The organism is Paenibacillus sp. 01T424 (assembly GCF_056398745.1).
Window position 1 is genome coordinate 1 of record NZ_JBFTPZ010000016.1, and the last position, 115,343, is coordinate 115,343.

The 115,343-nt window shown below is 45.5% G+C and carries 98 protein-coding genes (1 of these 98 running past the window's edge); 64 read left to right on the plus strand and 34 right to left on the minus strand.

From position 1 onward, the window contains the following. Positions 1-12 precede the first annotated feature (12 nt). A complete protein-coding gene (locus tag AC1DPK_RS14190; RefSeq protein ID WP_477510785.1) occupies positions 13-105 on the plus strand; it encodes an IS3 family transposase in 93 nt (30 codons plus the stop codon). Between the two features lie 79 nt (positions 106-184). On the opposite strand, the gene hflX is transcribed toward AC1DPK_RS14190, so the two are convergent. From hflX to AC1DPK_RS14205, 3 genes are all read right to left on the minus strand, one after another. Beyond that, positions 185-1,450 carry a GTPase HflX gene (gene hflX, locus AC1DPK_RS14195; RefSeq protein WP_441881125.1) on the minus strand — a complete coding sequence of 422 codons (1,266 nt, stop codon included), beginning with the start codon at positions 1,448-1,450 and terminating at the stop codon, positions 185-187. 431 nt (positions 1,451-1,881) lie between these two features. Then, positions 1,882-4,839 carry a DEAD/DEAH box helicase gene (locus tag AC1DPK_RS14200; RefSeq protein WP_477510713.1) on the minus strand — a complete coding sequence of 986 codons (2,958 nt, stop codon included), beginning with the start codon at positions 4,837-4,839 and terminating at the stop codon, positions 1,882-1,884. Further along, positions 4,836-6,047 carry an SWIM zinc finger family protein gene (locus AC1DPK_RS14205; protein WP_477510714.1) on the minus strand — a complete coding sequence of 404 codons (1,212 nt, stop codon included), beginning with the start codon at positions 6,045-6,047 and terminating at the stop codon, positions 4,836-4,838. Before AC1DPK_RS14205 ends, AC1DPK_RS14200 begins: the two co-directional genes overlap by 4 nt. A gap of 193 nt (positions 6,048-6,240) precedes the next feature. On the opposite strand from AC1DPK_RS14205, the gene AC1DPK_RS14210 reads away from it, so the two are divergent. From AC1DPK_RS14210 to AC1DPK_RS14250, 9 genes are all read left to right on the plus strand, one after another. After that, positions 6,241-6,558: a thioredoxin family protein gene (locus AC1DPK_RS14210; protein ID WP_083682069.1), complete on the plus strand. Its 318-nt coding sequence runs from the start codon at positions 6,241-6,243 to the stop codon at positions 6,556-6,558. Positions 6,559-6,703: 145 nt separating this feature from the next. Beyond that, positions 6,704-6,934: a hypothetical protein gene (locus tag AC1DPK_RS14215; protein ID WP_053373130.1), complete on the plus strand. Its 231-nt coding sequence runs from the start codon at positions 6,704-6,706 to the stop codon at positions 6,932-6,934. Positions 6,935-7,184: 250 nt separating this feature from the next. Further along, positions 7,185-7,364, plus strand: coding sequence for a hypothetical protein (locus tag AC1DPK_RS14220; RefSeq protein WP_076268579.1), 180 nt, complete (start codon positions 7,185-7,187; stop codon positions 7,362-7,364). A gap of 200 nt (positions 7,365-7,564) precedes the next feature. Further along, entirely contained in the window at positions 7,565-8,218 is a 654-nt protein-coding gene (locus AC1DPK_RS14225) for a polysaccharide deacetylase family protein (protein ID WP_477510715.1), read from the plus strand. Between the two features lie 193 nt (positions 8,219-8,411). Next, a complete protein-coding gene (locus AC1DPK_RS14230) occupies positions 8,412-8,801 on the plus strand; it encodes a hypothetical protein (RefSeq protein ID WP_441881121.1) in 390 nt (129 codons plus the stop codon). A 136-nt stretch (positions 8,802-8,937) separates the two neighbouring features. After that, positions 8,938-9,978, plus strand: coding sequence for a serine hydrolase domain-containing protein (locus AC1DPK_RS14235; protein ID WP_477510716.1), 1,041 nt, complete (start codon positions 8,938-8,940; stop codon positions 9,976-9,978). A 54-nt stretch (positions 9,979-10,032) separates the two neighbouring features. Then, positions 10,033-10,761 (plus strand): metal-dependent hydrolase, encoded by a 729-nt coding sequence (locus tag AC1DPK_RS14240; protein ID WP_477510717.1) that lies wholly within the window; start codon positions 10,033-10,035, stop codon positions 10,759-10,761. Continuing rightward, a complete protein-coding gene (locus AC1DPK_RS14245; RefSeq protein ID WP_477510718.1) occupies positions 10,745-11,305 on the plus strand; it encodes a nucleotidyltransferase family protein in 561 nt (186 codons plus the stop codon). The genes AC1DPK_RS14240 and AC1DPK_RS14245 overlap by 17 nt, the downstream gene beginning before the upstream one ends. Before the next feature lie 179 nt (positions 11,306-11,484). Then, entirely contained in the window at positions 11,485-12,471 is a 987-nt protein-coding gene (locus AC1DPK_RS14250; protein ID WP_477510719.1) for a cation diffusion facilitator family transporter, read from the plus strand. Positions 12,472-12,606: 135 nt separating this feature from the next. Here the strand turns inward: AC1DPK_RS14250 and AC1DPK_RS14255 are convergent, their stop codons facing one another. From AC1DPK_RS14255 to AC1DPK_RS14280, 6 genes are all read right to left on the minus strand, one after another. Beyond that, positions 12,607-13,440, minus strand: a complete 834-nt coding sequence (locus AC1DPK_RS14255) for a PIG-L deacetylase family protein (RefSeq protein ID WP_477510720.1) — start codon at positions 13,438-13,440, stop codon at positions 12,607-12,609. A 36-nt stretch (positions 13,441-13,476) separates the two neighbouring features. Continuing rightward, entirely contained in the window at positions 13,477-14,322 is an 846-nt protein-coding gene (locus tag AC1DPK_RS14260; protein WP_477510721.1) for a carbohydrate ABC transporter permease, read from the minus strand. A 42-nt stretch (positions 14,323-14,364) separates the two neighbouring features. Continuing rightward, entirely contained in the window at positions 14,365-15,234 is an 870-nt protein-coding gene (locus tag AC1DPK_RS14265; protein WP_256710918.1) for a carbohydrate ABC transporter permease, read from the minus strand. Between the two features lie 96 nt (positions 15,235-15,330). Then, complete coding sequence (locus tag AC1DPK_RS14270; RefSeq protein ID WP_441881113.1) at positions 15,331-16,605, minus strand: ABC transporter substrate-binding protein; 1,275 nt, start codon at positions 16,603-16,605, stop codon at positions 15,331-15,333. A gap of 129 nt (positions 16,606-16,734) precedes the next feature. Further along, the gene (locus AC1DPK_RS14275; protein WP_441881112.1) at positions 16,735-17,961 is read right to left on the minus strand and encodes an ROK family protein; all 1,227 of its coding nucleotides are present in this window, start codon (positions 17,959-17,961) and stop codon (positions 16,735-16,737) included. An 85-nt stretch (positions 17,962-18,046) separates the two neighbouring features. Then, entirely contained in the window at positions 18,047-18,940 is an 894-nt protein-coding gene (locus AC1DPK_RS14280) for a hypothetical protein (RefSeq protein ID WP_441881111.1), read from the minus strand. Positions 18,941-19,476: 536 nt separating this feature from the next. Here AC1DPK_RS14280 and AC1DPK_RS14285 point away from each other — a divergent pair. The 3 genes from AC1DPK_RS14285 to AC1DPK_RS14295 all read left to right on the plus strand — a co-directional run bounded on the left by AC1DPK_RS14285 (position 19,477) and on the right by AC1DPK_RS14295 (position 22,447). Then, complete coding sequence (locus AC1DPK_RS14285; protein WP_477510722.1) at positions 19,477-20,421, plus strand: acetamidase/formamidase family protein; 945 nt, start codon at positions 19,477-19,479, stop codon at positions 20,419-20,421. A gap of 177 nt (positions 20,422-20,598) precedes the next feature. Beyond that, a complete protein-coding gene (locus AC1DPK_RS14290) occupies positions 20,599-21,024 on the plus strand; it encodes a MerR family transcriptional regulator (RefSeq protein ID WP_339206240.1) in 426 nt (141 codons plus the stop codon). A gap of 10 nt (positions 21,025-21,034) precedes the next feature. Then, positions 21,035-22,447 (plus strand): MDR family MFS transporter, encoded by a 1,413-nt coding sequence (locus AC1DPK_RS14295; protein WP_477510723.1) that lies wholly within the window; start codon positions 21,035-21,037, stop codon positions 22,445-22,447. Positions 22,448-22,489: 42 nt separating this feature from the next. Here the strand turns inward: AC1DPK_RS14295 and AC1DPK_RS14300 are convergent, their stop codons facing one another. From AC1DPK_RS14300 to pyk, 3 genes are all read right to left on the minus strand, one after another. Beyond that, positions 22,490-22,864, minus strand: a complete 375-nt coding sequence (locus AC1DPK_RS14300; protein WP_477510724.1) for a hypothetical protein — start codon at positions 22,862-22,864, stop codon at positions 22,490-22,492. 242 nt (positions 22,865-23,106) lie between these two features. Further along, positions 23,107-23,403: a hypothetical protein gene (locus tag AC1DPK_RS14305; RefSeq protein WP_076268563.1), complete on the minus strand. Its 297-nt coding sequence runs from the start codon at positions 23,401-23,403 to the stop codon at positions 23,107-23,109. 205 nt (positions 23,404-23,608) lie between these two features. Beyond that, positions 23,609-25,024 carry a pyruvate kinase gene (pyk, locus tag AC1DPK_RS14310; RefSeq protein WP_477510725.1) on the minus strand — a complete coding sequence of 472 codons (1,416 nt, stop codon included), beginning with the start codon at positions 25,022-25,024 and terminating at the stop codon, positions 23,609-23,611. 105 nt (positions 25,025-25,129) lie between these two features. Here pyk and AC1DPK_RS14315 point away from each other — a divergent pair, with 105 nt between their 5' ends. After that, complete coding sequence (locus AC1DPK_RS14315) at positions 25,130-25,912, plus strand: AraC family transcriptional regulator (protein WP_477510726.1); 783 nt, start codon at positions 25,130-25,132, stop codon at positions 25,910-25,912. A 98-nt stretch (positions 25,913-26,010) separates the two neighbouring features. Then, positions 26,011-26,643, plus strand: a complete 633-nt coding sequence (locus AC1DPK_RS14320) for a type 1 glutamine amidotransferase family protein (protein WP_477510727.1) — start codon at positions 26,011-26,013, stop codon at positions 26,641-26,643. Here the strand turns inward: AC1DPK_RS14320 and AC1DPK_RS14325 are convergent. Beyond that, a complete protein-coding gene (locus AC1DPK_RS14325; RefSeq protein WP_477510728.1) occupies positions 26,620-28,005 on the minus strand; it encodes an MFS transporter in 1,386 nt (461 codons plus the stop codon). The genes AC1DPK_RS14320 and AC1DPK_RS14325 overlap by 24 nt on opposite strands. A gap of 113 nt (positions 28,006-28,118) precedes the next feature. Between AC1DPK_RS14325 and AC1DPK_RS14330 the strand changes: the two genes are divergently transcribed. Next, complete coding sequence (locus AC1DPK_RS14330) at positions 28,119-29,006, plus strand: LysR family transcriptional regulator (RefSeq protein WP_441881105.1); 888 nt, start codon at positions 28,119-28,121, stop codon at positions 29,004-29,006. A 78-nt stretch (positions 29,007-29,084) separates the two neighbouring features. On the opposite strand, the gene AC1DPK_RS14335 is transcribed toward AC1DPK_RS14330, so the two are convergent. Continuing rightward, on the minus strand, positions 29,085-29,489 hold the full coding sequence (locus tag AC1DPK_RS14335) for a CBS domain-containing protein (protein ID WP_441881104.1): 405 nt from the start codon (positions 29,487-29,489) through the stop codon (positions 29,085-29,087). 504 nt (positions 29,490-29,993) lie between these two features. Here AC1DPK_RS14335 and thrS point away from each other — a divergent pair. From thrS to AC1DPK_RS14360, 5 genes are all read left to right on the plus strand, one after another. Then, positions 29,994-31,907, plus strand: coding sequence for a threonine--tRNA ligase (thrS, locus tag AC1DPK_RS14340; protein WP_477510786.1), 1,914 nt, complete (start codon positions 29,994-29,996; stop codon positions 31,905-31,907). 293 nt (positions 31,908-32,200) lie between these two features. After that, positions 32,201-33,025, plus strand: a complete 825-nt coding sequence (locus tag AC1DPK_RS14345; RefSeq protein WP_477510729.1) for a MetQ/NlpA family ABC transporter substrate-binding protein — start codon at positions 32,201-32,203, stop codon at positions 33,023-33,025. 73 nt (positions 33,026-33,098) lie between these two features. Then, positions 33,099-34,127 carry a methionine ABC transporter ATP-binding protein gene (locus AC1DPK_RS14350; protein ID WP_477510730.1) on the plus strand — a complete coding sequence of 343 codons (1,029 nt, stop codon included), beginning with the start codon at positions 33,099-33,101 and terminating at the stop codon, positions 34,125-34,127. Further along, positions 34,117-34,791 (plus strand): methionine ABC transporter permease, encoded by a 675-nt coding sequence (locus AC1DPK_RS14355; RefSeq protein ID WP_477510731.1) that lies wholly within the window; start codon positions 34,117-34,119, stop codon positions 34,789-34,791. Before AC1DPK_RS14350 ends, AC1DPK_RS14355 begins: the two co-directional genes overlap by 11 nt. A gap of 224 nt (positions 34,792-35,015) precedes the next feature. Beyond that, entirely contained in the window at positions 35,016-36,005 is a 990-nt protein-coding gene (locus AC1DPK_RS14360) for a cache domain-containing protein (protein ID WP_477510732.1), read from the plus strand. Here the strand turns inward: AC1DPK_RS14360 and AC1DPK_RS14365 are convergent. Beyond that, the gene (locus tag AC1DPK_RS14365; RefSeq protein WP_477510733.1) at positions 35,993-37,780 is read right to left on the minus strand and encodes a sensor histidine kinase; all 1,788 of its coding nucleotides are present in this window, start codon (positions 37,778-37,780) and stop codon (positions 35,993-35,995) included. The two genes, AC1DPK_RS14360 and AC1DPK_RS14365, sit on opposite strands and share 13 nt — an antisense overlap. Continuing rightward, positions 37,761-39,017, minus strand: coding sequence for a response regulator transcription factor (locus AC1DPK_RS14370; RefSeq protein ID WP_477510734.1), 1,257 nt, complete (start codon positions 39,015-39,017; stop codon positions 37,761-37,763). The genes AC1DPK_RS14365 and AC1DPK_RS14370 overlap by 20 nt, the downstream gene beginning before the upstream one ends. A 317-nt stretch (positions 39,018-39,334) precedes the next feature. Here AC1DPK_RS14370 and AC1DPK_RS14375 point away from each other — a divergent pair, with 317 nt between their 5' ends. From AC1DPK_RS14375 to AC1DPK_RS14425, 11 genes are all read left to right on the plus strand, one after another. Next, positions 39,335-40,264 carry a carbohydrate ABC transporter permease gene (locus tag AC1DPK_RS14375; protein WP_477510735.1) on the plus strand — a complete coding sequence of 310 codons (930 nt, stop codon included), beginning with the start codon at positions 39,335-39,337 and terminating at the stop codon, positions 40,262-40,264. 11 nt (positions 40,265-40,275) lie between these two features. Next, entirely contained in the window at positions 40,276-41,160 is an 885-nt protein-coding gene (locus AC1DPK_RS14380) for a carbohydrate ABC transporter permease (RefSeq protein ID WP_477510736.1), read from the plus strand. Positions 41,161-41,309: 149 nt separating this feature from the next. Next, positions 41,310-42,773, plus strand: a complete 1,464-nt coding sequence (locus AC1DPK_RS14385) for an ABC transporter substrate-binding protein (protein WP_441959118.1) — start codon at positions 41,310-41,312, stop codon at positions 42,771-42,773. 90 nt (positions 42,774-42,863) lie between these two features. Next, positions 42,864-44,015: a hypothetical protein gene (locus tag AC1DPK_RS14390; RefSeq protein ID WP_477510737.1), complete on the plus strand. Its 1,152-nt coding sequence runs from the start codon at positions 42,864-42,866 to the stop codon at positions 44,013-44,015. A 52-nt stretch (positions 44,016-44,067) separates the two neighbouring features. Further along, positions 44,068-48,684 (plus strand): S-layer homology domain-containing protein, encoded by a 4,617-nt coding sequence (locus AC1DPK_RS14395; protein ID WP_477510738.1) that lies wholly within the window; start codon positions 44,068-44,070, stop codon positions 48,682-48,684. Between the two features lie 245 nt (positions 48,685-48,929). Beyond that, positions 48,930-51,155, plus strand: a complete 2,226-nt coding sequence (locus AC1DPK_RS14400) for a GH92 family glycosyl hydrolase (protein WP_477510739.1) — start codon at positions 48,930-48,932, stop codon at positions 51,153-51,155. Continuing rightward, positions 51,142-53,196, plus strand: a complete 2,055-nt coding sequence (locus AC1DPK_RS14405; RefSeq protein WP_477510740.1) for a hypothetical protein — start codon at positions 51,142-51,144, stop codon at positions 53,194-53,196. The genes AC1DPK_RS14400 and AC1DPK_RS14405 overlap by 14 nt, the downstream gene beginning before the upstream one ends. Positions 53,197-53,483: 287 nt before the next feature. Continuing rightward, positions 53,484-54,407, plus strand: a complete 924-nt coding sequence (locus tag AC1DPK_RS14410) for a PLP-dependent cysteine synthase family protein (RefSeq protein ID WP_441910624.1) — start codon at positions 53,484-53,486, stop codon at positions 54,405-54,407. A gap of 1 nt (position 54,408) precedes the next feature. Then, positions 54,409-55,545, plus strand: a complete 1,137-nt coding sequence (locus AC1DPK_RS14415) for a bifunctional cystathionine gamma-lyase/homocysteine desulfhydrase (RefSeq protein ID WP_477510787.1) — start codon at positions 54,409-54,411, stop codon at positions 55,543-55,545. A gap of 86 nt (positions 55,546-55,631) precedes the next feature. Further along, positions 55,632-56,759, plus strand: coding sequence for a copper amine oxidase N-terminal domain-containing protein (locus AC1DPK_RS14420; RefSeq protein ID WP_477510741.1), 1,128 nt, complete (start codon positions 55,632-55,634; stop codon positions 56,757-56,759). Between the two features lie 272 nt (positions 56,760-57,031). Further along, positions 57,032-58,612, plus strand: a complete 1,581-nt coding sequence (locus AC1DPK_RS14425; protein WP_430055866.1) for an ATP-binding protein — start codon at positions 57,032-57,034, stop codon at positions 58,610-58,612. Positions 58,613-58,677: 65 nt separating this feature from the next. On the opposite strand, the gene AC1DPK_RS14430 is transcribed toward AC1DPK_RS14425, so the two are convergent. Together AC1DPK_RS14430 and AC1DPK_RS14435 are read right to left on the minus strand one after the other, a co-directional pair. After that, on the minus strand, positions 58,678-59,499 hold the full coding sequence (locus AC1DPK_RS14430) for a hypothetical protein (protein ID WP_076268540.1): 822 nt from the start codon (positions 59,497-59,499) through the stop codon (positions 58,678-58,680). A gap of 176 nt (positions 59,500-59,675) precedes the next feature. Next, positions 59,676-60,482 carry a DUF6597 domain-containing transcriptional factor gene (locus tag AC1DPK_RS14435; RefSeq protein WP_477510742.1) on the minus strand — a complete coding sequence of 269 codons (807 nt, stop codon included), beginning with the start codon at positions 60,480-60,482 and terminating at the stop codon, positions 59,676-59,678. A gap of 117 nt (positions 60,483-60,599) precedes the next feature. On the opposite strand from AC1DPK_RS14435, the gene AC1DPK_RS14440 reads away from it, so the two are divergent. The 6 genes from AC1DPK_RS14440 to AC1DPK_RS14465 all read left to right on the plus strand — a co-directional run bounded on the left by AC1DPK_RS14440 (position 60,600) and on the right by AC1DPK_RS14465 (position 67,776). Continuing rightward, positions 60,600-61,049 (plus strand): SRPBCC family protein, encoded by a 450-nt coding sequence (locus AC1DPK_RS14440; protein ID WP_477510743.1) that lies wholly within the window; start codon positions 60,600-60,602, stop codon positions 61,047-61,049. Positions 61,050-62,126: 1,077 nt separating this feature from the next. Next, a complete protein-coding gene (locus AC1DPK_RS14445) occupies positions 62,127-62,906 on the plus strand; it encodes a Cof-type HAD-IIB family hydrolase (protein WP_430055858.1) in 780 nt (259 codons plus the stop codon). 280 nt (positions 62,907-63,186) lie between these two features. Continuing rightward, on the plus strand, positions 63,187-64,950 hold the full coding sequence (locus AC1DPK_RS14450; RefSeq protein ID WP_477510744.1) for an ABC transporter ATP-binding protein: 1,764 nt from the start codon (positions 63,187-63,189) through the stop codon (positions 64,948-64,950). Next, the gene (locus AC1DPK_RS14455; RefSeq protein ID WP_477510745.1) at positions 64,947-66,737 is read left to right on the plus strand and encodes an ABC transporter ATP-binding protein; all 1,791 of its coding nucleotides are present in this window, start codon (positions 64,947-64,949) and stop codon (positions 66,735-66,737) included. Before AC1DPK_RS14450 ends, AC1DPK_RS14455 begins: the two co-directional genes overlap by 4 nt. A gap of 12 nt (positions 66,738-66,749) precedes the next feature. Beyond that, positions 66,750-67,286 carry a GNAT family N-acetyltransferase gene (locus tag AC1DPK_RS14460; RefSeq protein ID WP_477510746.1) on the plus strand — a complete coding sequence of 179 codons (537 nt, stop codon included), beginning with the start codon at positions 66,750-66,752 and terminating at the stop codon, positions 67,284-67,286. A gap of 106 nt (positions 67,287-67,392) precedes the next feature. Then, complete coding sequence (locus AC1DPK_RS14465) at positions 67,393-67,776, plus strand: GNAT family N-acetyltransferase (RefSeq protein WP_076268532.1); 384 nt, start codon at positions 67,393-67,395, stop codon at positions 67,774-67,776. 229 nt (positions 67,777-68,005) lie between these two features. Here AC1DPK_RS14465 and AC1DPK_RS14470 read toward each other — a convergent pair whose 3' ends face one another. Genes AC1DPK_RS14470 through AC1DPK_RS14480 form a run of 3 tightly spaced genes read right to left on the minus strand, consistent with a single transcriptional unit; the run spans position 68,006 to position 71,252 of the window. After that, positions 68,006-68,527: a GNAT family N-acetyltransferase gene (locus AC1DPK_RS14470; RefSeq protein WP_339206296.1), complete on the minus strand. Its 522-nt coding sequence runs from the start codon at positions 68,525-68,527 to the stop codon at positions 68,006-68,008. 17 nt (positions 68,528-68,544) lie between these two features. Continuing rightward, positions 68,545-70,704, minus strand: a complete 2,160-nt coding sequence (locus AC1DPK_RS14475) for an ABC transporter transmembrane domain-containing protein (protein ID WP_477510747.1) — start codon at positions 70,702-70,704, stop codon at positions 68,545-68,547. Positions 70,705-70,727: 23 nt separating this feature from the next. Continuing rightward, the gene (locus AC1DPK_RS14480) at positions 70,728-71,252 is read right to left on the minus strand and encodes a hypothetical protein (RefSeq protein ID WP_477510748.1); all 525 of its coding nucleotides are present in this window, start codon (positions 71,250-71,252) and stop codon (positions 70,728-70,730) included. A gap of 181 nt (positions 71,253-71,433) precedes the next feature. Here AC1DPK_RS14480 and AC1DPK_RS14485 point away from each other — a divergent pair, with 181 nt between their 5' ends. The 10 genes from AC1DPK_RS14485 (at position 71,434) to AC1DPK_RS14530 (ending at position 82,870) form a co-directional block, all read left to right on the plus strand. Then, positions 71,434-72,252 carry a protein-glutamine gamma-glutamyltransferase gene (locus AC1DPK_RS14485; protein ID WP_477510749.1) on the plus strand — a complete coding sequence of 273 codons (819 nt, stop codon included), beginning with the start codon at positions 71,434-71,436 and terminating at the stop codon, positions 72,250-72,252. 147 nt (positions 72,253-72,399) lie between these two features. Beyond that, positions 72,400-73,080 (plus strand): response regulator transcription factor, encoded by a 681-nt coding sequence (locus AC1DPK_RS14490; RefSeq protein ID WP_076268528.1) that lies wholly within the window; start codon positions 72,400-72,402, stop codon positions 73,078-73,080. After that, the gene (locus tag AC1DPK_RS14495; RefSeq protein WP_477510750.1) at positions 73,077-74,453 is read left to right on the plus strand and encodes a sensor histidine kinase; all 1,377 of its coding nucleotides are present in this window, start codon (positions 73,077-73,079) and stop codon (positions 74,451-74,453) included. Before AC1DPK_RS14490 ends, AC1DPK_RS14495 begins: the two co-directional genes overlap by 4 nt. A gap of 225 nt (positions 74,454-74,678) precedes the next feature. Continuing rightward, positions 74,679-75,545, plus strand: a complete 867-nt coding sequence (locus AC1DPK_RS14500; RefSeq protein ID WP_076268526.1) for an AraC family transcriptional regulator — start codon at positions 74,679-74,681, stop codon at positions 75,543-75,545. Between the two features lie 142 nt (positions 75,546-75,687). Then, positions 75,688-76,641, plus strand: coding sequence for an ABC transporter permease (locus tag AC1DPK_RS14505; protein ID WP_477510751.1), 954 nt, complete (start codon positions 75,688-75,690; stop codon positions 76,639-76,641). Positions 76,642-76,663: 22 nt separating this feature from the next. Further along, complete coding sequence (locus AC1DPK_RS14510) at positions 76,664-77,557, plus strand: carbohydrate ABC transporter permease (protein ID WP_076268524.1); 894 nt, start codon at positions 76,664-76,666, stop codon at positions 77,555-77,557. 59 nt (positions 77,558-77,616) lie between these two features. Then, positions 77,617-79,266 (plus strand): extracellular solute-binding protein, encoded by a 1,650-nt coding sequence (locus AC1DPK_RS14515; RefSeq protein ID WP_477510752.1) that lies wholly within the window; start codon positions 77,617-77,619, stop codon positions 79,264-79,266. 149 nt (positions 79,267-79,415) lie between these two features. After that, entirely contained in the window at positions 79,416-80,411 is a 996-nt protein-coding gene (locus AC1DPK_RS14520; protein WP_477510753.1) for an N-acetylglucosamine kinase, read from the plus strand. Beyond that, positions 80,396-81,700, plus strand: coding sequence for a 6-phospho-beta-glucosidase (locus AC1DPK_RS14525; protein WP_477510754.1), 1,305 nt, complete (start codon positions 80,396-80,398; stop codon positions 81,698-81,700). The genes AC1DPK_RS14520 and AC1DPK_RS14525 overlap by 16 nt, the downstream gene beginning before the upstream one ends. Before the next feature lie 183 nt (positions 81,701-81,883). Then, entirely contained in the window at positions 81,884-82,870 is a 987-nt protein-coding gene (locus tag AC1DPK_RS14530) for an oxidoreductase (RefSeq protein WP_477510755.1), read from the plus strand. Positions 82,871-82,922: 52 nt separating this feature from the next. Here AC1DPK_RS14530 and AC1DPK_RS14535 read toward each other — a convergent pair whose 3' ends face one another. Then, positions 82,923-83,345 (minus strand): DUF4395 domain-containing protein, encoded by a 423-nt coding sequence (locus AC1DPK_RS14535; RefSeq protein WP_477510756.1) that lies wholly within the window; start codon positions 83,343-83,345, stop codon positions 82,923-82,925. A 202-nt stretch (positions 83,346-83,547) separates the two neighbouring features. Between AC1DPK_RS14535 and AC1DPK_RS14540 the strand changes: the two genes are divergently transcribed. The 11 genes from AC1DPK_RS14540 to AC1DPK_RS14590 all read left to right on the plus strand — a co-directional run bounded on the left by AC1DPK_RS14540 (position 83,548) and on the right by AC1DPK_RS14590 (position 98,570). Next, positions 83,548-86,163 carry an SLC13 family permease gene (locus tag AC1DPK_RS14540; protein WP_477510757.1) on the plus strand — a complete coding sequence of 872 codons (2,616 nt, stop codon included), beginning with the start codon at positions 83,548-83,550 and terminating at the stop codon, positions 86,161-86,163. 26 nt (positions 86,164-86,189) lie between these two features. Continuing rightward, positions 86,190-87,953, plus strand: coding sequence for a CHASE2 domain-containing protein (locus AC1DPK_RS14545; RefSeq protein WP_477510758.1), 1,764 nt, complete (start codon positions 86,190-86,192; stop codon positions 87,951-87,953). Then, a complete protein-coding gene (locus AC1DPK_RS14550) occupies positions 87,950-90,307 on the plus strand; it encodes a FecR family protein (protein WP_477510759.1) in 2,358 nt (785 codons plus the stop codon). Before AC1DPK_RS14545 ends, AC1DPK_RS14550 begins: the two co-directional genes overlap by 4 nt. Positions 90,308-90,327: 20 nt before the next feature. Next, positions 90,328-91,791, plus strand: a complete 1,464-nt coding sequence (locus AC1DPK_RS14555; RefSeq protein ID WP_477510760.1) for a stalk domain-containing protein — start codon at positions 90,328-90,330, stop codon at positions 91,789-91,791. A gap of 41 nt (positions 91,792-91,832) precedes the next feature. Further along, positions 91,833-92,654, plus strand: a complete 822-nt coding sequence (locus tag AC1DPK_RS14560; RefSeq protein WP_477510761.1) for a class I SAM-dependent methyltransferase — start codon at positions 91,833-91,835, stop codon at positions 92,652-92,654. A gap of 144 nt (positions 92,655-92,798) precedes the next feature. Beyond that, on the plus strand, positions 92,799-93,398 hold the full coding sequence (locus tag AC1DPK_RS14565) for a TetR/AcrR family transcriptional regulator (protein ID WP_477510762.1): 600 nt from the start codon (positions 92,799-92,801) through the stop codon (positions 93,396-93,398). Between the two features lie 230 nt (positions 93,399-93,628). Further along, positions 93,629-94,405, plus strand: coding sequence for an ABC transporter ATP-binding protein (locus tag AC1DPK_RS14570; protein WP_339206328.1), 777 nt, complete (start codon positions 93,629-93,631; stop codon positions 94,403-94,405). Positions 94,406-94,452: 47 nt separating this feature from the next. Continuing rightward, positions 94,453-95,478, plus strand: a complete 1,026-nt coding sequence (locus AC1DPK_RS14575; RefSeq protein ID WP_477510763.1) for an aliphatic sulfonate ABC transporter substrate-binding protein — start codon at positions 94,453-94,455, stop codon at positions 95,476-95,478. A 79-nt stretch (positions 95,479-95,557) separates the two neighbouring features. Beyond that, a complete protein-coding gene (locus AC1DPK_RS14580; RefSeq protein WP_477510788.1) occupies positions 95,558-96,358 on the plus strand; it encodes an ABC transporter permease in 801 nt (266 codons plus the stop codon). Next, complete coding sequence (locus AC1DPK_RS14585; protein WP_430055801.1) at positions 96,358-97,179, plus strand: ABC transporter permease; 822 nt, start codon at positions 96,358-96,360, stop codon at positions 97,177-97,179. Before AC1DPK_RS14580 ends, AC1DPK_RS14585 begins: the two co-directional genes overlap by 1 nt. A gap of 35 nt (positions 97,180-97,214) precedes the next feature. Further along, the gene (locus AC1DPK_RS14590) at positions 97,215-98,570 is read left to right on the plus strand and encodes an LLM class flavin-dependent oxidoreductase (RefSeq protein ID WP_477510764.1); all 1,356 of its coding nucleotides are present in this window, start codon (positions 97,215-97,217) and stop codon (positions 98,568-98,570) included. Positions 98,571-98,991: 421 nt separating this feature from the next. Here AC1DPK_RS14590 and AC1DPK_RS14595 read toward each other — a convergent pair whose 3' ends face one another. Then, entirely contained in the window at positions 98,992-99,189 is a 198-nt protein-coding gene (locus AC1DPK_RS14595) for a sporulation protein Cse60 (protein WP_076268509.1), read from the minus strand. 197 nt (positions 99,190-99,386) lie between these two features. Further along, positions 99,387-99,494 carry a carbohydrate-binding protein gene (locus AC1DPK_RS14600; protein ID WP_477510765.1) on the minus strand — a complete coding sequence of 36 codons (108 nt, stop codon included), beginning with the start codon at positions 99,492-99,494 and terminating at the stop codon, positions 99,387-99,389. Between the two features lie 289 nt (positions 99,495-99,783). On the opposite strand from AC1DPK_RS14600, the gene AC1DPK_RS14605 reads away from it, so the two are divergent. Both AC1DPK_RS14605 and AC1DPK_RS14610 read left to right on the plus strand, forming a co-directional pair. After that, positions 99,784-101,133, plus strand: a complete 1,350-nt coding sequence (locus AC1DPK_RS14605) for an asparaginase (RefSeq protein WP_441877677.1) — start codon at positions 99,784-99,786, stop codon at positions 101,131-101,133. Between the two features lie 20 nt (positions 101,134-101,153). Beyond that, positions 101,154-103,388, plus strand: coding sequence for an asparaginase domain-containing protein (locus AC1DPK_RS14610; protein WP_477510766.1), 2,235 nt, complete (start codon positions 101,154-101,156; stop codon positions 103,386-103,388). Positions 103,389-103,473: 85 nt separating this feature from the next. Here AC1DPK_RS14610 and AC1DPK_RS14615 read toward each other — a convergent pair whose 3' ends face one another. The 4 genes from AC1DPK_RS14615 to AC1DPK_RS14630 form a co-directional block, all read right to left on the minus strand. Beyond that, positions 103,474-105,303 (minus strand): alpha/beta fold hydrolase, encoded by a 1,830-nt coding sequence (locus AC1DPK_RS14615; RefSeq protein WP_477510767.1) that lies wholly within the window; start codon positions 105,301-105,303, stop codon positions 103,474-103,476. A 60-nt stretch (positions 105,304-105,363) separates the two neighbouring features. Next, positions 105,364-105,945 (minus strand): TetR/AcrR family transcriptional regulator, encoded by a 582-nt coding sequence (locus AC1DPK_RS14620; protein ID WP_477510768.1) that lies wholly within the window; start codon positions 105,943-105,945, stop codon positions 105,364-105,366. Between the two features lie 356 nt (positions 105,946-106,301). Next, a complete protein-coding gene (locus AC1DPK_RS14625) occupies positions 106,302-107,822 on the minus strand; it encodes a glycoside hydrolase family 43 protein (RefSeq protein WP_477510769.1) in 1,521 nt (506 codons plus the stop codon). A gap of 108 nt (positions 107,823-107,930) precedes the next feature. Further along, a complete protein-coding gene (locus AC1DPK_RS14630; protein WP_477510770.1) occupies positions 107,931-108,632 on the minus strand; it encodes a peptidylprolyl isomerase in 702 nt (233 codons plus the stop codon). Positions 108,633-109,035: 403 nt separating this feature from the next. Here AC1DPK_RS14630 and hisS point away from each other — a divergent pair, with 403 nt between their 5' ends. Next, entirely contained in the window at positions 109,036-110,325 is a 1,290-nt protein-coding gene (hisS, locus tag AC1DPK_RS14635; protein ID WP_477510789.1) for a histidine--tRNA ligase, read from the plus strand. 106 nt (positions 110,326-110,431) lie between these two features. Here the strand turns inward: hisS and AC1DPK_RS14640 are convergent, their stop codons facing one another. The 5 genes from AC1DPK_RS14640 to AC1DPK_RS14660 all read right to left on the minus strand — a co-directional run bounded on the left by AC1DPK_RS14640 (position 110,432) and on the right by AC1DPK_RS14660 (position 113,892). Further along, positions 110,432-110,929, minus strand: a complete 498-nt coding sequence (locus AC1DPK_RS14640) for a MerR family transcriptional regulator (RefSeq protein ID WP_477510771.1) — start codon at positions 110,927-110,929, stop codon at positions 110,432-110,434. A gap of 248 nt (positions 110,930-111,177) precedes the next feature. Next, the gene (locus AC1DPK_RS14645) at positions 111,178-111,654 is read right to left on the minus strand and encodes a glutathione peroxidase (protein WP_339206340.1); all 477 of its coding nucleotides are present in this window, start codon (positions 111,652-111,654) and stop codon (positions 111,178-111,180) included. Positions 111,655-111,833: 179 nt separating this feature from the next. Next, complete coding sequence (locus AC1DPK_RS14650; protein WP_477510772.1) at positions 111,834-112,325, minus strand: hypothetical protein; 492 nt, start codon at positions 112,323-112,325, stop codon at positions 111,834-111,836. An 86-nt stretch (positions 112,326-112,411) separates the two neighbouring features. After that, positions 112,412-113,389: an aldo/keto reductase gene (locus AC1DPK_RS14655; RefSeq protein WP_441877687.1), complete on the minus strand. Its 978-nt coding sequence runs from the start codon at positions 113,387-113,389 to the stop codon at positions 112,412-112,414. Between the two features lie 53 nt (positions 113,390-113,442). After that, on the minus strand, positions 113,443-113,892 hold the full coding sequence (locus AC1DPK_RS14660; RefSeq protein ID WP_477510773.1) for a MarR family winged helix-turn-helix transcriptional regulator: 450 nt from the start codon (positions 113,890-113,892) through the stop codon (positions 113,443-113,445). A 204-nt stretch (positions 113,893-114,096) separates the two neighbouring features. Between AC1DPK_RS14660 and AC1DPK_RS14665 the strand changes: the two genes are divergently transcribed. Continuing rightward, entirely contained in the window at positions 114,097-114,333 is a 237-nt protein-coding gene (locus tag AC1DPK_RS14665) for a DUF6953 family protein (RefSeq protein ID WP_441877689.1), read from the plus strand. A gap of 224 nt (positions 114,334-114,557) precedes the next feature. Then, a complete protein-coding gene (locus AC1DPK_RS14670) occupies positions 114,558-114,923 on the plus strand; it encodes a hypothetical protein (protein WP_477510774.1) in 366 nt (121 codons plus the stop codon). Between the two features lie 130 nt (positions 114,924-115,053). Here the strand turns inward: AC1DPK_RS14670 and AC1DPK_RS14675 are convergent, their stop codons facing one another. Beyond that, positions 115,054-115,343: the 3' portion of a 2,3-diaminopropionate biosynthesis protein SbnB gene (locus AC1DPK_RS14675; RefSeq protein ID WP_477510775.1), read on the minus strand. It continues 700 nt past the right edge of the window; the window shows 290 of its 990 coding nt (coding positions 701-990); its start codon lies beyond the right edge, outside the window; its stop codon occupies positions 115,054-115,056.

Consider the following 115,343-nt stretch of genomic DNA (forward strand, 5'->3'; position numbering starts at 1 on the left):
CTTGAACGGGACATTGAAGCCTACATTCACTTTTACAATTACGAACGATTACAGGCGAAACTAAACGGCCTCAGTCCAATGGAGTTTAGGACTAAGGCCGTTTAACAGGTTTTATTATTTGTAATGTCTACTTGACGGGGTGCAGTTCAAAGGTTATTATCCTTTTGGACAGCCTCCTTTTTTCTTAAAGCACTGTTACTTCATTACGGTACCTTTCAAAATCGGATACCCGGCATTCCAGCTTCATCCGAGTGCCTTCTGCTTCGTAGTCCGTTGCATGCACATGCGCATGCTCGTTAAAGTAAGCAACCAAGCGCCCTTGGTTGAACGGAATCAACAGCTCGCATTCCATATAGTCGTCGAAGACATGATCGCGAATAAGCTGAATTAGCTCATTTAGTCCAATATTCTTTTTGGCGGATAGGTAGACGTTGTTATCACGTACTTCCGGATATGGATGCTCCGTCAGATCACATTTATTGTATGCATAAATCGTTGGGAGATTGTAAGCCCCCAGCTCCTTTAACGTCTCATTCGTAACCGCAACAAGCTGCTCATAATCGTCATGGGCGTAGTCGACGACATGTACGAGCAAATCAGCTTCAGTTACTTCCTCTAAAGTTGAGCGGAAGGCCTTCACCAGGTGATGGGGAAGCTGGCTTACGAAGCCGACCGTATCTGTGAGCAAGAATGATTTGTTGTCAGGCAAATCAATACTGCGAACTGAGGTCTCCAGCGTTGCAAAAAGCATATCCTTGGCAAATACCTGTTTGGTTGTCTCTGGATTGTATTTCTCAAGCAAAGCATTCATCAAGCTGGATTTCCCCGTATTCGTATAACCGACGAGACAGACGACAGGCACTTCGTTCTTCTGCCGCTGCTTCCGCTGAATTTGACGGCGGGCTACCAGCTTCTCAAGCTCGGCTTGCAAAGCAGTGATCCGCTCTTCGATACGTCTGCGATCCAGCTCCAGCTTCGTTTCACCGGCGCCTCTGTTCTTGAGACCAGCTCCGCCGCCTTGCCGCCCCAAGGATGCGCGAAGTCCGACAAGCCTAGGAAGCATATATTGAAGCCGAGCGACTTCGACTTGCAGCTGGGCTTCTCTTGTTTTGGCGCGCTCCGCAAAAATATCCAGAATGAGAATCGTTCGGTCAATGACCGTCCGCTCCAAAGCGGCTTCCAAATTACGAATTTGAGAGTGGGAGAGCTCATCATTAAAAATAACGACATGCGCGTCATGCGCTTCGAGCAGGGCAAGCAGCTCTTGGATCTTTCCAGTCCCAATGTAGTGAGACGGGTTAATGCGTGCTGCCTTTTGGCTTAGCTCATCAACGACCTCGATATAACAAGCGGAAGCTAGATTGCGAAGCTCCTCCATGGAGTATTCAAAGTCGGTTTGATTTTGAAGCTGAACTCCGACGATAATCGCCTTTTGTTTTGGTTGTTCCATTATTCATCATCCTTTTAACGGTTATTTAAAAAATAAAAAACACAGGCAGCTCTGCCTGTGTTCACCGTTATAGGTAAGCGGGTATCAGTAAAAATATCCATAAGGAATCCAATATTCCTTATCAATATGGATTGATGGCCTTCCATATACGCTGAAATAAACGTATGGAAATTCCGCTCTAAAGGCGAATACGCGAGTCGGGATGCTCCCTATAATAGTCGACGTATTCTGTTTATATGGGTTACCTTCAAAATGGACAGACCTATCCTGAGTCCCCTGCACACAGGCAGAGCTTTGGCGCTATTCAATTAGCAGCTGCGCAAAGACCTAACTCGGATATAGTCTATCACACGTAACCCTCCGTTCATTTAAATTAGCATCAGTGTAGCACAAAGGGCTATTTCACGGCAAGTCAAAAGGAAAAGAGTCCCTTATGAATCGCTCCAATCCTGACGCAAAGTGAAGAGCTCCTTCAGCTCATCAGTTGATAGCTCCGTGATCCAGCCCTCTGAACTGGAGATGACATTTTCACTGAGCTGCTGCTTATTTTCGAGCATCTCATCGATGCGTTCCTCCAGCGTGCCAAGCGAGATGAATTTATGAACCTGAACGTCGCGAGTTTGGCCCATGCGGTACGCGCGGTCGGTTGCTTGGTTCTCCACAGCAGGATTCCACCAACGGTCGAAATGGAATACATGGTTAGCAGCGGTCAGGTTTAGCCCAACTCCGCCAGCCTTAATCGACAGAATGAACACATTAGGCTGCTCTTCCGGCGGCAATTGTTGCGACTGGAACCGCTCAATCATGCGGTCACGCGCCAGCTTGGAGGTGCTGCCATTCAAATATAATATCGGCTCCTGCAGCTCCTGCTGCAGCACGCTTTGAAGCATTTCCCCCATACCGAGGTATTGCGTGAAAATAAGGCAGCGTTCGCCTTCGTCTCGCAGTTCTCTCACCATGGCGAGCAGCCGCTCAAGCTTAGCCGATCGGCTTATGATCCGCTCTGTATCCATTTGCTCGCCAGCGGGCGCAGAGCTGTCCACCAAAGGTTCTTTCGTTAGCAGCATCGGATGGTCGCATAGCTGCTTCAGCTGCATAATGGACGATAAAATGGTGCCTTTACGTTCGATGCCTTCAAGCTTTTGCATGCGATCCATAAGCTGATTAACGGTTTGATTATAAAGCGCGCCTTGCTCGGCTGTGAGATGAATATACGTTTTCATTTCATTTTTGTCCGGCAAATCAAGCTGGATCGCGGGGTCCTTCTTCTTGCGCCGCAGCATGAATGGCTTAACGAGCTTTTGCAAATCTGCGGTGCGCTGAACATTGCGTTCCTTTTCAATAGGATTGCTGAAGCGCTGCTGAAAACCGTGTGCGCTCCCCAGAAACCCCGGATTCATGAAATCATAGATGGACCACAGCTCCGATAAACGATTCTCGATCGGCGTGCCCGTCAAAGCGATACGATGCTTCGCAGTAAAGCTGCGAACGGCTGCGGATTGTTTCGTTTGAGCGTTCTTTATATTTTGTGCCTCATCCAAGCAAATCGCTGCAAAAGTAATATCCTTCAGCATGTCCTGATCAAGAGTAGCGGTTGCGAATGAAGTTAGTATGACATCGGCGTTTCGCATTTCCTCAAGGAAATGTTCTCCTACGAGGCGTTTGCTTCCGTAATGAAGCATAACGCGCAGCGAGGGTGCAAAGCGGCTAATCTCCTTCTGCCAGTTGCCCAGAACAGAGGTTGGGCAGATGATGAGCGATGGCATTTGTTGCTCCGACTCTGCTGTGCTCTCTTTGAGATTGAGCAAATAGGCGATAAGCTGAACCGTTTTGCCAAGACCCATGTCATCGGCCAAGCATGCGCCAAGTCCGAATCGACGTAAGAAGGACAACCAAGCGTAGCCTTCCTGCTGATAAGGTCGAAGCTCGGCACGCAGCCCGGCAGGAACAGCAAGCATAGGCCACTCGGTTCGTTGGTTTAGCTGGCTGACCAGCGTCAGCAAATGCTCGTTCAGCTCAACTTCCAGCTGAATACGATGCTCTTGCTCTGCTTCGTTTTCCTGCTCAGGCTGATCATCCCCTTGCTCGTTGCCGCTTCCCAGAAGATGCAGCTGAAGAACATCTTGAAACGATAAACCTTCGGCGCGGTCAATGCCCGACATCGCTTTGCGAATTTGCGCGAGCAAGGCGGGATCAAGCGATACCCACTGTCCTCGGAAGCGAACAAGCCGCTCATTCCGGGCAACAAGCTCATTAAACTCGGATTCAGTCAGGTCGGTGTCTCCAATGGCAATGCGCCAATCGAATTCGATTAGTGTATCCAGTCCAAATAAAGATTCACCAGAGCCCTCTTCTCGTTTGCTTGTGCTGACCTTAGCGCGAAGGCGTGGTTTCTTACGGCTGGCGGTTTCCCACCAAGCGGGAAGCAGTACCTGCCAGCCCGCGTCTAATAAACGGGGGCTATCTACGGCAAGGAACCGCCAAGCGGCATCATTTTTCAAGGGGACGTTTAAAATATCGTCGTGCTTGCCCGCAAGCAGGTTTGTTGGCAGGCAAGCACGCAGACGCTCCAGCCAGCCTGAGGAACGCTCACGAATAGAAGGAGACCAAGAAGCAGGCCACGAGCCGTAAGCTTCGCCTGTATCAGACAATTTAACGGGTACAATAACCGCCTGATCGAGCTTGTCCTGCAAAATAAGCTTGAGCTGCCACGGGTCATACACATCAACGGGCTCGATAAGCTGAAGCATTGGCCGAAATGGAGCTTGATCGGCTTTCCAGCCAATGGCGATCAGCCATGCCTGTGCATCCAGTCCGGCGGTTATGCCATCCTTGGCAAAGAGGAGCGGGTATTCCCTGCGCAAATCAGCAGCAGTCGTTTCTGTGCCATAATAAGCGTCAAATACAGCAGCAGAAAAAGCTGCAAGCAATCCCGTCTTAAAGCTATCGTCTGTTTGAGTTTTTCTGATCATGCTCTGAATTTGTTCGTTTATTGCAGCATTATCCCAGCTCCATTGGAGCTTTCCTGAACGGAAGGCCGAGAAGCTTGGTATAAAACGATGTGCAGTTATTTCAGCTGCTAACAAGGGGGCGAGCGTAACAAGCATTCCGGCTTTCTCTTCCCATATCCATTCCACATGCTCAAGCACCGTGTTTTCCGCAAAAAAAGGAATAACCTGCTCGGCTGGAAGCAAAACAAGCTCTAGTCCTTCAACCTGCTGTACTTCGAGTTCTGTGCCATAAAAGGAAGGCGTATGCCAGGCGAACAAGCTATGCTTCAAGCTGACGCCGGGCAGGAAGTCGCTCATGCCGCTCATTCCGTATAGGAGAGCATCACCATGTGTCGTTAAACTAGCGTATACCGTAATTGTTTTTGTAAACTTGCTCATGGTATAAGTTTTCCTTTCCGAAGCTCTTCCTGAAGCGCACGAAGGCGGCTATGGCTAGAAGCGAACGCTGCAATAAACGTTTCCCAGCGCTCCTCGTCTTTCCTTTTCTTGTACAGCTTAGCCAGCCGTTTGAGCAGCTTCACAGCAGTTTTGTAGCCAGGCCTATTTTTGAGCAGCACATATCTTTCCACAGCCTGATGATAAAAGGGCAGCAGCAGCTCCGGCGCATGTTTCTCAATAGGGGCGAACACTCCAACGCGATAGTCAAGCGGCTCGGTTCCCGTGCTGAGCTGATAATCGATCCATTGCTGCCATTTGGCATGATGGAGCAGTTTTCCTTCGTAAATAGAACTAGCGTAGGGAAGCGATTGAATGAGAGGCGCCCACATCAGCTGCTCCGCATCTGGAATATGTTCAATTACCCCGTCCCAGTAGCTATAAAAGATTTCTAAGGCGTTAATTCGACTTTTCTCTACATACGGCTTCGTTTCCACTAACCAATTCGATAACCGCTGCCATTGCTCTTTTTCAGACATCATGGTTAAGACATGGAATAAGTCACTTGGACGAAGCTCGTTACCGCTGCTTATTTCATTTAGTTTGCTCCACGACTCTTCGTCGCGTTGTAAGAAGAAGTACATCCACACCTCGGCAAGCAGCAAAGGGTAGCGGGAGAGCGCTGAGCCGGGCTTTGAAGGTGCGGCATTCAATTGCTGCAGCTCTTCTAGATACAGGCTCATATCGTTCTGGTTAGGGATAATCCAGTATTGCAATAACCAAAAATAAGGATCGGAGAAATACGTCTTTGATCCTGATTCCGCCAGCATGAGCCTGCGTAAAAAGGATAATGTTTCTTCTAGGCACTGCCAATAGTCGGGTCCTTCGGCAGGATCGGATTTTTTTTGCATGAGCTCAGCAATAGCAAGCTGTACATCTGAAATAGCAGCATGTGTATGGAAGCCGATAAAGGAGCCGGAATGTCCCTTTTGATCGGGAATAAGATTAAGCAGCAGCATCAGAATATGAAGATGAGCATGCAGCTCGAATAGATTATTTTGTGCAGAAGAAAGCTTGGGCTTTATCTGATTAATAGCTGTAATTGCACTGTGTACATATGCGGCATTTCGAGTAAGGTCAGACAGAGACTCGGTACGAGATTTAAACAGTGCGTGCCACTCTGCGACGTTCATTTGTTCAATTGGTTTCATGACGAAGTGGTCTCCCTAACGAATAAAATCATTTTACGAATCAGCTAATTATACCATTTATTTCGCTTATGGCTTGGAGTATAAAGTGCATGCACGCTTCAGTTGGTCTTTCCTAAAGCACCAAAACATTTTACAATATAAATACGGCAACAAATGAACGACTGTCTTTATCGGCAGAAAGGAAAGATGACAGATGGCAATTCAAGAAATTCAAGAAGAAGACTGGCTAAAGCTTAATCGGATAGGGAATGGTAAGGATGCGCTGCTTTTTTCATCACCGTTTTGCGGAACCTGTAAGGTCGCCGAGCGAATGCTGGAAATTGTGGAAGCGGCTGAGGTTCCAACGACCTTGTATAAAATAAATATAAATTACGCCCCCCAGCTGCGAAATGCTTGGAAAATTACGAGTGTGCCTTGCCTTGTTTTATTGAAGAACGGAGAGCCTTATCAGTTTGAATATGCGATGCGTTCAGTTGATTATTTGTATAAACTTATGAAGAACATGGATTAACGGGGATGATTTCTCCGTAGAACGGCCGAAATATATTTTTATTTACTATAAAATTTTTATCAGGCGAAGATTATAGTGCTGTTCGTGTTATAATTGAGAGGTGCAGTCAATAAAGACCATTGACTATGATAAAGGAGTCGGAAATATGCAGGTAGTATTTGAAGACTGGGATCAAAAAGTAAAAAAAACATTTAACGCAACGAGCAAGCAGGTTGTATTAACCGTTACCGAGGCCGGTGACCTGTTAGGCCTGACTAAGGACCAGATGAAGGTTTATGTGCTTAAGCATAACCTCACTAAGGTTGCGATTAATCGCAGCGTACACAGATATCTATTACTGAAAAGCGAAATAGATGAGATCCTAGGTAAAGCCTAATAATTGCGATAAACCACAGCCAAATATGGGCTGTGGTTTTTTGTTGTGTTTACATCCCATCTGAGGAGGTGTGGACGTTATATGGAGGATATGGCAGGATGTTTTCGAATGACTGCTGCTCGTTTCCGCTCAGTCCGCCTTAGTCAGCATTATTAGAAATAACGCCACTGGTTGCTGTTTTTCAATAGGAGTCGTATTCGTTATACTTAAAACGACCGATTGGAAAACATTATCTGGAGGGTGATTTTACTTGACTTATATGGACATGTTAGGACGTCGGAGCATCATTTTGAAGCGGAATATCGGCAATTTAATTATTAAAGACAACAAGCAGGGACTCAGCACGCAGGAAAGTCATTTTTACCAAAGCATGCTCAAGGAATGGCATCAAAATGCCAATGAATTGAATTCAGCTAGAAAACATTCGTAGTTGATAGGTAATTATTGAAATTACATTACTCACAAAAAGAGCCGGGTGTCATTCTGACATTCGGTTTGCTGTGTGTAATTTTTGTATATAGCTACAAATGAAGTTCTTTTAGGAATGAAGAGTAAAGGAAAAGGAATGCTTATGGTATACTACATAGATGATAAAGGTTGGCAGCAATAATTAAACGGGGGTTTCTTGCTATGTTGGCGGTTGAAAAAGCAGTGTACCTCACGATAGATGAAGGTCCTGCTGAAGATTTTATGCAAAAGGTCAATTTTCTGAACGCAAAAGAGATTCGGGCGATTTGGTTTTGTATGGGCGAAGCATTGGAAAGCTGTTCTGAGGAAGCGATAGCTGCGATTAAAGCAGGCCATATCATTGGGAATCGCGGTTATGATCATGCAGATTTCTCTGTTATCGGCTTACAAGACGTAAGAGGGCAGATCGAGCGAACCGACCGTATTATAGATGAGCTGTACAATAAAGCAGAAACGATCAGGCCTTCCAAGCTGTTTCGTTTTCCATTTATGCAGCATTTGTTAGACGAAATGAAGGATGATCATTTCGAAGGTATTCAGCGTGTACTGGATGAGCTGGGCTATCAGCAGCCGTCCTTCGAGAATGGCAGCCCAAAAAACGGACTGCATGTGGATTGTACTTGGGATACGTTCGATTTTGAGCCGGCAGACGTTATGGACCAACATCATGATTTACAAGCAACAAGCGGACAAATTATTATGATACACGACTGGATCTCGGTTGCTCCTTTTCAAGCATTAATGGATAAGCTGCTTGCAAAAAATGTAGTTTTTCAGCTTCCTAAGGAAACGACTCTTCAAACCGCAGCCATTTAGCAAGCAAATCGCATGATCAAAAAGGAGTACAGCTCGTCTCTATGAATTCATAGCAGCGGCGAACGGTACTCCTTTTTTGCTGCGAGCAGTTATTGCTGAATTCATGCTGGGCAAACCAGAATGAACGAAACAAAGTAAGCGCTTCATGCGTTTAAGTAAAAAAGAACATTTATTCAAGAGGGGGCAATGGTTGATGCACTGGATTCCCGCTGACAGAAGCGGCAGGTGGTGGCTACTAGCTGGAGCATCCACCTTGCTTGTTAGCCTGTTATTATGGTTGATTCGTTTTGTTATATTAGGCCAGCCTTTCACAGGCATGCACGCTTTCCGATTTATGCTGCTCGCAGCCATATTATCTTTTTTATTCGGTTTTATCGGCTGGCTTGGAGCGAGAAAGCTATGGCTGTTCTCCAATCTTGGGATGCTAATTGGTCTTATACTGATGGCTATGTATTCCAAAGGTTTGACTGGATGGGAGGACCTAATTAGTTTCCTCGTATTTTTAGAAGCAGTAGCAGGAGGTTTTATGGCAGGGCTGATTGTTGAGGGTGTTTATTTCTTTAGACGGATATCGAAGAAATAATAGGCTGCCATAAAAATGTTGCAACTGGCTGTTGCTTTTTCCCGTCATACAGAGTGAAATGGAATAATGAGGTAAAAATTATTCTAATTTGTTTGGTGACGGAGCTGATCTTATGTGCCAAGAGGCAATGATAAGTTTGGAAATAGAAGAAAAAATGAAGTTGAATGGTATACCGGGATTAGGAATTGCCGTTCTTCAGCATGGACAAATGGTGTGGCAAGGAAGCTATGGCGTACTTGAAGCGAGCATGCAGCAGAAGGTGACAGAGGAAACTTTGTTTCCTGCCTGCTCCATTAGCAAGATGGTAACAGCTATTGGTGTACTTCGTTTAGTCCAAGAGGGCGTGCTTAGCTTGGAGGAGGATGTTAATCGTTACTTAGTTTCCTGGCAGGTGCCTGAAAACCAGTTCACTCAGCAGAGGAAAGTAACGCTGCGCAGTTTGCTGGCACATCAATCGGGAATTGTGGATGCACGGGGGAGCTATGAACCTTATCAGAAGCAAGACCCTTCCCCTACGCCAAAAGAGCTTCTCTTAGGAGCAACGAAATATCATTCCAAACCAGTCGAGGTTGCTCACCTGCCAGAGAGTCGATTCTCTTACTCGGATGCAGGTTATTCTGTGTTGGAGCAAATCCTTGAGGATGTGTCAGGAGAAGCCTTTTCTGCTGCTATGGTGCGGCTTGTTATGAAGCCGCTTGGCTTAAAACGTACTATTTTCTGGGATGGTATTGCAAACGATCCACTGAACACATCCATGGGTCATGATAAATGGGGACAGGTAGTTGAAGGGAAGAGAGCGTACTATCCCAATTTATCGGGAGCAGGCTTATGGACAACGCCTTCTGAATTGATAGTAATGGCAAGCGAGGTCGTGAAGGCTTGGAATGGCGATCCTAATGGTATTTTGCGGCCAGCGATGGCTAGAATAATGCTTACGGGTTATGCGAGCGACAAAGGTGCAGGCTTAGGCGTATTTCTTCCTGATGCTGGAGAGCAGCTCTGCTTCGTTTCTCAAGGCTGGGGAGTTGGTTCTCAAAGCAAGCTGGTTGGATACCCGCGCCAAGAAAGCGGTATTGCAGTAATGATGAATGCAGAGCCAGGTAAACCTCAAAACGAGTCGTTGGTCGGTGAGGTCATTCGGGAGTTGTGCAAGCATTATGAACTGCCGATAGTGTAGGCTGCTTCTTCGAGAATCATATATCAAATTTTATAATTTGATTGAAAGGTGAATATGGAGAATATTTCAGGTCATATCATACACGTCTTTTTACATTTTGTTGTAGGCGCCAGCTTGGCCTATTTATTTTGCGGGAAAGCGGCTGCATCCACTGCGAATCGCAAGGTTCTCTTGATTTTCGGCGGTGCAGCTGCTATTTCTCCTGATATTTCGAAGCTTTACGGAGACCTGCTTGGCCACTCCATTTGGCTCGTACCTGTGATTGGTTTGTTTTTTGCTGCATGTTATCATGCATTCCAGAAGAAAATTTCGTTTAAGAAGGCTTGGCTGATATTATCTATCTGTGTTTTTAGCCATTTATTTATAGATTTCATCGGCAATGGCGTAGCTCCCTTTTATCCCTTTATTAAAACGGAGTCTGATTTCTTTATTGTAAATAGAAACGACGCTGTTCTTTTAATTACGCTGACCACTGCTCTCATTATCGGGGCATCTACTCGGAGAAGAAGGCGTATTTTTTTATCAGGACTAATCCTTGTTGCTTTGTACCTTGGAGGGTTGTCGTTCTCGAAGCTGCAGTTGCAGCATGCATTAGAAAAAAAGTATAAGAACGAAAACGTCTATGTCATGCTCACCTTTCCGAGAGAGGGCTTTAAGTGGTCATTCATGGTGAGGACGGATGAAACAAGTGTCGACGGCTATTCGCCTATAGCAGGCTTGGACATACATATTGAACAAGAAATGAACAAATCAGGAGAGTGGATCAATGTTGATAAACAGTGAAGAGGATATTATACAGCTTGTATATAGAGATGAGTGGATGATGAACATCTTACGAGAGGTTAGCACGCTCCAGCTTCCAGATTGGTGGGTATGTGCAGGTTTCGTTCGCAGCAAAATTTGGGATACCCTTCACGGATTTACGGAACGAACGCCGCTGGCCGATGTTGATGTCGTTTATTTCGATCCTTCCAACATAGATGAGCAGATAGAGAAACAACTGGAAAACACATTAAATCAGATGAACCCTCATGTACCTTGGTCCGTTAAGAACCAAGCCCGAATGCATGTAATCAATAACAATCCTCCGTATTCCAGCTCCACAGATGCCATTTCCAAATTTCCAGAGACCGTAACCGCTCTAGGTTTGAAAATAGATCAGCATGACAAACTCGTGTTAACTTCTCCTTGTGGGATAGAAGATGTTCTAGAAATGATTGTTAGACCATCACCTTTTCACTTGGAATACGAGGATCGAATCGCCATTTATGAGAAGCGGCTTGAGCAAAAAAGATTTCAAGAGCGCTGGCCTAAAGTACGCCAATGAAAGCACGGTATTATTTTAAGGACATCGATAACGCAAGAAGAAAGTTGTCTCTGACATAATAAAAAGCTTTTTTCCGTTTATCCTATTGCCTGTGTGGGTAAGCATAAAATAGCAGTGCTGGGATTGAAAGCAGGCAATAGTGGAATGGTAATGGTAAATAAAATGTTGCGGGGGAGAAAATGGAGCCTAAAGCAGAACGTCAGAGTTTTATGCAGCTTATAAAGAAAGGGAATAAATCTTCCGCTGTAGCGATGATCGGCAATGCGTTTATCGCCGCCATAAAAGGGTTCGCAGCGGCCTTCAGCGGCAGCGGCGCGATGTTTGCTTCCGCCATGCATTCATTGGCAGATGCGATAAACCAAGGGTTTGTTTTCGCCGGAAGCATTCTTGCCGAGAAAAAGCCGACGCCAAGATTTCCAACTGGCTTTGGGCGTGTCATCAATATTTTTTGTATGATTGCCGTTATCGTCGTTACCATTATGGCTTATGAAACGATTCGTGAAGGCTGGCATCTCATTTTGCATCCAGTTGCAAGTGAAGGTTTTTGGTTAAACATTGGGGTTCTGGTTGTTAATTTAGTTATTGACGGGCTTATATTAGTCAAAGCCATGAAGGAAATCTTACACGAAGCGGGAGCAGAAGGGAAAGGACTCGGTATTTTCTCAGCTGCCTTCAAAAATGTAGGGCGTTCTGCTCCTGCTACACGATTAGTTTTCTATGAGGATCTTGTTGCCGTTTCGGGAGCTGCCTTGGCGATGATCGCGGTCATCATTGCTGCATTTACCTCGTTTAAAACGGTTGATGGCGTTGCAACCTTGTTGATTGGTCTGTTAATGGTTGGTGTTGCTTATCGTGTCGGCTACGACAATATGATCGGACTCATTGGTGTTTCTGCCCCTAAGGAAGTAGCAGACAAGGTGTCCCGTATTATTTTTTCCGAACAGAGCGTAACTGATATTTATCAAATGCGCATTCTACAAGAAGGCCGCTATTACCACGTTGAGGCGTACTTGGAGCTGCAGCCTGGTTTAACGCTTGCGGTTGCTGATGATATTAAGTTCCTCGTTCGCGCCAAGCTGCTTGAAGACAAGGATATTGCAGATGTGACGTTAGGGATTTTAGAGGATGACGGCAAAAGAAGCTGGAATCCAATTGAATCCAAATAGAAAAAATGCACCTCCAATGTTAGATGGTGTCTAACATTGGAGGTGCAGTTCATAGGATCTGGCTTTTGCTAATACGTGCATTGCAGCTGCCCTGCAACAACGATCCGTTCACGGAGTATATCAAGGTATTTCCTCTTATTGACTCAGCATGGGAAACAACTGCTTCAGCTCCGTATCACTCGGTCTTCTGCCATAATCTGCAATCTCGAATGGCTCTGCATACTTTGTTTTTTCTGACTTCCCATCTTCGTATAGTCGATCCAGCGTCGGAAGCATCTCCGATGAAACCTCAATAAAGCTGCTCCAATATTGCAAAATATAATCCTTCCTTGCATCCCACGTCTGTGGAACCTGATCTAGCAGATTACGCTGCCATGGCGCAAACTCATAGAATTGGGAAGCGTGCGCATCACAGCCAAGCAGCTTCTTCTCAATAACAGAACCAATATCGACGACCAGATCGGGTGAGTAAGCACCCCTCTTTCCGTAGTCCGGCATAAGCAAGAAAAGAGGGGATTGCTCTAAATATGGGGCATCTGGCACAGAATTAGGTACCTTCGCTATAAAATCCGCAGCATCTCTCACAATTCTTCCTGCATTGCGATTATCTACATGACCTGCACCTTCAGGATGGAAGGTAATGACGACATCGGCCTTCCAATTGCGAATTTGGCGAATAACTTCTTCTCTCACTTCAAAGCTATTCGTCAGATGGCCATCAGATATATTCAATATGCTATAGTCAAGAACACCCAATCGTCTAGCAGCCTCATAGGCCTCCTGCGTTCTTCTATCCACGAGCTCTTGTCCGCTAATTGAGTAGTGTCCGCAATCTCCATTGGTTAAGGAAACGAATTTAACTCGGTGTCCCATTTCTGCGAATAAAGCAGAGGTTCCTCCCGCATAAATTTCCGGTTCATCCGGATGTGCAGCAATGACAATTATATTTTTTTGTTGTTGTGTAGACATCTTTTTTCTCTCCTCCTGTATGGTAACCCAAAACCATTATCCCTTTACTGCACCTGCTGTCAGCCCTTTAATAACCGTTTCTTGTGAGAACATGTACAAAACAAGTAGTGGTACAATTGAAATCGTGATGGCTGCCATCATAGCGCCATAATCTGTACCATACGCATTCGATACGAGCGACAAGAGGACAGATATAGGCTGCATCTCTCTTATTGGCAGGTAGACGAGTGGTAACAAAAGCTCGTTGTATGACCAAAGAAAGACCATAATAGACACCGTTGCAAAAATAGGGAAGCAAAGCGGCAGCGTTATTTTATAATATATTTTCCAAATGGTTGCCCCATCCATGACCGCCGCTTCCTCTAGTTCTCCAGGCAAAGAAGCCATGAAGCCTGTTATCATTAGAATAGCAAAGCTCAAATTGCCAGCTACTTGTGGGAGAATAACGGATAAATAGGTTCCATTCAAACCCAGCTTCTCGATGATAACGAAATTCGGAATAATAACAGCGAACTGCGGCAGCAGCATACAAATAACAAATATAGACGTGAAATACCCTTTAAATGAAAATTGAAATCTCGCTAGTACAAAAGAAGCCAACCCGCCAAAAAGGGAAACACCTAATACAACGGATYCCGAAATGATCATACTGTTCATAAAGCCTTTAACGACGTTAATGTTGCCATATTCGTTCAACTTAAAAAAGTTAAATAAAGAGTAGCTTTGTGGGAGAGCGAATGATTGCGTTAAAATTTCTTCGGACGTTTTGAAGCTATTGAGCAGCACCCATAATAGCGGGATGATCGTTGTGCATGCCCATAAAATCAGGAGCGCATATACGCCGAACTTGACCGCACCAGGCTTTACTAGTCTATTAACCATCTAAAATATCACCTTCTCAATTGGGCTGTTTGTTGTCTATCATCAGTAGCTGACAGCCTCTTTTTTAACTAATTTATTTAACACAACGGTTATGACAATACCGAGTATCATCATCGCAATGACGATTGTGCTGGCATAACCTGCGTTTTGCCCATTGAATGCCTTCGTGTACATGTAAGTACTGAGCAGCTCACTGGAATTCAATGGACCACCCTTGGTCACGATATATACGACATCAAATACCTTCAATGCTCCAGCCGTGGCGAGCGTAAGACAAGAAGCAATGACATCTCGTAATAATGGAAGTGTAATATAGATGGATTTTCTTATTCCTGTAATACCGTCCAGCATAGCTGATTCATAAATATCCTCTGGAATCTTCGACATTCCGGTCAGGAATATAACAAAATAAAATCCAACATACTGCCATAGAATCGGTATGAGTACCAAATAGATCGCGCTTTTCTCCGTTAGCCATATTTGCTCAGACAGACCGAGCCCTCTCATAATGGCATTTAAGAGTCCATAGTCGTAGTTGTAAATGAGCGAGAACATGAGGCCAATCGCCGTACCTGAGATAACAATCGGAAAGAAAAAGACCGTTCTAAAAAATTTAAATCCTCGTTTGATGCTGTCGGTTAGCAGCGCAAGGACCAAACCTCCTCCAGCCTGCAGGAATACGGCACCGATCACCAATATAAACGTGTTTTTTAGCGCTATCCAAACAACGGGGTCATGAATGAGCTGGTTGTAATTGCCGAATCCTATGAACTTCTTCGTATTTGAGAAGTTATACCATTCGGTGAAGCTATAATAAACGGATTGTACGAGTGGATATAAAAGAAAGGTGAATAATAATAGCATCGTTGGCGCCAGGAAAAGCACAATGTATCTCTTGTCCCTGAATATCACAACTGAACGCCTCCTCTTCATAAGCAATAGCTTGGATTACATACTGCCATTTGCCCGGGAGCCGGCAATCCGATATCCCGGGGCTTGTTGAAACAACTACTTGTTTCTGTTGTTTAGTTTTGTGGCTTCATCTAGAATTTCCTCGGCTGTTTTTCTTCCTGCTGACACATAAGCAATACCTTTTAAGAACTCGGTATACGATTCCCTAGAAACGTAAGAATCGATTGGCATAACGAAATCCTTTGCCTCACTCACCATCTTGTTGCCGTCAATCAGAAGCTGTGCGGTGCTGCTGGATTGTTGTGTATCGACTGCATAAGTTCCGCCTATTGCTGCAAATTTGCCAGCCGTTTCAGGAGATGTCATGAATTTCACAAAAGCTAGAGCTGCATCATATTTAGCTTGATCGGTATTTTTCTTCATATACCAACCAGAACCAAATCCAGATACAATCATATTCTCGCCTTTACCACCCGGTACGAGTGGGAATGGTGTAATTTGAAAAGCAGGATTTGTACTCAGACCAGCAGCTGTCCATGAACCGTTGAACATCATTCCCGCTTTCCCGCCTGCAAATAAAGATTGCGCTTTTTCATCATCCAGCGTGAGTGCATCTTTAGGAAATGCTTTCTTATCATTCAACTCTTTGAAGATCGTAAGAGCTGGTGCCCATGATGGATCATAAGCCTTTTGTTGTCCCTCTGGCCCAACCTGTGAAAGAACCAAAGCCTCTTGCAGATATGGAGTTGTGAGCGATGTAGCGAATGGTACAATATTATTAGCTGCAAACGTATCTATCGCTTTTATAAAAGCATCATAGGTTGTTGGAGCTTCGAGTTGATACTGGTCGAATAACTCTTTATTCCAGAACAAGCCTTCATAGAAGCCGATATAGGGAAGAGAATAGAGTTTGCCTTCATACTTGACCTTCTCGATGATCCCGCTATTGAATTGCTTCGCCCAATCTGGATCTTTAGCAAATTCATCTTCCCAGGAAACAATTTCTTTCGATTCGGTTAGAATAGCTGTCTCGCTGCCATTGAAATAAAACATGACATCGGCTAGATTGCCAGTTGCTGCATCCGCTTTCACTTTCGTACGCAATGCTTCTTGATTGACCGGCGTTGACTCATCCGTAATTTTGATGCCCTTGTTTTCCTCTTGGAACTGTTTAATAGCTTCCGTCCAAGCTGGAACCCATGGATCAGATCCAGCGAATGATGTCGCTACCCGAAGCGTTATCTCTTTTGTTTTACTCTCGGATGCTCCATTCTCTTCTTGTTTGGATCCCCCGCATGCTGCCATCAATGCTGCAAATACTACGAAGATAAGTACTAGTGCTGTTGTCTTGCTTGCCACCTGTTTCCTCATTACTCAACTCTCCTTTTAAAATGAAATCATATATTGAAACTTGAACGCGTTCATTTAAAACGCCCAAGGAACAATCTAATTTATTATTGATTAATAAACTTAATTAACTAATTGAAGGGATAGGAGGCTTTAAGCCTCCTGCTCCTCCAGCAGTTCACTGAACATAGTCTCCAATCCAATGGCAATCCCGCCAATCAAAACAGCTTTCGTCTTGAGCGCCGTATCCACGATAGCCGTATTTCCTAGCCCTAAACGCCTAACTTCATCCCGTATTGTATCGGTGTAAGCCGAACCGAGGGTGACGAACCCACCACCCAATATAACGGTATCCAAATCAAGTAAAAATAGCATGTTTGCTACGAAGGCAGCCATAATCTTTGCACAGCGCTTCACATGTTTAACGCTAAGGGCATCTCCTTCTAATGTCGCCATTATAATGTGATTAAAATCGATCTTAGCAATGTCGCCATTCACAGCTTTAAGCAGTCTGCTTTCGCCCCCAGCCTCCAGCTCTGCTCTAACCGATCTGACCAAAGCTTCTATTGTAACCAGATCGCGCAACCGAGAGCTCTCAAATAACCCATCCTGTCGTTCCGTATTCTCTGCCTCTACGTTCACGATGTAATTTTCTATTTCACCTGCAAGATGAAATTTCCCCGGATACAACGATCCTCCAAGCACAATACCAAGACCCACACCCACGTCAACGCTTACAAACACAGCATTTGCGTGACCCTGTGCAGCTCCAAATTTTATTTCACCTAGAACAGCAGAATTGATATCCTTTTGTACCAGTACTCTAACACCGAATTTATTTAGAAGCGGTTCTCTGAAATTCACAGTGCCGAGTCGCTCCAGATACGATCCGCACTTTACGATACCTAAATCATTATCCACTTGACCTGGTATAGAGATAGATATAGCAAGCAATTGATTTACTAATACACTGCTCTTAACAAGAAGTTCATCAATCTTGCTTATTATTAGCTCCATTAACTGGTTGATGTCATATTGTTCAATATCGAATTTCACTTCTTGAATAATAATTGGATTTAGATTTGAAATGCCCACCGTAATACAAGGATTGCTTAGATCAACGGAGATGATATAGCCAAAGTTATCATTCAACCGCAAACGGCTTGCTTTTCTTCCCACACCTGTGAAGCCATCCTCTGTTTCCCTTAGAATGCCTAACTTAACCAATTGATCTGCGTTCGTGCAAACGCTAGGTACACTCAGCTTCAACAGCTTTGACAGCTCACTTCTTGTAGCGCTTTCATCTCTTCTAATCGCATCTATGATTAAATTTTGATTCATGATTCTTACATGTTTCTGCTTTGCTGATACTTTGGACAAACGACAACCTCTCTTCTAAAATTGATTAATAAATAAACTTAATTAAATAATAAGATTTGCCATTATGATTGTCAATAACTATTATTTACATATTCACAAACACGATGGCGAGCAAGCCAATGCCTATTCCGATGATGCCGCCACGAGACATTTTCTCTTTAAATAAAACAGCGGAGAGGATCGTTAGAAGCACAATCATACTTCCATTGACGAGCGGAAACAAATGAAGACCTGACATTCGTCCTGACAAATACGTTATTATCGCATTTCCAGTACCGGTTGATCCTGCTATGGCTACAATGTACAGTGTCAAAATACGAAGCTGTCGTACAGTAGGAATTGGCTTGCTTTGTCTTTGGAATCCCCCAGTGAAAAGAATACCGCAAAGTGAAAATAAGAACGCCGATCCAAATCCTACACACATAAAGGGAATCAGCTCATGCCCCTCAAGTAACGTCTGCTGCCATTTCATGATGATTGGCAAGGTACCATTTAAAATAAAGGCAAGAAGACAATAAACTAACCATTTCATTCCTGCTGCTTCGTGCCCTTTGCTTCCAAACACATTGATGAAATAGAAGGATAGGATAAAAAGAGCAATACCCATAAATTTCATGCCGGTCATCGGTTCATTCCAAAGTACAACACTTGCAACAACAGGCAGAAGAAGGCTTGCTGAGAAATAAAAAGCAGAGTAAGATAACGGTCCCGTATTCATAGCGCAGGAATAGAACAAAACAGTAAGTACAAAAACAAGCCCATAAAACACTCCAAGCACAAGCGTAGCGGTATGGATGCCATTCAAATCTGACATGAGCCATGATACAAAAAAGCCAATAGCAATTATCGCCGTATAAGCCGAACTCCGTTTGAAAAAGGAGGATAATCCCTCATTGTTATTCGTGCTTCTCATTTGTTTCAAAGCTAACGTCTGAATAATGAACATCAGAACAGCGCAAAAGGCCAACAATATATTCAATAGATTCCATCCTTTTTATTCATCTACCATAAACAATATCCAGTCTATGGCGGCCTTCTTCACTATCAACTAGTCACAGCCCACGAATGGGCATTTCATCATATTTATTAATAAAAATCTCAATAATCTAAGGAATGTATGAGGAACCGCCTCCAATAACCGCTATTTTTAAACTTTTTTTCTGCTCCGTCATGCTTTGGACTTCCTAAATGGTTGTAACACTAAAACATACACATCATTAATCTATATCTGTATTTTGGTTCACACTCCTATTCAAATCAAAAAGATATTGGCAAGCGCATGATCTTCATCCCGCTTAGCCTTACTTCTATTGTAAAATAAAAAAAATCGTTCTTCTTATGATAAAGAACGATTTTATAATACTATCTTACTGTATGTAGTCCATGGGGGAGGTTCCAACCGTTAGGACAAACAATGAGCTAAATTGAGATGGACTCACTTCATATAACTATTAATTTTCCAATTATGGTAATATAAATTTGAAAGGCAATTTAGCTTTTTTGGAGGGATCATTCATGACCGTTCACGAAATTGAATTGGCGCAAGGCTCCCTAATTGGCTCGTTTACAACAGAAGTGACTCCGCTGCTTACGATCGAATCAGGTGATTCCATTCGTTTTCAAACGCTGGATGCAGGTTGGGGTACGGGTACAAGCAATCAAGATAGATATAAACCTTTTTCAAGAAGACAGGATATCGATAGTGGGCATGCTTTAATTGGTCCCTTCTTTATCAAAGAAGCAAAAAAAGGAATGACCCTTGAGATTAGATTTAATGATATCATTCCAGGATCATACGGCTTTACAGCAGCAGGCCAATATCCAAATTGGCAAAATCAAAAGCTAAAGCTAACCGAATATAAAGAGATTTCCCTCGATTGGAAACTAGACAAGGAATGGATGAGGGGAACCTGTCTCATTAATGACAAATCGTTTACGGTAGAGCTACAACCCTTTATGGGCGTGATTGGGATGCCCCCGGATAGTCCAGGTATTCATTCCACTTTTCCTCCTCGCGCCTGCGGCGGCAATATCGATTGCAAGGAGCTTGTCAAAGGAAGCACATTATATTTGCCGATCTCTGTAGACGGAGGTTATTTATCCATAGGAGATGGCCACGCTCGTCAAGGCGATGGGGAGATTAGCTGTCAGGCGATTGAGTCTCCAATGGATATAGTTGACGTAACGATAACGGTGAAGGAAGACATCGATTTGACGAATCCTAGAGCGAATACGCCTTCAGGGTGGATTAYGTTTGGTTTTCATGAAGACTTAAATGAAGCCACCGTCGAGGCGCTGGATGGGATGCTTGATCTTATGGGTGAATTATATGGTTTAAACCGAGTGGAAGCGATCGCACTTGGAAGCTCGGTTGTTGACTTAAAGATTACTCAAATTGTGAATGGCATTAAAGGCGTTCACGCTTGCTTGCCGCATGGCGTTTTCAAGTCATCGATATAACTGAGATCAAAAAACAGTCTGGAACATGTAGTTATGTTTCAGATTGTTTTTTTGCTTATGAACGGCAAGTTATTTGCAAAGCTTCTGCTCCATCACTATTGCTCTCTCAAAAGTTAACGTTGACGTTAACTGTCACTAGGAGTATGCTTATTGTAGAAAATTCGGAGGTGCTCGACATTGGATTTGCTAAAAATTGAAGAAGTAGCCAAGCGTACTGGATTAACGAAACGCGCCATTCGGTATTATGAGGATTTTGGCTTAATCTCTGCACCGGAGCGGACGCAAGGCGGTATTCGGTTATATTCAGAGGAAAATATAGAGAAAATCAACAAAATACTGCTCGTAAAAGAGGTGCTCGGCTTCTCGCTTGCAGAGCTTCAGCAGTATATGGAGTTTCAATCGCTCATTGAGCAGCAGAAAAGTGAATATCGTACGAGTGAGGATCGCGAAGCGCGAAAATTGAAGCTTTTCGAAATATCACAGGTGCTCCATAAGGAAAAAACGATGATCGACATGAAAATTAAACGTATGGAGCAGTTTAAAGAAGAACTTACCGAAACAGAGAAGCGGGTACAGAAAGCTTTAGATCAATTACAGGAATAGGAGCATGAATGTGGATACCTCGCAAAAAGCAGCTTCGTCATTTTGGACCATTATGATTGCCGTTTTTTTCGGCAACTTCATGGCCTCTTTGAGTACAACTACGATAAATGTGGCGTTGCCTATCTTTATGGATGATTTTCATGCCAGTTTAAACACGGTGCAATGGATGTTATCCGGTTTTATGATGGCAACAGGTATTATTGCTCCGATTATCGGTTTTATGGGTGATAAATGGAGCTACAAAAAATTATATGTGATCGCACTAGCCGGTTTTACTATAACGTCTGCGCTTTGTACCTTCGCCTGGAGTATTGAATCTCTTATTGCGTTTCGGATTTTGCAAGGATTCTTCAGCGGAATTATTATGCCCACAACGATGACAATCATTTACCAGACCATTGAGAAATCAAAACAGGCTGTTGCCGTCAGCTTCTGGAGCGTATCAGCGATGCTTGCTCCTGCGCTTGGGCCGACGATAGGCGGATGGCTTGCTGAAATTTACGGCTGGAAATCATTATTTCTAATGAACATTCCGATTGGCATTATTGCTGTGCTTATTGCCGCGAAGTACATTCCTAATTATCGATTAAGCACCGGGATTAAGCTGGATTGGATCGGGTTTGGCGCAGTTCTCATCGGAACAAGCGCATTGCTGGTCGCATTTAGCGAGGCGCATAATTGGGGCTGGGCGGGCTGGCAAACACTCGGAATGATCGCTGCTGGTTTAGTCGTGCTTGCTTATTTTGTGGTAAGGACTCTGCGAGTAAGCAATCCTTTATTAAATCTGCGAGTACTGAAGATACCGAGGTTTACTTACGGAGTCATTCTAAACTGCTGTATAACGATTTCCTTATATGCAGGCACGTTACTCGTTCCGATCTTCATGCAAAATATTAAAGGGGAGTCGAGCTTTACTACCGGGATGGTTATGCTTCCAGGTACACTTGCGATGGTATTAATCTCGCTTGCAGTAGGCAGGCTTTATGGCAAAATAGGACCATCGAGGCTAATCTTCATCGGTTTGCTGCTAATGGGATTAGCCACATGGGAGCTTAGCCATGCGAATGTGGCGACAAGCGCGGCATTTATTACGGTATGGGTGGCTATTCGTTATATGGGGATTGGCTTCAGCAACATGCCCGTGACGAACGCTGCGATGTCTGCCGTACCAAGCGTCAATTCAGGTCATGCCTCTGCGGTGATGAACTGGATCAGGCAGGGGACATCAGCGTTATCGATTAGTTTGTTCAGCACGATCCTCTCTGCGCAGACGATTGCTCATTTGGAGGACGGAGTATCGTCCAAAACCATTGCGCTGTCGCTTAGCGTTCAGGATGTTTTCCATCTGGGGACGATTATTATTATCTGCTCTATCCCACTTACGCTATTGCTGCGGAAACGAAAGGCAGCTGCAGTACAATAAGAAAGAGCGCCGATTGCGGCGCTCTTTCTTATTTCATGGAAGTTAAAATACATGTGCGCCTTCCAAGGCGACCTTAATTTTGCCGTTAGTCTCCAGCACCTTCACCTTTACTTTACGGCCAGGCTGATACTGAGGAATATTAACCATATAAATGGCGGTTTTAATGATGGCGCGATAAGGATCTGCATGCTCTCTTGGAATCGTTAATCCGATAAAAACCTCAGGATGACCGTTAATCTCCGTATTGGTTTTTTGTATGGAGCTCACAGTCGCGTCAAAGGATTCGCCATATTTCAAAATAAATTTAGTTTCCCGAGTATCCTTAAACGATTGCCGAATGACGATGAAGGCAAGCAGGAAAAGCGGCACGGAAATGAGGGTAATGACAACTAAGGTGATACTTTCATTTGTACTCACGAATCACCAACTTTCATGGATCATGAACGGTATAGCTTCATGCTGACTCTAAGCTTTTATAATCCTAGAAGAAGCATAACACAACCAATTCAACATGAAAATATTTCCAAAGCCTTATTAAGGAATAGGTACTTTAGCAGCTGTCAAAGTCGTAAACAGTTTATTTTGTACGATAAAAAAAGGCTGTTTCATGAGGTCATTTGACCCGAAACAGCCTTTCTGCTCCTATTCTAGTAATATTTCTATAGGAATGGCGTCTTTTTTACAAAGCTTTGTGCGAGATGGTCAGCATGTAGATCTTTGTCGTTTTTCTTATAGTTTTCAAGAACGTCGATCAAATAATCGTCTGCTGGGTTGTTGGAGCGGAAAATAAACTGCTCTTCATTCTCGATATGTACATCATGTCCGCATTGTTTCAGGACTTCTTGATAATCTTGAACAGTTGGTTTTGTGTTTTCTTCTAGGTACATGAGTCCGGTTAGCGTCTTGGTTGCCGAGCCATGCATAATTTTGAAATGAACGGTATGTTCTTTTTTCATACCCATTCCCTCCTAAGTGTAGAAACGATGTGTTGTTATTATTATAATATGCTCCAAAAGGCATAGGAAAGCATGTCATTTGTGAAAGCTTCATGAAAGATCATTATGTTGAGTCATTCGGGCTGCATTTATATGAGTAAAAAGCTGCATCGTCCTCGGACGGCGCAGCTTTTTGATATCATGCCATTTTTGGCGAAATACTTACTTATACTTGTGCTACTTTGATAAGATTGGTCGCCCCGGCTTGGCCGATTGGCACGCCAGCGGAAAGCACGATAATATCGCCTGTATCAATAAGTCCAGTCAGCTTGGCATTGCGGATAGCGGACTCGAACATTTCGTCTGTTGTTGTTACTGCATCGCCTTTAACCGGAATAACGCCGGAGAGCAAGCAAATTTTTGGAAGCACATGATCATGCTGCGTAATTGCGATAATTGGTGACATCGGACGGTACTTGGATACCATGCGAGCAGTAAAGCCGCTTTCCGTTGAAGTAAGGATTGCTTTGGCGCTCAGCTCAAGCGAGGAGCTAACGACACCTTGGCTAATTACCTCCGTAATGTTCGTGCTTTGCTGCGATCTCTTTTTATCGAATTGCTCTTTATAATCGATCATGGATTCCGCTTTTCTTGCGATGGAAGCCATTGTCCGTACGGATGGGATAGGGTATTTTCCAGCAGCTGTCTCGCCGGAGAGCATCACGACGTCAGCGCCTTGAATAACCGCATTGGCTACGTCGCTTACTTCAGCCCGAGTTGGACGCGGGTTAACCTGCATCGATTCGAGCATATGTGTAGCAACAATAACCGGCTTGCCTACAAGATTACATTTGTTGATCATCTCACGCTGCATCATCGGCACGTCTTCGATCGGTACCTCAACGCCTAGATCACCACGCGCGACCATAATGCCATCGGATGCTTCGATAATTGCATCAAGGTTTTGCATGCCCTCAGCGTTCTCAATTTTGGAAATGATTTGTACATGGCTTGCATTTGCTTCTTCAAGAATGTTGCGGATTTCCAAGATGTCCTCTGCTTTTCTTACAAAGGAAGCAGCAATGATCTCAACATTATGTTTGATGCCAAAATGAATATGCACGACATCGCGCTCCGTTACGCCTGGCAGCGTCGTTTTGATGCCTGGCAGGTTAACGCCTTTGCGAGGTTTCAATATGCCGCCGCTCACGATTTTGCAACGAATATCGTTACCTTCAACCGACAATACCGTCAGATCAACAAGTCCATCATCAATGAGAATCCGGTCGCCTGTTTTTACGACAAGCGGAAGCTCGGAATAGTTTACAGGAAGACGAGTTGCATCGCCGAGTACATCCTCCGTCGTGAGAATCAAATCTTCACCGATAACCAGCTCGCAGGACGCTTCCTTCAGCTTGCCGATCCGCACCTCAGGACCTTTAATATCCATCATAATGGGAACAAAAGTGTTCAGCTCGCGTGCAGCCTGCCGTATATTGTTCATTCGCATAACGTGATCTTCTAATTCGCCGTGAGCCATATTCAGTCTACCAACAGTCATCCCTGCTTGGATCATTTCTTTAATCGTCGAAACGGAGTCGCAAGCGGGCCCCATTGTACAAATAATTTTTGTTTTTAGCATGTTGTAGGCCTCCTTATTTTTTTCATTGTAACGTGAAAAGTCGAAAGGAGATAAGAACTATAGTACAATGAATGTACAATAGTACGGTTCTAAGGAGCGTTCATTATGCTGGCAATTATGGATGTGCATCAGGACAACGGGGCGGATTGGTACGAGGAAGGTGAGGGGCGCATGTTATCCTTTCATCTCTCGTTAGTGACTTATGGGAAATGTGTATATTGGGTGAACGAGGAGAAGGTGATTTTGGAAAAAGGAGATTTGCTCCTTATACCGGGGCATATTCCATACTATGGGAAAAGCATTCCAACGGTCGTCCACACGAAGTATGTGGTCAATTTTTGCAAAATCGTTTCCGAGTGCAGCCTCCCTCTGCTTCAGCTGGAGGAGCCGTTAAAGCAACGGCTCGGGCGCTTTGAAGTGATACAAGAGAGGCTGCGGGGAGTTTGGACACAATACAAGGAGAAACCGCCTTATTATGAACTCATGGCAGAGGCGCTGCTTACGGAAGCGCTGGTCTATCTCAATCAAGAGAAGGATCGCGGAATGATTTCCTCGGACAAGCATCGGCGTGTTGACAGCATGAAGCAATATATTTCGACGCATTATCGCGAGAGGGTGACGAAGGAGGAGCTGGGGGATGTCATTAATACGACACCGAATTATGCGGCTACTTTATTTAAGGCGGTTACGAACCAGACGATCAGCGAATATGTACACAATCAGCGAATGAAGACGGCGATCTACATGCTGACCGAATCGCAGCTGATGATTAGTGAAATCGCCGACTATTTAGGATATAACGATGTTTCGTATTTTTACCGTATATTCAAGCGCATTGTTGGCAGCTCTCCATCTGATTTCCTGCATGAGCGCTCTTCAACCGTTTAATTGATTTCTATCAAATTTAAAAAACTTCACTGACGGAGGATGTCAGTGAAGTTTTTTTATAATAGGGGTATTCAGATATTACAAAAGGAGTGTTTATTATGCAGACAAAAAAAGTATATCTTTATGTTTTTGATACGATGGCAGATTGGGAAGTAGGTTATTTAACTGCTGAGCTTAACTCAGGGAGATATTTTAAAAAGGAGTTAGCGTCTTTAGAGGTCATTGCAGTAGGTGCTGATAAAAATCCTATTACTACAATGGGAGGATTGAAAATACTGCCTGCTATTTCTATTGAAGAGTGTAGTTTGGAAAGTATGGATGTACTCGTTCTTCCAGGCGGAGATACTTGGATGGAACCCATTCACGAGCCTATATTGAAAAAAGCTTCAAAAGCATTAGAAGAAGGAACAGTAGTTGCAGCGATTTGTGGCGCTACAATGGGACTTGCAAAGATGGGAGCGCTCGACTCAAGAAGACATACAAGCAACGATCTCGAATATTTGAAAATGGTTTGTCCTAATTATACGGGAGAAAAATATTATGAAACGGAGCCTGCAGTAACAGATGGAAACTTAGTTACTGCATCAGGTATAGCCCCGCTGGAATTTACGATGCATGTACTGCAGTTGTTGGATGTTTTTGCGCCAAATACATTACAGGCTTGGTTTAAGCTTTATCAGACTCATGAATCAAAATATTTCTTCGAATTAATGGATTCCGTATCGAATTGAGTCCCGGCGCCGCCGGTTCAGGAATACCAAAGACAACGCAATGACCGTGAGGATAATTCCAAGCACATGAAATCCCTCGAAGCTGAACGTATCGCCCATAACGATACCTATCAACAATGAGGAGAGGATGGTTCCAAAGTATCTGGATGTATTAAATAATCCGGATGCTACACCGATTATTTCTTTTGGAGAGCTTTGGAACAAGGATGCTTGCATCCCTACATTGTTCAGCCCGTTGCTAATACCGAATGCAGCCAAAGCTAGACATACGCTAATAACCGGTGAATTTTGATTCAATGTGACGAGCCACACTGACCCAAGTGTCATGAGTATGGCAGATACCAGCAATGCTGGTCTTGGTCCTGATTTATCGATCCATCGTCCTGCGATTGGAGAAGTAACTAGCGAGCATAAGCCTAAGCTTAGCATGAGAATCCCGGTTTGGAACTCACTGACATGGCGTACCATTTGCAAGTAGGATGGTAGCCCGAAAAAGAGCGAGTAATATAATACGTTAACGAGCATGAATTCTACATTAACCCAAGTCATCGCAGGATATTTGGCGAATGTGCGCAGTGGAATAAAAGGTGACGCCGCTTTTAACTCATGTCGAACGAATGCCCCAAGTGCAGCAAGTCCGACCAGCAAGGCAACGACATTTCTGAATGAGACATGTCCAGATGATTTGGCTGAGAGCAATGAAGCGAGCAGGGCAACCAGACCTACTGTAAAGAGCAGGATTCCTGACGCATCTATCAAATCAAACCACATACGAAAAGACATGTCCTTTGCAGCGTGCATTTGCGGTTCATCGATAGGAATAGTTCTCCATGCTAATAGAAAGCTAGCTATCGCAAATGGAATATTGACGAAAAAGATAGCCGTCCAATCCCACGAATGAATCAAGATCCCGCCAATAAAGGGTCCTATGGCTGCCGCTCCCGATAGAAAGATGGACAAAACAGACAGCGCAGTCGCTTGTTTCTCTGTAATATGAATGCGTACAATAGCCATTCCAACGGCAACCATCATGCTTGTTCCAATGGCTTGCACAATGCGGAACACTATGAGCCATCCGAAGTTTGGTGACAGCGGAGCTAGTAATGACGCAACGAAGGCTACAACAAGGCCGGCAAGAAAGATCTTCCTGCGCCCGAATAAATCGCTGGCCTTTCCCATAATAGGCTGAGCGATGCTGCTTGCAATGTAAAAGGAAAAAATAATCCAAGAAACACTTGTAAAATCAAGTTGGAATACATGCTGCAGACGTGGAATAGCAACTGAAACCATCGAAGAATTTAATGGGTTCAATAGTATTCCTAGACCAACGGAGATCATTAACCACCTGCTGCGAACACTCATTTTTGAATCGCCCCCAAATCGTATTAATGTCATCGTACTTGAAATCATTTATTCATTCCAACGCATTTGATGCTATAATCTCATTGACTTGAGGGAATGAATGGGGGCGCAAAATGGAACTTCTTCAACTGCAATATTTTCTTACGGTAGCTCGTTTGGAGCATATGACCGAAGCTGCACGCAATCTGCACGTTACTCAGTCTTCACTAAGCAAAACGATTGGGCGCTTGGAGGAGGATTTAGGGGTTCCCTTATTCGATCGAATAGGGAGGAATTTGCGATTGAATGAGTATGGCAGCCTATTCCTCCGCCGTGCAGAAAGGGCATTGTTTGAATTGGAGCAGGGGAAGCAGGAGCTTAGCGATTTATCCAGCCCGGAACATAGCACGCTCAAATTAGCAGTGACCACTGCAAGCAAATTGCCCAATATCCTTCGTGAGTTTCGGAAAAAACGTCCTGATATTCAATTTCATGTGCAAATGCTCACCACACAGGAAATGGTTACGCTTCTGGATAGAGGAGAAGTGGATTTTTGCTTGTCCTCGCCTCCTATAGAAGGGGATGATATCGAATGTCAAATCGTGTTTATCGACCCGATCCTTGTAGCTGTTCCAAAGGGGCATCGGCTGGCAGATCGAAGCAGCGTATCTTTGGCAGAGCTAAGGGATGAATGGTTTGTCGGAGTGAAAAAAGGTTACGGTACGCGCGATTTAGTGGACTCTTTATGCGAATCGATTGGATTTGTACCAAAATATGTGTATGAGGGGGATGAACCTGCAAGGCTTAGCATGCTTGTAGAGGCCGAAATAGGTATAGCCTTCATACCCAGCACGGCAAGGAATTCGCGGGAACAAATCCATTATCTCCAAATAGAGAATCACGAATTAGTACGGGAGATAGCGCTATTATGGCATAGGAATCGGTATATTTCGCGAGCTGCTCTGGAATTTCGTGAGGTCGTTGCAGCGTATTTTGAAGCGTTATCCAAACAAAGCATTTAAGCGTGTTCACCACTAATTCATCATAAAAGGCTGCCGGCGACGGCAGCCTTCTTGATTTGCATGATCTGGCTTTTCCAATTAATCAGAAATATTTCGGGTATAGTATTCGATGATATCTTTGCGGCGAATAATACCAAGAAAGACACGATCGATGTCTACGACGGGAACGAAGTTCTGATCGGCCGCCAGCGCCAGCATATCGTCCAAATCGGCGTTGATCGCGACACATTCGACTTTCATCCGTTTTTTGATGGAGACGACAGGAATTTCGTGCATTGTATCGAAGGTGAGGCCGGGTGTGGCTTTCAACTTCCATAACAAATCCCCTTCGGAAAGTGTTCCGAAATATAAGCCATTGTCGTCCAAGATCGGAATGGCTGTATAGTGGCTAGCCTCTAATTTATCTATGGCTTCTTTCATATTAGAGGATGTCATGAGGTATGAGACCTCGTTTTTTGGAAATAGAAACGATTTGATGTCCATTGAATCACGCTCCTTTGGTATATTAAAGCATATTTTGTCCGATGGTGCATGTGGAAGTGACTGGGCACGTCTAAAATGATCGAATAAAAATGCTAAAAATTATGCTTATTTCCATGAATACTTGGCTGCAGTTGACTTATTGGAACATTCGAATTACAATTTACCCATAAATAGGCTTTGACCAAAGACATGATTACCTTATACGAGCTGTCCAGAGAGAGAGGCTAAGGCTGAGAGCTTCTCCAGCAACCGATTGTGTAATTACCCCTTTGTAGCCGTGTTATTGAACCCGCTGTTTGCACAAAGCGATTGTAAATAACACCGATTCATCCTCGTTACCGGGTGCTCAATAAGGATCTTGCTGTAACTTTAAGTCTGGCGGATAGCCAGTCATATAAAGCAGCAGATCGAATGAGGGTGGAACCACGAGCTGAACGCACTCGTCCCTTGGTGGGAGAGATGTGTTTTTTTTGCGTTCAACTACATTCGATCGGAGGCTGCATGATGAGTATTGCAATTACATTACCGGATGGAACAGTTAAGGAGTATCCACGGGGGACAACCGCCGCGCAATTGGCGGAATCAATCAGTACTGGCCTTGGCAAAAATGCAGTCGCGGGAAAAGTCGATGGCAGGCTCGTCGATCTGAACGAGCCCATCCTAGCAAGCAGCAGCGTTGAAATTATAACGCTTGATGGTGCTGATGGTTTAGCGATTTACCGTCACAGTACAGCGCATGTGATGGCACAAGCCATAAAGCGTATCTATGGGGAAAAGACTGTGAAGCTTGGGATTGGTCCTGTTATTGAGGATGGCTTCTACTATGACATTGATATCGAGAAGCCGTTGTCTACAGATGATCTTGCTGCGATAGAAGCGGAGATGAGCAAGGTTATTCAAGAAAACCTGCCTATTACGCGTCGTGAAGTGAGTCGCGAGGAAGCGACAGCTTTATTCGCACAGGAGGAAGAGCCGCTCAAGCTGGAGTTAATTCGTGATTTGCCGGACGATTCCATTATTTCGCTGTATGAGCAAGGCGAGTTTGTTGACCTTTGCCGCGGTCCTCATTTACCTTCCACAGGACGCATCAAGGCGTTCAAGCTGCTAAGTGTAGCAGGCGCTTACTGGCGTGGCAATTCGGACAACAAAATGCTGCAGCGCATATATGGCACGTCGTTCCCGAAAAAGGCGCAGCTTGATGAGCATTTGCACCTGCTGGAGGAAGCGAAGAAGCGTGATCACCGCAAGCTGGGCAAGGAATTGGAGCTGTTCATGTTCTCAGAAGAGGCGCCGGGCATGCCGTTCTACCTGCCGAACGGCATGACAATTCGTACGGAGCTGGAGAGCCTGATTCGCGAGAAGCAGTGGCAGCGGGATTATGAGGAAGTACGCACGCCATTTATGATGAACCAGCGGATGTGGGAGCAATCGGGTCACTGGGATCATTATAAGGACAATATGTATTTTACAAATGTGGATGACACGGCTTATGCGCTAAAACCGATGAACTGCCCGGGGCATATGCTGATTTTCAAAAACAGTCTGCATTCGTATAGAGAGCTTCCGATTCGGATGTCGGAATTTGGCCAGGTTCATCGCCATGAGTACTCGGGTGCTCTGAACGGCATGATGCGGGTGCGTACGTTTTGCCAGGATGATGCTCATATATTCGTGCGGCCTGATCAGATTGAAGCAGAGATCAGCCATGCGATCGCATTGATCGACCATATCTACGGCGTATTCGGTTTTGATTTCAAAATTGAGCTGTCGACTAGACCAGAGGACTCAATGGGTTCCGAGGAGCTATGGGATCAAGCGGAGCAATCACTGCGCAGCGTACTGGACAGCCGCAATATTCAATATCGCGTAAATGAGGGCGACGGTGCATTTTATGGGCCAAAAATCGACTTTCATATCCTCGATGCTTTGAAGCGGAGCTGGCAATGCGGCACGATTCAGCTTGATTTCCAAATGCCTGAGAAATTTGATTTGTCCTATATTGGCGAAGACAACCAGAAGCATCGCCCTGTCGTTATTCATCGTGCGGTATATGGATCGATTGATCGTTTTATCGGTATATTGACAGAGCATTATTCAGGAGCATTCCCATTATGGCTCGCACCTGTTCAGGTTAAGCTGCTGCCTGTCTCGGAGAAATATATCGATTATGCCTTGCAGGTGAAGGAAGCACTCGCTGAAGCGGGCATTCGCACTAAAGTGGATACACGGAATGAGAAGCTGGGTTATAAAATTCGCGAGGCTGGCCTTGAAAAGGTGCCTTACACATTGGTACTCGGTGAAAGTGAGAAAAACGCGGGCAGCGTTGCCATCAGGAAAAGAGGCGAAGGTGATCTCGGATCACTAGCGATTGCTGAGGTTGTACAGCGGATTAAGGATGAGGTGCTGGCTAAATCGTAAGATGGCTAGCGCGGCTGCAGCGTGGGGCAATAACCGAGCGGCAGCCGTTCTTCGTTGGAATTGGTCATCCATGGAAGATCTAGCGCTTGAATGACAAATAAAATCGTTGACAGAAGCAATAAATATAATCTATAGTAAGCTCATCGGAATTATAAGAAATCGAGCTGATTAGACGACTAAAAGCTCTTATTTCACGGAACGGCGCAAACAGCCGGCATCGTGGAATAAGAGCTTTTCTGTTTTTCTAGACATGTAATCAGCTTGAAAAACAAATAGGAAGCAGGGGAGATCATATGAAACAAAAGATCGTATTGATTATGCTGACACTGGTATTAACCGCTGTGCTTGCCGCGTGCGGCAACAAATCAGAATTGAGCGGTGCAGAGGGAGAAGGAGAGAACGCGAAGCTTAAGGTAGGTATTTCGGCAGGCGTTGAGGAAGAGATTTGGAAACAGGTGCAGGAAGTTGCGGCAAAGGATAACCTCGATATTGAGCTTGTTGTATTCAATGACTATGTACAGCCGAATAAAGTGCTGGCGGAAGGCGAGCTTGATGCCAATGCATTCCAGCATGAGCCGTATCTCGATCAATTCAAGAAGGATAACAACCTTGATTTGGTGAAGATCGCGAACACGCTTAATTTTCCAATCGGCTTCTACTCCAAAAAAATCAAAGACGTTTCTGAAATAAAGGAAGGCGATGTTATCGGCCTGCCTAATGATCCGACGAATGGCGCACGCGCGTTGATTCTATTTGAAAACGCTGGACTGATTAAGCTTAAAGAAGGCGTTGGCATTAAAGCGACTGTTCGCGACATCGCAGAAAACAAGCTCAAATTGAAATTTGAGGAGCTGGATGCAGCATTCATTCCGAAAGCGCTTGGCGATCTGACGGCGGCAGTAATCAACACCAACTATGCGGTAGAAGCGGGTTTTGTGCCAACGAAGGATGCCATTTTTATTGAGCCAAAGGATTCTCCTTGGGTAAATATTATTGCAGTAAGAACCGAGGACAAGGATAAGCCGGTATTCCAAAGATTGATTAAGGCTTATCATTCCGACCAAGTCAAGAAATTCGTAGAAGAAAAATACGGCACGTACATTGTCGCATCTTGGTAACTCGAAAATAGACCTTGGTCTCTTCTTAGATGAAGAGACCTTTTTAACATTTTAGCAGAGGCGGGGTTGTACAGTGATCTGGATCGAAAATGTCAGCAAAACGTATCAACAGGGCAAACAGAACATCCATGCAATTAAGGACGCGAATCTGCATATTCGTAAAGGGGAAATTTTCGGCATTATCGGCTACAGCGGAGCAGGCAAAAGCACGCTTCTGCGCTGCATCAACTATTTGGAGCGGCCGACTGCTGGCAGTATACGTATAAATGACACGGATCTGGCATCGCTTAACGAGCAGGAGCTGCGCATTATGCGGCGGAAAATCGGGATGATTTTTCAAAATTTCAACTTGCTTATGTCGAGTACCGTCTATGAGAATATAGCTTCTCCGCTCGTGCTTGCAGGTGTCCCCAAAAAACAAATTGAAGCAAGGGTAAGTGAGCTTCTGAAGCTTGTGGATCTTGAGGATAAACGTGACAGCTACCCCGCTCAATTGTCTGGAGGACAGAAGCAGCGTGTGGCGATTGCAAGGGCGCTTGCCAACGAGCCGGAAATCTTGTTATGCGATGAAGCGACATCGGCACTTGATCCGCAGACGACCGATTCGATCTTGCATTTGCTGCTCGACATTCATCGTTCCTATGGAATTACGATTGTATTGATTACCCATGAGATGTATGTGTTGAAAAAGATATGTGATCGAGCAGCCGTTATGGAGAACGGCATCATTGTAGAGCAGGGCTCTATTTTGGAGCTGTTTACGAAACCGCAAACGGATACGACCAAAAAATTTACGAAAAGCGTGTTTGATGCGGATTTGCCGCAGGAGCTGCTTTACAAAGCCAACCACCCTGCAGAGCCAAAACATCTGCTTCGCATTTCCTTCATTGGAGATACGGTAAGCGAGCCTATACTCGCAGATTTGACGCTGCGCTATCAGCTTCGGCCAAGCATTTTGTACGGGAATATAACGAAAATTAAAGATACCGTTTTTGGTTTTCTCTTAATTAGTTTGCCGGGCGAATCGACTGCCATAGAAGAAGGAATTGCATACATGGTACAAAACGGAATGCAGGTGGAGGTGCTTAAGCATGCTGGATAGCTTCTTCAGAAGCCTAGCCGAGAACCATGATCTATACACAGAAGCGCTAGGGGAAACAGCGGCGATGGTTGTCTATTCCTTGTTTTTCTCCACTATTATTGGCTTGTTTCTGGGCATTTGCCTAGTCGTGCTTCGCCCAAATCATATTTATGAGAACAAGGTGCTTTATCATCTGTTAAACGCAGTCATCAATGTGCTGCGGTCTGTCCCGTTTATCATTATTTTAATAGCGATCATTCCCATTACGAAATGGATTGTGCATACAACAATCGGGGTGAAAGGGGCAATCGTGCCGCTTGTCTTTTATACCGCGCCTTATATTGCGAGGCTTATCGAATCGGCTTTGCTGGAGGTGAATACCGGTGTTATTGAAGCATTTCAAGCGATGGGAGCCTCGCGCCGGCAAATCATTTGGCGGGTTATTTTGAAGGAAGCAAGACCGGGGATTGTGCTTGGTTTAACCATCGCAACGATTGGATTAATCGGCGCAACAGCGATGGCGGGTGTACTTGGCGCAGGCGGTTTAGGCGATGTGGCGATTAGGTACGGCTACCAGCGCTGGGAGCCCGACGTGATGTACGTTTGTGTCATTATTCTTATTTTACTCGTACAGCTGATGCAGTCAGCGGGCAATCGCATATCGAAGAAGCTGCGCAAGCACTAGTTGAAACGTTATAGCGGTCTGCTCACAATCTGCGAATGAACTCCTGAGATAGTCGGGAGTTTTTTTCGTTTATCCTTCGATCCTGCGATTGCAAACCATTTCGCAGCTTTAACGGCTTTTTTATAAGCAGCTTGTATGGTACTATCGATGGGCAATAAAAGAAAGCGCTTCATTATAGCTTGCGTTAAAATAGAAATAAGGACAACTGGGAACGAGGGGATACGGTGTTCAGATCGCTTGATAAGAAAATGAAAATTATTTTGCTATCGGTCATTGTTTTATATGTAATCTTGTCCAGCATGCTCGTATTTCGGACCATGGAGAACAAAAGCTCGGAAATGCAGCGTCAGCTTTCCCTTCAATATACAGGCCAACAGCACAAAAACGCCCAGCTGTTTATGAAATGGATGGAGGAAATGGCTAGTTTGGTGACAAACAATACAGCCGTTCATGCTTCCCTCACAAGCAGCGAATATGACAATACCATTACGCCGATATTGGACGGCATGATTTCATCCAACCTCTATATTTTAGATATGGTGATGTACGGGAATAGCGGCAGCGTGTACGCATCAAGCAACGTATCGGCGATACGCTCGTTCCAGGAGACCCAGAAGCTTCCCGAATATACGAAGTTTTTAAGCTCAGATTTAACGTCCGAATGGATTGTTCAAGCTTCGAGCTCGCTCGTGTACAAGAACACAGATCCACGCAGAAAGCTGGTTTATGTGGCCAAAATCATCGATACAAACGAGAAGATCACAGGCCTGCTTCTCATGAATGTGGATTTGAAAAAGATGAGCAGCTTCTATCATGCCGACGATCCTGAATTGTATGGCCGTCATCCTACCTATATTATTACGCATGATCATGCGATTTTGAATGCAAATGGCTTGCAGGAAGAGCCTAACGATGTGATTTGGGAAACGCTGCAGGAGGATACACAAGAAGAAGCGAATGAGGAAATGACGATCAATCAGACGGAAGAAGGCATTGTTTTGTTATATCGCTTGTATCATTCTGATGATCGAATCGCGATTCTGATCTCAGGTGAGCCGATCAAAAGCGAACTCCGACTGCTAAGAAATACGCTAATCGGAGTTGGCGCTTTTATTTTGGCACTATTTTTTATACTGATTAAGCGGCTGTCTCGCAGCATTCTAGATCCATTAAAGGATTTGTACAAAAAAATGCGCAGACATCATGAGATTTGATCTAGGCTGAGGCGAATCCGAATAAGGGCAGTCGTTCCTTTTCCGGGTTCGCTCGTTATCGTGAGCCCCGATTCCTTGCCATATTCGAGTTTAATCCTCTCGTCAACGTTTCTGAGGCCGTAACCGCTTTGAAACAACACATTTTTGTCGGTGCTTTGAATGTTGGATTTGCTTTTGAACCCTACCCCGTCATCCTTAATTTCAAAATACAGATAGGTTTCGTCTCGCCAGCTTTTAACCTCGACTAATCCTTTTCCTTGTTTCTCACTCATGCCATGTTTAATGGCGTTCTCCACTAATGGCTGAAGAATAAGCTTCAAGATGCGAATTTTCCGAAGCGGCTCTGGGATATCGTAGGTGACATCATATTTGTCTGGAAAACGCATCAGCTCAACGGTTACAAAGCTTTTTACCAGCCGAATCTCTTCCTCAACGGGAATATGCTTGTCCCCTTTATGCAGGCTGATTCGGAAGAAGGTCGCTAACGCAGAAATCATTCTCTCGATTTCAGGTTGTTTTTTCAGCCTGGCCGTCCAAGTGATCGCATCGAGCGTATTGTACAAAAAATGCGGATTGATTTGCGATTGCAAAGCGGTTAGCTCCATCACTCGCTGCTTTTCCTTTTCCTCATTGTTTTCGTGAATGAGGTTGTTGATTCGGTCGATCATCGTGTAATAGCTGTTTTCAAGCTCACTGATTTCGTCGCTCGGTTTATTTCGATCATTCATGAGCTGCAGCCCGGACTTTCCTATCGCACCCAGCTTCTTTGTCAGATTGAAGACAGGCTCCGTAATTTTGGATGCCAAATAAAAAGATAGAGCTAAGAGACCAACAAAAACGAGCAAAGCGAAATATAGCGCGTTGCGGTTTCCTTCCGTAATCGCTGCAAACAATTGTGGCCGCGATACAACGGAAACAAGCTTCCAGCTGACGCCGAATCGGTTCAGGCGGTCGCTCAGCGGATACGTGCTCAAAATATAGTTTTCATGCCCCGATGATACGTTTCGATAACCTGCCGTTTCTCCGGGATGGAACGAATCCGATTCCAGAAGAGTATTGCCGACCACCCGTTTATCCGGATGTGAAATCACTTCATTAGTGACCGAGGCAATATAGGAATAGCCTAGCCCCTCAAACGCTGGCTTATAAAGATTAAACAGCGAAGATTCCTTCACATAGACGAGAATCGTACCAATGTTTTGGCCAGTATTGAAATTGCGATATTTTTGTCCGAAAACGATATAGGCGTCACCTTTAGCGTTATGCTTCACCTTACCGATAACAGGTAAAATAGACTCCTCGATTTTGGATAGCAGCAGGTCATCCGGATCTTCAAAAATTTCTGTATCGGCGACATATCGGTAACGGGTGCCTTCATTTGTAATGATCACCACGTCGCCGATCAGCTCGTTTTTGGCGACGATGCCTTCCATCAGCGAACGAATACGCGTTTTTTTCTCATCCTCTGCAATGGACAAGTCGCCGATTAGGCGGTAAATGTCTGTATTGACGAGGAAACGGAGCGAAAGCATTTGGATATCATCGACGATCAGCTCTAAGCTGAGTCCGATCTCTTTTTGAATATTGCCAATGTGATTGTACAAATTGTTTTTGAGATACGTGTGAGCGTAAATATTGAACACACCCAGCATCAAAGTGAGATGCAGCGTCAATCCGGCGATGATGACAAAGACGATTCGGGTTCTAATGTTCATTTTACGCAAAATAGAGGACGACTTGTCGCTGCGATCCTGCTTATTGTTGATATTTGGCATATTCGCTAGGAGACATCCCGGTCATTTTGCGGAAAATTTGGCTGAAATATTTGGAATCGCCGAAGCCAACATGCAGACCGACCTCATAAACGCGATAGGAGGAGTAGCGCAGCAGACGCTTAGCCTCATCGATGCGATATTCCGTCAGGCACTCATAAAACGTTTTGTTCAGATCCTTCCTAAACAAATGCATCAGATGAGTTGGGCTGACATGAACCTTCTCGGCAACCATGTCGGCTGTAATGTTATCTGCATAATGAAGTCTAATATAGGCGAGCGCGTCCCGAACCTCGCGTCTTGAGCCTGAACGTTCATTTTCTGATTCAAATAAAACGCCGCCTAATCCAGAGATGGATTTGCGTGCCGCCTCACGCGCTTTCACAAACGCAGTGTGTATGCCCGCATAGCGGTTAGCTGCTTCAGTGAAGCCTACCGTCAATTGGAAGCCGGCGGAGTCTTTTATTTCTTTAATGACAGCGTAACCAAAAGTGTACATGGTGGAAGCAAAATCGGTGATTGGCAGGCTCGAAGCCGCGATGACTGTCCATTCTGTCGGTGCACTTTGCAAAACAGCTATAGTGCTCACTGAATGGTTGTTTAAGATCTGGCGAATTTGCTGTTCAATTGCCGACCATTTGGATTGATCAACAAAATCTATCGCTGTAACGGTGTCTGGAATGATAGAGATGACAGCAGCAATCAGATTATTCTCAGGCGCAATCGCGATACTCAGCCAATCATATTTCTCCTGAATCAAATTGGTGTCAGAGAGTCGCCCGTAAAATAAATCAAGCCAAAATTGCGAGGAGATGGCGTTCTCTTCTTTTTTATATTTTTGAAATTGCATGCGGTTTGCTCGTTTTTCAATCGTTTGCCGCCCAATTTGCTGGACCGTTTCTGCCAGCTCATCGATATTTACCGGCTTAAGCAGATAACTGGCTGCGCCATGGCGAAGCGCCTCCTGGGCATATTGAAATTCATCGTATCCACTGAGCACAATAACGCCGCAATGCAGATTATGCTCTTTTATTTTCTCCAAAAACTCCAGCCCGTTCATATAAGGCATACGCACATCAGTCACAATGACATCGGGCTGATGAAGCAGTGCGAGCTCCAGCCCTTCCACGCCATTGCTTGCATCTCCAATAATCTCTACCCCATATTCGGCCCAATCGATGGTCTCGCGGAATCCTGTGCGAACTAAATATTCGTCGTCGACGATAAGCGCTTTCAACATGGTGTCCGACTCCCCCATAACCCATTGTTGTCGATCCATTTTATTATAATATATCGTCCTTATTTCGTCAGTGCCATGGAAGGTTCCGACAGAATAATCCACCCTTTCGCAGGATAACAACCTACTGGCAAATCTTTTTACTGTGCTACCATGAGCTAAAGCAGCGATTGCCATGAAGAAGGGAGAACAACGTTAGAAGCAATCGGCGCTTATATTTCACATCATGTCAAACCATTTCGCAGGGTTGAAGGATGTTGCTCTTTGCAAGGAAGCGTTATCATTTTAATTAAATACATCATTTAGGAAAGGAAGCCAACATGAGCGTAAACGCCGGTACACCCACGTATACTCCTAAGCAGAAAAAATCGACTTTTTTTATGTATTGGATGAAGGAATGGTCCTCGTGGCTTTTAATTATTCCCACGCTGCTTTTTTTCTTTTTCTTTTCATGGCAGCCGTTATTGTCAGGCATTTGGTTATCCTTTTTTAAGACAAAGGGATTTAAAGCAGAGTCATTTATCGGGCTGCAAAATTATATCGATGTCATTACCAATTCGGTATTCCAGCAAACCTTGATCAATACGTTTATGTACGTTTTTTGGTCTCTTGTTATTGGATTCGTGATTCCGATCGTCGTTGCTGTCATGATTAATGAAATGCGGCATTGGAGCTCTTTTTTTCGGTTTTCGGCTTTTTTCCCAAGCATGATTCCGGGAATTGCAGCATCGATGCTGTGGATGTTCCTCTTTGAGCCGAGCGAGAACGGTTTGGTCAATAAAATAATAGGCATGGTCGGCATTCATCCGCAGGGGTGGCTGCAGGACCCAAGCTTGACGATTATTACAATTGTGCTCACGATCACTTGGAGAAGCTTCGGGGCAACAACGCTTCTATTTCTAGCCAGTTTACAGGGTGTGAATAGTGAGCTGTATGAGGCGGCTTCAATTGATGGAGCAGGCATATGGCGAAAATTTTGGAACATTACGCTTCCGCAGATTTCACCTTTAATCGGCTTAACGCTGATCTTACAAATTAGCGGCGTTTTCCAAATTTTTAATGAGCCTCTCGTTTTGACAGAGGGCGGCCCTAATAATGCGTCTATGACTCTGCAGCTGCAAAGCTACTTCTATGCCTTCCGATATTTCGAGGCGGGTCATTCGGTGGCACTCGGCGTCATTACCTTTATGATTTTGATGGTTATGACCGTCTACTATTTCAAATTGCAGAAAAAATGGGACAAGGAGTAAGGAGTGAGTAAATGAAAACGGCTAAATCATCAGGAATTATTGGGGATCTGGAATACAAAATACCTAAGGTTAAAATTATGTATTGGCTATTTTTTGCGATCATGACGATCATTTCACTCGTATGCCTTCTGCCTCCTGTCTGGGTTATTTTGTCCAGCTTCAAGGATGTGAAGGAGTTTTACGAAATTCCGCCTACCATTATTCCGCGGTCGTTTCACATCGAGAAGCTTTGGGACACATGGAATGAGTTCAAGTTTATGCGTTATTATTTGAATACGTCTTATGTGACGATCGGAACGCTTGTATTTACGGTGTTGTTTAATGGATTGGCAGGTTACTTTTTCTCCAAGCTGAAGCCAAAAGGAAGCGCCTTTTTCTTTTTGCTCATTCTTTGGACAGTGCTGCTGCCGAGTACAGTCGGAATTGTTCCTTTGTTCGGCAATATTGTCGATTTTCCACTGTTTCATATTAACTTTACGAATACGTATTGGCCTTTATGGTTTTTGGCGGCGGTCAATCCCGTTGTCATTCTTATTTTCAAAAACTTTTTCGACACGATTCCAGCTTCCTTGGTCGAATCAGCCCATATTGACGGAGCTTCCAAGCTAAGCATTTTTTTGCGGATTATTTTGCCTTTGAGTGGACCTGTGCTCATCACGATCTCGATCTTAACGATCAACGGCGTATGGAATGACTTTTTCTGGCCGTATATGATTCTGAAAGACCAGTCGCAGTGGACGGTCATCGTTGCTATTTTTAACTTGAAAGCTACGCTGCCTGCAGATATCCAGTTCCTTGGATTAACGTTTGCCATCGTTCCGCCGGTTCTACTATTTCTAGTCTTCCAGCGATATATTATGCAAGGCTATTCGATTGCCGGAAGCATCAAAGGTTAAGGAAGCGCGCAGAATATTAAACTGTTTCGCAGATTTGTGCCCTACTGAATGCGATAATGAGTATGATAGCATTTAGTTGCCGGCAAATAAGAAAGCGCTTCAAAAGCTCGTAAAGTCATCATTCCAAATAGAAGGCTGGGGGATTACAAATGAATTTGAAAAAAAGAAACACTTGGCAGCTTACGTTTATTATGTTGTGCGTGTTTGTTCTCGTTATTGCAGGCTGCGGCAAAAATAGCGGCAATAATGCTGTGGAGCCGACGGCAAGCAGCAATAGCGGCGAAAATAATCCAGCGACGGAAGCGCCTTCCGAAGCGAAGCCTACAACGATCAAGGTCAGCAACTGGCCGAAGCCGAATGAGGAAGCTCAGGTCAAAATTTACACCGATTATGTTGCCAAGATGAAAGAGAAATATCCGCTTATTACAGTGGATAAGGATGAATGGGGCTATGATGTAAGCTCGTTCCTTCCGAAAGCGGCAAGCGGTGAGCTTCCTACCGTGTATGAAACCTTTTTTACTGAAGCAGACAAAATTATCAAGGCAAATTATGCCGCTGATATTACGGATATTATGACTAAAAATGAGTTCGACAAAGCGCTTAACCCAGATTTGCTCAAGCTGGTGCAAAAAGACGGCAAATATTACGGCATTCCAAAAGACGGATACGTGATGGGCCTTATGTACAACGTAAACCTGTTCAAGCAAGCAGGCCTTGTAGATGACAAAGGGGTGCCAAATTTCCCGAAAACCTATGAGGAGCTTGCGCAAACCGCTAAAACGATCAAAGAGAAAACAGGAAAGTCCGGCTTTTTCTTCCCAACCAAAAACAATCAAGGCGGCTGGATGTTCATGAATATCGCCTGGGCATATGGCGCTGATTTTGAACAGCAGGTAGATGGCAAATGGAAAGCTGTATTTAATTCCCCAGAGGCTGCTGAAGCGCTTCAATACGTAAAGGATTTGAAATGGAAATATGACGTGCTTCCTGCAAACAATCTAGTTGATGTCGGTACTGATTTATTCCAAATGTTCGGAACAGAGCAAGTGGCGATGAGCTTTGGCATATCCGATTGGGGTAATGCGATCGTTCAAAATATGAAAATGCCAAAAGATAACCTGGCTATGTCGGCACTGCCGACAGGACCAAAAGGAAATGCGACGCTTCTAGGCGGCGGACTATACATGTTTGCGCCGGATGCGACGCCTGAGCAATTGGACTCAGCCTTCAAATGGCTGGATGTGAAGGGCTTCTCGCCGCAAACGAGTGAAGAATCGCTGCTTGGACTTGAAACGCAATCCAAAACAGCTAACGAGCAAGGTTTAATCGTGGGCCCGCACGGACTTCGCGTATGGGTGAACGAGGATCGTATTAAAGCGGAGCAAGCAATTCTTGATAAATACACCAATGTAAATATGGATATGTTCAATGATTACATGACGAATGGTTCGGCTGGTCTTCGCCCTGAGGTGCCAGTCAATGCGCAAGAGCTTTACAAAACGCTTGATGTGGCTATCCAAGCTGTATTAACGAACAAGAATGCAGATCCGAAAGCACTGCTTGAGAAAGCAGCTGCCGATTTCCAAAAGGACTATCTCGATAAAGTGCAATAAGCATCGGAAGTTTTCGGTGAACTCTAAATCCCCAAGGGCAGTCAGCCTTGGGGATTTACAATCAATAGGGCAGCGGCGGAGCCTCTGCGAATGGCAAAGGACAACAAGTGGTGTGGAAGGAGAATGGATGTCGTGGGGAAGCAGAAGGATCAAACGATAAAGGGGCTGCGTGCGAAACAAAAGCAAGTTTTCATTTTGTTATTATTGATAACGCTTACAGCGGTTTTCTTCTTGGTCGGCGCTTCACAAAAACGATCGAGCATTGCTTCCGAACCCTTAATCGTTAACGGCCATGCAGCTTCAGCAGAACAAATCGAAATGTATTTAGGGTTGAAAAAAGCGCTCGTAGCTGATTATTTCGCGCAAACCTACGGAGCTGAATATACAGATCAGTTCTGGACGACTTCCTACTCCGGCGAAATGCCTTTGCTGAGGTTAATTGAGGAAGCTAAAGCGGAGCTGACGAAAACGATAGCTTTGCAGCAGCTGGCGAAGAAGAGTGGGATTGCTGTGGATGGCAGCTACGAATCGTTTCTTAGCGGGATGGAAGCTGAGAATAGCAGGCGCAGCAAGGCTGCGGCAGACGGTGAAATCGTATATGGACCCACTTCCTTCGAAATCGAAGCTTATTACAGCTATTACATGAGCAATTTGGAAAGCGCGACACTTGAAGCAATGCAAAAAAGCGGCAAGCTCTCTGTTCCAGATGACAAAGTAAAACAGGCATACGAAATGGATAAACAGACGAAGTATTCGCTCCCGGGGCATGTAAAGCTTAAATGGGCGGTGCTGCCCTATGGAGATGGAGCCGCTTTGCGTAATAAGAACGAGGCTCTCCGCATTATGGAACAGTTGAAAAAAGCAGCCGTAGACCAAGCAGGCTTCATCGATTCTGCCAAGCAGCTTGGGATAGAGGTGATGGATGCAAGCTTAACGAGTGCAACTCGTCGTACCGCGGCTCTAGAGAGTCCAATAGCGGTTCAGCAAGCAGAGCGTATCCAGGCAGATCAATTGAGCGATATTTTCGAAGAGAACGGAGAGCTGCATCTACTGTATTGCATTTCTAAAGGAGAGCGAATTCTCCAATCCTATGAGAAAGTGAAAGACGCGATAGCAAGCGAGTTGATGTCTGAACAATTTCGCGAAATCGCTCAGCAGGAATCAAGACTAGCGACGGTTGAATGGGTTAGCGAGCGTGCAGAACGCCTTGCACGAAGCTGGTTAGGCATAACGAAATTATAGCTTTTCATTAATAAATGAATTTCTATTACTTTTTAAGAGGGAGCCATGAAAAATGTTGAAGAAGTGGATGAATGCGATGCTGATCCTCACGCTGCTCAGCATGCTGGCATTTCCAGCTGCGAGCGTATCTGCGCATGATGCAGTATCGATTGAAGATGCGTTAACGGATAACTCCAAGATGTTTGCGAGTTCGCCAAACTGGACATTTGACAATACGAATCCGCCTTTTTTTGGAGGCGATGATTCTAGGGCGGTTAGAACGTCAACGACGACGGAGTATGCTGTATATAAGCTGAATGGCATTCAGTCCTTTGCCTTGCAAGCTTATTATTTCTCCGGATCAACTGCGGTCGTTACGTTCTATGGCTCAGCGGACGGTTCTGCTTGGACAGAAATTCCTTCTCAATATTCAGATCCTGTAGGAACAGGCTCCGGCTGGTATGGAACGGAATACAGTTCCTCGGGAGCACTGCCAAGCGGAATCGATTATTTGAAAATTGAACTGAGCGGAGATATCGATACTTGGCTCATGCAGCTTGGATCGATTACGGTTTCCAATCTGTCAACGGCACCTCAGACGATTGACGATAAGCTTGATGACATGTCCAAGCTTGCTTCGTTTACGGCTAATTGGTCAATAGACAACACGAATCCGGCTTTTTTTGGCGGGGATGCTTCTAGAATTGTGAGAACGGCCGTATCGGATGAGTCAGTCGTTTATCATCTGCATGGCATTAAGCATTTTGCAGCAAGACTTCACTTCTTCGCAGGTTCAACGGGTGTTATTACGTTTTATGGCTCGCCGGATGGCGCGGTGTGGACAGAGCTTGCTGCTGTACATGATACGCCTGAATCGACCGGGGACGGGGCTTGGTCAGGGGCTACATATACGCCGGCTGATCCGCTGCCCGCAGACATTAATTATTTGAAAGTAGAATTATCTGGCGATCTGGCGAATTGGCTCATGCAGCTGGGCTCTGTAACGCTTGCGAATGTGGTGCCTGGAAATGGCGGCGGCACAGGAGGCGATGGCGATTATTTCGTAGATGCCGAGGCTGGCAGCGACAGCAATGACGGCAAATCGCAAAACACGGCATGGAAATCATTTGCCAACGTCAATAACACGACTTTTGCAGCGGGTGACCGCATTTTGCTCAAAAAAGGCAGCGTATGGAACGAGCGGCTGTATCCCAAGGGTAGCGGGACAGCGGAAGCTCCGATAACAATTACGTCTTACGGCAGTGGCAGCAAGCCAATCATTAACGGCGGCGGCATGGCCGGGGGCGCTGTATATCTTCGCAATTCTTCTAACGTTGTTATCCAAAATTTGGAGGTAACCAACTACGCCGCTGAACGCGGAACGACGTACCGAGAGGGCATTCTTGTTGAAAATGCAAACGCGGGTACGCTGACAAACATTCAGATTTTGGATAACTATGTGCATGACGTATCAAGCAGCTTCAGATATCCGACTGAATCAGGAGCAGAGGGCGGACCACATGCCTTTGGGGGCATTTCCGTATATGTAGGCGGCACCACGGCAACGGATAAGTTCGATCAAGTACTCATTCAAGGAAATACGGTGGAGCGTATTGGACGAACGGGCATTGTCGTATGGGATCAGCGCTGGAATGGGCAGGATTTTGCTTCAACTGGTGTGAAAATCCGTCAAAACTATGTGAAGCAAGCCGATAGCGACGGCATTCTTACTTTCGGCGTAGATGGTGCGTTAATTGAACATAATGTGGCAGAAGGCGGCGGCAATTACTCTGAGGTCGGTGAGTTTAACGGTTCAGCTGCGATTTGGCCAACTCGAGGCAAAAACAATGTGGTGCAGTTTAACGAATCCTTTAATACGAATAAGCCGGAAGGCGACGGTCAAGGCTTCAATCTAGATATTGATACGAACAACAGCGTTGTTCAATACAACTACAGCCACGATAATAAAGGCGGCTTTATTCTCTTTGTGGATGCGCGCTTAACACCGGGCGTGCTGGTCGGCTCTTCAAACAACGTGGTTAGATACAACATCAGCCAAAACGACCTGACTCATACGTTTAATTTTGCGGGCGGAGTTTCGCCTAATACGCAAATTTACAACAACAGCATTTATATCGGAACAGGTCAAAATACAAAAATTATGGATCATGAGTGGAATGAAGCAGGGGATTTGCAGGCGGCTTTTTCATTCAAAAACAATCTTATCTATAATCTTGGAACAGGCGATTATCATGTGCCGGGCATGAATGGCGTTTTTGATCATAACTTGTTTTACGGCAACCATCCGATCAATGAGCCTGCTGACCCGAATAAAGTTACGGCTAACCCGATGCTCGTTTATCAAGGCGGAGGCAGCAAAGGCTGGAATACGGTTGATGGTTACAAGCTAAGAGCTGGTTCTCCTGCTTTGGGTGCGGGTACGCTCATTGCCGACAATGGCGGTCTTGATTATTGGGGGAATTCGGTATCGGGCACGGAAGCTCCGAATATTGGCGCTTATAACGGAGCAGGCCTAGATCCAGCGACGCTGCCGGAGCCGCCTATCGATGATTTGAGATTGTATTTCCAAGGCTTGAAGGTCATACCGAGTATTACCGATGATGATAGCGGCAGCAAGTCGCTCCGTCTTCAGTTCGTAAACAGCTCTGAAAAAGACAGCTTAAGGGTTGGAAAGATCGCTTGGGAGGTTGGCAAAGGTTCGGATCTCGGCACAATCAGCGGCACGGATACGAATGTCCCTGTCGTCGCGCCAAACGGGCAATCGACGTATGTTATTTCTTTGCCGGGCTTGGCTGAAGGGGTTAAATATCCGCTTGATTTGAAGGTTGAAATTGCCGGATATGAGAACATTCATATGACAAGAGAGATTGATTTTAACCGTATATTGCATGAAACGGACAGCCGCCAGCCTATAACGATTGATTTGGCGAAAGGCAGCAATGTAATGACAGGTTTTCAAGGCGACGATGACCTAAGCGGTACAGCCAAGCTGCGCTGGGATGAAGGCTTTTTCTATCTCTCAGCAAGCATAAAAGACGATGTGTTTAACCATGCAGCTTTCGGCAGCTCGATTTGGCAAAACGATGGTATTCAGTTCAGCGTAGCGCCGGGTGTTCCCGGCGAGAGCCAGTCCTGGTATGAATACGGCATTTCGCAGACGCCGGACGGGCCACAAATTTATCGCTGGCTTACGATGCAAGGCAAATCAACAGGCTCAGTAACGAACGGGACGCTTAACGTAACGCGAAATGAAGAGACGAAGGTTACTTCCTATGAGCTGAAGCTTCCTTGGAGCGAGCTTTATCCGATCCAAGCCGCTGCGAATCAAGCATTAAGCTTCTCGATGCTGGTCAACGATAATGATGGTGCAGGCCGCAAAGGATATATCGAGTGGGGCTCGGGTATTGGCGGAGTGAAGGACCCGGCGCTATTCCGTACTTTCCAGCTGCTAGCTAAAGCAACGGTCACTCCACCGACACCAGGGGGAAGCACAGGCGGCAGCGGCAGCTTGAACACGATTGATAAGGGCATCATTACAGCAAAAGGAGCTAGTATCGACAAGGGGATTGCTCAAATCAATATTTCCAACGAGGAGCTTAACAAAACAGTCGAAGGCGCGAAAGACGGGCAATTGGTCATTAATGTGGTACCGTCTGGAGCAGATGCTAAGGGCGCTTCCATTCACATTTCCGCAGCAGCGCTAAAGGATGGGAACGCCAAGGCAAAAGAATTGATGGTCACCGCAAATGGCGCATCGCTTTCCATTCCAGTAGAAGCTCTCTTAGGTAGCCTTCCAGCTGGCTCGAAGCAGGTGGAGATCTCAATTATCCAGCAAGGAGATGCCTCGCTTCCGCAAAGCTTACAGCAAAAATGGAAAGGCAATACGATTTACGATTTCTTCGTTAAGGCTGATGGAGCAGCGGTTGGCAAGTTTGATTCGAAGTCGCCAATGACGGCGACAATGAAATACGAGCTGAAGCCAGAAGAGCAGGCTCATCAGGTTGTTGTATATACAATTCTAGAAGATGGCCGTGTAGAAGCGGTGAAACAAGTAAAATACGATTCCGTTACGGGGACGGTAACTTTCCAGACTAATCTTTCTAGCCGTTACGCAGCAGCCTATGCGAATGTACATTTTACAGACGTCAACGCTGCATCGCGGACGATTATTGAAGCTTTAGCAGCTCGTGAAATTGTGAAAGGTGTGGGGGAGAGCAGGTTTGAGCCTAACCGTTCCATTACCCGCGGCGAGTTTGTTCAGCTTCTCGTCAATGCCCTCGATTTGGCACCTGCTGCTGCAGGGTCTAGCAGCTTTACGGATGTCCGTAAGGAAGCATGGTATTATGCTGCGGTTTCCACAGCTCAGGCGCTGGGTATTGTAAACGGAAAAGGGGACGGCTCGTTTGGCGTATCGGATGTCATTACACGTGAGGAAATGGCTGTCATTGCTTTCCGCGCAATAGAGGCGGTTGTGAAGCTGCCAAAAGCAGCTGGCGAATCGGATATTTTTAAGGACCAGAGCCAAATAAGCGGTTACGCTTTGGAGGGAATTATGGCTTTGCAGCAGGCGGGATTCATCAAAGGGTACAAGGATGGATTATACAAACCAAAAGGCTTGTCTACCCGCGCGGAAGCAGCAGCAGTTATTTTCCGGTTGATGGGGTTATAGGTTTGTTGAAAGGACTGCACTCTTGTTGAAAAACAGGAGGGTGGTCCTTTTTTTCTATTGTAAAATCGGCTGGTTGCTGGAAATTTGCAAGGAGATCAAGGGTTTTATAGGAAATTAAGCAAAAAAGGAAGCCTACTTAACCATTTCGCAGGGTTGTCGGATATTATCCTACGATATAAAGCGCTATCATAAGATGAAAATGGCAGGCCAAATCAACATTAGCCAACTACTCGGAGGTCGTTTCCATGAACTATTTGTCTTATGTTAATCCGCTGCAAGGAACGGATTCTGTGTATACGTTCTCGAATGGAAATACGCTCCCGCTCGTTTCAAGACCTTGGGGTACTGCTTCATGGAGTCCGCAATCCCATGAGGACGGAGCGGGGTGGTTTTACCATCCCTCCCACCGCAGATTTCAAGGCCTGCGGCTAACGCATCAGCCTAGCCCGTGGATAAGGGATTATGGGCATCTTGTTGTCATGCCGCAGAGCGGGCCTATTTATTTAGATGCGGATTCCCGTGCTTCCTCCTACAGACCAGAGGAAATGGTCGTGCAGCCGCATTATTTTCGAATTCGGCTTCCTCGTTATGAAGCATCGCTGGAGCTGGTTCCGGGAATGAGGAGTGCGCGCCTTAAATTTACTTTCGACAGGAGAGAGGACTGCAGAGTTATCGTGTCTCCTTTTGAAGGGGAATCCTCGATTTTAATTGATAGCGTCAATCGACGCGTGACGGGCTTTACTCGTGCTCATCACGGGGAAGTACATGAGAATTTTGCGATGTACTTTGTTATGGACTTTGATTGTGATTTGCAGGAAGAGCAAAGCGGTACATTTAATGGGGATTTTGCTGTGCGCGAGCAGCTGGCAGGAGCGGGAGAACGAGTAGGCGCATTCGCTGGACTTGATGTCCCTGCGTCTGGGATCGTTAATGTTCGCTTTGGCACTTCTTTCATCAGCCATGAGCAGGCGCTTTGGAATATGCAGCAGGAGCTGGGGGATTTAAGCTTTGCGCAATTGCAGGAACAAGCTGCACAGGATTGGGAGCAACGACTGAGCACAATAAAGGTGGAAAGTGAAGATAAGGATGAGATGAGCACCTTCTATACATGCTTATATCGCACTTGTCTATTTCCTCGTACATGGCATGAATACAGCCCTGCTGGGGAACAAGTGCATTTTAGTGCTTATGACGGTAACGTTCATAAAGGCCCTATGTATATGGATATTGGTTTTTGGGATATCTATCGTACGAGCCTTCCGCTGTACAGCCTTTTATTTCCCTCCCTGCTGGGTGAAATGACAGAAGCATGGGTTCATATTTATAAGGAAAGCGGCTGGATGCCCAAATGGATTTCGCCTGCGGAACGAAGTGCCATGCCGGGTACATTGATCGATGCTGCGATAGCGGATGCTTATGTGAAAGGCATTCAAGGGTTTGATGTGCAAGCGGCTTACGAGGGACTGCGCAAGCATGCCACACTCGCTTCCAGTGATGGGAAGCATGGACGAAAAGGATTGGCAGCTTATATCGAATATGGCTATCTGCCGGATAATCTTTTCCACGAAAGCGTGAGCAACGCCTTGGATTATTATTACGGTGACTTCTGCATTGCTCAGATGGCAAAAGGCCTCGGCAAAGAAGAGGATTATCGTTTCTTTATGGAGAGAGCGGCGAACTATAACAAGCTGTTTGATGCTGGCGAGGGTTTCATGAAAGGCCGCAATGAGCAAGGGCAGTGGCAGGAGCACTTCGATCCTTTGCAATGGGGCAACCCGTTTTGCGAAGGCGGGGCTTGGCAGTGCAGCTGGTCTGTACCGCATGATATAGCTGGGTTAGCAAAGCTGATGGGCGGAAATGATGCTTTTGCGAAAAAGCTCGATGAACTGATGACGATGCCTCCTCTGTTCAAAACGGGCACGTACGGCACGGAAATTCATGAAATGTCGGAAATGGCTGCTATAGATTTCAGCCAGTTTGCCATTAGCAATCAGCCTAGCTTCCATATTCCCTATATTTATACCGTAATCGGCAAGCCGTCTCGAACGCAATATTGGGTAAGAAAAGCGATGAAGGAGCTATTCAGCAGCAGGCCTGATGGACTGCCTGGCGATGAGGATAATGGGAGCTTGAGCTCGTGGTATATATGGAGTGCGCTTGGGATGTATCCATTCTGTCCCGGAACTCCGGAATATGTCATGGGCAGCCCCTTGTTCCGCAAAGTGACCATACAATTGGAGAACGGCAAGGAGCTTGTCATTGAAGCGGAGAACAACGGCGCTGAAAATGTATATTGGGATAAACTGAGTGTAAACGGCGAACCGTGGCATAAGCTGTCGATCAGTCATGATCAGCTAGCGGCTGGAGCGGAGCTTCAATTCCATATGGTGGACGCGCCTTCTGGGTCAGTAACACTAAGTAATGCTTTGCCATACTCAATGAAAAATGAGGCTGCTTATGAGCCCAAATAATTTGATTTTTGCTCCTGTCCGTTATGTCCCTATTAGCCCGTTTACTAGTCTTGATGGTACCTCGTCGTTCGCAGATATAAAGGTGAACCCGAAGCTTTTAGCAGCTCTTACGGAAAGCGAAGCAACGATTAAAGCGGCTCGTTATACGGATAAAAATGTTGAGTTTTTGGAAGTAGAGCAGGTGGATTTCTATCGTGGGCTTGTTCGAATACAATCGGCGACAGCTGGCATTTATACCATTGTCACAGAGAAGCTGTATAATGATTTTCCGATTGTGACGAATTGGAATGCCGCATTAAATGGCGGCAGAGGCGGTCCACAGGCAGGCGGCACCGATGGAATCGGTGTTCTTCGACTGCATGAGGAAACGGGCGAACGTGAAGTCGAACTGCCGCTGCAGGACAATGATATCGCCAGTCCTTATTATTACCGGACGGATGCTTATGCTTTGTTCGCAGGGGAAAAGGGCGGCGAGCATCAAAGGACACCAGCCTATGAACGCTATATTGGCGAGACGTATAGCATGGTTCGCGTGACGGATGAAGTAGCTTTGAAGCTATCGGATGAAGTGATGAAACTTACGGGTTATTCTGTCATTTTCCGCAATCCGGGGACGGCACTTGATGAGCTAGAGGGATTGCCTGCTTTTCAGCTTGTGCATGGACGTATTGCGGGTCAAGGTGAGCATCGCAGTATGGTTAGCTACATCCTTCCTCCAGAGTGGTCTCGTACACCTGAAGTACGGTATCCTGCTTTATTCAGCGGGTTTTATGATCAGAATGAAAATGTTTTTGCAAATGTTGGGCCAGCTCTTCTAAACGTGCTTGGCCAGACGTTACTGGACACAGGGAAAGGTGCAGTCGGCATCATATGGAACGGCGGAGGTTCGTTCGGTACGAGAACGACGCATGGTTCCGTGTATGAGAACTTGGACGATCTGTTCCTGACCGCTATCGAGCAGTTCGCCGTGGATGGGAATGCTGTTGTGACGGTTGGCGGCTCACGCGGAGGCATAACAAGCTTAATTGCGGCGGGTAATCCGAATAGCAGTGTGTACTCCGTTCGTTATGCCATCTGCTATAATGTGCCGCTCGCTTTTGGAGAACCTTTTAAGGAAATGCTTAATCCTACCTGTCCGGTATGCTGGCGCGCGGTTTGCGAGGATACGGGTTATAAATACGCGTGGCAGCCTGGCTGGCAGGAAGCGAACGGTCACAGCGCAGTTGATCTATTCTTCACAACGCTGCTTGGTAGTGATGATATGGGGCTTATTGCGAGCGAGCGAAGCCCAGCGTCGAATCAAATCATACATGCCTTGAAGTCCAAAGGGACTAAGGTTTGGCTGACACATGGAACGCATGACGCGTATACCTCAAGCTGGCTGTCCTTTGAGTGGGCTGATCGCGCCCGCAGGCATGGCGTGGACGTTAGGCATGAAATCGGCTACCGTTACGGACATAACAATTGTACAGATCCATTCCAAAGCGCAAAAACCTGCTTAACAGCTCTTCTGAATCAAGTGGATTTGCCAATAGAGGGGACATGGCATTATCGCAGAGCTAGCGAAGTGCAGGAAGAGTGGGAGCGATCTGAGCTATTCGAGCCGATACATCAGCCTGTATTTGTGGAAGCGCCCAAAATTGCTGTTGTGGGACTGCCTATTCTTCTTATCGTCTATGGCGAGCCGGGCATGGAATACGAATTAATTTTGTATCCTTCGAGCGAGGTGGAACGGGCGGAGCCTGTTGTTCTCATGGCAGGTACGATGAGCCAGTTGGAAGGCTATCGCACGACATTTTCCTTTGAGAAAACCGTTCAGATCGTGTCAGAGCAGATTAAGCCGGGGTTGTATGAATACCGTTTGCTTTTTAGAAGAAATGGTTCGGAGAAGTGGGAGAACACGGCTGTGCATTGCCCGCATCCCGGCTTTGAAGGACAGTCGACGCTTACGGTAACAAAGGACATACCAAACTTCGCAAGCAATGAGTGGCTTGAACAGACGACAAAACATGCAATCGGGTGGGGACTGAGCGAGGCTTAATGATAAGGGGATGCTCCTTAAGTAGACTTTTCTACTTGAGGAGCATCCCTTTTTTAAAATATAAGAATTTATAAGTTTTTTAGCTAATATAGGGTTTATATTTCTCCGTCAAAGCTGCTTCAGCATCCAGAGGACGCTGARGGCGTTTTTGCTTGTAGGCTTGAATAACGCCTAAAAGTAGGCATACGGGACATAAACACAAAGAGATGCAGCTTCATATGATGAAGAGTATAGCCTGAGTAAAGGATGCGCGTAGGAGGAAATAGGAGTCGTGGGAGGGATTGCAAATGGCGTTGTATCACAATATCCACGCACTAATTGGCAATACGCCGCTAGTTGAGCTTACAGGTTTTGCGCTGCCGGAAGGTGTAACGCTTTATGCGAAGCTTGAGTATAAAAATCCGGGAGGAAGCGTCAAGGATCGGCTTGGTGTCGAGCTGTTGAATGCCGCGTTCGCAAACGGACAGCTGAAGCCCGGAGGAACCGTTATCGAAGCGACAGCAGGCAATACGGGAATAGGTCTGGCATTGGCGGCGATCGGACGGGGAGTATCGACGATCTTTGTTGTCCCCCATAAATTCAGCATAGAGAAGCAGCAATTGATGAGGGCGCTTGGCGCACAAGTTGTAAATACGCCAACAGAGCTTGGCATAGCGGGCGCGGTGCAGAAGGCGGAAGAGCTGATGAAGGAAATACCCGGTTCCTATTCGCCAAGGCAGTTTTCTAATGCAGCAAATCCGTTAACCTATTACAAAACGTTAGGCCCCGAGTTATGGCATGATTTGAATGGTACGGTTGATGTGTTTGTTGCCGGAGCGGGAACGGGGGGCACCTTCATGGGAACAGCGCAGTATTTGAAGGAGCAGAGCCCAAAGGTGAAGACGGTTATTGTTGAGCCGGAAGGCTCCATACTTGGCGGCGGAGCACTAGGGCCGCATAGGATAGAGGGAATTGGCGTGGAGAAGCTGGCTCCATTTATGGATAGCAGCTATTTCGATGCCATTCATACGATAAAGGATGAGGATGCTTTTGCAAGGGTGAAGGAGCTGGCGCAGCTCGAAGGAATGCTTGTCGGCAGCTCATCGGGCGCCGCTCTGCATGCTGCGCTGCTTGAAGCGGAAGCAGCTGCGCCCGGCAGCCGAATCGTTACTATTTTTCCAGATGGCAGTGAGAGGTACTTAAGCAAACAGATTTACAACGGAGGTGCTTAAGCTGAGGCGAAAAACAAAGCTCATTCATGGAGGCAGCCCTTTTGACCCTTTTACAGGTGCAGTCAGTGTTCCCATTTACCAAGTGAGCACCTATAAACAGGACGACATCGGCGTTCATAAAGGCTATGAATACTCACGTACGGGCAATCCAACGCGTCATGCACTGGAGCAGTATATTGCTGATTTAGAGGAAGGTGCAAGAGGTTTTGCTTTTAGCTCAGGCATGGCAGCAATTAACGCTGTGTTTTCGTTGCTGAGCGCTGGCGATCATATTATTTTGACGGATGATGTGTACGGGGGGACGTATCGAATTGTGACGAAGGTGCTGAGCCGACTGGGGATTGAAGCGACCTTTGCGGATACGACGAGCCTAGAAGATATGGAGAAGGCGCTTCAGCCGAATACAAAAGCATTGTTTGTGGAAACGCCGACGAATCCGCTGCTTAAAGTAACGGACATTGCAGGTGTAGCCGCTTGGGCCAAAGCAAGGCAGCTGCTATTCATTGTGGACAATACGTTCAGCACGCCATATTGGCAAACCCCGATAACACTAGGCGCTGATATCGTGCTGCATTCCGCTACCAAATATATTGGCGGGCATAGCGATGTTGTCGCTGGTCTTGCTGTTGTGAGCAACGATAAGCTGGGGGAAGAGCTGCATTTTGTGCAAAATGCGACGGGAGGCGTGCTTGGCCCTCAGGATTCGTGGCTGCTCATCCGCGGGTTGAAGACACTTGGCCTGCGCATGGAAGCTCATGAAGAGAATGCTGAGGCAATCGTCGCTTATTTATCGCGTTTGGAAACCATTCAAAACATCTATTACCCGGGGCTGCTGAGCCATCCGCAGCATGAGCTTGCGAAGAGGCAGGCACGCGGCTTTGGCGGCATTATATCATTTGACGTAGGCAGCGCGGAGAAAGCGTCTGCGATGATCAAAAAGTTGAAATATTTTACGCTTGCCGAGAGTTTAGGTGCTGTAGAGAGTCTTATTTCCGTTCCCGCGAGAATGACGCATGCATCTATACCAAGCGAGCGGCGGAAGCAGCTTGGCATTACGGATGGTTTAGTGCGAATATCAGTCGGGATTGAAGATAGCGAGGATTTGCTTGAAGATCTGGAGCAGAGTCTTAAGTCATAAAAAATTAGCCATATGCAACTTATATTCATCTTTGTTCGTTAGTTTGGGTACGCACCAAATGACTAACAACAAAGGATGGTAGACAAATGGCCTTTAAACAATTGTTAAATAAAAACCTCATGATAGCATCTCTTTCGTCCGCTTTATTTCTTAGTGCAGCAGCTAGCGGAGCAACCGCTTATGGCGCTTCAGCCGTTTCACCTGCTCCTCTTCAATTTCAAATAGGAAGCACCAAATCGATTGATTACCGCGGTGAGCATAAGCTTGCGGTGGCGCCTTATTTACAGAACGGCATTGCGATGGTTCCTGTCAGAGCGCTGGCTGAGGGATTGCAAGCAAACATTCAATTGGATGCAGCAGCGAAACAAATTATTTTAACCCGTGCTGGACTTGCGGTGACTCTCACTCAGAATAGCGATGCGGTAGTTGGGAGCTTCATTAAGAACGTGAAGCTGCCTGCCAAAGTTGTTATTATTAAAGGCACGACCTTCATACCAGCAAAAATGGTAGCACAGCTGTTAGGAGCAAAAACGAGCTGGGACGCGAAGCAGAAGAAAGTTACCGTGCAAACGAGTGAGGCTGCGCTATCGCTCCATTATAACTTTGACCAGGGCGAGGAAGGCTGGAAGGGAGCTTTTGCCGATCTGCCAGTAGACTACAATCCGGATATTTACGAGCTGCAATATGCTAGAGAACTGCTTCCTCTTGCGAATAACAAGACCAATTACGCACTGAAGCTTAAAGGGATGAATCGCAGCGATGATTTGTTTATGTTCGCGACGAAGAAGATCGAAGGGCTGAAGCCAAATACGGTATATCAAGCATCATTATCCTTTAAGCTGTATAGCGATCAATCTGGCGGGATGATGGGGGTTGGCGGCGCTCCTGGAGAGGCTGTCAGCATTAAAGCAGGCTTTGTAAGCAAGGAGCCTCAAGCTGTCAAAGTTGATAGCGGTGGCGATCATTACTATCGAATGAATTTGGATAAAGGCAATCAGAAGACCGAAGGCAAAGATATGAAGATCGTTGGAAACATGGTGCAGCCGGATGATTCGCTGAAAGGCTTTCAGCCAGTCGCCATGGATTATACGGCAACATTGCAAACCAACGAGAAGGGTGAGCTTTATGTCATTGTGGGCAGCGACTCCGGCTATGAGGGTCTGACAACTTTGTACCTTGATGACATGAAAATTGAGCTTTCGCCAAAGGGCTAATCATAACATTGCATAACATTGAAAAAAAGCGATTTCTTAATGGTTTTTAACTATTAAGCATCGCTTTTTTTTATTTTAGGATTGATTTGGTGCAAATTTCGAACGAAGGAATGTCGCTTTTTGGGGTCTCGACGCTAATTTTGGAGATTATTGTAGATAATAAGTGATTTTTAATGAATTTGGGAAGGAATATGCCAGGTTAAACTAGAATATTGGATAATGTCCAACAAAATGGAAGCTAGCTGTCCTGGAAAGGTTAATTGGTATACCATATGATAAATAACGATTTAATCATAGAATCACATCGAAAATGCGAGCGGTATGGACTTAATCGTGATGAACTGCCTATATTTACCCAGCGGTTTACGGATGCGGAGCTTAAAGCTCAGCAGGGCCATTATAAAGAAACGATTGAAGTTATCAGCGTGTTTGTTGAAAAATTTTTATCGACCGTTGCAGATGACCCTTTTTTCCTTGCCATATCAGACAATGAGGGGTATATCCTTGAGTTCAGAGGCAATGCTTCTATTATTAATCAGGTGCGCCAGCTAGGTATTGTTGAAGGCGTGCGATACTGTGAAGAGATCGGTACGAGCTCGGTTGATCTATGTTTGCGTGAACAGCTGCCTATTCAGCTCGTAGGCGAAGATCATTATCAGAAAGTACTACATCAGCTAGCTTGTTATACAGCTCCTTTTTTTATGGAGGACAGCGGTCAGCTGCTTGGTTCGATTTCGATCATGACAGAAATTCAGTTTGCCCATCCTCATTTGCTTGCACTTTTATGCACAATCGTTGATTCTATCGAGCGAGAGCTGCTGCTCCGTAAACACAATACACAGCTTCAAATCTTAAATCAGGTTCTTCTGGAAACGGATTATTATGGTGTCATTATTGCCGATGCGCAGGGTGCAATTGTAGAAATAAACAAATACTGCGCTGCGATATTGAACAATTCGGATCATGAAAAAAATGGCTGCTTAGGCACAAGTGTATTTGAAGTCGGCATCATTGGTACTTATTTTGAACGTGTTATGAAACGCAGTGAGTCCTGTGTAGGGATTGAGCTATCTATTCTGGTTGAAGAGAAGCTGCGCTACTACATGCTGGATGTGGTTCCTATCTACGACAGCGAGCGCCAGCTTACGCGGGTTGTCGGCAGCTTGCGGGATATTACGGAAATGAAGATCGCGGAAGAACTGCTTCGCAATAGTGAGAAGCTTGTGTTTGCAGGCCAGCTAGCCGTCAGCATCGCGCATGAGATTCGAAACCCTATGACTACAGTAAAAGGCATGCTTCAATTGTCCAGCAAAACGACGAATCCCCATCACTATAACTTGATGATGTCAGAGCTGGAGCGGATGAATGCGATTGTGGGCGAATATTTAATATTGGGAAGGCCGCAAGCGATTCAGTATAAAGAAGAAGATTGTGATGTTATTTTACAAGAGGTCATATCGGTGTTCGAGCTTCAATTTGAGATGAACGGCATTCAAATACGGAGCGCAAAAGTAGGCGAGACAAAAATTCTATGCGACCGTGATCAAGTCAAACAGGTATTTCTAAATATTTTAAAAAATTGCATGGAAGCTCTGCCCTTCGGCGGAGAAGTTAACATTAAGCTCGATGTGGTTGACAATTATCAACGCATTCAATTTATCGATAACGGCGTAGGTATGACGGATGAAGTGATGCGGCGTATTGGACAACCGTTCCATACGACAAGACGGGACGGGAACGGCTTAGGCATGATGATTGTAGATAAAATAGTATCGTCGCATGGGGGACGATTATCGTTGTCCAGCGAGCTTGGTGTAGGTACTATTGTTGAGGTATGGCTCCCTACTGTATAAAGATGACGAATCATAGATGGAAGCGCGTTTCGGATGCCGAGACGCGCTTTTTTGCTGTGCTTTACTTACTTGATAGCTGCTATTTGCGCGTCGACTTTAGCTATAATGCTCATCGTCTGCTGCTCATAGTTGTATGTTTTTTGTTTCTGCTCGTTAATTTGCTTTGTGTAAGCGAGCATGCGAGTAAAAGAGCTTGAGGTTGCTGTTGAATCGCCTTTTTTCAACACTTGATTCAAAATGGATGTCTCCGTCGTGAACTGTTTCTTTATACTGCTGATGGTGCTCTTGGATGCTTTGATTTTCACCTTAAGCGGGTCGATGCCGCTCAGCAGCTCTCGCAAATCTTTAATCGTTTTGGCGGTGCTCGCTTTGGCTGTTCTAAGCGCCGTTTCTTTGCTGCGTATATCTAGCTTGGCGAGCTGAACGGCAGCTTTAGTTGTTTCGACCTGCGGCTTCAGCGCATTCGTAAGCCATTTATCTTTGAACGATTTGGCGAGGCTCAGCTGTTGATTCAAGGAATCATAAAGGTTGAATAGGGCTTCGTATTTCTTTTTGGTTTGCACGACAGCTGCCTCTAGCTGAACCAGCTTCTCCGCACCAACTTCCTTAATCCGCTTGCGAGTAGCGAGAACGGTCTCCTCGTTTTGGTAATGGAGCTTGTCTATCCGCACATCCCAATCAAGGGTCAGCTTCTGAATTTCTTGCAATTCCGTGTATTGAGACGTTAACTTGGCAGAGGTACCTTTATCCGCGGTTCCTTTCATTTTGTCAAAAGCTGTTTTGGCAGTAACGCTGAATTCAAACGGTGCGGCAGCAATAGTAGCTGGACTGAGAAACGCAAGCAAGAGCGCAAACAAAACTACAGTTAATTTGGAAGCAGATGGCATGATCGATAAAACCTCCTTTGGTTTTGGGCAAACAACGCAAAAAAAGCACCTGCAAGATAGGCGGTATACGCCTTCTCTTACGGGTGCTTCCATCGTAAGCCGTGCTTATTTTTTTAATTTTTATAAATATACAGGATCATTCAAGCCTCAGTCAAATTGGCTAAGCAGCAGGCAAACTACAAAGCTTGTCGCTTTGCATATTCATCTGGCGTTTTCCCAATAATGGATTTAAAGTCCTTAATAAAATGTGATTGATCATAATAGCCAAGCTCTGCTGAGAGTTTAAGTGAATCATAATGAGTGCTCTTATCGATCGCTTCCGCCGCATTTTGCAGTCGGTACAGCTTAATCACCCACTTTGGAGTTATTCCGACATATTGACTGAATAGGCGCTGTAGCTTCCTTTTGTTAATATCGAAGGTTTCGCATAGCTGCTCTACCTTGGTCAGTTCTTGATCTTCGTGTATTCGTGTGATGATTTGATTGACGAGTGTAATCGACTCATCCGGCTGCGGGAGATGACGTAGAAGCAAGGCCTCGGTAAGTGTGATCATGCAAGCAGGATCTGCTGCCAACCTTAGCTGCTGCTCGTACGCGATAGCATCCGTCCCCAAAACAGCCTGAATCGACAACGCTTGGTCCGTAAGCTCTGCTAAAGGCGAGTTTAGAAAAGGATAAAAACCGCCAGGCTGAAACTTAATGCCGAATACTCGTCCTTTGCCTTCAATTTTTTTCGTATACATTTGACTGGCAACGCCATAAATGCCGCTTTGGTGGTCTTCGATAACGAGATTGACGCAAGGATTCGGGACGACATCCTGAAAATAAGGAGCATGGCCTTCTAAATCCCAGTTTATTATCCAGTAATGCTTAATGAATGGAAGGAGAGGATCGGAAGGAGCGTAACGGGAAAGCTGAAATTTTTTCTCGCTCTCACTCCGCTGTAAAATACCTAAACTGCGTTTTTGGTCGATAGTGTTCATTACTATATCACTCCTATTGATCAATTTGTCGCGTTTTTACAATACGATCCTAGCAGATAGTTTTATACTACGAGTAGAAAACATCAACCATTTTAAATAGAAAAAGGAGTGTAACACATGGAGTTTAAATATGAGTTTTATATTGGTGCAGCGCCCGAGAAGGTATGGGATGCATTCGTATCGCCTGAGGGAACGCGTCAAACATTTTTTGGCTGTATTATTGAATCAACTTTCGAAGTAGGCTCATCGCTTAAATATGTTGGGCCAGGTACGGAAGGCGATGAAACCGTTCATATTTATGGTACTATTTTAGCATATGAGCCAAGCAAAATACTTAGCTTTTTGGAGCATCCAGGTCCTTCTTATCGGTCGAATCATGCAGAGTTGGAGTCAAGGATCACTTTTACGCTAGAAGAGGTTGGGGCTACGACGAAGCTAATTTTGGTTAATGACCAATTTACTGAAGACCATCCTTCGATTCCAACGACGGATAGTCAGTGGTGGATGATTCTAAGCAATTTGAAAACCTTTGTTGAGACGGGCAAGGAACTGGATTATGGTTGGTAACGATATGGTTTTAGATATATAGATATTAAATCTACGACTAACTCTAACGGCTCATTCGTAATTGCTGTGTTAATTTAATGCTTCTCGAAAAAAACCTTTATAGAGTCAGTAAGTATTGGGCTGGCTATATAGTATTTTCCATCAACAGAGTTGGTTGTAAAAGACATTTTTTTGTCATCACCTTCAAACAAATCGATCGAATAAAGAAAACCATCTTTCTTACTCTGATCTGAAGAAGGAATAAGTTCTAGGTCTTGTATAGATTGCAGCCACTCTTTAATTTATACTGCATCACGGACAGACTTTTTTTCTCCTGAGGATCCATTTGTTAGTGATACATGATCCACATGTAATATGTTTCCGAGGAAAAGCTCTCGTAATTTTTGGGTTCATCATCAGCCACTGTACAGCCCGAAGCAACTATTATAATGGACATCATGAACAAGGCCATTCTAAACAATTGGATTTCCTCCTCGTTTTATGTAAGGGATTACCTACTAAACGATAAAAGTTCAGTTTATGTTTCCAGGTAATCGATGTGAAAAGAGAATAGTGTAAGTATTTCCAGACTGACAAGAAAGCCTCCAGAGCCTAAAAATGATTGATCATTAAAAGATCAATCATTTTGTTTTATTAATTGAGAACTACCAGCAGCTGCTGGTGGTTCTTTTTGTTGAATTCGGTAAACGCTTGTCGAAGCTCTTAACAACAATAAGGTCAACGGACATGAGATGCGTTATTTTGCGAAATTCCCCATTAATTGCTAAGCTTGCGGACATATAGGCCCTTATTTGGGTTAAAAAGCTCATTTAACAACCTAATCCGCCCGATTAGCGTATCGTATGTCCGTTACCCCGCCACTTTTGCCTATATTTCATGAAATAGCGGATTCTATGTCCGTTAGATTTTACATGTTATGCTGCATGCTGCACGCTGCGTGCTGTGAGGCAAGGCTTTTAATGGCGGGTCGAGCTTGCAAAATAAGGCGAAAGATTTCTTTTCATGGCTTAATTCTTTATACTGTATAAAAAGGACAGGCGTCATACGTCTGCGACTACGGATAGGAGAGAACAGAGAATGGGGTATAAAATCGTTTTTTTTGATATCGATGGCACGCTGATTAATGAGCATAAGGAAATTCCGGCAGATACGATCAAAGCTATTGCGGAACTGAAGGAAAGTGGAGTGGAGCCGGTTATTGCAACAGGAAGAGCGCCTTACTTTATAAAGCCGCTTGCTGAGCAGCTTGGCATCGAGTCATTCGTATGTCTAAACGGCGGATATGTTGTGTACAAAGGAACTCCTCTATATAGACGAGAGATCGAAAAAGGCCGTTTGGAGCGACTTGTAAAGGTTGCAGCTGAGCATAATCATGGACTCGTATTTGAAGGGGAGCATAACTTTTTTGCGGACAAAGAGGATCATCCCTTTATTATAGATTCGGTAAATTCATTAAAGGTAGATCTGCCAGGCTATAACCCGGAATTTTGGAAAACGGATGATATCTTCCAAGTATTTCTACACTGTGAGAGCCATGACGAGCATCTATATGATGGACTGCATGACGAGCTGAAGCTTATTCGCTGGCACCCTCAAGCGATTGATGTTCTTCCCGCAGGCGGCTCCAAAGCTCAAGGGATTGAGGCATTGCTCGAGAAACTCGGCTATACGACTGCCGATGCGGTCGCTTTTGGCGATGGCTTGAATGATATTGAAATGCTGGAGACAGTGGGCCTAGGCATCGCAATGGGCAACTCGCATCCAGACCTGCTGCCATTCGCAGATTATGTAACAACGCATGTGGATGATCAGGGGATTCGCAACGGATTAATCAAGGCTGGTTTGTTAAAGGGATAAGACTGGATTTGTGTGATTATATGCAAAAATAGCAGTAAACAAAAAGCTGACGCGTATTTAAAGCGTTAGCTTTTTCTTGTTAGTAGCCGCTTGAATCTACATCCTCAGATAGAAACGGCGGAATCCTTTCGCTTCCTCTTTAGCCCCTTACCCGTTATAACCTTTAATAATCGTTTTCTGTGCTAAGCGGCTATAACTGTTCTTTACCTTGCCACCAGTCCTCTCCTCATTTTAAGATAAATATGAAATATATGGATGGTGTGTTTGGAGGCAATCGAAAATGAATATCCCCATTAAACAATATTGGAGACTGTTAAGCACTTATTTAAAGCATGAGCGGCAAAAGCTCGTTCTGCTCTCTGTACTGCTGCTTGCCAGCATTGGTTTGCAGCTTTGGAATCCGCAAATTATACGGCATTTTATTGATAGCGCGCTGCAGCCTGGCATTCAGATTAATGATCTTATCGGCAGCGCTTTGCTGTTTATTACAGTTGCGCTACTGCATCAACTCGCTAGCGTTTCCTCAGGCTATATTGGAGAACAAGTCGGCTGGACAGCAACGAATGAGCTAAGAGGTGATTTGGCGAAGCATTGCTTGCACCTCGATCAGAGCTTTCATAAGGAGAGAACGAGCGGTGAATTAATTCAGCGGATCGATGGCGATGTGAATGAGCTGTCGCATTTTTTCTCCAATTTCATATTTGTGCTGGTTGCGAATCTGCTGCTCATAGCTGGTGTACTCGTGTTGATGTTTCGCGAGGATTGGCGCTTAGGAGCAGGCATGACGGTGTTCGTTGTATTGACGATATTCGTGCTTCAACGAATACGAACGGCTTTTTCGCCTTTTTGGGTGAAATCAAGCGAAGTGCAGGCGGAGTTTTATGGGTTTGTTGGCGAGCATTTGGCGGGAACAGAGGATACACGTGCAAATGGAGCAAGCGAGTTTGTGATGAGGCGATTTCATGGACTGCTCCGCAAAATATTTCCGATTACGCTGAAAGCAAGCATAGGCGGATATTCGATGTGGGTATCCACTATTTTTGTATTTACGCTTGGCCGATCACTTGCGTTATTATATTGCGCATATTTGTGGACAACGGATTCGATGAGCCTTGGCACGATTTATTTGGTCTTTACGTATACCGAGCTGCTCAATCATCCGCTTGAGCAAATCCGTACACAAATTCAAGATTTACAACGAGCGGATGCTAGTATTATAAGGGTTAGCGGGCTATTCGCTACGGAATCGAAGCTAAAAGAGAAAGAGATAGCGGCTGATATGCCTGAAGGCGCGCTTTCAGTAAGCTTTTCGAATGTCTCATTCGCTTACACAGGTGAGGACGGGGACGGGGAGCGAGTGCTCCACGATGTCGATTTTAATCTTCAACCCGGTAGAGTGCTCGGTTTGCTTGGACGAACGGGAAGCGGTAAAAGTACGTTGGCCAGACTGCTTGTTCGCTTCTATGATGTGAAAGCAGGGTCTATTGAGCTGGGCGGTACAGATATTAGGGATTATACGCTAGCTGACCTGAGAGGCCGAATCGCGATGGTATCTCAAAATATTCAGCTGTTTCAAGCGACCGTGCGAGATAATCTCACGCTTTACGATCCAACGATTTCGGATGAGCGGCTGCATGATGTATTAGAAGATTTAGGGCTGGGTGCCTGGTTAGCTTCACTTGGCGAAGGGCTTGATACTCAGCTGGCCTCAGGAGGAAGCGGTTTGTCGGCAGGAGAAGCGCAGCTGCTTGCATTTGCCCGTGCTTTTCTCTCTAATCCGGGTCTCGTCATTCTTGATGAGGCGACTTCAAGGCTCGATCCTGCTACGGAAGCGCATATTGAGAGAGCGATCGATAAACTGCTTGAAGGGCGCACTGCCATTATTATTGCCCACCGGCTTGCAACAATTAAACGAGCAGATGACATCCTTATTTTAGATGCAGGAACGCCTGTGGAATCCGGCAATAGATCGCAATTAGCGGCTGATCCAAGCTCAAGGCTATACCAATTACTGCAAACCGGCGCTGTGGAGGTGCTTGTATGAACAGCAAAGAAATGACAACGGTGCAAGCCATGTGGCGGCTTATTTGTTATCGCCCGGTTCTCTATTCTGCCAATGCTATCCTTTGGGCAACCATTCATCTATTCCCGTTGCTGCCCGGCTTAATCATTCAGCAATTTTTTGATTCGCTCACAGGTCATGCCAGCTGGTCGCTTAGCGCATCAAATCTAGCCATCTTGTTAATGGCTGTAGCTGTTGCGAGAATCGTCACGATTTATGCGGGTGCTTTGACGGATACGATTCACCGCTTTAGTATGGGCTCTTTGCTTCGGTGGAACATGCTGCGCTGGATCTTGCGTCAGCCGGCAGCGGCGGCCATTCCGATCTCGCCAGGCGAAGCCGTCACACAATTTCGCGACGATGCCAATCAAGCAGAGGATGCCATCAGCTGGACGCTTGATTTCATTGGCAAATTGTTATTTGCGGCAGCGGCAATCTTCATTTTACTGCGGGTTAACGTCAGCATTACTTGTTATGTATTTCTGCCGCTTATACTCGTTGTATCAGTCACCCAGCTTGCTTCCAAGCGCCTGCAGGCCTACCGTGCCACCAGCCGCGATGCGACGGGCAAAGTTACGGGTATGGTCGGTGAAATGTTCAGCTCGGTGCAGGCCATTCAACTTGCTGGCGCGGAAAAACGGTTTATCGACAGACTTCGCTTATTGAATGGGCAGCGCAGGCAGGCTGCGCTTAAGGATCGATTATTCACCTCTATACTTGATTCGGTATTTTCTAATATCGTGAATATAGGAACAGGATTTATTTTGCTGCTGGGCGCTTCTGCTATGCAGCGCTCGGAGCTGAGCGTTGGCGACTTTGCATTATTCGTCTATTATTTAACGTTCGTGACCGATTTCACTGCGTTTTTTGGCAGATTTTTAGCTACGCTGCAGCAAACAGGCATTTCGTTTAAGCGAATGGTGCAGCTGCTGCAAGGCGCATCAACCGAAAAGCTTACAGAGCATACCCAATTGCAGCTGGGCGGTGCATTTCCTGAAAACCATCGCGCTTCAAAGGAGCAGGAGGAGGCTCCATTTCGTACGCTTTCAGTAAGGGGACTCAGCTATCGGTATAAGGATTCCGGCAGAGGAATTGAAGATATAAGCCTGGAGCTGACAAGAGGCAGCTTCACCGTTGTAACGGGGCGGATAGGTTCTGGCAAAACAACGCTGCTCCGCTCTGTGCTTGGGCTGCTGCCTCCTCAGGCGGGAGAAATTTGGTGGAATGACGAGCGAGTAGCAGATCCGGATTCATTTTTTGTTCCGCCGCGCAGCGCCTATACCTCGCAGGTTCCTAATTTGTTTAGCGAAACGCTTGAAACAAATATTTTGCTTGGTATGCCAGATATACCAAGCCGCACGCAGAAAGCCATTCACACCGCTGTGCTGGACAAAGATATTTTGCAGCTTGAGCATGGACTCGAAACGATGATTGGACAACGCGGCGTGAAGCTGTCTGGCGGTCAAGCACAACGTACAGCGGCTGCCCGCATGTTCGTTCGTGAGCCGGAGCTGCTCGTATTTGACGACTTATCGAGTGCGCTGGATGTGACGACAGAGAAACTGCTTTGGGAACGAGTGGAACAGACGCCGCATGCGGCATGCCTCATTGTTTCCCACCGCAAAGCCGCTTTGCAACGTGCCGATCATATTATCGTCATGAAAAATGGGAAAATAGAAGCGCAAGGCAGTCTACAGCATTTGCTTGCGGTTTCAGCGGAAATGAGATTGTTATGGGAAGAAGAAAATATGGAAGCAGCAGAAGAGTAAGGGGATGATCGAATGCGTGAAGACATGCAAATAAGAGCGATGGAAAGTAATGATGTCAATGTCATTTTCCATGCGATTGAACATCAAGATATTAGTAAGCGATTAGATTATATTGCAAGATGCTGGGAAGAAAATAAAACGGGACAGCGCGTCACCCTTGTCGCTTTCTACAAGGGTCAGTTCGCTGGATGGCTGCATCTGCTGTCACAATCGTATTATCCCTATTTTCAGCAAAACAACATTCCTGAAATAAACAATTTTGATGTGATCCCAGCCTTGCGGCGCAAGGGGATTGGAAATGCTTTGATGGATGGCATTGAGCAGATCGCATTTGAAAAATACGGAATTGTTGGCATCGGTGTAGGGCTCTACCCTAGCTATGGCAGTGCACAGCGCATTTACGCTCGCAGAGGTTATATTCCTGACGGTAGAGGAATTTCGTACGAGAATGTCATTGTGAAGCCCGGCAGCATGGTTCGTGTCGATGATGAACTAGTGTTATACATGGTGAAGGATGCGCCTAATTCCTATTCGGAAAATAGCAAATAGATTGCCCATACGATTCATTGTTCCTCTATCGGGGTAAGAAGTAGTAGACCGATAGCTTGACCATAAGAAGCTATAACTAACAGCTTTCTAGGAGGTGCAGGCAACAATGGATACAGATAGAGACTTGTATGGCGAAGTAGAAGAGGAAATATTGGCACAAAAGCAAGGCAACAGCTACGTTCTGACAACAACCAAAGGAACGATCGGTAAGATCACTTACACGATGGTCGACGTAGATACCTGGGTCATTGACCACACTTATGTGGATGGCGACTATCGCGGCCAGCATTTGGGGCGGCAGCTGCTTGATTTTGTAGTAGAAGAGGCTAGGGAGAAGGGGAGACGGATTATTCCTTCTTGCTCCTATGCGTTAGCCGAGTTCAAGCGGAATCCAGCATATGAGGATGTATGGGATAAAACAAACACGGAATATTCCGATTCGTACAGCTCCAGCGGAGCGGGTGCAGCAAGCGGCGGATTGTCCAACTAATAAGCAATAAAAAAAGAGCTGTCTACCTACAAAGGTGGATGGCTCTTTTGCTGCCTATAACGATTACTTCGCAGTAGTTACTCTAGCTTGTTCATTCAGCTTAAGCAGGTTTGAAAATTGAAGTGGTTTGCGGTCGGTTTTATTGTTTGCATTTATTCTTGGTGGATACATGTAAAGACCTCCTTTAATAATAGAATATATTTACAGTAACATATGGAATAAAGTGGCGTCAATTGTCATTTTTTGTTCGATTTAAGTAGTGAAGAAGTTGGTTGAAATCAGTGGAATAGGCATTTTCTATTTCATGGTACCCATCTCTTTGTCCTACTATAGTCGCAAATTTGGAATAAAGTCTGTTCAGATAGGCATGGCTTGCAAGCGCGTGAAATTCAAATGTCCTGACCTTCGGATTCTCAGCGGCGATATGGTTTGCTAGAAAACGAAAGCCGTTAATGAACAATCGGCCGCTTCGATAGGCGTCGTTTATAATGACGGAATCTACGAAAGCAATTTCCCCTTCGCGAACAGGCTCATATTCCGTAGACAAATATCTATAATGCGCCCATCCAATCGTGTCGCCCTCTAGGCTTAGGATTAGCATTACTTTGGATTGCTGTAGAGACTGTAAAATATGATATAAGGTATCCGGAAGCGAAAACTTGCTGCTGAAATCGGTGCGATGCCTGATGAAATATAGGGCATACTGTGCTAAATCAGCATCATTCTTACAAACGCGGTACTGCGCAAGCATCGATAAGCAACCTCCTTCTATTTTCGTTCCTTCAGCGTTTGCCTGACTCGATTATTGATTTCAGGATGTTTAGATAACACATAATGAAGCCCTTTCCGCTGCAAGGTAAGGAACACGCAAGGCGTAATGGCTGTGATATCGGCTGTACGCGGCACATTGTTAAGCAAAGCAATTTCACCAAAATGGTCTCCGTCCTCTAATATGGCAAGTCGAAGCTTTCCATCAATCGCATTTGCGTCCTTGCGTGATACTTCAACCCGGCCGCGTGCAATTAAGTAAAATTTCTCACCCTGATCTCCGGCATGAATGACAGGTTGGCCTGCGCTAAATGTCTCCGTGTTGAACAGACTTCTAATTTCTTTCAGTACTTCGTTATCAATACCTTGAAAGAAAGGAAGCTTTGCGAGCCTTTCCTCATCAATATCAGCTTCCTGCCCGCTATTTGAAATCAGCATACCATTCTGCTTTTCCCATAATTCTTTATAATAGCCTCCGCGTGCAAGCATTTCCTCGTGAGTCCCAATGTCGACCAGCTCACCTTTATCAAACACAAAAATGCAATCTGCACCTGTTATAGAAGATAAACGATGCGTAACGGTTATTACGGTTCGATTGCGTGACAAATCCCTAAATGTACGGTTAATAGATGCCTCAGCTATCGGGTCTAGCGCAGAGGTAGCTTCATCCAACAATAATAGTTGGGGATCTTTTAATATCGCGCGAGCAATGGCGAGCCGCTGCCGCTGTCCTCCAGACAAATTAGACCCATCATCCAGCACCAGCGTATCGTAACCATTTGGCAGCGTCATGATGAACACATGAATTTCAGCTTGTTTGGCAGCTTCTATGATTTCTTCCCTCGTTGCCGTTGGTTTGCTGATGCGAATATTGTCCATAATGGAACCTCGAAAGAGAAAGTTATCTTGAAATACAACCCCGAGCTGATCTCGGTAAGAGCTTCGACTTAGTTCCTGCATGGGAATACTATTGATTTCGAGTTGACCTGCACTCGGGTCATAGAAGCCCAGCACCAGCTGTACGAGCGTGCTCTTGCCAGAGCCGCTAGAGCCTACGAATGCAGCCGTTGTTCCAGCTTTAATATGTAAATTAATCTTTTTCAGTGCTTCCTGCTCCTCGTTATAGCGAAAGGAAACGTCTGAAAAGCGAATATCCGGCAAATGATTTAGGGGGCTCGTCATAAGTGCTTTACCCGTTGTTTCCTTAGGCGCTTGCAGCAGCTTATTCATTCGCTCGATGCTGACGGAAGCATCCGTGAAGACTGGAATCGTTGCGGTTAAATTAAAAACGGAATTTCCCATTGAAGTATACATCGTGAAAAAGGCAACCAAAGCCCCGATCGTAATATGCCCGTGAAGTGCGAGATAAGAGCCAAGCCCAATAATGGATAAATTGATCAGGAGTAAGCTGATCAGCGGAATTCGCTCCAGCTGAGCGTTAATCACATTTTTTCGATAGTGAATGAGATACATCGTTTGCAGTCTGCCCACAAATTTATGTGTCATCGCCTGCTGGAGATTAAAACCTTTGACTACTTTTTGCGCTCTAATGTTTTCCTGTATGTCGCCTGTTAAATGATCGAGTTGCTCCTTATGAGCGACGTTAATGGCTTGAGCGCGAGCGCCCAGCAAGTAAGGACCGGCAAAAATAAGGGCTGCCCCAAACAATATAGCTAGTGCCATACTCCACTGCAAATAAAATAAAACCGCGGTGCTAATGACTACAACGGAAAAAGATTGTATTCCTACCGTCAGAATTGCGTTCATTGCTCGCTCAATGGCAGGAAGATCGACTGTGAAATAGGAGAGCAACTCACTTGAGCGCGTCTTCTGGAAGAAAGCGAGGTTCACTTGCTGCATATGCTCAAATAATTGTTTGCGCAAATCCTGCTGCACCCTTGCACTCAGCTTGGCAAGAGCATAATCGCTGAAAACGCCAGCGCTGAGGCAGAAGATGCCGCTAGCCGCCAGAATGATGATGATAAGAGAAAAGGCATGCAGGTCCTTGGGAAGGATGGCTTTGTCGATTAGAAATTGAAAGCTCAATGGAGCTAATGAAATGAAGATGAGATCCAAAAATAGCGTAACGAAAAAAAATATAGCCAGAGGCTTGTAGGCACGCATATAGCCTGCTAAATGCTTAAGAACAATAAATACCATGACGGATTGTGCTCCTTCTGAGCTTAAAAATAAATTTCATGAGGGTATTTCATCACATCATCGTGCCAATGGGTGAACTCCATAACATACTCTTCAATAACGCCATGATCCGAATCCTGAACCGCCACTTTCCTGGCTGACTTCGCGCAAAGGCGCTGAAGATTCGGCTGTGCGGGTATCCAGAACCGAAGCTCTGTAACAGGCTGTTTCAACTGCGCTAAGTATTGAGCGAGAAACTGTGAAGCTTGGAGAAACAATCGGGTGCTTCGATAGCTTTCCTTAATAAAAACCGTCTGAATCTGAACGATATGCTCATTTTCATAGTTTTGATCTCCGGTACCGTGTATGTACCCAATTGCGCCTATGATTTCATCATCGGGATTGCGTAATAATATAGATTCTTTCTCCATAAACAGCGGGCTTGAAAGGTAGCTGAGAGAGACAGGAAAGGAATAAGGCAGGTTTAGCTGCACGAAATGTTCCAGCAAAAAAGTGATGTAGGCCTCTTGATACTTGGCAGTAGAGCAAATGTTGAAATAATAGCTCATAGGCTTAATTACCTTCTTTCAAGATAATGACCAAATTATACCATGATCTGACAATGAACAGAAGATTGATTGTGTATTCGACAACATTTGCAGCGTCCCTATTCCGCATCCATACTCACATTTTTTCAATTTATACGTACAATAACCTAATCGATTTGGAATGAAATGGAGGAAAACTAAGGTGATACTTGTTGCGGGTAGTCCTACGTTTTCGATTAATCCTTTGACGTTATCGGAGATTGAACGAAAAATACTGCAAGAGAAGCAGAAGAGCCAGGTTGTCTATCGCTATCCATCGGTTGATGCGCTCGAATTTGAGCTGAAAACGCGCATGCATACGGTTGAAGCAGCCAAAGCGCTATATGCCAGTGGAGTGAGCTTTGCGACCTTTGCAGGGTCAAAATGCAATGAGCAATACTGGACGCGTACGGAAAACGGCGGCTTTCAGCTAAAGGGAGGCGTACTGCCTTCGGTTGGCATTAACGATATTTTTGAAAATGGACATTTGTACGGCTTTGAATGCGCAGGCGCTATTATCATTATCTTTTATAAAGCAGTGCTTGATACGGTTGGCGATGCCGTGTTCAACGCTTATTTTAAAAACCTGTTTTTAAGAGACTGGCAATACGACCGTGATTTAAGCTTAATAACTACCTATGATAAAAATGAAGCCTACCCTGGCGACGCGCTCTATTTCAAGAACCCTGATCATGATCCCGATACACCCGAATGGCAAGGGGAGAATGTCATCATGCTGGATGATGATTTGTATTTCGGCCATGGCATCGGCATTGAATCCGGCCAAGATATTATTAATGCGCTGAATCGCATGCGCTATGAGAATGCCTCTATATCTGCCTACTTGCAGGATATTGTGGTACATCCAGATTATGAATACTTGCGCGGCTTAAACGTTAGGGACGTTTGGTGGGATGGGGGAAGTGGTTCCGAACAGCTCGGCATTGCGGCAAGAATAGGCACGGGTTCGGTTAGATATTAAAATGATTCGGGTCTTAGAGATAGGTGAAAAGACACCTGTAGGAGATGCGTTTGCTGCTCTCGAATACAGGTGTTTTCGCTTCGCGTGCATGGAGGAGTATAATGGAAACAGCTATGATAAATATGATCATTTGTAGGGAGCAAGCCAATGAGAATGCATGTGTTAATTGTAGATGATGATCCTTCCATCCGGGAACTTTTGCGTTTTGTTTTGGGCAAAGACGGCTATGTCGTTCTCGAAGCGGAAAATGGACAAGCAGCGTCCATCTTGCTTGAGAATGAACAGGTGCATCTTGCTGTCGTCGATATTATGATGCCCGGTAAAAATGGGTACGAGCTGTGCCGCGAAATCAGAGAGCATTATGACATTCCCGTTATGATGCTGACTGCAAGAGCGGAGATGGAGGACAAGGAGCAGGGGTTTGACTCCGGGACGGACGATTATTTAGTTAAGCCGTTTGAGCCAAAGGAGCTTTTGTTTCGTATAAAAGCGCTGCTGCGCCGCTATCGCCTTGTATCCTCTGAGGTTATTAAGCTCGGGAACGTCTCCATTGATCGAAGAGGCTATGAAATTAAAATAGGTGATGAAGTGATTACCCTGCCGCTGCGGGAATTTGAGCTGCTGTCACAGCTTGCAAGCCACCCAGGCCGCATTTATACACGGGAACAGCTTATTCAGCTCATCTGGAGCGCGGATTTTAAAGGAGACAGCCGCACGGTTGATGTTCATATTAAAAGGCTGCGCGAGCGCTTCGCGGATTGTCAGGACGATTTCACGATAACAACGATCAGGGGTCTCGGCTATAAGCTGGAGGTGCATGAGGGATGAAGTCGCTGTATGTTCGAATTGTGTTCACGTTTGTGATGGTTGCTATGATTAGCCTCATTCTAGGCTTGCTATTTACGGGGCTGTACTATCAAAATAATCAGCAATCCAGCAATGAGCAAAAAATGATCGCGATCGCTCAAAACATCAGCACCCAATATGAGCAAAATCCGCAAATGGATCTGGATAGCTATCTGACACATATTGCAGCACTTGGCTTTCAAATTTATTTGGTTCATGACCATTTGCAAGGACAAGCCTACGGCTCGCCGTTCAAGCATGGAAAGCTGAGCGAGCAGCAAATRCAATCGGTGCTGGACGGAGCTATTTATCGGGGGCTGGAGGAGCAGAAGGGACGGCTGGAGCTGTTCTCTTATTTCAAAAATAGTGTTTTGAACACAGCGGGTATGAGAGTTCAGACGCAGGATGGGTATGCAGCGCTGTTTATCCGCCCTGACTTGCAGCAGCAAATTGGCGAAATACGTATTATTGCAGCGATATTGATCGGTGCTACCTTCGTCATCAGCTTGCTGTTAATTGTGTTCTTATCACGCCTCATTGTGAAGCCAGTCAATGAGCTTACGAGAGCAACGAAAAAGATCGTTGCAGGTGATTTTGAAGCGGGGCTGCAGCTCTCGCGCAAGGATGAGATCGGCGAGCTGGCACGCAACTTCTCGGTGATGTCGGTGGCGATTAAGCAGCTGGATCAGATGCGGCAAGAATTTGTGGCGAATGTCTCGCATGAATTTCAGACGCCGCTTACATCTATGCAGGGATTAGCCCGGGCTGTGCTCGATAAGGAAACGACGCCGGAGCAGACGGATAGCTATATGGCCATTATAGAAAAAGAAAGCAAACGTCTATCCCGCATGAGCAAGCAGCTTCTAACACTTGCTGCGCTCGACAAGGATAATAAGCCGCTCCATAAGACAAACTTTCGATTAGACGAACAGCTGCGCCAGCTGTTAATTACACTCGAGTGGCAATGGTCGGAGAAAAATTTGTATTTGGAGCTTGAGCTGCCGGATACGACGATCCATGCTGATCAAGAATTGCTCTATGAGGTGTGGTTAAACCTGATTGCCAATAGCATTAAGTTTTCGGATGCAGGAAGGCCGATCAGCATTAAAATAGTGGAGAGCGACGTCATTACTGTTGTCATCGAAGATCAGGGAACAGGCATATCAGAGGATGATCTCCCATTCATTTTTGACCGTTTCTATAAGGCGGACAAAGCTCGCAATGATGCTACTTCAGGCAGCGGGCTTGGACTCTCTATCGTGCAGAAATTGGTGGCTTTGCATCAAGGCAGTATCGCTATTCAAAGCAAGCGGGCAGTTGGAACAACGGTTACCGTTACCCTTCCGCGAGCTTAAGTTATTATGTAATTATCGTTGTCAATATAGAAAATACCTCATTCCTTTAAATATAAGGGGAATGAGGTATTTTTATTTTGTAAATATGTATCTTTTATGTGAGGTTATTCGGTTGCAAATCTTGTAACATGAATAAAAAAAGGTTTTTAATTGTTTAATCTTATGTTAGTTTTATGTCATTTACATGCTTTGTGAAGCTCATTTTCATGCTGAGGAGTGGTTTTTATGACAGAGTTGTTAAATATGGATATTCCGAAAGAAAAGCTCATATTGGCTAAGCATTATCCCATTCAAGTATTGGAAACGATAGGCGTCAACGCGACCTATCAGAAGCTTCATTGGCATGATGTGCTTGAAATCAATTTAATTAAATCAGGAACCGGCTATTACATCATTAACGGGCAAACGTTTGAGTTTCAAGAGGGTGATATTTTGCTTATTAACTCGAATGATTTGCACTGCGCTTACGAAACGAAGGATTTGGTCATGCAAGTGATCTGCTTTGATGCGTCTTGGCTGCTAAATATTGTCCGTTATGATTCAGAAATTTTGCATCCCTATAAGGAAATGGGGGTCCATTTCACTAATTTGCTGGACCGCAATGAGCCTCATATGAACGAGCTTAGAAGCCTGCTTCTTGAAATTCAGGATGAGCATGATCAGGAGCAAACCTCTTACGGTTCTTTGGTTTATTCAAATTTAATCCGCTTTCATGCATGCGTAAATCGTTACTTCCGCAGAGAGGGGTTAAATCGGGGAAAGGACAGCATCGGCGCAAGGCAGCTGGACAAAATGCGCAAGGTCATTTACGACATGCAAAAAAACTTTGCATATCCATGGACGCTTGAGGAACTCGCAGGACTTGTTTACTTAAGCCCCTCCCGTTTTAGCGATATTTTCCGGCGTACAGTAGGGACGCCTCCGCTGCTTTATTTGATTCATATTCGCTTAGAGCATGCCGTCATGCTGCTCGAAACCAGCGATATGAAAATTACAGAAATCGCACTGGAATGCGGTTTTCGCAGCTTATCTAATTTCAACCGTTTATTTAAGAAGCACATTGGCTCCTGCCCGAAAATCGCAAGAGGCTAAATCATATGGAAACAGTAAGATAGTGTTAGTTATCAATCGTTTAAGAGGAGAATCAACACAGCGGAAAAGATAAAATAAACACATGACGAATGGATAACGCATTTATGTTACTTTAACTAACATTAGAAAAAAGGGGGGGAGCATGCTGCGAACAGATCTACAAACCAAACAGCATGTGTACAAGCAGCCCGGGCAGACGAAACGCTTTATCAAACAATGGGATATTCAGCTCATGGTTATACCAGCGTTGCTCTTCATTTTTGTCTTTAACTACATTCCCATGTATGGGGTGCTGATGTCTTTTCAGGATTACAGCATTTTCAAAGGGTTCATGCACAGTCCGTGGGTAGGGTTTAAACATTTTGAAATGTTTTTTAATGCTCCTGAGTTTTGGGTGGTTATGCGAAATACACTCGTCATCAGTTTGCTGAAGCTGGGTATTGGATTTCCAGCGCCAATCGTATTGGCACTGATGCTGAATGAGATTAATAACCGTACGTTTAAACGAATTATTCAGACGGTTAGCTATTTGCCTCATTTCTTGTCATGGGTTATCGTATCGGGCTTCGTTATATCGATGTTATCCACCGATAACGGAAGCTTAAATATGCTGCTGGAATCCGTGAATCTCATTAAAGAGCCAATCAATTTCTTATCCTTGCCGGAGTATTTCTGGGCGATCCTTGTCACAACCGGTGTTTGGAAGGAAATTGGATTTGCTTCTATCGTTTATTTAGCTGCTATTGCAGGCATTAACCCGCATTTGTATGAGGCGGCTTCAATTGATGGAGCCAGCAGAGTGAGACAAATTGTTACGATTACGATTCCATCGATTATGCCCGTTGTTGTTGTGTTCTCGATATTAGCAATTGGCAACCTGTTGAATGCCGGATTTGAAGATATTTTGCTGCTAGCTGGAAACCCGGTGCTGCGCGACGTAAGTGATGTTATCGATACTTATGTGTATAGGCTGGGTATTCAAAATTCCCGTTTCTCTTATGCAACGGCTGCCGGTCTATTCAAAGCAATTATTAGCGTCGGCTTATTAGCAGGAGCAAACTATTTGGCTCGCCGATCAGGCAACAGCTTGTGGTAAAGAGAGAAAGGGCGGCGAAACGATGAAATTATCCTTTGGCGACAAAACATTTATGGCAGTCAACTATTTTCTATTGTTTGTGTTAGGCTTCACAGCCTTCTATCCATTCTGGAATGCTGCAGTGATTTCCTTTAATGCGGGAACCGATACGATGCTCGGTGGAATTACATTTTGGCCGCGCGTCTTCTCGCTAGACAATTATGAGGTCGTTTTCAAGGACAAACGACTTATAGATGGATTTATTATTTCTATTCTTCGTACGGTCATAGGTACGCTCCTATCCATTGCAGCAACAGCGATTTTTGCTTACGGAATGAGTAAGCGAAATTTAGTTGGACGAAAGTATTACATGATCTTTTGCGTGTTGACCATGTACTTTAGCGGCGGCTTAATTCCAAGCTACCTGCTCATTCGTGAACTTCATTTGATGAATTCGTTCTGGGTTATGATCATACCGGGAATTATCAGTGTATGGAACATGATCATTTTCCGAACCTTCTTTCTTGGCATACCGAATGGACTCGAGGAATCGGCACAAATTGACGGCTCCAGCAACTGGGGTATTCTATTTCGCATTGTTCTTCCTCTATCGGGGCCTGTCATTGCAACGCTTTCGTTGTTCACGGCGGTGTATCACTGGAATGATTGGTTTTCACCGAGTCTTTATATTTCAGATATTAACCTATTGCCGATTCAAACGAAGCTGCAGCAAATATTGAACTCCAATATTATGCTGGAACAAATGTCCCAAATGGATTCAGCGGCACAAGGCCGAATGAGTGCAATGAAGGCGGTAACTTCAAAGTCGTTATCCATGGCAACCATGATGGTGGCGACCGTTCCGATTTTATGTGTGTATCCTTTTGTGCAAAAGTATTTCGTGAAGGGTGTTCTCGTTGGTTCTTTGAAGGAATAACCAAGGGTTTAAAGCGTCAGCTTTAACCATAGATAGACAAGCAGAAGGGAGTTTAAGCGATGGCTAAATTCAGTAAAGCTTTTCATGCAGCATTGTCAATCACACTTGTCGTTGTACTTGCACTAACAGGATGTTCAAGCAATAATGGTGCGAATTCCGGGGTAAAGGAAGGAACCGACAACAAGCCGGATTCAAGTAAAGCTGCGTTTGTGCTGGGGGATCAACCGCTCGAGTTTTCTTTTTACGGCCATTATGATTGGTATACGATGCCTCCTTGGGGCGACGATTTATCGACGAAATGGATTAAGGAGAATAAGAAAGTAAATGTGGTGCCAATCAGCTCAGGAGGCAATGCGAAACAAAAGTTCAACACGATGATTGTAGCGGGAGAGCTGCCTGATGTGATCTGGATGGAGCGCAACGCAGACGTAGAGAAGCTGCGCTCGGAAGGAATGCTTGTTGCTTTTGACGATTACTTAGATAAATATCCGAATTTAAAGAAATGGGCTGGTGAGGCTACGCTTGATATGCTTCGCTCTTCCGACGGCAAGCTGTATCAGTTTCCGAACTGGTATACGACGCAGCCTAATGGCAATGCAGGTTATTTGGTAAACAAGAAGATCTATGATGAGCTTGGCAAACCGAGCTTGGAAACGACGGACGATCTTTATGCTTACTTGAAGCTGGTGAAAGAGAAATATCCGGATGTAGTCCCTCTGGAAGTAGGACAAAGCGCTTCGGGTATCGATATTATGGCATCCGCTTTTGCTGAAAACCGTCCTTATACGTACAATGCAATGATGGCTGTACCGTCAGGCGATAAGCTGGTATCGATCTTTACAGATCCTGTCTACCGGGAATCGATTCAATACGCAAGCAGATTATACCGTGAAAGACTGATTTCGCAGGATAGCTTTACGCAAAAGGCAGAGCAGGTCGAGCAGAAGATTGTAACGGGAAAAATAGCAGTTTACGCGGCTTCCAGCCCGACGGAGTATGGTGCGAAGGGCAATGCGCTATTGGCGGCCAAGGACCCAAGTGCGGGGTATTTCATTACATGGCCGGTTCATAAAGCGGGACTTGATAAAAACAAAATATTCCCTGGCGATTACAAGCAGCTAGGCTGGAACGTCAGTGTCATTACGAAAGCGGCCAAAAACCCAGAAGCGATCTTCGCATTTTTGGATTGGTTCACGGGTCCAGAAGGACAGCGCCTTAGTATGTGGGGACCAGAGGGGATTTATTGGGATGGAGTGGATGCTGATGAAGCGCCATTGTTCACCGATAAGTTTGTAAATGACGTGGAAGAGCGCGAGGCATTAATGGCTTCAATCGTTAACTTTCAATGGGTAGGAAATACGGTATATGTAGACAACTCGAAGATGAAGTTTGAATCTACGCTGCCTGTGGAGAAACGGAGCTGGGAAACGTACTGGCAATCGGAAATTACGTGGAAAACGCAGCTCGATACGACAGAGTTCGTTAACTTGGACCCTGCTGGAGATACAGATGAGGGCATCGTTGGTTCAAGCGTATTCTCCATCTATGAGAAGTCGAGAGCGAAAGCGATTATGAATGCATCCTCCGATGCAGAAGTTAATCAAATTTTGGATAAGGCTGAAGCCGATGCACAGCAAGCTGGTTATGAGAAGCTTTTGAAATACAAGACAGAGAAGTGGCAAGAAAACGTAAGCAAATTAAAAAAATAGTGGTTTTAATTACAGGCAAGCTGGCTTCAACTGCAGCAGTGGGATTGGAGGCTATATTCTCTATTGTTCATGCTTAAGCGATTAGTTTGCATGCATGGCGAGAAGAGAATAGCCTCCAAAACCAAGTATTCGCATGGGAGAGAATATAATTGACATATTATTTGGGTGTGGATGGTGGAGGCAGTAAAACGATCGCTGTTGTATGTGACGAAATGGGGAGGGTTGTGGGCGCTAGTGAGAGCGGCTGCGGCAATCATCAATTAGGAGTAGAACTTGCTAGAAGCAATATTCAGGCTGCTGTTATCCATGCCATGATGCATGCAAAGGTAACACAGGAGCAGATTGCGTATGCAGTATTTGGTTTGGCGGGAGCAGATCGCGAAGCTGACTTTGAAATATTAAGGCCGATGATCGCGAAGCTTGGGTTTGAAAACTACGAGATCGTTTGCGATACGGTAATCGGTCTGAGAGCCGGTACGAAGCAGCCGGATGGGGTTGTTGTCATATGCGGCAGCGGGACAAACAGCTTTGGCGTTAATCGCCATGGCGAGAGCTTGCAATGCGGCGGATTCGGTTATGCTTTCGGTGATTTTGGCGGAGGAAGCTTGCTGGCAGTGGAAGTTTTTCGTTCAGTTATACGCTCATGGGAGGGCAGAGGGCAAGCTACCTTGCTTACGGATCTGACCCTTGAACAACTAGGCTACGACACCGTTGAAAATATGTTCCACGACTACTTGAATCAGGGCAGGATGATTCCTCACCAGCTTGCGAAGCTGCTGTTTGAAGCGGCGGAGCAAAAGGATGAGGTAGCTTGCAGCATTCTGAAGAGGCAGGGTGAGGAGCTTGGCATGACGGCGAGTGCTGTCATTTCGAAGCTGAATATGAATCATGATGTATTTGATCTCGTTATGGTTGGCAGTGTGCTAACCCGCGGCGACAGCCGCTACGTTGCGCCTTATTTGGAGGAGCATGTGAAACGGGCAGCTCCAAATTGCAGCTTGACCGTGTTGACGATGGAGCCTGTGGCAGGCGCGATTTTATTAGCTATGGATAAAACGACTTCTTCTATTGAAGAGTCTGTATATGCTTGTTTACAACAATGTTTATCAGTGAAGGAGGCGCAAGCAGAATGGGTGATCGATTAAAGGTAGTCGTTATTGGCGGAGGATCTTCTTATACGCCAGAGTTGATTGAAGGTTTTATATTAAATTATGCGACCTTTCCTGTGACGGAAATTGTGCTGGTAGACATACCGGAGGGACGGAATAAGCTGGCTATTGTCGGTCAGCTTGCCAAACGCATGATTGAGAAATCAGGCTTGCCTATTAAGCTGGATTTGACGCTGGATCGACGCTCGGTGCTGGCGGATGCTGACTTTGTAACGACGCAAATGCGTGTCGGCCGATTGGAAGCGCGCGGCTGGGATGAGTCTATTCCGCTCAAATACAATATGATTGGGCAGGAGACGACGGGTGCAGGCGGGATGATGAAGGCTCTGCGCACCATTCCTGTTCTTCTTGAAATTTGTAAGGATATGGAGGAGCTTTGCCCAGATGCATGGCTGCTTAATTTTACGAACCCGGCCGGCATGGTTACAGAGGCTATCCATAAGCATTCACGCATCAAATCAATTGGGCTATGCAACTCTCCAATAGCAGCATATAAATGGCTGTCATCGTTGTACCAAGTACCGGTAGAGCAAATCCAATGCGAATTCGCTGGGCTTAATCACCTGCACTGGATTAGCTCTATTACAGTTAATGGTGAATCCAAACTGGATGAGCTCTTGAATAACCAAGACGGGTACTCCGCCAAAAACGTACCTCAATACGCTTGGAATGGCAGTTTACTTCGTTCATTGCGAGCAATCCCATCCTATTATTTAAAATATTTTTATTTGCAGCGCGAAATCTTGGCCGAGCAGCAAGCAGCGGCTGCCAAAGGTGAAACGCGGGCGGAGACGGTTCAGCGGCTTGAGGATGAGCTGTTCGAAATTTACAAGGACCCGAATCTGTCGGAAAAACCAAAGCAGCTTGAACAGCGCGGGGGTGCTTATTATTCGGAGGCGGCTGTAAAGCTGATGAACTCGCTGTATAACGACAGCGGTGATATTCAAACGTTAAACGTGCCAAATCAAGGGGTGCTGGACTTTCTGCCGGATGACGCTTGTATTGAAGTCAACTGTGTCGTTACGAAGGAAGGTCCAATTCCGCAGCCTGTAGCTATTGTGCCAGCGGCAGCGAAAGGACTCATTCATGCTGTGAAAGTGTATGAGCAGCTGGCTATTGAGGCAGCTGTATCCGGCAATAGGGATACGGCATTGCTGGCACTCGCGCATCACCCGCTCGTTGATTCAACGAATGACGCGCAGCGTATGCTGGATGAAATGCTGGAGCAGAACAAAGCGTATTTGCCGCAGTTTTTTGCAGAGTAAGCAGAATATAAATGAACGAAGACGTCTTCGCCGATTAGGGTGAGAGACGTCTTTTTTTGCGCTTAGTAAGCTCAGTCGCAATCGCCCGCAATAACTGTTACATTAGAATTAAAATATGAGTTAGGCATAGGTTCCGTATAATTTCAGCTTGTTTATAAGCTTATATAATGGAGGGTTGCGTATATGTCATCTTTTAAGGCGCTTGTGATTAACAAAGTAGAAAATGAGATTATCGCAAACACGCAGCAGTTGGACTTAAATGATTTGCCGCAGGGTGAATTGCTTATTAAGGTTGCGTATTCCAGTGTGAATTACAAAGATGCGTTAGCTTGTTTGCCTAAAGGCGGTATTGTAAAAAGCTATCCTTTTGTACCGGGCATTGATTTGGCAGGCACGGTTGTATCAAGTGAAGATGAGAGATTCCAAGAGGGCGACGAAATTGTGGTCACGGGATTTGGGCTCGGCGTCAATCATTTCGGCGGTTTTAGCGAATATGCCCGTGTGCCTGCGGAATGGGCGATCAAGCTGCCACAAGGTTTGTCGATGAAGGAAGCCATGATACTGGGGACGGCAGGTTTTACTGCGGCTTTGTCCGTATATGAGCTTGTGCAAAATGGCATTCGGCCAGAGGATGGTCCTATTCTCATTACTGGTGCAACTGGAGGAGTAGGCAGTATTGCTGCTGCAATTGCGGCGAAGCTTGGATATGAGGTGGCAGCGAGTACGGGGAAACTGGATAAGCAGCAGTATTTGCTTGATTTAGGCGTGAAGCGAATTCTGCCAAGAGAAGAGCTTCTATCTGGTTCCAAGCAGCCTCTGGACAAGCAGATATGGGCAGGAGCTATTGATTGTGTGGGCGGGGAGACATTAACCGCGGTGCTGTCTCAATTAAAATATGGCGGCGCCGTAGCGGCGAGCGGTTTGACAGGTGGAGCGGGCCTTTCGCTGACAGTATACCCATTCATCATAAGAGGAGTGCGGCTGATCGGTATTGATTCCGTCATGGCAGGGATGGAGATTCGCAGCAAAATATGGGCGCTATTGGCTGATGCCTATAAGCCAAGTATGCTGGGCGAACTATTCTCGGAAATTGGCCTGAATCAGGTGAGCGACCAGGTAGCTACTCTCTTGAATGGGCAAGCCAAAGGCAGAGCCATTGTAAAGCTATAATGATACAAAAGAGCAATTGCCCTCATGCGGGCAATTGCTCTTTTTTTTAAAGCTAACCGCGTTTTAATCTCCGTGCGCGGAATTGCTTGTATTGAAAATAGATCGTGCAGCCGATGCAAAAGCCGAGAATGGCGGCTAGAGCAGCAGCTCCCATCATTCCAGCAAATATATAACCAGCTATAGTCCAGCCAAGCGTAAAGCTAAGCAGCGAGAAGGTGAGGAAACCTACACCTAGGGAGTTGTTGAAGCGCTGCAGCTCAGCTGCTTCTGTTTGTGCGGAAGAAATTCGACCGTTTAGGAAAGGGCGAGCCGCAATAATGAATAAATTAGCTTTGGGACCGAAGATAAGTCCAATTATTTGAATAATCCAAAGTGCTGCAATAAGCCAAGGCAACTGCAGGCCTATCGCAAGAAGCAGTACGGCAACGATACCGACTTGGTTACTTCGAACAAATGGAATGGGAATCTCCTTCATTATAAAAACCAACTTTCCGTATTGGATTTATATAATTTAATAGTAGATAATTTAAGCTCGTTTGGCAATAACCAAATGATTAATCGATCAAAAATATTATTAAATGACAACTTTCGATAACTACCAATTTTTTTCAATATTCATATATAATAGATTAATAATACTAAAGAACTAATTTCTTTGATAAGAGGTAGATAGATTAGTGAAGCTCACAGGTATCGATATGTTTAAAGGGCTCTCTAATGTAGAGCTTGCGAAGCTGCTGGGGATGCTTGATAAACAACAGATTCCTGCGGGAACGAGGTTGTTCCATCAAGGCGAGCATGGCGATCAAATGTTCATCATAGAAAGCGGCACGATTGAGCTATTCTCAAAAACGGATGACAGCGTTCGGCGTTCGCTTGCCGTGCTTGGGCCAGGCGAGGTTTTTGGTGAAATGGCTCTGCTTACTGGGGAAGCGCGGTCTGCTGAGGCCGTAGCTGCGGAGGATGCTGTACTGCATATCATTGACAGCAGGATGTTTGATCGCCTTGTTGCTGAGAATGCAATTTTCTCATCCTATTTCATCAAGCTGCTTTCGCAACGATTGATCGCAACGAATGCGAAGCTTCAAGCATCTAAGAAAACGGAATCCGAGCGAATTACGTATGAGCTTGGACAATTGCGCGAGCTATCGGCTCGTTTTCTGCAGTGGTGCGCACATGTTCCTCTTATTAGCAGAGGGCTTGTGGAGCATACCTATGGCATGACGATGCAAAGGGAGCTTTCAGAAAATCTCTTCCTTCGGGAGTGCTTTCAAGATGATCCATTAACATCGGAATGGTTGACTCTTGCAAGCGGTATCAAGCCAGTTCTTAATGATATAAGCAAGGAACGGTATGGGTACGAGGAGATGGCTGGATGGCTGGAAAAAGCGACCTCGTGGTATGTTTCTCAAGGCAACTGGGTCGCATTCATCATGATCCAAGCGGATAAAGGGAACTGGCCAGCAGCGCTAGACACGTATGCTCGCATAGAAGGAGAGGTTACGGATCATCAGCGCGCAGAGCTTTTTCGTACCATTAGCCGCTGCCCTAGAGATATACTTGCAGGAAATTACACGGTGCTGCAAACCTATCTTCCTTACTGTGAGAAAAATGCGCCGGAAATTGGGCTTGCTGTTATAGAAGCCTCTTTAAATCAGCCTAACAAATTTCAATCGCATGAGCTTTTGTTTTTGTACGAGTGCGGAACGGAGCTTAGCAGACGTGTGGGCAGAAACAATCAAGCGCTGGATTACTTGAAGCTGGCGGATGCATTAGCAAGCACTTTATCCTTCAATAAAGTTGAATTGCCGGATGCTGATCGGGCGTATGGGTTAGCCAAACAAAAGCTGGCTAGAAAACGCAGCGAGGTGCTTGTGAAAGGCGCCGGACGTTTGTTGAAGGGGAATCGTGCTGCAGAAGCAGGGGCTGTCATGGCGGCACTGCTCTGCATCATATTTTCTTTCCTATTAGATCCTATTGGCGGTTTATCTGAGGCGGGCATGCGGTTTATCGGAATTGCGCTAGCCGCAGTCATTATGTGGATTGTTCCGATTATGCCGGATTACATTGTGGCGCTTGGCATGATTATGCTGTGGGTGATGGGGGGTGTTGCCTCTCCGGAAACGGCACTCTCGGGATTTGCGTCAAGCTCGTGGCTCTTCATGATTTCTATTATGGCAATAAGTGCGGTAATAACAAAATCAGGCATTTTTTACCGCTTTGCACTCCATGCTTTAAAAAGATTTCCTGCCCATTACCGCGGACAGCTTTGGGGCATTATTGCAGGCGGGGTCCTGCTTAATCCGCTGCTTCCTTCATCCTCTGCCAAGGTATCGCTTGGCGTTCCGATGGCACAGACGCTCGCCGAATCGCTCGGCTTTGAAGAGAGGAGCAAGGGAGCCGCTGGCCTTGGGCTGATTGCTATGATTTTCTTTGGCTTTACCGCGCCTTTTGTTATGACAGGCTCATACACCAATATTATGGCTTATGGCCTTGCTTCTACAGAGCAATCGGTATCGTGGCTGCAATGGTTATTGTATGCGCTGCCGGGGTTTGTTATTTTTGGCACTGTGTTGATTATCGTATTGCTCTTTATGTTCCGTAAGATCGAGCCTGCCAAAGTTGTCACAGGCGAAGTGCTCAATGAACAGCTGAAGCTGCTTGGCCCGCTTACAAAGGATGAGCGAGTATCGCTCTGGACGATTATATGCTGCATTGGGCTTATGGTGCTTCAACCGCTTCACGGGATTGAGAGTACATGGATTATGTTGATGGGTTTTGCGGTTTTAGTTATTAGCGGCGTGCTCGATAAACAGACGGTTTCTACCGGAATAGATTGGACTTTTTTATTGTTTCTCGGGGCTGCATTTAGCTTTGCGGGCGTCGCCGAGCAGCTAGGAATTGCTGAGCTGTTATCCTCCTTTCTTGGAGAGCATATGTCTGTTTTTGTCAGCACGCCTGCCTTATTCCTTGTTGCAGTCATTCTCGTTTCCTTTATCGTTACGCTAGTCATTCGAGATGATCCAGCTGTTATTTTACTTATCACCGCTATTGTTCCTTTAGGAGAAACAGTAGGCATTCATCCTTGGGTGCTCGTGTTTGTCATATTGCTTGCAACAGATCCGTTTTTCTTTGCTTATCAGTCCCCTACCTATTTAACTGCCTATTACAGCTCGGAGGGGAAAGCGTTTACCCATCGTCAAGCCGGGAAGCTTGCACTCGGTTATGCGTTTGCGGTTCTGCTTATAGCTGTGCTCTGTGTTCCATATTGGAAGTGGCTTCATCTCATTTGACGGAAAAGAAGGGAAAGGAGGATATTATGAAAATAAAGCTTATACATATTATGGCCCTGCTTGCTGTACTGGCTATTTTCTTCTTGTATAGAGGAACATTTGATCGAATGGACTATTTTTTCCAAGATCGTTTTATGCAAAAGGAAAGCCCTGTCGAAACTCAAATTGCCATTATCGCTATTGATGATGAAAGCGTGAGTGAGTTTGGGAGCTGGCCTTGGAATCGAAATGTTCATGCTCAATTGGTTGATATGCTCTCCGAAGGAAAACCGGCAGTTATTGCGTTTGACGTCACTTTCCCTGCACCGTCGGCAGACGATCCATCATCGGATGAAGCGCTAATCAGCGCAGTGAAAAATGCGGGCAATGTCGTATTTCCCGTATATGGAACATTTGAAGCTTCAGCCAAGCAGGGCGCAATTGACGCACTTGAAATATCTGAGCCGTTCCCGGCACTTAAGGAAGCGGCAGCGGCGGTTGGACATATCAACACGATACCGGACCGCGACCACGTTGTACGCAACTCTTTATATCGTTTTATGTATGAGGGCGAGCAGGTCGAAAGCTTTTCTTGGACAATTTATAAAATGTACATGGAGCGCCTCGGCAAAAGTGTAAGTGCGGATATGCTTCCGCTTGATGCATTTGGACAGTTTCATATTCCCTATACGGAGCGGCCAGGGCAATATGAAGCGATTCCTTACGCTGCTGTACTGAACGGAGATGTGCCTGCGGAGTATTTTCAGGATCGCATTGTGCTTATTGGACCGTATGCCACGGGCTTCAAGGATGAGTACCTGACGCCATTGCAGGTGAAAAAAATGATGTACGGGGTGGAAATACACGCGAACATTATACAGGCTCTGCTCGAAAATGATCTTAAGCATGAGCTCAATTGGAAATGGAATGCGTTGATTTTGCTCCTTGCGGCTTCGCTTGCCTACTTCTTATTCCGGAAGTGGAATATGCTTATCTCGTTTTTGGCGGTTGCGGTTATTCTTGTTGCGTTTGTAGTAGGAAGCAGCTACTTGTACGGTCAGGGAATCATCATATCAATCGGCTACGTGGTGCCGCTGCTAATTATTAGTTGCATCATTGTTGTTGGGTTCCATTACGTAGAGGAATTGCTGGAGCGGCGCAGAGTGACGGATATATTCGGCAGATACGTGGCGCCTGAGGTCGTCAACCAGATTTTGAAAAATGGTGAAGAGGGCCTAAAACTGGGCGGAACGCGCCGTGAGTTAACTGTGCTTTTTGTCGATATTCGCGGCTTTACGCCTCTCTCAGAGAAGGCGGAGCCGGAGGAAATCGTTGAAATATTAAATGAATACTTGGATCTTGCCGCCAACTGCATCTTTAAATTCGAAGGTACGCTGGATAAGTTTATCGGTGATGCAGCCATGGCGATTTTCAATGCGCCGCTGCTTCTTGAAGACCATCCAATGCGAGCGGTGGAAGCGGCGTGGGCAATGAAAGAGGGCTCAGCCGCATTGGAGCGCAAGTTAATTGAACGATTTGGCTTTGGTGTGAAGTTTGGTCTTGGCATTCATACGGGGCCAGCCGTCTTCGGCAACATTGGTTCGAAGAGCAGGATGGACTACACCGCTATTGGAGACACGGTTAATACGACAGCTAGGCTGGAGAGCAACGCAAAGCCCGGACAAATAATTATGAGCGATGCGGTCTATCAGGTGGTTAAAGATCGTGTTATTGCAAACGCTCTTGGCGAGATCAAAGTAAAAGGAAAAGAACAGGGCATCTCAATCTATGAATTGGAGGGACTAAAATGAAGACGTTAAAGCTAGTTTTTGTGACTTTGCTAGTCATGGCCATTATTATGCCGACATCTGTTTTTGCGAAGGATACGGAAAAGGCGGGGAAAATAACGACCATTTCAGGCAAAGCGGAAGTGAAAAAGAGCGGCGGGTCCAAAAAATTTAATGCTTTTAAGGGAATGGCTATAACAAAAGGCGATACGATACTAACCGGCAGTGATGGGAAAGTAATGATGGACCTGGACAGCGATAAAGAAGTCGCGATTGGCACGGATACCACGCTTGTTGTAAGTGAACTGGTCAAAAGTGCAAAGGCACTGGGCGGAAAAACGAGCCTAAGCCTGCTAAAGGGGAAGGTTCTTGTCACGATTAAGAAGAAGCTTGACGGCGATTCTAGGTTTGAGATCGAGACACCAACTGCCATTATGGGCGTTATGGGGACGCAGTTTACCGTTTCGTATGAGAATAACGAGAGCTACTTGGGTGTATTTGAAGGCGCAGTAAAAACGAAGCATGGTCCAGGGCTAACGGACGAGACGACGGTTAATCCGAATGAACAGCTGCCACTGAATAAAGATGGGGCAGGAGTAAAGGAAAAGCTGAATTATCTCGATCTTCCGTTGGTCGGCCTGGAGCATTATCTTCTGCTGCTCCAAAAGGACGCCAAAGCAGATAAGGCATTAATTGAGCAAGTTAAAGCACTCATTGAAAAGAAAAAACAAGAGGAAGCGGCGGCAGCTGCAGGCGGTAGTGGAGGTTCACAATCCAACTCTACTATTGTATATGAGGACAATGCGGGAACAGGCGGCAGCAGCGGTGGAGGCGGCAACCCAGTCGTGACGCCAACGCCAACGGCGTCACCGACGCCAACACCAACGCCAACACCAACGCCAACACCAACGCCAGAACCTGTGCCGCCAACGCTAGATTTAACGATGTTTTATAATCATTTAGAATCGTATATGAAAAATGATAAAACGTTTATTTTGCCATTTACGACAACACTTGCTCTTAATGATTCTAGTGCAAATATCGTCAAATTTGAGGTGCGTCAGGATGACGCTGGTGAATTTGAAAGTCTAGATATCGTTGAGACGGTTGATATACATCCATCTGAACCTAATCAGCTGGTGGTTAAATTAAAAGAAGCTGTGCAGTACGGATCAATAATTCGTATAACGGTCTATGAAAATAAATTAAAAAATTCGGAAACCAATGATGTGCAGACGAATGAACAAGTTACAGCAAGAGGAGAAATGGAACAAGGGTTTCAATTTATAAATAACAGTGAATACCCGCCAATTGAATTTATTTTAGGGAAAACCGATTACTACACAACTATATTCTTTAGAACTTTTGGTTATGGAATGCCTGAATGGCCTTCTGAGGGGAACTCCCCGTACATCAGAATAACTAGAGTTTGCCCAATTGAAGAAACGGAGGAGTGTTACCCGTTTTTTGAATATAACCTTAGCGGTGCCTTACTATTTAGCATGACTGGTCCTGATACGGCAATGGTTATGTTAAAAGGAAATTATTTTGCCGAAGGCAATTTACAGCCTGGAGCATATCGCTTAAGTGTTTCTTTAAAAAACGGCAGTAATGGTCAGGTTGAAAACTTTCTAGAGCTTGATATTACGGTACGGGTAGCTAATCCTCCGGAGGCTTTAACCAAAGCGGCATTTATGGAGGATGAGTATACGTTAGTGCTTCCATTTACTACGAGCCTTGCTTTTGGGAATTATTTTCCAAAAGATGGTTTGATAATTTATAAATGCGACGCGGTAGAGCTTCCAGAGGGCAGAACATGTAGAAATGCGGAGCTGCCCCTCCTCAACATAACGGATATTGAGAGTGTTGCTGTTGACCAAGATAATCAAACGCAGCTCATTGTAAAGCTTAAAAATCCCATTGCATACAACTCAAATATTGATGTGTATGTAAAACCGAATGCTTGGAAGAACCCAGTTAAAGGTGATTTGCAAGAAAACGAGCAGCATTTCTCTTTAGATAGCAAAGTAACGGCCTTTCCTAGATACGTAGATTTTGAGAACAGGCCCGCTATAGTGAAGGATAAGGAGCTTTTCATCTACACACATGGTTATGAACTGGGAGAGATAATGATTAATGGAAATTTTTGCGTGGAAGAGCCATCTTGCTTTTGGTTTGAAAGTATGCCGCTAGAGAGCGATGCATATGAGCTCGAGAATGATGGTGAATATACAAAACTCATACTTAAAGGATCTTATTTCAGTATGGAACTAGCAAGAGGCGAGGGAAATATTACAATACCCATTATGAAAAAAGAGGAACAAATTGACGAGATAATTATACCCTTCCATATTATAAGGCCAATAACTATRGATTAAATATCGAAAGGAGCAATGCTATGAAAAGCAATATTAAATGGCTAGCAGCAAGCACGGCGCTTGCGACGATGCTAGTTTCGTTTCATGCAACAGCATTCGCGGCGAATGAGCAGCCAGTAGAAATAAGAGAGACGGAGAACGTCGCTAAAGTTGCCAATGTCATCGAGAAAGCAAGCCAACCTTGGGGGCTGGCTTCTGCCCCTGATGGGAGCATCATTGTTGTAGGCTCGGGCAGCAATCAGATTAGCAAATGGCAAAATGGGAAGCTTACTCCTGTTACGACAAAGACGGAAGCGGGCTATTTCGATGGGACGATTGCCAATTCAACGTTCAATCAACCGTCTTCTGCTGTAGTGAACAGCAAGGGTGTCATTTATGTAAGTGACACCGACAATCACGTTGTGCGCAGAATTGTAAACGATCGAGTATACACGGCTGCGGGCAATGGCAAGCCAGGAAATAAAGACGGCAAATTTGGCGATGCGCAGTTTAACTCCCCAACGGGACTAGCAATAGACAGCAAAGACAATGTTTATGTAGCAGACTCCCTAAACCATGTCATTCGTGTCATTACTCCCGAAGGCGTAACATCTACCTTTGCTGGAGTTGCTGGTGAAACGGGCGGATACAAGGATGGAAGCGCAGTGCARGCTTTATTCAATGAACCGATGGGGCTTGTATTCGATGATAAGGGCGGTTTATATGTAGCTGACAGCGGCAATCATCTTATTCGTTATATTTTTGATGGCAAGGTCAAGACGGTAGCTGGAAAACCGACAGCTGTCGATGCGCTTACCGGTTATATGGCAGGCGGCTATGGGAATGGCATAAGCGCTGAAGCACGGTTTAATCGGCCGCGCGGGCTGGCATTTGTCGATGGGGTTTTGTTTGTTGCAGACAGCTTGAATAACCGAATTCGTGCTCTGCAAGCGGATGGAAAAGTCATTTCAATTGCAGGTCAAGGCGCGCCTGGCGATAAAGTTGGAGAGGTTGAACAAGCGCAGTTCAATCAACCGTCTTCCTTGCTGTATTTGAGCGGAAAACTGTACGTAGCCGACACGTTAAACAATAGCGTTAAGGTGCTGGCGGTGAACCCTAAGGCTCTCAATCCTATTCGTACGAAAGAAGAGCTGATTGCAGGTACGGAGCTGCTGCCGGCGAGCAAAGATATTCAAGTATGGCTGGATAACAAGCAAGTGAAATTCACTGCTGTGCAAAAGCCTTTTAAGAGCGGAGAAAAAACATATCTTCCTGTGAGAGCTGTCTTTGGTGCATGGGGAGCGAACATAAAGTGGAATGCTGCGGCCAAGGAAGTGCAGCTTACCAAAAACAACTGGAAGCTTTCACTAAAAGTAAATGCGAAGCATACGGTTATTGTTGAAAAAGGCACTTTATACGTAGATGCACAATATTTAGCTGATGCCGCTTCATTTTTGTTTGCTTTTGATAGTGAATACAATGCTATTATTATGAGTAGTGAGTAATAAGTAGCAAAATTCCCTATCGCTGGAATGGAGGCTGTACAATGACTTTGGAAAACCGCTCGCAAAATAATGTAGACCGTTTCTCAGGCTTTCAAAACGATTACGACCAGCATCGTCCGAAAGCTCCTGCCGCAGTTGTAAATATTTTGACAAGTTATTTGGGGAGAGTGCCAAGCGTTGTGGCGGATGTTGGATGCGGAACGGGGCTGTCCTCCTTTATATGGCTCGGGAATGCGGAGCGAATTATAGGTTTTGAGCCAAATGACGATATGAGAAGCAAAGCGCTGGCTCATTTGTCTAAGCTCCCCGAGGATCAGTCAATTTCCTTCATCAAAGGGTATTCTGACCAGCTTGCTCTAGATGCTGACTGTGTTGATATTGTAACCTGCTCGCAGTCGTTTCATTGGATGGAGCCCGTCAGCACGCTCTCTGAATTCGCCCGCGTTCTGAAGCCGGAAGGTGTGTTTGCCGCCTATGATTGCGATTGGCCTCCAACGCTGCACTGGGCCGTCGAATTAGAATATAAGCAGCTTATGGATCGTTCTGAAGAGATTATTGCTGCTCATATCCCAGAGAAGGATCAAGCGAGCAAACGAAATAAGGAACAGCATTTAACTCAAATTCATAACAGTGGTCTCTTCCGTTTCTCCAAAGAAATCGTGTTCCATAACATGGAGCGCTGCGACGCAGAGCGTTATATTGGCCTGGCTATAAGCCAGGGAGGCATTCAAGCGGTCTTCAAGCTTGGCTCGAAGGCGCTGGAAGAGCAATTGCAGAGCTATCGCAGCAGTGTCGAGCGTTATTTTGCGGGAAGAACACTTGATGTCATGTTCAGCTACCGTATGCGGATAGGTGTAAAATAGAGCATTATTAGCGCTTAAATGGTGCAGGAGGCAGTCTTGTCGTGAGGACAAGGTTGCCTTCTTTTTTTATTGCTAAAATGACCGCAAAACGTATTTGCATGTATAATGCAGGTTAAGTGTGATTTATTGTAAGGAGGACTTAGCTTGTCACCTAGAAATGTAGAAAAAGATAAAATGATGCGTGAAAAAAAGATGCAGCATATTCTCGACTGTGCGCTGAAGGTTATGGCGATTAATGGTTTTCAATTAACGAGCATTCAAGATATAGCGAAAGAAGCAAAGGTTAGTGTGGGTAATGTCTATCACTACTATGCTTCGAAAGAAGAGATATTCAGCGAGGTGCTGCGCTCGGGGCAGACGAATTATGGGAAGTATGTAACCGATTTAGCGGCCATGGATATGGAACCGATCGTTAAGCTTAGGGTAATGCTTACCTCTTGGCTCTCATTGGAGACAAACTGGGCGTTTACGATTCTTATGCATACGGCAAGGTTATCCGAGTCTACTCCGCCAGACATTAAGAAGGCGATCACGGACCGTTTTACAGTAAACCTAGGCCCTGTCGCTGATATTATGAATGACGGCATACGTAGGGGAATCATCATTGATGAAGATCCCTTGCAGCTTGCTTTTTATTTTGTAAGCCTTATACAAGGCCTGACACTCCAGCGTCCGCCCGATTATGAGGTGAAGGTGGAGATGAATGTTGAGGCGATTATTCGATTATTTGAGATCAAAAAATAGCTTTTTTAGGCATGCGAAAAAAATGTTGACAAAGTTGAAATGATGCCGCAAAATAAGCAACATAACAAACCGAATGAACATTCAAATTGTAGATTGGTTTGACATATGGCGAATCGACCAGACCACTGGAGATTTAACGTTAGTTATTATACGCGTTAAGTCTTTTTATTTTACCATAATACCAAGTAATCGGGTATTAATAATGCAATATTGAATTGGAGGGGCAGCTTATGGCGGCGGAGATGCTCGTAGTACATGAACTTAATAAGACATTTGCAACACCCTCGGGAGATGTCATTGCGCTTGATCGCATTGGGCTTCAGGTGAAACAAGGGGAATTTATTACGATTATTGGACCGAGCGGCTGCGGCAAAAGCACATTGCTCAAAATTGTAGCAGGGCTCGATACCGGTTATGAAGGAACGGTATTGCTGAATGGAAAACCGATTGAAGGACCGAGCATAGAAAAAGGATTTATTTTTCAAGAACCGAGGCTATTCCCTTGGTTGACGGTGGAGAAAAATATAGCCGCAAATTTATCGCTTCGTAAGCCGGAGGTTCGTAAACGAGTAGATGAGCTCATCGAGCTTGTAAGGCTGAAGGGCTTCGAACAGTCTTATCCTCGTGAGTTATCTGGAGGCATGGCGCAGCGTGTAGCTATTGCAAGAGCGCTGCTTCGCAGTCCTGATATATTGCTGCTGGATGAGCCGTTTGGCGCATTGGATGCTTTTACTCGGTCGCATATGCAAGAGGTGCTGCTTGATATTTGGCAGAAAAACAAAACGACGATGTTGTTTGTGACACATGATTTGGATGAGGCGGTATTTCTGGGCGAGCGAGTCGTCATTATGAATCCGCGTCCGGGTCATATTCGAAAAATATTGCCGATTGATTTGCTGTATCCTCGGAAACGAGCAGGCCATGCTTTTCAAGAGATGCGGCACAAGGTGCTGGGTGAGTTTGAGAAGGTTGAGGGGCCGGAAATCGATCAAGGCGCGGATATTTAATAAACTATTTTTCACCAAAAATAAAGATCGTCGGGGAGAGAATGAAGATGAACAGATTACGCCTTCTTACGGCAGCAATTATTGTATTAGCGGTATTTATTAGCGGCTGCGCGGCTTCTGGAAATGGAAATCCAGACAAGAAAGAAACTGGCAACGCGGGCAACAAAGCAGCAAAGAGCTATGACGGAGTTACTGTAAAGATTGGATATCAGGGCAGCGGCGGCTTAATGGGCAAAGCGATTGAGGAGAAATGGTTTGAAGATGAATTTGGCAAGCTTGGCGTGAAAGTGGAGTACGCGGAATTTCAGAGCGGCCCTCCAATGACAGAGGCAATTGCTTCTAACCGTCTTGATTTCGCTGGACTTGGCAATATGCCGATTATTGCAGCACAAGCTGCGGACATTAAATTCACAGTCATTTCTCAGGCGCTCGAAGGCAAAAACAATGTCGCGATCATCGTGCCTAAAGATAGCCCGTTTCAAACGGTTGCTGACTTAAAAGGCAAGAAGGTAGCTGTTGCCAAGGGGAGCAACGCATTTAACTTCCTTTACCGCGGCCTTGAAGGTGCGGGGCTTAAAGCATCGGATTTGGAAATTATTCAACTGCAGCCGGATGAAGCGCAGCCTGCTTTTGAGACGGGGAAGGTTGATGCATGGGCGACATGGGAGCCGAACATTACGCTGAACACGCTGCAGGATAAAGCGAAGGTGCTTGCGGACGGCGAACAGCTGGGCGTGCTTTCTCCTTCCTTCAACATTGTTAGAAAACAATTTGCTGATGATTATCCTGAGCTCGTTACCCTGTATCTGAAAGTATGGAACAAAGCGCTTGCTTGGGAAAATGATAATCGTGCCGAATCAACCGAGCGTTATGCGGCAGAGCGCAAGGTGCCTGCGGCATTAATTGAAGCAATCTTCAATCGCTCCAGGACAATTAATATCCCTGTATCGGATGAAATTATTGCAGAGCAGCAAAAGACGGCAGACTTCCAGTTCGACATTAAAGTCATTCGCAAGAAAATCGACGTGTCCACCGTATTTGATAACCAATTTATTGAAGAAGCGTTGAAATAATACACTGAACAAGAGGAATGGGGCGTTTCTTATGGTTGGAGCTGGCTCAGAAAGCGCATTGCATAAGCCCATCAAAGTAATGAAGAGGCGGCCGAGGAGCCGTCTCTCTATTCAAACGGTTAATCTGCTGCTCAGTTTGCTGCTTCCAGTCGGCTTATTAGCTATCTGGCAAATTGCCGGAATGATGGGGAAGCTTAATCCAACGCTGCTGCCAACACCAGGCTTAATTGTGGAGGAATTCGTTCATTTAACTTTATCTGGTGAGCTGGTTTATCATCTCGGTATTTCAGCTCGGCGTGCGCTGCTTGGATTTTTGCTGGGCGGAGGATTAGGTTTAGCTGCGGGATTATGGGTAGGGTTCTCCTATAAGACGGAAAGGCTCATTGATCCTTCCTTGCAAATGCTTCGTACTTTGCCCCATTTGGCCGTAGCTCCGTTGTTTATTTTGTGGTTTGGCTTTGATGAGACATCTAAAGTGTTATTGATTGCAAAAGGTGCTTTTTTCCCCCTGTACGTCAATACCTTTCTTGGTATTCGTTCCGTAGATGGCAAACTGTTTGACGTTGCTCGTGTGCTGCAGTTTAGCCGCTGGCAAATGATTGCGAAGCTTGTTCTTCCGGCATCGCTTCCTAATATCTTTCTCGGCGTGCGACTTTCTATCGGCGTGGCATGGCTTGGGCTTGTTGTAGCGGAAATGATGGGTTCGAGCTCAGGGATTGGCTTTCTGATTAATGATGCGCGTTATCTCATGATTACTTCGGTTGTATTTGTAGGCATTATTATTTTTGCTGCAGTCGGTAAGCTGACGGATTCGCTTGTTAAGCTGCTTGAGAAGAGGCTGTTAAATTGGCAGGATAGCTACAAAGGAGGCAACAAGTAATGAGCGAACGAACCGCTTCGCGTGAAATGGGCGCAAAGGCAGCTGGTCGGGACTGGTTAAGCGTTATTCCAAAGCCGCTTCATGGCTGGATTGTTCCGGCTTTCATTGTGATTGTCTGGCAGGCGGTCAGCGGGCTTGGTTTGTTGTCTGAAACACTGCTGCCGGCCCCGTCAAATATTGTGAAGAGCTTTGTGTCATTGTGTGAATCGGGAGAGATGGGGAAGCATCTCGGTATTAGCATTTATCGCGCTGGTTTTGGGTTTCTACTTGGCGGAGCGCTCGGGCTGCTGCTCGGTTTATCGGCGGGTCTTGGCAAAGTGATGGAGAGGACGCTTGATCCTTCGCTGCAAATGCTGAGAACGGTGCCGCTGCTTTCCGTTATTCCATTGTTTATTTTGTGGTTCGGGATCGGAGAGTTTTCAAAGGTGCTGCTTATTGGACTTGGCGCTTTTTTTCCGGTTTATGTGAACACCTTTCTTGGTATTCGAAATACGGATGTGAAGCTGTATGAGGTTTCGCGTATTTTCCAATATACGAAGCTTCAGCAGGTAACAAAGCTTATTATACCAGCGGCCTTGCCGAATATTTTATTGGGCGTACGGCTATCGCTTGGCGCTTCATGGCTGCTGCTTGTTGTTGCAGAAATGATGGGGACGAGTGCAGGTATCGGTTATATGATTCAGGATGCAAGAGCATACTCGCAAACGGAAATTGTTTTTGTAGGCATTATTTTGTTCGCTGTATTTGGCAAGTTGTCGGATTCGGCCATTCGGCTGCTAGAAACCAAATGGCTTCGCTGGCGAGATACGTATAAAGGATGACAAAATGAATCGTTTGGAGAGGCGGTTAACGGATTATGGGGAAACGGCAGGAGCAGCTCCATCTCGGAGCATTTATTTATTATACAGGCCATCATCATGCAGGCTGGCGTCATCCGGAGTCGGGTGTTGAAGGAATGTTTGATGTGAAGTTTTATCAGAAGCTTGCGCAAACCGCGGAGCGCGGCAAGTTCGACATGCTCTTCTTCGCAGATTTGCTGTATGCCACTAATGTGGGGCAAGCGGTAGCGGGCATGCTGGAGCCTCTTACGCTATTGTCCGCATTATCGGCTGTTACGGAGAAGATTGGGCTGACTGCAACCGTCTCAACCACATACAACACCCCTTTTAATGTCGCACGAAAGTTTTCTTCGCTTGATCATATTAGCGGCGGGCGAGCAGGCTGGAATATTGTAACCTCGCAGCTTGATCTGGAAGCTCATAATTACGGGCAGCCAAAACATCCCGAGCACGGCCTGCGTTACAAGATGGCTCGTGAATTTGTGGATGCCACAACCCGCTTATGGGATAGCTGGGAGGATGGCGCGCTTGTGCTTGACCGGGTGTCGGGTCAGTTTGCCGATGAGTCTAAAGTAAGGCCAGTTGATTACAGCGGAGAATGGTACTCCACGAAAGGACCGCTGAATGTGCCGAGATCTCCTCAAGGTTATCCGGTGCTAATTCAGGCAGGCTCATCAGGTCCAGGTCAAGACTTTGCGGCCAGCATTGGCGAGGTTATATTTACGGCTCAGCAATCGCTGGAAGCGGCAAAAATCTTTTATGAGAGTGTGAACAGCAAGCTTGGAGAGTATGGGAGGGAACGCGGCAGTCTAAAAATCATGCCAGGTCTCTCCCCGATTCTTGGTGCGACGGAAGAGGAAGCGAAGCAGCGTTACCAAGAGCTGCAGGGGCTTATTCCTGCTGCGCATATTGTCGGCTTCTTATCAGGATTCCTCGGCGTAGATCTAAGCAGCTATTCGCTTGATGATCAACTGCCGGACATTCCTGATCCTGTTGAAGCATCCAACGGCATGAAGAGCCGTGTTCAGCTTATTATGGATATGGCGCGCAAAGATAAGCTGTCGATGCGAGAGCTTGGAAGCAGAATGCTAGGAGCGAGGRGACATTTGCAGTTTGTTGGTACGCCCGAACAGTTGGCTGACCTTATCGAGCTGTGGTTTGAGGACTATGGCTGCGATGGCTTCAATATCATGGCTCCGGTTCTTCCTGGAGGACTCGACGATTTTGTTCATTATGTCGTACCGATTTTGCAGCAGCGCGGACTGTTTCGTGAAGATTACACGGGAGATACCCTTCGTGACCATCTTGGACTTGAACGTCCAAGCGAAGGGCATTTCCGCAAAAAACTTCCTGTGGTACAAGAACAAGCGTAACAAGAGCTGAGAGGCAATAGTGAAAAAAACGCAAAGAAGCAAGCAGCTGGCGCCATGATTAGGCGACGGCTGCTTGCTTCTTTGCCGTTGTTACAGGGAAGGGGGGACTAAGGTTTTGTGAATATTCCGCTCTTTAATAAACACCATCGATTATAAGTAAAATATTTCATGGCAAACCTCCACCTTAAAAATAAGTGATAACGGTTCCAAGACAGCAGCCTCTATTTTATGAAAAATGAATAGGTGACATAGCCGATAGCGATAGCTACCAAACCAAATGCTGCCGTGGAGGAAAGGATACGGAAAAATATTTCCCACTTATCTCTTTTTGTGTTTCGAATGTCCTTGTCCTCATTCCCCTGCGTCTCATGATGTTCTAGATTATCTTGACGAGGCTTAATGATGGGATCACCCGCTTTCTTTATTCCTTCTCTTTGCTTTGCTTATAAACGACAAGTATAGTGCTGCGCTGATAAGTGTTGCCTGAAGTGGCTGTTTTGATCATGGAGCCGTAGCAAATATTAATGACTTGATCGTCGCTCAGTTCTGCCAAAAACTCATTTGCCCTTTTTTCAGCAAAAACAGAATCCGTATCAATAAATTCTTTTACTTGAATCATATTCGTTGTGTCCTCCCTTACCAAATAAATATACAGATAGGCACCCCGCGTCGATAGCAGAATGCCTTCTGACGTCCACCATAGCATTGCGTACTATAAGTGTCAACAGGGAGATTTAATGATCCATTTTAGACAAAGAAAATAGGGGCAGCTTCGCTAAAATAACGAAGCTGCCCCTATTCGGCTGCATGGGTTGTTTAGCTTTTTTTCCAGACGCCTCCTTGATCAGGTCTTTCTCCCATCGTCCACCATTTGGCTACATAGGTGTCCCCATTATAAGTGACATATGTCCCTCCTAAATACAAATAGAGAATAAAAAACAGTGTCTATCTTACTAATTTTTACACTGAAACTGATTTATAGAATCCTTTTTTATACTGAGCATTAATCTAGTAATCTCGTTAATTCATGTAAATAAAACTAACATATGTTTTCTTCAATTTAGTAAGGATATGAGCACAAATGAGTGAAAAGTAGAGTTATACCTCGATGGTTACGCTTTTTTGTCTACTTTAATGATTTGTTAACTTATATAACATGAAATAGACTGATGTAGAAGAAAGAGAGAATTATATCGCATAGGAGGAGTTAAACATGACACGAGTTGTAAAGAGCGAGATAGCGAAAAAGATTTTAATTCCACTGCTTGTACTTTCATTGCTTGCAGCGATGGTAGGGGTACTGACAAAAACGGATTTTGTACGCGCGGAGGAAGCGCCGCAATTGCCGACATTTGATATTCCGGCCCTATCCGCTGAACATCAAGCTTCAAGTCTTCCTAATGTTATTGTTGTTGCAACAGGAGGAACGATTGCGGGTAAAGCAAGCAATAATGATCCTACTAACTTCCAGAGCTATGCGGCTGGTACTTATAAAATGGCAGATATGGTTGCTCAGCTGCCTGGGAAAAATAAAATAGCTGATGTTTCTACCTACCAATTCGGTAACAAGGGTTCGAGCGGCTATAGTATTAGAGATCTTTATGATCTATCGCTTGCGGTAGACGAAGCTCTTAAGATTTATGATAGTGCAGTTGTAACGACGGGTACGGATACGATGGAAGAAATCGCGTATTTCCTCGATCTAACCGTTCGCAGTGAAAAACCGGTTGTTGTTACAGGCTCTATGCGTCCATGGGATGTTATTGGAACGGATGCGCCTGCTAATCTCTATCAAGCTATTAAACTAGCTGGCAGCGGTAAAACAAAATGGTTTGGAACAGTGGTCATGTTGAATGATGTCATTTATGCGGCGCGTGAAGTTACGAAGTCAAATTCACACCGTACCGATACTTTTGATGCTCCGATGTTTGGTGCACTAGGTTATGTGGATGACCCGGCTGTTCGTATTTACCGTGCTCCTGCTAGAGCGGCAAAAGCAGGCACACCAGCATGGGCTTCACCATTCGATTTGAAAACCATCTCCAAAGATAGTCTTCCGATAGTAGAAATCGTATACAGCTATCAAGAGGCGGGCGGCGGCGCTATTCGCGGCTTGGTGGAAGACGGAGCGAAGGGAATTGTAACCGCAGGAACAGGCGCTGGCGGCATTTCGTCGAAGCTAAGTGCTGCACGTTCCGCGGCCATTAAGGATAAAGGTGTCGTATTTGTATCGACAACAAGAACAGGCTCAGGCTCTATCTATGATAGCGGCAGCGGAAGTGTTATTGGCGGAGACAACTTGAATGCGGCGCATGCTCGTATGATGTTGTTGCTGTCCCTAGCATTTACAAACGATGTAAACAAGATTAGAAACTGGTTCACGACTTTTGGCACACAGGATGTAGAAATTTCAGTTGATGAAAATACGGTACTAAGCACGACGGTTGAAGAACCAATCGAAGAGCCTGTTGTAACGGAACCTGTCGTTGTTGTTCCTACACCGGAAGCAGAAGTTCCGGCTGTTACAGAAACAACGCCTGAAACAGCACCAGTGACGCCATAATTAGGGGGAGGAGTACGGTTATGACCATAAGAAGTGAATCAACTACAGCAAAGAAAGTTTTCATTCCCCTCCTCATTATGGCTCTCCTCAGTACGATACTGACTGGCTATGCCGGCTCAGTTCGTGCCGAGACTGCAGCACCTCAGCTGCCTACCTTTGATATCCCGGCATTATCCGAGGAGCATAAAGCTTCTCCATTGCCAAATGTCATTGTAGTGGCGACTGGCGGGACGATTGCTGGTAAAGCGAGTAATAATGATCCTACTAATTTCCAAAGCTATGCTGCAGGAACGTATAAAATGGCGGATATGGTAGCTCAGCTGCCTGGGAAAAATAAAATAGCGGATGTCTCTACTTATCAATTCGGCAACAAGGGCTCGAGCGGCTACAGTATGAAGGACCTGTATGATCTCTCCCTTGCGGTGGATGCTGCGCTTGAAATTTATGATAGTGCAGTTGTTACGACAGGTACGGACACGATGGAGGAAATTGCTTATTTTCTCGATCTAACTGTTCAAAGCGAGAAGCCGGTAGTTGTCAYGGGTTCAATGCGGCCTTGGGATGTCGTTGGAACGGATGCTCCGGCCAACCTGTATCAAGCAATTAAGGTGGCGGGGAGCGGCAAAACAAAGTGGTTCGGCACGGTCGTTATGCTAAACGATGTCATTCATGCGGCACGCGAAGTAACAAAGAGCAATTCGCACCGGACGGATACGTTTGAGACACCGATGTTCGGCGTGCTTGGTTACGTTGATGATGCAGCGGTACGTATGTATCGTCTGAATGCTAGGGCGCTCAAAGCTGGACTAGCGGATTGGAAAACGCCGTTTGCATTGAAAAATATTTCGAAGGACAATTTGCCTATCGTTGAAATCGTTTATAGCTACCAAGAAGCCGGCGGCGGTGCCATTCGTGCTTTAGTAGCTGATGGAGCCAAAGGGATTGTAACAGCCGGCACTGGGGCGGCTGGTATTTCGTCGAAGATGAGCGCGGCGCGGTCCGCAGCGATTAAGGATCATGGCGTTACATTCGTATCGACGACTAGAACGGGTTCTGGAACGATCACTGGCGGCGGAAACGGCATTATTGCCGGAGATAATTTAAACCCGCAGCATGCACGCATCATGCTTATGCTTTCGCTGGCATTCTCGAATGATTTTGCTACAGTGAAGAACTGGTTTGAAACGTTAGGGACACAAGATATTAAGATTGATGTGCCTGAAACGCCTGTAACTCCCACACCTACACCGACTCCAACTCCAACTCCAACTCCTCCAGTAGAAGGCGGTACAGGTGGTTCGGGTGGCAATGTGCCTAAAGGACAGGTTTCGATTGGTGCAGGCAGCGCAGGTACGCTTGGCTTGGATGATAGCGTTACTGTATCTATTCCAGCAGGAGCGACGAAGGAGCAAATGTTGCTTTCTATTGAGAAACTGACTGAAACGGGCGGCATTGTTGAGCCATCGAGCAAGCGAGTGTCTTCTATTTTTGAAATACTTAAGTCGATATCAGCTGATTTCTTCGTTCCAGTCACGCTGACCTTTAAGTTTGATACCGCTTTGATCAAGAGTGGTCAGACGGCGTCCGTATTCTATTACGATGAGGTGAAGAAGCAATGGGTAGAGATGGGCGGTACGGTAAAGGATAACTTTATTACTGTACAATCTGATCATTTTACTAAGTTTGCTGTATTCGCTGTAGACAAGAAAGTTGAAGAAGTGCCTTCTTTTACAGATATATCAAGGCACTGGGCAGAGGCCGCTATTAAAGAGGCGGTCGCATCCGGAATTGTGAAGGGATATGAAGACGGTACGTTTAAACCGAATAAAACCGTAACACGTGCGGAATTTTCCGTTATGCTGATGGGTGCGTTGAAAGCGGATGGTGCAGGCTCGGTGCTTGCCTTTGCTGATAATGATAAAATTGCGGCTTGGGCAAAAGAAGCTGTTGCACAAGCGGTCAAAGCGGACATTATTAGCGGCTATCCAGATGGGACCTTCCGTCCGGGCGCAAACATTTTGCGTATGGAAATGGTATCAATGATTGCAAGCGGTGCTGGATTAACGTTAGATCCGAATGCGACAACCAGCTTTGCTGATAACAAGGATATCCCGGCATGGGCGAAGGGTGCGGTTAGAGCAGTTAGCGATAAAGGCATCATTCAGGGACGTACGGGCAATATCTTTGCGCCAAAAGCTACAGCAACGCGGGCAGACGCGATTACGGTTATTATGAATATGCTTAAAAACAAATAATGGCTTAAACAGAAAAAGAGCGGTTTTTTAAAGGTTGATTAGAATCTTTAAGAACCGCCTTTTTTTCATACCATGCAACTTTAAACTAGAGCCCCGCTTGATATAATAGGCGCGCTGTTTCAGACGGATGAGAAAGGGGGAAGTGGTGACCGCGTCCTAGAAGCTGAGTGGGAACTGCGCTGTAAGTTTTCGGTATCGTATACACACGGTCCTGTGAACCCCAAATGATACTGACCCGTTTCTCACCCCATTGTTCGGGTTGTTGTCGGAAATGCTCATCCTTCGTTAACTGGGCGAGTGTGTCAGCCAGAGTGGCTCTAACGCGCGGGGAGCTGAGCTCGTTCAAAACATATTCCAAATAGTCCTTAGGGATTTGACCGATCCTCTCGAAGCATCCCTGCAATACAAGCTCCTTGCGCAAGGTTGCTAAGGATATATGGGGCAAAAGCATACGATTGACGATTCTACTCCTATATCTGCTGTTCGCATGGTGGAGCGCTGGCTGCAATAAATACACGGCTTGGATACGCTCTGGCATACGCTCCATGACCTTGGCTGCGAGCAATGCTCCATAGGAATGACCGATTAAAGTAACGGTTTCCGGTTGTGATGTAATAGCGGACATAATAGCCTCGACATGCCCATTTACTACGTTTACCGGATGATGGTGATAGGGTGATCGCCCGAAGCCCGGTAAATCAGCAATCCATATCTGACGATGCCGCAGCTCTGAAGCTAGCGGTATAAGACAGTCTGCACCGCTGAAGGTACCGGGCAGCAAAATAATTGGGTTGCCACTTCCAGTTTTTTCTAGCGTGGCGAGTGGACCGCGTTTGCTGCGTACGAAATTAGGATGACTTGTCGGCCTATGGGATAAACGATAATCCAAATCGGCAATCACATGCGGGAGAACCGATAAATCTACAGTGGCAGGAAGCGAATATTTTTGCTGAATATGCTGTGTAGATTGTAGAGGGAATGCTTGATTGACAATAAAGCTGAGTGATTCTTGGGGAATGCCTAGTTTGCTGCCCATACGGGAGCTTAAAATCTTGCTCAAAAGGGATACAGGGATAAAACCGATTGGAGACGGGACTCTAAGTTCCTTATTTATGAGTGTTATTAGCTGGTTCATGTTAAGGCTCGCTGCTTGTTCATCAAGTAAATAATAGGTGTTGCTGAGAGGTTGTTGCTCGTTCGCAAGGGCAGCAATGAAAGCTGCCGTATGATCGAGATGGACGAGCGGGAGCCAGTGTTTTTTGCCTCCTGGAACAGTGCCCATAAGTTTTTTTCTCGCGGCTGCTATCAAAATGCCTAACCCTCCGGTTTGCTCCGTGTTGCCGGTAGTAGAATCACCGATGACTACGCTTGGGTTAACGACGGAAAGAGGATAGCCGGTTTGTTTAGCATGCTGGCGGATGTGAACGTCTGCGTTTATTTTCATTCGCTCATAAGGAGATTCGTGCTCCAAAAGCTGCATAATGGCTGTTGCATCGTTTAAGTTCGAATCGGTCACAGGACTTTTGAAACCAACGACATGAATGAAATGCAGGGGATTTCCATTCTCGTAAAGCTCAGTAGCAAGTGAAGTTAAATGGTTAGCTGCATCAAGGAAAACCCTCTTTGCTTGTTGTTCAGTTAAAAGAATATCCATTGGTCCGCCAGCGTGTATAATGACATCCACGTTTTGTATCGCAAGGCGATCGCTTGCAGATAAGCCCAGTCCTTGCTTTGTCAAATCTCCGATTACGGCTGATAGGAGACCGGACTCCTCGTGGTTTGTTTGCTCAATAAGTTCCGCTATTCGGCTATGCGAACGCGCTAAAGCAGTAATGCGATGACCGTCGGCAGCTAGCCGTTTAATAATTTGGGAGCCGACAAAACCTGTTCCGCCCGTCATAAATACATGTGCCATTAGTAAACACTCCTCTGAAATTATTTATAGTACTAATCAGTACTAAAGTTTTTAAAAAAATTACTTTAGCATAGAAGCTAAAGCATGAAGCGATTGCTGTAGTATGGTTGGGTCTTGCTGAGCATGCTGCAGGAACAATCCGCCCTCGATCGTGGACAAAATTAAGGAAGCCATTGGTTGAGGGGGCAGTTTGCTGTTCAYTTCATTTCTAGCAATGCCCTCTGTAATAAGATGCTCGAGGATCGTTAATTGTTTTTTGAAAAATGCGCTTATCTGTTCCCGAATGGCAGTTGCCTCCATTGGTGTTTGCGTGTATAGCGTTAAAAAAGGACATCCTCCGAGGCAGTCGATATCCTGCAGAGTGAGCGTCTGCATAAGCTTCGTCAGCCTTTCCATAACAGGCAGCTCGGTTTGAGCGGCAATATGAGCTATAAGTGCTTCATGTTGATCAGTCATCCGCTCAATGATCGTGGACAATATCTCCTCTTTACTCTTGAAATAGTAATAAATATTAGTTTTGGATACTTTGCTCGCTGCAACAATATCATCCATGCTTGTGACGAGATAACCTTTGCTCAAAAACAAGTTGGACGCTGTCTTTAGCGCAATTTCGCGATTAGATGTTTTGGAGGTCGTTTTCATAATTAGTACTATACAGTACTAATTATGGGATTGTCAATTAAGCGAATTTGCGAGACGAGCTTATCATCTGACAAGTTGCTTAGCACATAAAGATCCGAATAAAGATTAACACCGGAATGGGGAACAAAGCTCCTCAAGTCCGGTTTTAATCGGTCGGAATCAACTGATCGGTTTCGCCTAAAAAATATTTGCCTTGCAGCGATTTATTAAGTGGATTCGTTAAGTTGACCACACTGACTGGCCCATAGCCATTCATCGCTTTACCGTCCTCTGTAATAGGCTTATATACCACCATATGATGAAAATACGGATCATGCCTATGCATCGAAGCGGCAAGGCGACGAATGTATATATAACTACTCCTTGGAGACGTGGCTGCCCCAAACGGCAGCTCCTTCTTTGGATAGTGCGCTGAATGTCATCACATAGCTGAGTGTGCCTTCATTCCACTGACGGAGTAAGACGCCGTGATACAGCGAACCATCAATTGTAAGATCGATAGTAACAGCGCCGGTGCTTTTCCATGAGCCGCTTGTGCTTCCGGAGATTGTGCCGTCTTTGTTGAGAGAAAGCAGTGTTGCTGGTTTTACATCAGCCGTAATGTCTTTGCCATGGTTCACGTATTTGTATTCGCCGATGATTTGCTCGGTTTTTACGCTCTCTGCGGTTTCGCCTGCATAACGATGAGGCGCGACGACAGGCCAGCCTTCCGTGTTCATAAGCATTTGATGGACTCTTATCTCGTGGCTTTCTCCGCGAGATGGAAAACGAGTGTGGAAAATAATAAACATTTTACCCGTGTCAGGATCGGTGTAAGTGGAGTTATGACCAGGTGAAGTATAACCCGTCCCAATATTAGCAATTTCTCCGTCGACATTGTCCATTTGGAAATTTCCCATGAGCTTCACGCCATAAGGCGCAATAGAAGCATCATCAAACAGCGTGCCGAAGGCGCCAAATGCGTCAATCATTTCCTTGCCCTCTGAATCGAGGAACGGGCCGTCGGGATTTTTTGAGCGTGCTACACGAATGTTGTATCCGCCTGTGGAGTCTAGTCCGCCATAGGAAAGGTATAAATAGTAATAGTCCGTTTCTTTGTTGTACATCATATAAGGCGCCTCGATGCGGCTGTGATTGTTGCCGAGCAGTCGTTTGCCGTAGCCTTGATCGGGATAGGGCAGACCTGTTTTTGGATTCATTTTCATAATAAAAATACCGCCGGAGTATGAGCCATAAACCATGCATAGAATGCCATCTTTATCATAAAACAAATTTGGATCGACTACGTTTGGATGTACTGCCGCGTCATACAACGTTCCATCCTCGCTCAAATCATTCCACATGCCCGATTTGAGGATTGTGCCCTTATTTTTATAAGGCCCTTCAACCTGATCGGCAACCGCATATCCAAGCACCGACCGAGGAGAGTCGCCTTTGCACATGCTGTAATACATATAAAATTTGCCGTCCGGCAATTGGATGACATCGCCTGCCCAGAACGTATCAGTCTCGGCCCAAGCTAGCTCCTCGCTCATCTCTGTCAGTACATCCGGTATGATGGGATTCCCTTCATAGACACTGGAGTTCAGCTGCTCCCAGGTCATGAGATCCTTCGACTTCGCCGCAGCGAGATGCGAGCCGAAAATATAGAAGGTATCACGAACTTTGATAATCGACGGATCATGAACGGAGGCGTTAGTGAATAGAGGCTCCTCCACTGTAACCGCTTCCGTTTTTGGTTGGTTTGAAGCGTCATTAGCTGCGGATGGCTGATTGCTCTCCGCTGGTGGAGCTGCATTTCCGGCGTTATTTCCGCTGCAAGCGCTCATAAATGTCATCATGCATACCGTTAACAAAATGATGGTTTGTTTTCTCAAGTAGAAAATCCTCCTAGGTTAACTTTGGGTTATTACTATAAACATTAATTGATTAATGAATATATTATATACTAGGCAATAAAAAAAGAGAAGGGCTTAGCCCTTCTCTTATTTCGTCTTAACTGGTTCTTCGAACGTCATGCCGAGCGTGTCTACAGTTACTTTTTTCATCGAAATCGGTGTTTCCGGCTTATCGCCTGGGCCAACCTTCTGATTGGCAACCTCATCGACCGCCTCGATGCCTTCGGTTACTTTTCCGAAAGCTGCGTATTCATTATCGAGTGAAGGTGCATCAGCATGCATGATGAAAAATTGCGAGCCCCCAGAATCTGGATCATTCGTACGAGCCATGGAGATAACACCGCGAGTATGCTTCAACTTGTTCTCGAAACCATTGCTGTTAAATTCGCCTGGAATGCTGTATCCTGGACCGCCGGTGCCAGTACCTTCTGGATCTCCGCCTTGAATCATAAACCCTGGAATCACGCGGTGAAAAATAACGCCATCATAGAAGCTTTTATTAATAAGAGAAATAAAATTGTTTACGGTATTAGGTGCAACCTCTGGGTAAAGCTCAAGCTTAATGATTTTGTCATTGCTAAGTTCAATCGTTACAACAGGATGCTTGTCCGAGCCAAGAAGCTCAGGACCTTCCTCAGCAGGTGCTTCAGTAGGGGGAGTTGTGCTTGTGTTGCCACTGCCTGATCCTGTTTTCTCATTACTCCCGTTTGCGCCGCAGCCTGATGCTACAATGAGCAGAGTTAGTGCAAGAAGAAGCATGATCCCAAGACGTTTGTTCTTAAACAGCATTTCAATATCCTCCTTAAATTTGCGAATGCAAATGACCTTGAGACGATCAGGTTTGCGCAGCATTCACCTTTTATATCCAACTTGTATAATATCATATTGCGTGATTTAAATGCGAATCCATTGGAGTTATCATTGTGTTGAAAGTCTCTAATAAGCTTAAGGTCTTGCGCGACAAGCGCTGATTCGCTATAATCACATTAATTCAGTCGAAGGGATTGGGTCTTATGTACACATTCCAATTGAATCAGCTTCATCATTTCACCAAGCGTTAGCACCCCTGATCAACATTCAGGGTGGGCTAGCGCTTCTCGCGTTGGCCTCCCTGCAGCATACGATGCGCGCAGGACCAAGAGGTCCTGCGCGTTTTTTTTATTCCAATAACGTAGTGAGAGGAATGATCGTGATGCAAACTGTAAAGGGAACCTATGATTATTACGGCAGGGAGCAAGCGCTTAGAAGAAAGATTCAGGAGACTCTGCGGGAAAAGTTTGAGCTATATGACTTTGATGAGATGGTGTCTACCGAGCTGACTGATCTTGCTTTCTTGACATCCAAATATGCAGGCGGCGATGAGATTGTTAAGGAAATGTACCAGCTTACAGATCAGCGAAAACGACGATTAGGCTTGCGCTATGATTTGACGATCCCTTTTGCCAAGGTGATGGCATTAAATCCGAGTATTGAATTGCCTTTCAAGCGATATGAAATGGGGAAGGTGTTCCGTGACGGTCCCGTTAAACGCGGGCGGCTGCGAGAATTTTTGCAATGTGATGTGGATGTTGTTGGGGTGAAGGGGCCGGAAGCTGAGGTGGAATTGATGCAGCTGGCTGTCGATGTGTTTCGCACCCTGGAGCTCGATATCCAATTAAAATGGAATAATAGGCGGTTTCTTGGCGAAATGCTTGCAGCAATTGGCGTCAAGGGGGCGGATTCGTTGTCGGTTATGCTGACTTTGGATAAGCTCGCAAAAATCGGAATAGACAGTGTGAAGGCGGAGCTTGCTGAGAAGGGTTTGGCTGGCGGGGTCATTGCTGCGATTTTAGAGTTGATTGAGCTGGAGGAGCCTACACTAGAGACGTTGATAGATAAATATGACCTGCAATATAGTGATGGGGCGCAGGAAGTAATCGAGGTTCGTGATATTTTGCGCAAGCTTGGATTAGAGTCTGTTTGTGTGTTTGACCCTTTTCTCTCACGCGGGTTATCTTTCTACACAGGTACGGTTTATGAAATATTTGATGCTTCGAACGGCTTCGCATCGAGCCTTGGCGGCGGCGGTCGGTATGATGCCATTATTGGACAGCTTATAGGCAGGGATGATGCTGAGTACGCAGCGGTCGGCTTGTCGTTTGGAATGGAGTCAATTATGGCTTTGCTTGAAGAACGTTACGCAGCTGCAGCGAAGGCTTCGGTTAACGTAGTGCTCATTCCCGTAAGCGTAACGGCGGCAGAACTGCTGCAAACCGCAGCGGATTTGCGTGCGAGCGGCATTCGAGTGAAGCTCGATTCTAGCGGACGAAAGCTGAAAAATATACTTGCTTCGGTAGCGAACAGCGGTATACGTTACGCTCTTCTGGTGGGAGAGGCGGAATGGAAGGCAGGCTTAGTACGCTTGAAGGATATGGAGAAGCGGGTCGAAAGGGAAATGAGCGTCGATGAAGCTATTTATATTTTAGAAAAGGTAAGTGGATAAGGATCAATAAGTTAAAAAAGTTTTATATTGGAGCAGCCAAGTTGTACTCGTCTTCTTTAACTTGGCTGCCCGTCATGAGACATTACGAGAGCTAGAGGATTAGTCGTTATAGGAAAGGGAATAGGATGCTGATCAACTTGCGTCGTTTGGTGCGATCCTTTGCTGGGAGCGATGCGGCGGCGATATGCTGCTCGGGGTATTGCAGTGCGTCCATGCTTGCGGTTAGCTGAGTCAGAACGAGCCTAAGCTCGTCGAGCTCCTGCCGGTGGCTCAGCAGCTGGTAAGTGACGACTTCATCCGCTTTCTGGGATAGGGAAGCTTCCAAACGGCTCAGTCGATGGAGCAGTTCCTCGCGATCCTCGTATACAGGTGCGGATGCCTGTAGATCTTGCGGAACGGGAGAAAGGTTAATGTCTTGCAGGCTGCCCCCTTCCTCCAATTCTTGCTTAATCAGCTGCAGGTTGTGAAGAGCCGTCTCATCAAAGGTATAGTGACCGAGCGTATCCTTGCCGAAAGAAGAGGGGAACTGGGATATCCAACGTCTGACTGTTGTTTCACTGACAGCAAGAAGCTGAGCGGCTTCTTTGGTTTTTAACAACGCCATTGTCATCACCTCGCTTATTAATTACTAGAGTTATTCGTGCCGAAAACATGCTCTCCTGCACGGCTGACAAAGGTAGTGGTTAATCGCTAAAAGAAGTGATCATCCGATTGTTTTTTCATGCTCGCAGCAGTAACGCGAATATTGCGGCAATTAAAAAAGAAGCTTTCTTATCCACGCTCTGAGTGGGGAAGAAGGCTTCTTTATTTGCGGGATATATTAACTGAAGCGCTTAAGACCTAAACAGAACTTTACAGCAGCTTCTGTACATATCGTTCGATTTTCTCAGGCGTATCCTTTGATCCGAAGCGCTTTAATACCTTGCCGTTCTGGTCGACAAGAAATTTGGTGAAATTCCATTTGATCGACCTTGTGCCGAGGAAGCCGCGCGCTTCATTCGTCAAGTGCTGGAATAAAGGGTGCGCAGTGCTGCCGTTTACATCCACTTTGGAGAATAAAGGGAACGATACTCCGAAATTGATTTCGCACGCTTCTGCAACCTTGCTGTCGTCGCTAAGCTCTTGATTGGCGAATTGCGATGAGGGGAAGCCTAGTACAGAAAAGCCTTGTTTATTGTAGGTGTCATGAAGTTTTTGAAGACCTTTGAATTGCGGGGCGAAGCCGCATTTGGTAGCTGTATTCACGATGAGCATGACCTTGCCTTTATAAGGGGCTAGAGTCTGATTTTCGCCTCTAATGGTCTTTACTTCAATATTGTATAAGGACATAGGAACAACCTCCATCAACCGATTTTATATTTTTTATAATTTAATTGTACTCAATCTATATAGAGGTGTCAAATGAAATAAATAGAGGTGAGTTAGCTTGTGCCCAGAGGCTGTTTTTATTGGTCTGTAAATGAATAAGAGGCCGCCCCTATTTGCTAGGGACAGCCTCTGGCTTGCTTTTAATAAAGAACTTTATATGCACCCGACTGAAGTAGCAGGGCTCCTGCTGCGGCTTCGTTATCAGTGTCAGCCACTAGCAAGTAGTAGCCTTGATCGATAGCTTCTTTGCACGGTTCGATGAATTTGTCTTCTATGCCAATATCATGGAGCACGTCTTTAGTATCAGGCTCATTATCGAGCTTCACGGCGCCTGCGGCTATGCCGGTAGGGCCGCCGTTTAGGCCAGTGCTTCCAGAGGTATAACCTGAACCTGCTGCAAATGGAGCGGCGCTAAGCGGAGTGATTGTTCCGGATTGGTTCACCTCTTGCGCTTCTCGAATTTCATAAACTTCCTCAATAGGGATGCTTGAATCGGAAACAAGAAGCGGAGCCGATTCCTTGTTCTTCAGAACAATTCTAAGATTATGTCTATTTGTTCTCGCTGCTTGAAACCGTTTGATCGCTTCCAAGACACCTTCTTCTTTGTCAAATACTCCAATGGCTGTCGTCATAGGGGAGTTCTCCTCTCGTATCTAAGCTAGAATGAGGTTACATCTACTTATACCCTGCATTCCTTGCTTTGAATCGAGAGGCTGGATTAGCGAGCTGCAAGTGCTGAAGCTTCGCTAATTTCGTTAATTTCATCTATTGTTAGCTTAAAACGCATAGCTTTCACGTTTTGCTCGGCGTGGTGAATTTTTGATGCTCCGGGAATCGCGAATACAGTATCTCCATGAGCGTGGATGAGCCAATTTAACGCGATTTGTGTTGCGGTAGCCTCATAACGAGCAGCTACCTGCTCAAGCGAATCAATAAGCGGCTTAGAGCGTTTTAGGCCGTTTGTTTGAAAAGCGGAGCTCCATTTGCGCGGGCCGCTAATTGCTTTGATCAAAGAAGGATCATGATGAAACTTCCCGCTTAATATACCCTGTTCAAGTGGAGAATAAGCAATGATTGCACAACCAAGTTCTTGCGCCGTCTGGAGAATGCCATTTTTCTCGATGCGGCGGTCAAGTAGGCTGTATTTTACTTGATTGGAGGCGAGCTGCAAGCCATGCTCTCGCAGAACGCGATCGGCCTCGCGCATTTGTTTAGCGGAGAAATTGCTTACACCTATATTTTTGATTTTTCCGGCAGCGGCCAGCTTCGCCATTTCCTTCATCTCACTGCTCACTGAAGAGAAGGAGAAGGGCTGATGGACTTGATAAAGGTCGATTGTACGCCCCTCAAGCTGTTTAATTCTCACATCAATTGTACGGCCAATGTTGCTGGCGGTACGCATTGCCGGCCACCACTTGGTCGCAATATAGACCTTATCCTCTGCTGGCAGGGCTTCGCGCAAAGCGCTGGCGAGCAGCTGCTCGGATTGGCCGTTTCCGTAAATTTCAGCGGTGTCAAACCAGTTAATGCCGCCTTCGTAGCTTGTTTTTACGATATCATTAATGATTTCGCCCTTCAGAGCGGGCCAAAACTTTCCGACGAGCCCTTTGCCATTACTGAATTGCCAGCAGCCAAGGCCAAGCGGAGATAACTGCAAACTCGTTTGGCCAAATGGCCTAACCGTAGATGATGTCATAGCTTGCTCCCTTCAGAACTTCAGAATAAGTAATGGGCAGCTGTCTTTTTCCGTTATGCTCTAGCTGATCCTTGCTGTATTCGGTCTAGGAACTGATGCATTTGTTCCAGCAATGCAGCACCTTCTTCAGGTGTGCCGTCAAGCTTGCGTGCGAGCTGATGAGGAATATCGACGGCTTGTTCCTTTAATGCTCGGCCTTGCGCTGTGAGTTCCACCAATACGCTGCGTTCATCGTTGCGGTCACGCGTACGCGTAATATGTCCTGCAGCTTCCAGCTTCTTAAGAAGCGGGGTCAACGTGCCTGAGTCGAGATAAAGCTTATTGCCAAGCGCGGTTACCGTAACATGGTCCTGCTCCCATAGGGCGAGCATTGTAACGTATTGCGTGTAGGTAAGGTCGATCTTCTCGAGCATTGGGCGATAAAGCTTAGTGATCTCGCGAGAGCAGGCATAAAAAGCGAAGCATATTTGATTGTCCAGTTTTAAAATTTCGTTGCTGTCCATGTTGTTGTCCTCCGTGGGAAGGTGAATTTGTTTGTTTAAAAGGCAATGAGCTAATGTTCTAAGTTTAACAAAATTAAATTGTGATAAATATAATATAGAGGAATGGACAATACACTGTCAATGCGCACAGCGACTCCTTATATTGTAGAGGGAGGACGAAGTGTGCTATAGTTACAGCGTTTATTTAATGGAGGAGTGAGAGCGATGTCTTATACTGCTAATGAGGTTGCAGAATGGATGCTGAACGAATTGAAGGAAAAAGGGATTTTGCATCAAAGCGCCGCAGTTGAGCATATAAAAAGCCATTTTGGCGAATCGTTTATATATGTGAATGAGCACGGCAACGCTTCAATCGACAAAGAAGTGAAAAAAATGTTCCGTAAGCTTCATAAGGGAAAGGCCGCTTGGGAGAGAGACGGTTTCTTCTGGGGCTGGAGCTAAACCGCATATTATTGTAGTGGGAAGCTGGGCGTTAAAGCCATAACGTCCATTTCTCATGAACAACTTGACAAAGGTAACTGTAATCATTAAACTTACAGTATGGAAGTCACCAATAGGACGTAGCTTAATCATAAAAGAAGCGTCTACTTTTTTAAAGCAAGTGTACCAAAAAAAGTTACAGTTAACGGGGTATTCTTACTATTAGGGATAGGTGGTGTTTGGAGATGAAATTCAACATAAGCGATTGGGTACAAGGTAAAACAAAAGATGGCGAGCTCATTCATGGTTTTGTCGAAACCATCGATATTTTGCAAGGATTTGTAACCGTGAGCGTTGTAAAGTCGGATAACGTAGAGGTTATAGGGAAAACTGTAGCCGTTCGTTCATCATGGCTCAAAAACGTATCCGAAATTACTATAAATGATGCGCAGGTTTTTCAAAATGCAATTGACTTAGCTTTAGATACATGGGACGAGGCTTGGTTTATGGAGCTGACCAATACGAAGAAAGCTAGCGAAGAAGCAGCTGAGGCTGGAGAGCGTTCGAAGGTATATTCATTTCCAGTCAATCGACTTGGTCAATCTGCTTAATCGAGCAGGTTTGCCTCCTATCACATCATAGCACCAACGAAAAAAAAGGATGATGCCATGCGTGCCGCTGGTGTCATCCTTTTTTTGTATACCCGTGAAGCGGCATATAGCCATTTTGCCGCTGGGAGCATTACTTAAGCTGTAGTCCGATTCCAAGCGCTTGCGCTCGCTGGATGAAATAATCGGCTATCGCCATATCAAACACGGCCATACCCATCGGACAAAATAATATAGGCTCCGAATCGGAGATGCTGGCAAGCGCTTCGCGGCATATCACATCGGTTAGGGAGCTGGTTTGTGCTTCAGTTAAGCCGCACTCAAGATGGAGCAGCTCAATGTCAGTATTTTCGCGGCAAACCTCTACCCAATCGTCGACGATAATCGCGTTAATGCCGCTTATAGCTGCTGTTGTATAATCCC

Coding starts and splice junctions, on each gene's coding strand:
- AC1DPK_RS14585 (WP_430055801.1), top strand. CDS start 96,358: ATGAGCGAACGAACCGCTTCGCGTGAAATGGGCGCAAAGGCAGCTGGT.
- AC1DPK_RS14570 (WP_339206328.1), top strand. CDS start 93,629: ATGGCGGCGGAGATGCTCGTAGTACATGAACTTAATAAGACATTTGCA.
- AC1DPK_RS14395 (WP_477510738.1), top strand. CDS start 44,068: ATGTTGAAGAAGTGGATGAATGCGATGCTGATCCTCACGCTGCTCAGC.
- AC1DPK_RS14545 (WP_477510758.1), top strand. CDS start 86,190: ATGAAAATAAAGCTTATACATATTATGGCCCTGCTTGCTGTACTGGCT.
- AC1DPK_RS14225 (WP_477510715.1), top strand. CDS start 7,565: ATGTTGGCGGTTGAAAAAGCAGTGTACCTCACGATAGATGAAGGTCCT.
- pyk (WP_477510725.1), bottom strand. CDS start 25,024: ATGCTAAAAACAAAAATTATTTGTACAATGGGGCCCGCTTGCGACTCC.
- AC1DPK_RS14595 (WP_076268509.1), bottom strand. CDS start 99,189: ATGATTCAAGTAAAAGAATTTATTGATACGGATTCTGTTTTTGCTGAA.
- AC1DPK_RS14335 (WP_441881104.1), bottom strand. CDS start 29,489: ATGGACATCAAATCGTTTCTATTTCCAAAAAACGAGGTCTCATACCTC.
- AC1DPK_RS14535 (WP_477510756.1), bottom strand. CDS start 83,345: ATGAAGGAGATTCCCATTCCATTTGTTCGAAGTAACCAAGTCGGTATC.
- AC1DPK_RS14460 (WP_477510746.1), top strand. CDS start 66,750: ATGCGTGAAGACATGCAAATAAGAGCGATGGAAAGTAATGATGTCAAT.
- hflX (WP_441881125.1), bottom strand. CDS start 1,450: ATGGAACAACCAAAACAAAAGGCGATTATCGTCGGAGTTCAGCTTCAA.
- AC1DPK_RS14580 (WP_477510788.1), top strand. CDS start 95,558: ATGAAGAGGCGGCCGAGGAGCCGTCTCTCTATTCAAACGGTTAATCTG.
- AC1DPK_RS14400 (WP_477510739.1), top strand. CDS start 48,930: ATGAACTATTTGTCTTATGTTAATCCGCTGCAAGGAACGGATTCTGTG.
- AC1DPK_RS14640 (WP_477510771.1), bottom strand. CDS start 110,929: ATGGCGTTGTTAAAAACCAAAGAAGCCGCTCAGCTTCTTGCTGTCAGT.
- AC1DPK_RS14370 (WP_477510734.1), bottom strand. CDS start 39,017: ATGTTGAAAGCGCTTATCGTCGACGACGAATATTTAGTTCGCACAGGA.
- AC1DPK_RS14665 (WP_441877689.1), top strand. CDS start 114,097: ATGTCTTATACTGCTAATGAGGTTGCAGAATGGATGCTGAACGAATTG.
- AC1DPK_RS14315 (WP_477510726.1), top strand. CDS start 25,130: ATGCTGGCAATTATGGATGTGCATCAGGACAACGGGGCGGATTGGTAC.
- AC1DPK_RS14420 (WP_477510741.1), top strand. CDS start 55,632: ATGGCCTTTAAACAATTGTTAAATAAAAACCTCATGATAGCATCTCTT.
- AC1DPK_RS14355 (WP_477510731.1), top strand. CDS start 34,117: ATGCTGGATAGCTTCTTCAGAAGCCTAGCCGAGAACCATGATCTATAC.
- AC1DPK_RS14430 (WP_076268540.1), bottom strand. CDS start 59,499: ATGCCATCTGCTTCCAAATTAACTGTAGTTTTGTTTGCGCTCTTGCTT.
- AC1DPK_RS14525 (WP_477510754.1), top strand. CDS start 80,396: ATGGGTGATCGATTAAAGGTAGTCGTTATTGGCGGAGGATCTTCTTAT.
- AC1DPK_RS14630 (WP_477510770.1), bottom strand. CDS start 108,632: ATGCTGTTTAAGAACAAACGTCTTGGGATCATGCTTCTTCTTGCACTA.
- AC1DPK_RS14480 (WP_477510748.1), bottom strand. CDS start 71,252: ATGAGCTATTATTTCAACATTTGCTCTACTGCCAAGTATCAAGAGGCC.
- AC1DPK_RS14250 (WP_477510719.1), top strand. CDS start 11,485: ATGGAGCCTAAAGCAGAACGTCAGAGTTTTATGCAGCTTATAAAGAAA.
- AC1DPK_RS14515 (WP_477510752.1), top strand. CDS start 77,617: ATGGCTAAATTCAGTAAAGCTTTTCATGCAGCATTGTCAATCACACTT.
- AC1DPK_RS14385 (WP_441959118.1), top strand. CDS start 41,310: ATGAATTTGAAAAAAAGAAACACTTGGCAGCTTACGTTTATTATGTTG.
- AC1DPK_RS14475 (WP_477510747.1), bottom strand. CDS start 70,704: ATGGTATTTATTGTTCTTAAGCATTTAGCAGGCTATATGCGTGCCTAC.
- AC1DPK_RS14530 (WP_477510755.1), top strand. CDS start 81,884: ATGTCATCTTTTAAGGCGCTTGTGATTAACAAAGTAGAAAATGAGATT.
- AC1DPK_RS14455 (WP_477510745.1), top strand. CDS start 64,947: ATGAACAGCAAAGAAATGACAACGGTGCAAGCCATGTGGCGGCTTATT.
- AC1DPK_RS14650 (WP_477510772.1), bottom strand. CDS start 112,325: ATGACGACAGCCATTGGAGTATTTGACAAAGAAGAAGGTGTCTTGGAA.
- AC1DPK_RS14240 (WP_477510717.1), top strand. CDS start 10,033: ATGGAGAATATTTCAGGTCATATCATACACGTCTTTTTACATTTTGTT.
- AC1DPK_RS14655 (WP_441877687.1), bottom strand. CDS start 113,389: ATGACATCATCTACGGTTAGGCCATTTGGCCAAACGAGTTTGCAGTTA.
- AC1DPK_RS14445 (WP_430055858.1), top strand. CDS start 62,127: ATGGGGTATAAAATCGTTTTTTTTGATATCGATGGCACGCTGATTAAT.
- AC1DPK_RS14405 (WP_477510740.1), top strand. CDS start 51,142: ATGAGCCCAAATAATTTGATTTTTGCTCCTGTCCGTTATGTCCCTATT.
- AC1DPK_RS14470 (WP_339206296.1), bottom strand. CDS start 68,527: ATGCTTGCGCAGTACCGCGTTTGTAAGAATGATGCTGATTTAGCACAG.
- AC1DPK_RS14200 (WP_477510713.1), bottom strand. CDS start 4,839: ATGAGCAAGTTTACAAAAACAATTACGGTATACGCTAGTTTAACGACA.
- AC1DPK_RS14560 (WP_477510761.1), top strand. CDS start 91,833: ATGACTTTGGAAAACCGCTCGCAAAATAATGTAGACCGTTTCTCAGGC.
- thrS (WP_477510786.1), top strand. CDS start 29,994: ATGAGTATTGCAATTACATTACCGGATGGAACAGTTAAGGAGTATCCA.
- AC1DPK_RS14210 (WP_083682069.1), top strand. CDS start 6,241: ATGGCAATTCAAGAAATTCAAGAAGAAGACTGGCTAAAGCTTAATCGG.
- AC1DPK_RS14510 (WP_076268524.1), top strand. CDS start 76,664: ATGAAATTATCCTTTGGCGACAAAACATTTATGGCAGTCAACTATTTT.
- AC1DPK_RS14435 (WP_477510742.1), bottom strand. CDS start 60,482: ATGAACACTATCGACCAAAAACGCAGTTTAGGTATTTTACAGCGGAGT.
- AC1DPK_RS14465 (WP_076268532.1), top strand. CDS start 67,393: ATGGATACAGATAGAGACTTGTATGGCGAAGTAGAAGAGGAAATATTG.
- hisS (WP_477510789.1), top strand. CDS start 109,036: ATGCAAACTGTAAAGGGAACCTATGATTATTACGGCAGGGAGCAAGCG.
- AC1DPK_RS14505 (WP_477510751.1), top strand. CDS start 75,688: ATGCTGCGAACAGATCTACAAACCAAACAGCATGTGTACAAGCAGCCC.
- AC1DPK_RS14245 (WP_477510718.1), top strand. CDS start 10,745: ATGTTGATAAACAGTGAAGAGGATATTATACAGCTTGTATATAGAGAT.
- AC1DPK_RS14365 (WP_477510733.1), bottom strand. CDS start 37,780: ATGCCAAATATCAACAATAAGCAGGATCGCAGCGACAAGTCGTCCTCT.
- AC1DPK_RS14670 (WP_477510774.1), top strand. CDS start 114,558: ATGAAATTCAACATAAGCGATTGGGTACAAGGTAAAACAAAAGATGGC.
- AC1DPK_RS14375 (WP_477510735.1), top strand. CDS start 39,335: ATGAGCGTAAACGCCGGTACACCCACGTATACTCCTAAGCAGAAAAAA.
- AC1DPK_RS14205 (WP_477510714.1), bottom strand. CDS start 6,047: ATGAAACCAATTGAACAAATGAACGTCGCAGAGTGGCACGCACTGTTT.
- AC1DPK_RS14255 (WP_477510720.1), bottom strand. CDS start 13,440: ATGTCTACACAACAACAAAAAAATATAATTGTCATTGCTGCACATCCG.
- AC1DPK_RS14230 (WP_441881121.1), top strand. CDS start 8,412: ATGCACTGGATTCCCGCTGACAGAAGCGGCAGGTGGTGGCTACTAGCT.
- AC1DPK_RS14330 (WP_441881105.1), top strand. CDS start 28,119: ATGGAACTTCTTCAACTGCAATATTTTCTTACGGTAGCTCGTTTGGAG.
- AC1DPK_RS14410 (WP_441910624.1), top strand. CDS start 53,484: ATGGCGTTGTATCACAATATCCACGCACTAATTGGCAATACGCCGCTA.
- AC1DPK_RS14320 (WP_477510727.1), top strand. CDS start 26,011: ATGCAGACAAAAAAAGTATATCTTTATGTTTTTGATACGATGGCAGAT.
- AC1DPK_RS14325 (WP_477510728.1), bottom strand. CDS start 28,005: ATGAGTGTTCGCAGCAGGTGGTTAATGATCTCCGTTGGTCTAGGAATA.
- AC1DPK_RS14390 (WP_477510737.1), top strand. CDS start 42,864: ATGGCAAAGGACAACAAGTGGTGTGGAAGGAGAATGGATGTCGTGGGG.
- AC1DPK_RS14270 (WP_441881113.1), bottom strand. CDS start 16,605: ATGAGGAAACAGGTGGCAAGCAAGACAACAGCACTAGTACTTATCTTC.
- AC1DPK_RS14450 (WP_477510744.1), top strand. CDS start 63,187: ATGAATATCCCCATTAAACAATATTGGAGACTGTTAAGCACTTATTTA.
- AC1DPK_RS14645 (WP_339206340.1), bottom strand. CDS start 111,654: ATGTCCTTATACAATATTGAAGTAAAGACCATTAGAGGCGAAAATCAG.
- AC1DPK_RS14615 (WP_477510767.1), bottom strand. CDS start 105,303: ATGGCACATGTATTTATGACGGGCGGAACAGGTTTTGTCGGCTCCCAA.
- AC1DPK_RS14500 (WP_076268526.1), top strand. CDS start 74,679: ATGACAGAGTTGTTAAATATGGATATTCCGAAAGAAAAGCTCATATTG.
- AC1DPK_RS14425 (WP_430055866.1), top strand. CDS start 57,032: ATGATAAATAACGATTTAATCATAGAATCACATCGAAAATGCGAGCGG.
- AC1DPK_RS14305 (WP_076268563.1), bottom strand. CDS start 23,403: ATGAAAAAAGAACATACCGTTCATTTCAAAATTATGCATGGCTCGGCA.
- AC1DPK_RS14605 (WP_441877677.1), top strand. CDS start 99,784: ATGACACGAGTTGTAAAGAGCGAGATAGCGAAAAAGATTTTAATTCCA.
- AC1DPK_RS14380 (WP_477510736.1), top strand. CDS start 40,276: ATGAAAACGGCTAAATCATCAGGAATTATTGGGGATCTGGAATACAAA.
- AC1DPK_RS14440 (WP_477510743.1), top strand. CDS start 60,600: ATGGAGTTTAAATATGAGTTTTATATTGGTGCAGCGCCCGAGAAGGTA.
- AC1DPK_RS14575 (WP_477510763.1), top strand. CDS start 94,453: ATGAACAGATTACGCCTTCTTACGGCAGCAATTATTGTATTAGCGGTA.
- AC1DPK_RS14215 (WP_053373130.1), top strand. CDS start 6,704: ATGCAGGTAGTATTTGAAGACTGGGATCAAAAAGTAAAAAAAACATTT.
- AC1DPK_RS14345 (WP_477510729.1), top strand. CDS start 32,201: ATGAAACAAAAGATCGTATTGATTATGCTGACACTGGTATTAACCGCT.
- AC1DPK_RS14660 (WP_477510773.1), bottom strand. CDS start 113,892: ATGGACAGCAACGAAATTTTAAAACTGGACAATCAAATATGCTTCGCT.
- AC1DPK_RS14490 (WP_076268528.1), top strand. CDS start 72,400: ATGAGAATGCATGTGTTAATTGTAGATGATGATCCTTCCATCCGGGAA.